This window comes from Blastopirellula marina (genome assembly GCF_002967715.1).
In the GTDB taxonomy this organism is placed as follows: domain Bacteria; phylum Planctomycetota; class Planctomycetia; order Pirellulales; family Pirellulaceae; genus Bremerella; species Bremerella marina_B.
Genome location: NZ_PUIA01000017.1, coordinates 346,029 through 461,371, shown reverse-complemented (window position 1 = coordinate 461,371; position 115,343 = coordinate 346,029). Strand labels below are relative to the sequence as shown.

The window sequence follows — 115,343 nt, the reverse complement described above, 5'->3', positions numbered from 1 at the left end:
GGCGCGACTTTTCATCCTCGTGCTGCTCTGGCACGTACGAACCACTCGTGGTCGCCCCGCCAGAGCCAACGGCTCGATAGATCAAGTAAGTGATCAGCCCAAGCACGATAATCAGAATCGAGTACATCACAATCGAAGCGAGTGACAGCCCACCGAGATTCGGCCAGTTCCAGTTACCACGTGCCGCCGGTGCCGCGGCTGGGGCCTTCTTCTTGGCGGTGCCGGGCCGGGTGTCAGGCATCCTGGTTTCGCCAGGCACTGGGATCGTGCGTACTCCGTCCGACTCGCTGTCGTACCAGTTGGCTTGGGGAATATTGGCCAGCGCTTCGCGACCTTGCTCGACCGGTTGTTGGATCGATCGCGTACCACTTTCAAAATCTTCCCACTCCTGGGCATTGGTTGTTGGCAGCAGCGTGGCCCACAGCAGCAGGCAAACCGCACCGAGTTGTCTGACGAGGCTCCGCATCATCCGGCGACCTCCTTCAGACGCGTCGCTTCGGCCCGGAGGACGAGTTCGACTTCCCATCCTTCGCGGCGGATTCGCAGATCGAGATAGCACAGAAATCGCACCACCGTCATGAACGCAACCACTAGCCACAAAGCCATAGGAAACCAAATAAACAGGAACATATCGTCCCAGTTCCATTGGCCGAAAACGTAACCGCGCAGGCCAAACACGTTCATCACGATGCTGGCCGCAAGCAGGATACTGATGCTCGAAGCCATGGCCCGGATCAGCAGGTCGCCAAAGTTGGGTTGATGCAATGCTGAACTGCGGCGGCCGACGGTGATGGCATCTTTATTTCGCGAGAAGACCGGGTTCTTTTCCAGGATCAAGATCTCGCCGATGTACGGACGCACGGACCTGAGGATCGTCGCATAGCAGCAGACGAAGAATAGCAGCGTTCCGGCGATGTAGTCTTCGTCGAACGAACCGGCAAACGCCAGCAGCATACCCGGCAGGATGGCCCGCAGCACGAAGATAATCCAGAAGATTCGCGGAATTACCGGCCAGAGGCCAGTACACATTCGCCGCCAGTTCGGTTTGTCATGGAACAACGCATCTCCCAGCAGCAGCGTAATCGGCAGACCGGCCAGCGGAGCTTCCAGGAAGATCAACGCGATCATGTAGCAGATGAAAGCACCGGCCGTTTCATTAACAACCAGATCCGGCTCCATCGCCCACAACAGGGCTGCGTTGATGATGGTCAACGGGACTGCCGTGATCGCCAGGGCCTGGAGGATCTTCCACCAATAGACACGCATCACGATCAACGCCAGATCGTAGATCTCCAGCAGTTCTCGTTCGCGGATAGCGATGCGTGTTTTATCAAGCTGCATCGGATTCCCTTCGCGGATAGCCGAGCACGATGAAGTAGACCATCAGCAGGCCACTGCAGAAGATGGCCACGACTTGCTTCACTTGCTCAGGGAGTGAGGAAGGGGAGATCCACGCTTCGATCATCGCCGCCAGAATAAATAAAATCGCCGAGGCACCCATCACCGGCAACGCTCGCTTGGCCCCAATCCGCAGCGAATCGATTCGTTCGTACGCAACCCGGCGCGACTTATCGAAGAGGCTTTCTTCCCCTTCGGGAAGCTCTTCCGGCAGTAGTGACTCTTCTTTATGGTAGGGGCTGATCAACGAGAACCCGATCCGCAGCCCGGCTCCGGCAGCCAGCACGATGGCTGTTAACTCGAAGGGGCCATGCGCGGTCACAAACTCGAAGAAGTGTTCGCTGACCTCTTCCGATACGTTAGGGCTTGCCATGTGTCCAAACGTCGCCCCCAGGACCGCGGCGTTGTACAGCAGCACGCAAATCCCACCGATTACCGTGATGCCGACGACGAAGCACTTGATGCCGATGCCGGTATTGTGATTCACGTAAAACGCCGCACCGGAAGCCGTCGGGCCATTGTTGCGCGAGCTGGGAGCGTCGGCATACATTTGTTCGTACATGTCGATGTTTTCCGCCCCAACGATATCGGCGGCGAAGTTCGGAAAACGATCGGGATTGGCGGCCATGAAGCCGGCCAGCAGAAAGACCATCCAAAACAGCCAGAAGGTCAATTGTACGCAGCGATCCTGGAAGATCTCGCGCGGGATTTGTCGGAAGAGGATGTCCCCGATCTTCGACCAATCGACGCGGCGGCTGCGGTACAGCTGGCCATGGGCCCGCCCCACCAGCTTGTGCAAGTAATCGACGATATTGGGTGGCAGCTGATAACTGTCGGCCAGCGCCAGGTCGGCACATGCGGCACGATACAGCGCCGCGAAGCGAGCGATGTTGCGGGCCCCGATCGTCTTCTTGCGCGAGTTGGCCATCTGAGCGCAGAGATTCTCTAGCTCTTGCCAATAGACGCGTCGTTTTTCGATCAGATGAGCAACTTTCACCGCGATGATTCCTTTACTTCGACTGGGCAGTGACCGGTGAATTGGGTGCCGCTGAATAGGGGTTGGACTGTTGCGTCAAATCGCCTAACAGTTGCGAGTCTTCTTTCGTTCCGTCTGCCGAGTGTTTCGACAGGAACGTTCGATAATACAATGCACAGAGCAGTAAATCGTAGCTGGTATCAGCCGGCAGGCCAAACTTTTCCAGTAGTGGTTCGGCCAGGTGCCGCGCGATCTCTCGCCGCCGTGCGGTGGTGAAGTATCGCCTACGCTCGACATACGTGGCCACCGCTTTGACCATGCTGCGCGGAGCGACGAAGTTCGGGGGAATATAGTCTGCCAGCAGACGGGCCCGGTCGTCTTCGATCTTGGCGATCTTCATCAGCCACGAACGGTCTTCAATGACCACCATGGTTCCGGCAACCAGATCGCCAATTCGTTGAAACCGCTGGTTGAAAATGGGTACGATCAGCGCGAACAGAAACGTCACTACGACCGGTTCGGGCGTCATTTCTTCTCGCATCACGGCGAAAGGGAGGGGGACCATCGGCCACATATCGACATAGCGAAACAAGTTCCGCACGGCCGACTGAAACAGATTGATCGGTTCCCCTTCGTCGGTCGTCACTCGCAGATTCAGCAACCACTTACCAGGCGTGGTGCCGTTCCACCAATACTCGAACGCGGCCATGTAAAACCAGTTGAAGAAGAACGCCGCCAAGGTCATCAAGGCGAACATCAGATCTTCGAGCCCGGCACTGACGAAGATGCTGCCGACTCCCGCGATACTCAACACAATGAAGAAGGCCAGAATGACCGCAGCGCGAATGGCCAGATCCAATAGAAAAGCAAGCAACCGACGGAATGGTCCGGCGACCTGGTAGTTGAACGCGATGTTCTCAGGCGTGACGACTTTGAATTGCGAGTCGATCGCCTCGGTATTCCACGGAGCTACCATCGAGGAGCTTTTCTATCCTTGTAAGTGCGGCCTGGGAAAACATTTGCCGTCAGATGAGTTATCTCCAGTCTAACGCAACAACTTGCGCTAAGACGAGGACTCGTCCCAGATTAATCGGTTTTCACCCCCCTCAACAGAGGTGAATCGAAATTCAATCTAAAGTCTTACGCGTAAAACGTACACCGAGGAGAGGGTTAACTCAGTTTTAATGGATAACCCCTGCTATCTATGGGTTTGTTCCGGTAGCTCATTCCTTGAACCAACCGCGAGTATAGAACCACGCCATGAGCCCCCCGGCCACGCTCAGCATCACGGCCCAGGCGAATCCATAGCCCCAGGGCCAGGCGAGTTCCGGCATGTAGTGGAAGTTCATCCCGTAAACACCGGCGATGAAGCTCAGGGGGATGAAGACCGTGGCGATGATCGTCAGTGTTTTCATCACTTCGTTGGCTCGCTGGCTGGTCAGCGCGAAGTGGAAGTCACGCATATCCGAGCATATCTGCCGGTAGGCATCGATCGCATCGAGCAACTGCGAGGTGTGGTCGTCGGCGTCGCGGAGGAAGACGGTCGTATTGTCGGAATATCGCGTAAAGCGTGCCCCCATCATATTGCGAATCGCTTCCCGGTGAGGAAGCAAGTTGCGGCGTATGGTTAACAGGTCGCTACTAATTTTCTGGATCTGGGGAATGATGTCGTGCGTGTACCCAGCGGCCAGAGGATCGTCGAGCACGTCCAGCCGGTCACCAAACGATTCGACCACGGGAAAATAGTGGTCGATCACCGAGTCCATCAGGGCATACGAGAGGTAATCAGAATTCATCTGTCGAATGCGACCAATGCGATTTCGCAGACGCTCGCGGACCGGCTCTAAACGATCGTGGCCGCTGGCTTCCTCGACACTCAGCAGAAAGTTATCGCCAACGACCATGCTCAGTTGCTGCGTATCGAGATGGGGATGAATTTCCACCATCCGTACGACAATAAAAGCATAGTCGCCATATTCTTCGGCCTTGGCCCGTTGATGGGGATGCAGGATGTCTTCGTAGACCAGCGGATGCAGATCGAACATATCGGCCAACTGCCGCAGCTGCGCCGTGTTGCCCAGCCCGTGGATGTGAATCCATGTCACGTCATAGCTGCCCAGGTAATCGCGTGCCTCTTCGACACTATCGATCTCGGTTTCCTCGAAATCATCCGGGCCGAACGCCAGGACATGGATGCGGCTGGCGACTTCCTCTTCCGGCTTCGATGCCGTCCCCGGTGCAGAACCAGGCGGCGTGCGGCGTTCGAAAGGACGTCTCAGGAACTGCAGATCTATCGGTAATTTCATTACGGCGAGGCATCCTGCACGGCTTGGAGCAACTTCGAGACAACATCCGGCTTCTCGACCGCCAGGTTCACAACCGGATCAGGCGTTTCGTGAATGTTGTATAGCTCGATGTTTTGTGGCTTTCCCTTTTGCATCTGCACGATCAACCGGTACTGGTCATCACGAATACTGATTTGATTGCTTCGCCAATAACTGACCGCGACGTCGCGAGCCTTCTCGTCCGTTCCCTGCACGACCGATGCCAGGCTCACGCCGTCCAGCGGGTGCTGTGTCTGTTTGAACTTCGGATCGCACAGCTGCATAAGGGTCGGATAAATATCTAGCGTTTCGGCCAGGGCCGTGGTCATCGTTCCCTTGTCGGTCACGCCAGGCACTTTAATCAACAGCGGGCTGTTGAGTGCCCGTTCGTGCGAAGCGTGTTTGCCCCACAGGGCGCTTTCCCCCAAATGCCAACCATGATCTCCCCATACGACGACAATCGTGGAGTCCTCCAGCCCAGTCTCCTTGAGCGCTGCCAGCACCTTGCCGATTTGCCGATCGGTATAGCGAACGCACGCCAGATACGCTTTGCGAGCGGTGATCTGATCTTCTTTCGCCAGCGGATTGGTCTTGGGGTAGTCTGTTTTGTACTTGTAGAACTCGCCCGATGAATGCCAATAAGCCGTATCAGGCTTAGTGCCGTGCGGTGCCGGGGCGATGTCCATCGCGTCGACCGCTTCCCAGTCCTGCTTCGTTGCCACGAAAGGAAGATGCGGCTTGAAGAACCCTAGCCCCATAAAGAAACGCTCTTTGCTCTTGCCATAGGCCTTCAGCTTTTCGATCGCTGTCTCGGCCATCATGCCGTCAGGAAGTTCGTTGTCCTTTTCGGCGGTGAACTCCATCAGGTCCGAGTGTCCTTGGCCGTCTTCGCGGTGCTTGCCATCGGCATAAGCGAAGAAGATTCCCCAGCCACGCTTCCAGGGTCCATAGGGGGTTGCCAGGTCATCCCAGGCATGCGGCAGTTCGTCGCGGCCGTCTCCCTGCCCGTTGTAGGCGTACACCTTACCGTCGGCTGTGTGCGATACCTTACCAATCAGCGTCGTGTGATAACCGCTGCGGCGGAAGAGTTCCGGTAGCGACTGAGCCCCCGGCAACTGCTGCTGAGAAAGAGCTGTCTTGCCGGTGTACAGCGCTTCGTTCCCCAGCGCGCCAGTCTTGCCGGGGCTGCGTCCGGTAAGCAGTGCGAATCGCGAAGCACCACACGTGGGGACCTGGACGAAATGATTGCGAAAGACGGTCGAATGTTTCGCCAGTTCATCCAGCGAAGGGCTGACCGTAGGGCTGCGACCATAACACCCCAGCTCAGGCCGCAAATCATCCACGGCGATCAATAGCACGTTGTAGTTGTTCTCGGCCGCGGCGCTGGCCACCCACACGCTGGACATTAAGAGGGCAAAAATTCCGATCCGAGACATCGCAAACTCACAATCAGACAAAGGATAGGAGAGCCTTCATAGGTAATCGATCTGGTGCCACGAAACAAGGTTACGAAGCTTCTGGGCCTAGTCTATCAGCCTTGGTTACAGTACCCTTAACCGAAGAGAACGTAAGGGTTTGCTGGAGCTTTTTCCCACACTTGGAACCTGCCAGGGCAGCCCGCTTTCTGGGATGGTGGCACGTGGCAACGGACTGGGCCAAATCGAACGAAACCGGCGATCTGTCGGGCAAGCGAGTCGCGATTGTCGGCAAACTCGCCGGTATGACGCGGCGCGAGGTCTTTACGGCCCTGCGCGAGGCGGATGCCACCCCCAGCGATAAAATCGACGAGCGGGTCGATGTCATCGTCTTCGGCGAGAACGATCTGACCGGCCTGGGAGATCAGGGCATCTCGCCGGAGCTGCAGGAAAAAGCAGCCGCTGGCGATCTGAAATTTATCAGCGAAACCACCCTCTGGCAGTGGCTCGGGCTGATCGAACCGCATCAAAAGCTACATCGCCTGTATACGCCGGCGATGCTATCGGACCTGTTGGGGGTTTCCAAATCGATCATCCGCCGTTGGCATCGCCGCGGGCTGATCGTTCCGGCCCGCCAGGTTCGCAGCCTGCCGTACTTCGACTACCGAGAGGTCGCCACCGCCAAGCAATTGGCCGCGATGTTGGCTTCGGGCCTGTCGCCCGATCGGATCGAACGTCAGCTATCGGCGATCTCGGAATACCTGCCCGACGTGCAGCGTCCGCTGGTGCAGTTGTCGGTGATGGTCGAAGGTCGCGACATTCTATTGCGACAAGGGGAAGGGCTCGTCGAACCAGGCGGGCAGATGCGTTTCGACTTCGATCGCGACGAAGACTTCTCCGACGAGTTCAACGTAGTCGATCCCGCCAGCTACGAACCCGAAACGGCCGAGCAGTGGGATGCCAGGGCGGCCGACTACGAAGACGACGAGCAACTGGAAGAAGCGATCCGCTGCCTGCGGTCATCGCTGGCAATCGGCGGGGCCAATGCCGAACGATCGTTCCGCCTGGCCGAACTTCTCTACCGGGCAGGGCACCTGCACAACGCGATCGAGCGCTACCACACGGCGATCGAGCTCGACCCCGATATGATCGAAGCCCGGGCCAACCTAGGCTGCGTCCTGGCCGAGTCAGGCCAACTGGTCGAAGCAGTGACCGCGCTGCGGGAAGCGATCGAAGTCTACGACGACTACTGCGACGCCCACTACCACCTGGCCCGCACGCTCGATGAACTCGGCCGCGAGCGCGAAGCGGCTAGTCACTGGCAGAAGTGTTTGGAGCTAAACCCTGATTCCCCGTGGGCGGATGAAGCGTACCAGCGGTTGAATCCGGAAGAAGATTAGTCGGCTTCATTTCATTCCAAACTTCTGCCCTAAACACGGATCGTGCGCGTGGCAGCGTCCAGTTTTGCAGAAACAGTTGTTCGATTCGGTCTTGGCGACGTGCTTCCTCTCGTTGCCGCTGGACGTACTCGATGGTGGGGCGTACTGCTGGCAGCAGCAGAAAGCAAAGCGACACGAGGACCAGTAAATTACGCAGCGAGAATCGCATCGCGATCTTTCCGAATAGGGAAGTCGAACTTCCTTCAGCTTAGCCACGACACGTTCTATTGGCCAGAAATTTGGAGTAGGTGTTCAAGTCCTAAGGCCTGGAAGGCCGGTCCTGAAGGTTGAGAGTTTAGAAGGAACCTTCAGGGCGATGTGATTTATACACCGCTCAAGAAACCCTCACCCTAGCCCTCTCCCTGCGAGGGAGAGGGGACAAGAGCGGATGGCTTATTCGCCTCTCACTAACTTCCCAGGTTCACCTTCAACCCGGTCAGTTGCGATTCCAATGCGTCCGCGCCTTCCTGTGAGGCACCCGTTTGCCAGAGGTACAGATGCTTCAGGTTGGTCAGGTTGGCCAGCACATCGATGCCCTGGTCGGTGACCTTCGTGCCGTAGAGGTTCAAGTACTCCAGCTTCGCGTGTGGCACCAGGTAAATCAGGGCCGCGTCGGTGACGCCCGTCTTGGCCAGGTTCAGTCGCTGAAGGTTCGGCAAGCCGACCAGTTGCTTGATCCCTTCGTCGGTGATGTTGGTTCCGCGAGCGTTGATCTCGACCACGTTCCGTAGCTTGCGAACCAGCGCCAATGCTTCGTCATCGATGGGCTTGTCGCTCAGGTGAAACGAGACGACCTTCTCGTCCGAGTTCTGGGCCAGCACGTTCACGCGACCACCACGAGCCACGATCTGCTTGATCGTTTCCTCTTCGGTCGCGTCGTCGACCGGAGCCAGCGGATGAGCCTTCACGATCTCGATCACCTGCAGCTGCGTCTTGATCGCATCGGCCATTCCTTTGCGAAGCTGCGTCGAGAGCTCGGCCTTGACTTCCTTGCGGATGTCGGCCTTCAGCTTGTCGAGTGCCGCGGCATCGAGCACCAAGCCAGCAGCTGGCTCGGCGGTCGTTTCCGCCGGCATAGGCTCTGGCATGGGCATGGGATCAGGCATCGGTTCTGCCTTGGCGATCTCGGCAGGCAGCTTTCCGGCGGTGATGTTATCGGCGAAGGTCGGAGACTTCTCGTTTTCCTTGTTGACCTTCATGGTCTTCACTTTTTCGAGCGCGGCGACCACTTCTTCGGTGGCTTTGTCCTTTTCCTTCTCCAGGCGTTCTTTGCTGAAGTTGGCTTTGTCTAGCAGTTCGTCCAGGGCTGCGCCGTAAGCGTTGCGTTCCTTCTTACTTTGACCGTCTATGTGGCAGACGTTGCACTTCGACCCGGTAGCGGTGGCTGCGAACTGCTTGGCCGGTTCTTCCTTCGGATCGGCGGGGACGACCTTCTCGTTGAAGACTTCCCAGAAGAATGGGATCGCATGCGCAGGCTGAGCGATGTAGGAGACGCCGACCAGGGCGAAACAAGCGGACAAAACGATTCGGGCAAACATGGGCTTCCTCGTCGTGTGACTTATGCGATGGGATCGATGGTGGAAAGGGCCGCATCCAGGCAGCTTGTCGCTTTCCGAGATTTTGGCAATTTGGGCGAGATATTACGATTCTGGCTCCTAAATCCGCGCGATGCAAGCCGGAGAGCCAATTCAGGGCAAAGTCATAGCAAAACGAAGGATGGTTACGCCGCCGGTGCGAGTTGACCCATGAAGATCTGCCCTGCATGAATCCTTGCCGATGGATCGCCGACAGGGGCATTTGATTGTGTTATAGTGGCCCACGCTCAACGATGATGACCCCTTTACCCAGGCTCACCACTATGAATACGCAAACGCTCAACACCGGTTCTCCCATGCCCATGCTGGGGCTCGGTACTTGGAAGATCGACAAGTCGCAATGTGCCGATGTGATTGTGGCCGCGGCCAAAGCAGGGTACCGCCACTTCGATTGTGCGTGCGACTACGGCAACGAAAAAGAAGTCGGACAAGGCCTCAAGCGAATCATCGACGAAGGAATCGCTACGCGGGACGAACTGTGGATCACCTCCAAACTGTGGAACACCTACCACGCCCAAGAGCACGTTCGACCCGCGTGTGAGAAGACGCTCAGCGATCTGGGTATCGACTATGTCGACTTGTATCTGATTCACTTCCCAATCGCACTGAAGTTCGTTCCTTTTGAAGATCGCTATCCGCCAGAGTGGTTCAACGACCCTTCGGCCGAGAACCCTGGCATGGTGACCGAAGCGGTTCCGGTCCGCGAAACCTGGGAAGCGATGGAGTCGCTGGTCGATGCCGGCCTGGCCAAGAACATTGGCGTGTGCAACTTCGGCGTGTCGCTGATTCGCGACATGCTCTCGTACGCGAAGATTCGTCCGAGCGTGCTGCAGGTCGAACTCCATCCACGTCTAACGCAAGAGAAACTGCTGCGCTGGTGCGCCCAGGAAGAGATCGCCGTCACGGCGTTCTCTTCCTTCGGTCCCAGTTCGTATTTTCAGCTGGGCATGGCCGAGCAAAGCGAGTCGCTGATCGATCACGCGTTGGTTCAATCGATCGCGAAGGAAACTGGCAAGACGCCAGGGCAGGTCCTGCTGCGCTGGGCGGTGCAGCGCGGGACGATTGTGATTCCCAAAGCGAGCAGCGAAAAACATTTACTCGAAAACGCGGCAATATTTGACTTCGATCTGACGAAAGACCAGATGTCCGACCTGTCGGCATTGAATCAGAACCGTCGCTTCAACGATCCCGGGCACTTTTGCGAAGCGGCCTTCAACACCTTCTTTCCCATCTACGAATAGAGAACCATGGGCGGCGAACTGGTACAGCTGAGTCTGATCTTTCTGGGACTGGCCATCGTGATTGTCTTCGCAGGCAATTTCATGGCCAAAGCAGCCGACATTATCGGCGAGAAGTCAGGCATGGGGGCCTCGCTGGCAGGCTTGGTCCTGCTGGCCGCGGCCACTAGCCTGCCAGAGTTCGCGATCAATATTAACGCGGTTCGCCTGCCCGATAGCACGCAAGGAGTCGACCTGACACTGGGGAACGTGCTGGGCAGTTCGCTGTTCAATCTACTGATCCTGGGAATCGTCGACTTGATCTTTCATTCGAAAGCGCGGATGTTCTCGTCGATCTCTTCGGCGCATGCGTTGTCCGCCATGGTCAGCATGGCCCTGACGGCGATCGTGGTGCTGTTTCTGCTGTTGGAACGAGACAGCGTCGGCATTCCGCTTCACTTTTGGCACCTGGGCATTGGGACAATTGTGTGCGGCTTGTTTTATATTTTTTCGGTGCGATTGATCTATCTCGACCAGCATATGGCCGCGAAGCTGGAAGAAGAGAAGCAGAGTCCCGAGGAAGAATCGGCAAAGCAGGGGATGTCGCTGGGGCTGGCCATCGGCATTTACCTGGCAACGACGGTCGTCATTTTCATCGCCGCGGCTTACCTGGCACCGACGGCCGATCGTATCGCCGAGATCACCGGCCTGGGGGGCACGTTCATCGGCAGCACGCTGTTGGCACTTACCACGAGCCTGCCAGAGTTCGTCACGACGATCGTAGCCGTACGTATCGGCGCGGCGGACATGGCGATCGGCAACATCCTGGGAAGCAACACGTTCAACATCGCGATCTTACTGCCGGTGGATGCCGTTTACACCCAAGGTTCATTGCTAGACGACGCCAGCCCGGTGCATGCCATGACCGGCGTGGCCGTGATCCTGCTGACATGCGTCGCCACGATGGGCATTCTATACCGAGCCGAAAAGAAGTACTCGATCATCGAGCCAGACGCGCTGCTGGTTGTTCTAATGAGCCTGATCTCGATCTGGGGCATCTACCAGCTAACCAGACCCACTGGTGAACCTGAGATCAAAGAAGAACCGAAAGTAGAAGAGGTCTCGTACAGAAGTCCCGTAGGGTGCGAGCAGCAAAGCGAATCGCACCAAATGCGGCTTTCATCTTGGATGGAACCAAAATAGTCATCGGTAGTCCAAACAGGACAAAAGCTCGTTCACATCGATAGCTGCACGAACGTCACTGCGTTTGCCTAGGGAATATCGTATGGATTGTGCCGTCCGCTTTGATGCACCCGTCGATTCCCCCGAACATGCGGAACTAAGAGACACGGCTTGGATGGGCGGTAGCCTTTCCGAAGGAATGTATCTCTTGGGGATGCTTGCCGGAAAAAACCTATTTCGACAAACCAGTGAGCAGGTCGTTGAAGACTACGTAAGCGAGTTGCGCGAGTACACAAAACAACACGTGTCTGAGCAAGCCGCCGCGATCTTTTGCAATTCAAGAATAGACTGGGCATTAATCCCGTATCTCAGACTGGCCTATCATCGCAATCCCGATTGGCCGCCGATGAACGTTGAACGTAAACAACGTGAGGAGCGAGCGATGGAGTACTTGCTCTTTCATCTGGATGCGACCGTCGATGATCTCGCAGACCATTTAGGAACGACCGTGAAGCAGGTGCAGCGCCTGACTCTGGTCAAAGAGGCGCTGCAGCAAATTGAACTCTCGCGTTAGAAGGTAATTTCGGTCGCCACGTAGGGGCGCGTTAACGTGTTCGTTTTTCACGACGAAGTGCCAGAATCCAAGGTCCGAACGCGACTACCGCACCCCATATCGCGATGTCTAAGCACAGGCTTTCCCAGCGAAACCAATCCAATTCGCCTACAGTCCACGAGGCAAATTGAAAAGGAAAACCCTGCTGCACCACGAAGCCAACTGGCAATCCCGTTCGAGTTGGCCAGTTGGCAAAGATCGCAAGAACGGCCAGCGCCAGGAACCATCCCACGTAGGCCATTCTTTGGAGTGTCATCTGAAAGATAACCCTCTTACTTCTTCAGCGAATCCGTCCAAGCTTCCAGCATCTGGAACTGCTTCGCAAAATCGTTCTCTTCAGTCCCCAGAGGCGACTTGAAGAAGCACGACAACTGCGTTTGCAGGCCGGTGCATCCTTGGCGGCGGGCCAGGTCGGCGAAGCGGGCCAGGTCGATCACCAGCGGTGCGGCCAGTAGTGAGTCAGCACCTTGCCAGATGAACTGCATGACCATCGGCGTCCCGAGGAAGCCTTGGAAGTGGATATGATCCCAGGCCGTCTTCCAGTCACCCATGCTGTCGATGTTTTCGATGGTGACCAGCGTCTGCGGTGTGTAGCCGAAGATCTTCGAGAGGAGGCGATCTTTGCTGACCGCCTTGGTCTTCTTGTTCTCCGGATCGTCCAGCACCTTGGCGTCCATGTTGCCGAAGATGTTGTGCCCGACCCAACTCATCACCTTGAAGTTACGGTTGGCAAACATCGGGGCCAGCGTGCTCTTGAGGAGCGTTTCGCCTGTTTTGCCGTCGTGCCCCATGTGACAGGTGCTGTTGGTCTTGGCCAGGTCGTCCAGGGCGTCGATCGCGGTGCCCAGCGACGGTGTGAAGTTGATGAACGGGTAACCGAGCTCCAGCGCCATGATGCCGTACAACGAGCTGGCCGGCAGTTTGCAATCGCTCGAAGCAAGCTGTGGTTCGAGCTCTTTCCACGTTTTGGGGAACTGGGCACCATCAACCGAAGGCTCGGTCGAAGAGATGTTCACCACCACCACGTTGTCCAGCTTGTTGGCTTTGGCGAACTGGGTGATATGCCCCTTCAGGCGATCGACCGCTTCGCGAGGCGTTTCCTTAAGGGCCTGCAGCTTGGCGTGGGCGAACTCGGTGATCTTCTTGCCGGCGTTATGCAGGGTGCCGTCATGAATGTTGGCGTCGAGCGCGGTCAGGTCGTCTTTCAGCTTTTCGACCAGGCGGCCATCGATCGCCCGGCTCTCGAAGACCATCTTGTACGCTTCGTCCAGCAGGGTGACGTCGCGAATGTCGTGACCACCGATGACAATGTCATTCCACTGGGCCAGATCCAGGTCCTGAAATTGCTTCAGTTCGCTCACCAGGCCGACCGTTTCGGTCAGCCCCTTCTTCAGCGCGAGCAGTCCAACAATGGTGGTAGTGGCGACGCCGCCTTTAGCGCCAATCAGCCAGATCCCGGTACGCGAGCCTGCCATCGGTAAGTTTCTTTCCAAGTCAAAAGGCGAAAATTCTATTCGTCGCGTCTGCCAACGTGGGCCTGGCTATCGGGTGAGCGTCATCGCCGTGAGGCTCACCGCTTTGCTACGACCAGTTCCGAATTATGGGAGGGAACAAACCAGGCAGGCATCGCGAGGAAGGGTGAAGCTTACCATTATGATCGGTTTGGGCGGGAAATTCACCCCGTTAAAAGGGCGGGTCGCCGAAGAATCCGCCTCATTTTTTCCCAGTTTGGGACTTTTCGGACACGATTGCGAACTATCAGACACGGCAGGCATCTCGTAAAATGAACCCGTTTGTTTGCTTCAGCCCCTTCTTAACAGTGGAAGAGTATGTTCCAGCACGTCGAAACGGCTCCCCCGGATTCCATCCTGGGTCTTAATGAAGCCTTCCGCAACGATCCTAACCCCGAAAAGATCAACCTGAGCGTCGGCGTCTACAAAGACGAACAAGGGGTGACGCCTGTCCTCAAATGCGTCAAGGAAGCGGAAAAGCGCCTGCTGGAAGGGGAGACCACCAAAAGCTACCTGCCGATCGACGGCCGGGCCGGCTACAACAACGCCGTCCGCACCCTCATGTTCGGTAGCGATCATGAAGTAATCACCGCCAAGCGGGCCGTCACCGTGCAAACACCTGGTGGTACCGGTGCCCTGCGCGTTGCTGGCGACTTCATCGCCGACAGTTTCCCCGGCGCAACTCTTTGGCACAGCCAACCTACCTGGCCTAACCACCCCAGTATCTTCACGGCGGCCGGCCTCAAGCTAAAGACGTACCCTTACTTCAACAAGGCCACCAACGGCCTCGATTTCGACGGCATGCTGGGCGCGTTGCAAGGTGCCGGCAAGGGGGACGTCGTTCTGCTGCACGGCTGCTGCCACAACCCGACCGGCATCGACCCGACTCCTGAGCAGTGGAAAGCGATCGCCGACCTGATCCAGGAAAAGCAGCTGCTGCCGCTATTGGACTTCGCCTACCAGGGCTTTGGCGACGGGCTCGTTGAAGACGCAATCGGCCTGCGGGAAGTCGCTCGACCTGGTCAAGAGATGATCATTTGCAGTAGCTTCAGCAAGAACTTCGGCCTGTACAACGAACGCGTCGGTGCCATGACCGCAGTTGCTGCCAACGAAGCCGAAGCCACGGCCGTTCTCAGCCAGCTGAAGAAGGTGATCCGCTCAAACTACTCGAACCCGCCGACGCACGGTGCCGCAGTTGTCGAGACCGTTCTGACCGACGATGGGCTCCGCAAGATGTGGGAAGATGAATTGACCCACATGCGCGACCGCATCAACGGCATTCGCAAGCTGTTTGTCGACAAGATCTCGGCCTGCGGCATCGATCAGGACTTCTCCTTCATCCAGAATCAGAAGGGGATGTTTAGCTTCTCGGGCCTCAATCAGATGCAGGTCGACCAGCTCCGCAGCGACATGAGCATCTATATCGTCGGTTCCGGCCGCATCAACGTCGCCGGCATCAGCGAAGCCAACGTCGACCGCCTGTGCGAAGGCATCAAAAAGGTCACCAGCTAGATCGAAACCGGGGGCCATGCCCACGTCCGCGTGGGCATGCGACCTGTCAGACTCGGTACCAGGGGCTGCCACCCCTGGCTATTAACGGTCGCTCCTTTGGAGCTGGCCTTCCGTTCAAACCGTGGAAGCGTTGAGCACACACATCCCTATCCGCGCCCATCTGCGAAATCCGCGGTTCTTCTTCTCTTGTCAGCGCGTGTACCCGTTCGCCCCCTCACCCTAGCCCTCTCTCCGCAGGGGCGAGGTGACTGGAGAAGAAGAGCTTCACCGCCGTAGGCGCTACTCGGCTTCTTCCTGGTCGGCCAAGCTTTCGTGCAGCGAGACCCACTCGGGGCGATCCTTGTTAAAAGCTTGTAAATATTCGCGACCGGCGTGAATGTAGTACGCTTCGCGCGGGCCGACGGGGTGGCGGCTTTCTCCGGCCGGGTAGAACGTCGTATTGCGGAGATCTGCTACCGCTGTACCCGCCTGACCGTCGCGGCGGGTAGCTGCTATCAGTCGTACGTCCCCAAAGAAGAAGCCCAGCATTGCCGGTTGAGGCGTCTCGTACCCTTCGCTGGCCACGCGCTGCAGCAGTTTACTGGCCAGTTCGTGCTGATTGGCCTGCCACTTATCAGGTTCCAATTCAAATACCTCGGGGTGCTCGGCCTGCCAGCCGGCGAATGCGGCGTAGATGTCTGGCAGCGGCAGGGCCGTCAGGTCGACGGCGAAGCTTTGGGTGACGGGGCCCACAATGCCCACACTTTGAAACGTACCGCCAGGCATGTGATACGCATACTGAATGAGATGACACTCCTGGGCTTCTTCAAACCCTGGCCAACCCAGTGTGCGGCTATCAAGCTGCTCGACTTCGTGCGGTGGCATGCCGAATTGGCTGTCCAACGAAAGCCACGCGGCCAGCTCTCCTTCGACCTTTGCTTTGTCGGTTTGATGTTCGGCAGGGATCTTTGCCAGCAGGTCTAACTCTTCAGCTACAGCCAACACACGTGGGCGACAGACTGGCTCGGCAGCGAGCTCCACAAGCAGCTCTTTCCCTTCTTCATTGCCCAGTTTAGCCAGCGCAATGGCCGCGTCAGCGCGGAGCTTTCGATGCTTTAAGTCTAATGCTGACTTGAGTTTACCTGCGGCCTTGTCGTCGCCGATCAGGGCAAATGCCTCGCAGATGGCTAGGGCAATCGAGGTCGCTTCGGTGACGGCAATCTTGGTGGCGGCGAAGTCCTTGGCTTCCTTGGGTGGCTCTGATTCAAACTTCGAGAGCCGCGCGACCAGACCCGAGAAGAGTTCCCCCAGCGCATCGACACGATCGGCAGCCGGATGCTTGGCGACCATCCCTTGCCGCGTGACATGGTTGGCCAGGTCCAATACCAACGATGCGACCGAGAGATGCGACAACGCTTCGAGCAGTTTTGGAAAAAGTGTCTCCGTCGGAAGATCGTCTTGACGCAAAAGTGGAACAAAAGCGATCGCGGCGGCATTGGAATTCGAAGGTGGCAGTTCAACGACCAACTCGGCGAACAGTTCGAGTGCCGCTTCACTGCCGGTGGCCGACAACAGCGCGAGCAGAAGATGCCCCATGCGATGCGTCGCGCCCCACTTGCGATAGGCGGCCGCGATGCGGTTGAGGTCGTCCGAATCGAGATCGTCCACCTCGCGCAGACGCATCGCCAGCAGGTTCAAAACGCGATCGAGAAAACGCCGTTGGGGCTCGGTGATTTGCGGTGGGATAGACTCTAGAAACCGCAAAATTCCCGAGATTTCCAGCTCATCGGCGCTCAGAATCCATTGCAGAGCTTCCTTGTGAGAGACCAACTTTTCCAGGGTTTGATCTCCTTCCAACCAGCCACTGAGAACGGCATTCAATCGATCCGACATGGGATTCACTTTCGCATAGAACAACGGCGGACAACAACCTGGTCCGTCTACTAGTCTAAAGGGCAAAGCGTTTGGTCGCGACCACCACCAGTGCACGTTTTCAAGGTTCGCATCAGGTGAAGTGCGCGCGATGTGTTGTAAGTTTTTCCATGAAGTGTGCGGCACGCGTTCAACTTTTTCTGAACAATTTCGATTCGAGGTTCGATAATTCACCTTGACGAAAGAAAGGCAAAGTTGATTCAATTTGCGAGATGCAGTTTCTTAGTCATCATCTCACGTCGCTTGAGCAGTTTGGTGGCGCGTCGAAGTGATGACATTAATGAGAAACTCCGGCTTGAATAATCCCGCGAGGATGCCGAGTCGAAAAGGGATGAAGTGGCTTCGGCCTCATTCACCCAATCGAATCTGCCATGCATTCGGACGGATGAAAATGGATGTTCAATCTCTCACTCGTTGGTGAGAGTTCGGCATAACTGCCAATGCAGATTCGAGAGGACTTTTGTGATGCCCCGAAAGTTCTCTCTATGACCCCGGGCATCGAATCTTGAGGAGCCCACGGAACGATGGCAACCAAGAAGAAAGCTGCACCGAAGAAGACCGCCAAGAAAGCACCTGCCAAAAAGGCTGCCCCTAAGAAGGCTGCTAAGAAGACGGTCAAGAAGGCTGCTGCAAAGAAGGCCGCCCCTAAGAAGGCTGCAAAGAAGACGGTGAAGAAGGCTGCTGCCAAGAAAGCTTCGCCAAAGAAAGCTGCCAAGAAGGCTTCGCCTAAGAAGGCCGCCGCTAAGAAGACCACCAAAAAGCCAGCCGCTGCTCCAGCGACTCCAGCCACCTAAGGCTGACGGCCGAGCTTAAACCTCGGCCGATTTGGTTCTTTCTTCGACGAGGTCCCCCCCACGGGCGGCCTGGCATATAACGACGAGAAAGGCCGAACCTTTGTTCCGTAGGCGTCCTACGGGCCAGTGGTTCGGCCTATTTGTTTGCGCATACGCAACCTCTGAGGGGGTCGCTCGATTGTCCTATCGCCATTTGTACATTATCGTTAGGGCTTATTGTTTTGATGCATAACTTGCGGCCGTAGCGGGTCAACGTTTCCAGAGCAGTGTCACAGTAACAACCGGTGTCAGCCCCGACGGGCCGACCGTTAAAGCCCCTTCGGCTATTTTAGCGGTCGCCCCCTTGGGGCTGACGAGTAAAAGACATGCTCACATGGTTTGGGATCCGCGCGACTGGCCGCCGACGACACAACGACGTCTCGTTTGCCGATGACGTCCTATCCAGAAACGGTCTAAACCTTGTCGACCTCTGAAGATTCCCCCGAAAAGCGATTCACTGACCTCGATCTCTCCGAAAAAATGCTCGCGGCGCTCAAAGAAGCCCGCTACGAGGTTCCCTCGCCGATTCAAGCAGGCGTGATTCCCTTGGCCTTGGAAGGGAAAGACATCCTTGGCCAGGCCCGCACCGGTACCGGTAAGACGGCCGCGTTCAGTATTCCGATCATCGAAACGCTTCCCTCCGGCAAAGGCCCCCATGCGCTCATCCTGGTGCCGACGCGCGAGTTGGCCGTTCAGGTCCGCGACGAGATCGTGAAGCTCTCCAAAGGGATGAACATTCAAACGGTGGCCATCTATGGTGGTAAGCCGATCAAAGGGCAGATGGACAAGCTGAAGCGGAACCCCGACATCGTCGTGGGGACGCCTGGCCGCGTGATCGACCATATGACGCGCAAGTCTCTTTCGCTTGATTACCTGAGCATCGTCGTCCTGGACGAGGCCGACCGCATGCTCGATATCGGCTTCCGCCCTGACATCGAGAAGATCCTGCGCCGCTGCCCGGAAGATCGCCAGACAATGCTTCTAAGCGCGACCGTTCCGCCCCCGATCGAACGCCTGGCCAATCGGTACATGCACGAGCCGGTGAAGGTCGACTTCTCCCCCAAGAACATCTCGGCCGATACGATCGAGCAGCACTACTTCACGGTCGACGGACCAAAGAAGATGGAACTGTTGGTCCGCCTGCTACGCCGCGAACAGCCTACCAAGTGCATCGTCTTCTGCCGCACCAAGCGAGGGACTGAAAAGTTGTTCCAGCGTCTGCAAAAGAAGACCAAGCTAGTCCGCTGTATCCACGGCGACATGCAGCAAGGGGCCCGCAACCGCACGATCACCGACTTCAAAGCGAACAAGTATCGCATTTTGATCGCCACCGACGTGGTGGGGCGCGGGATCGATATCTCGGACGTGACGTTGATTGTGAACTACGACGTGCCGGAATACTCCGACGACTACGTCCACCGCGTGGGGCGCACGGGCCGCATGGGCAAGGAAGGGGTCGCGTACACCTTCGTCACGCCGGAAGAAGGCAACCAGCTGACCCGAATCGAAATGCGAATCGACAAGTTGCTCATTCGCGACGAGATCGAAGGTTTCGATCCGTATGTCAAAACGTCGGTCGAAACCACCCCGACGCATGCCCGCGATACCGATGGCGCTGCATCTGGCGAGGAAGAAAAGAAAGAGCCCCCAAAGAAGACCCCCCGACGTCGTCACCGCCGGGCTCTCTAATTAGTGAGAATCTTCTCACGCAGAAACTCAGCCGCCGTGTCCCACTGGTCGACAGCGGCTTCCCAGTCGACCTCCATCGGCTTGATCGTCTGGGGGGATTCGACCTGCAGCGGAATATCAAGCGTGGTGTTGAGCGGAATCTGGGCACTCGGGCCGCGTGCTAGCGTGCTCTCAACTTCTGCGGAAAGCAGATAGTCGACCAGTTGCCTGGCGGCCTCGGGGTTGGGCCCCCCCTTAATGATCGCCAGTGTGTTGGGAATGAAGAGCGTTCCGAGTTGACCTTCCCCTTGGTCGGGATAGACGATGGCGACCGGCCGTCCCGATTGAATCTCGACGATGGCATCGTCCGTGTCGGTCAGCCCGAACGCAATCTCGCCCGATGAAACGGCCTGGGCGACCTGCTTATTGCCAGGAAGCATTTTGGCGCTGGTTTGCAGCTTGGTGAAGAACTCTTTGGCGCGTTCATTCCCCAGTTGAGCAAACAGTACGGCCGCGTGCGTTGCCGTCGTTCCAAACAGCGGCTTGGCGTAGCCTCCTTTGCCCTCCCACTTCTTGTCAGCCAGATCGAAGATCGAAGAGGGCCGCTCTTCTTCGGCCAGCAGATCGGTATTCACCAGCAGAATGCGAGCCCTGGCAGCGAAACCATGCCAGTAGCCATCGGCTGAACGAAACGACGCCGGGTACTCGTCCTCATGTTTAGGATGATAGGGCGCGAGCAGGCCAGCCTTTTGCAGCCGCAGAGTGTTCAGGATCTCGTTGTTCCAGAAGACATCGCAGCGTGGCCGGTCTTTCTCGGCCAACAGGGCCTCGGTCAGACCGACCGTCTTGTTGGCCTCGGTATCGAACTTAGGGACCACCGCCACGCCGGTCTGCTCGTGGTAGGTATCGAAGTGACTCTCGGAAAACTCCTGATCGAGCGCCGTGTAAATGACCACCTCCTGCTTCGCGGCAGGCCGACAAGCGGAAAGCGACAGGCCGAGCGATAGCAACACAACGCAGCAAATGGGACGTAAACACAGGGCAGGAGCACGCATGTCAGGCAGCGGCTTTCGGCTTGCGAGGAGTAATTTTCCAGCGAATGCCCCAAATGACCAGCGAAACGAGACTGGTGACAAACAACGCGACCAGCGTGGTCGTCTGGCCAGTGAGAATTGGGATTGAATCGGACTGCTGGACGTAAAACAAAGCGACCACTCCCAACACCACCACGTTGGCGACCATCCAGCCGATGTCCGACTGGCGTTCGTAATGACTGGTGCTGAACAGGTGCTGATGATCCAAAATCGATGTTCGCAGGTGGCCAGCGGCAAGAAGGAACTGATAAACGACCGCAATTCCCCAGATCACCATGGCCGGCATCATCACGGCGGCATGTTGAGGTGCCGGGGAAGGCCAATCCAGCCCTGACGCCACCGCGCCAGCAAAGCAGATCAAAGCGCACGCGGCGTGCGCTTTGGGTAAACCAGATTTTCCGGGGGAGGTATGATCCTGCATGGCGGCGAACATGAACAAAGACGTGAAATCAATTTTCGTCTAAAATACCACCTATTGGTTTGTTTGTCTTCTCTTCGGACAAAGGCGGCCCATGGTCCGATTCCTGATTCTCACAATCGTTGGTGCACTCCTCCTGCCAGGCTGCGGTTCCTCGGAACCGGCGGCTAAGCCTGCACCCCCGACACCTGCTGCGCAAACTTCAACCTCCCAGACAGCAGCGGCCAAGCCACCGGAGCCGAAAAAAGAACCTCCCAAGATGCGTGCCGGAGGCGCGACCTTCAGCAAGCCGTCGTCCGACGGGGCCGATGCCCTGGGAGAGAGCTTCTTTAGTGGCGAAGGGCTGCGCGAGCGTCTGAAGGTGGGTCGCATCGAACCGGAAGTGCAGTTCGAGGTCGACCCGGCTAAACTCGAGGCCAACGGCATTCGTGCTATCGAGGGAAAACACGTCACGATCTATACCGACCTGCCGTCATCGCCCGAAATTGAAGAACTGACGACGGTGTTCGACGCTGCTTATCCCCAGTGGTGCGAATACTTCCGCGTCGACCCGGTCGCCAACGACGACTGGAAGGTCAAAGCGGTGCTGATGTCCAACAGACAAAAGTTCCAGAAGGCCGGTTTGTTCCCCGACTCGCTACCGGAGTTTCTGCACGGCTATTACCAGGGAGACGCCGTCTGGCTCAACGATCAGCCCAGCGATTACTACCGGCGTCATCTGCTCATTCATGAAGGAACCCATGCGTTCATGATGATCCTGCTGGGTGGGGCAGGGCCTCCGTGGTATATGGAAGGGATGGCCGAGCACTTCGGGACTCACCGCTGGGAAAATGGCCAGCTTAAAACCCGCGTGATGCCGGCATCGAAAGATGAGACACCCATGTGGGGCCGCATCAAGATCATTCAAGACGAAGTCGCCGGCGGAAGTGCGCTCTCGCTGACGCGGATCATGGGCACGCCGCAGCAGTCGTTTCTGCAGAACCGTCCCTACGCGTGGTGCTGGGGAGCGTGTGCTTTCCTCGACAATCACAGCCTGTCGCAGGAAGCATTTCGCGAGATGGTCACCCAGGCTCGTCTGACCGGAGGCTTCAGCGAACGGCTGCTAAGTGAACTGGGCGACGTCATGCCGCAGCTGGCAGAGTCTTGGGAGTTGTTTGTCACCAATGCCGAGTATGGCTACGACTGGCAGCGGAACGAAGTCGTCTATCGTGATTCGGTTCCTTTCACCGGCGATGTAATGACGGCCGAGATCAGCGCCGATCGCGGCTGGCAATCGACCGGCATCCTGCTCGATGCTTCCAGTAGCTTTGAGGTTGCCGCCAGCGGCGAGTACGTCATTCGCAACGACGGTAAGCCGTGGATGTGCGAGCCCAACGGCGTGACCATCCATTACTACAAAGGAAATCCGCTCGGCCAGCTCGTCGGTGCCCTCAGGGCTGAACCGTGGCAAGGGGGAGCGATTACGCCCCTGGTTAAGTCGAACGAAGTCGGCCTGGGGACCTTCCTCTATCCGGAAGGTCCTTGCGTGCTGTTTCTGAAAGTGAACGAAAGCCCCGACCAGTTGGGTGATAACCTGGGCACGATTCAAGTTCAGATCAAACGAGCCGAGAAGAAGTAACGCCTCCTCTGACACTTACTTCGCAAAACCAACGTAGGGTGGCTACGACTTTTTAGTCGATCGCTACCTTCAACGAGATTAGCACCTCCCACCACGAAAGATGGCTATCACCTAAGTAGGTGTAGCCATCCTGCGAATGCAGTAGCGAACCAAGGTCCGGCGTCTATTTCCCGATGCAGTACAGATGCCCCTTGCCACGCAAAAAGAGTTTGCCGCCGGCGACCGCTGGGGAAGCGATTGTCGTGTCTTTGACTTGGTTTTCGCTGACCAGCTCGAACGTGTCCTTGGCGGCGAGTACCTTGCAGTTGCCGTCGATGTTCAGGAAGTAAATGTTCCCGCCGGCAACGATCGGCGAAGCCTTGAAGTTGCCTCCCAGACGTTCGCGCCACAGCAACTCCCCATCGCTCGAGCGGTAGCAATGAGCGATTCCATCGTCGGTTACCGTGAAGAGCATTCCGTTAGCATACACGGGCGAAGGGGTATCGGGCGTCGACTTATCGACCGCCCACACAATCGCGTCTTCGGAAAGCTCTCCCTGGTTGCCATCCAGAGAAATAGCCAGCAAGGGCTTCCGCATGCCTCGCGTGGTAAAGATCTTACCTTCGGCGGCAATCGGTCCGGTGACCGTGCGTCCACCAACCAGCCCAGGTAAGAACCATAACTGTTTGCCGGTCATGGGGTCGTACGCATCAAGAGTGTTGCCCCCCATTACCACCAGTTGTACTTGGCCATCTTTGGTCAGTAGCAGCGGCGTGGTGTAGGCGTCTGCTTCTTCCGATGGGGCACCGGTCATACGGAGAGTCATCCACTTCTTTTCGCCTGTTTTCAGGTCGTGGGCGATCAGGTAGCTTTTGACCGGCTCTTTTTGCAGATCGGAAAGTGAGTCCTGCATGCAGACCGAGATCACCAGGCCGTTGTAAACCACCGGGCTGTTGGCATGTCCCCACCAGATCGAATACGTGCCGTACTCTTGCTGCAGGTTATGCCGCCACAGCTCTTCGCCGTCGAGGTTGTACGTCGCCAGCAATCCATTGCCGAAATGCACCACCACCTGGTCGCCACTGACTACCGGCGATGGGCTGGCCATGTTGTGCAAGTTATGAAATTTCTGCAACTTCCGCTTCGGAGCTTCGCGCGGCGTCTCGGCCTGATCGACCAGGATGTTCAGTTCAATCTGGCCTGTCTTCGCATCGAGCCGCAACAAACGTAGTTCGTTGGCTTCATTCTGGAGCGTGACAAAGACGTGATCACCCACGATCGCTGGCGTGGAATCCCCCCAACCGTCGAGCGAAGTCTTCCAGGCCAGGTTCTCCTGGTCGCTCCACTTGGTGGGGACCTTGGCGTCAGGGCTAAAACCAATCCCTTCCGCCCCGCGCCAGGCCGGCCAGTCGTTAGAATCGCCCTGCAGAAAGGGCTTCCAGCCTGATTCGTCCGCCGAAGCGGCGAGCGGAAGGATAAAGAGTGCGAGAAAAAGAGTCCAGCAAACGCGAACTGCTGGAATAGAATTTTCGATCATCGTGAATTGTGGGGTAAGATTGGGGAGTGGAAAGGAGGAGTGATTGCTCTTAACTTACCACGTGGCCGTAGCGAAATCGACATTTTTCAAACAACGTGGTCTGCCAATTCCAATGCAGACGAGTAGGGGCGACGACGGGGGAACTTGATGACCGATAACGACAAATACCCGGAACTTCGTGAATATCTGCGAGGGCAGAGCTACTCGGACGTCGAAATCGACCACATCATTGCCGAAGTTCGAGAATACGAAGCCGAAACTCAGGTCGACTCGATCATGGACAGCATCGACTCCGGACATCTCGATATCCAGGCTCTGATCGATGAAGCCTTGAAGAAAATGGCCGACTAACTCAGCCAGCGAGCGTAGCACCTCAGGGTGGTGCTGCGCGATTTCATATGAAATTCGTGGGTAGACATCTTTCTTCTACCCACCGACGGGCCATAATAAAGAGTCCCTTGGTTCACCCCACGCGATATGGGACCGATGATTGGCAGCTGGGTCTGTACCCCCCCAATCTATCGCACGCCAAAATCTCTCTGATGCTTGGAACCCTGTATGTCGATCCAACGAATCGTTCTTTCTGCCTGTGTATGCCTGTCCTTGTTTACGTTCATGGCTTGTGGCCGTGCTGCAGATGCTCCGGCTGCTGCCGCCGAACCCGCTGCCGCGCCAGGGGAAGTACTCGCAAAAGATGAGCTGAAAGCCTTCGTCGCCGACCCCTCCGATATCGAGCCGCTGGTCGACTTCACCAATGCCAACTTCGAGGCGTTGATGAAAGAGATGTCCGGCCCCGGTGAGATCGTCCGCAAACACATCGAAGGCATGCGCGAAAGCCTGGTTGGGGTTCAGGCAGGCGACAACCAAGAGGCCATCCAACTTCTCGACACGATCGAGCGTTCGCTGGAAGCATTCGAGACGCGACTGACCGCCAAGGGACGCACCCTTGAAGACATCAAGTCGGACGTAAGCGAGAATCCTGGCAACATCACCGCGATCAATCTGTACGCTTTGAAAATCGACATGGTGTTCAACGAAGACATGAACGATGACGTCGAGAAGATGGAAACGTTCGTCAATGACGAAGCTCAGTTCATTATCGCGAACAACGAGAAGGTAGAAGACGCCGCCGAAAAGATCGCCTACAAGAAGGCCGCTGTGGTTCTTCAATCGTGTGCTGACGATATCCAACGCTTCAAGGCCTACGCTAAGCTCATTGGTCAACCGATGACGCCGATCGATACCCAATCGTGGGTCAACGGGCACGGCTACACCAGCGAAGAACTGAAGGGTAAGGTCGTCCTGCTCGACTTCTGGGCCGTCTGGTGTGGTCCCTGCGTCGCGGGCTTCCCGCACCTGGTCGAGTGGCAAGATAAGTACGGGAAAGATGGCCTGCAGGTTATTGGCGTCACGCGCTACTTCAACTTCAACTGGCCTGCTGGTGCCGAAGGCCCTCAGCAAGTTGAAGACAAACCGGTTCCCGAGGCCGAAGAAGTAGCGATGCTCGACAAGTTCACTGCCGAGCACAACCTGAAGCACCCAACCGCGCTGATGGCCGAGCCTGACGCCGACGCGTTCTACGATGCGTACGCCGTATCGGTTATCCCGCACATGGTGCTGATCGGCCGCGACGGCAAGATCCGCAAAGTGATCGGCGGCATCGGCGACGCCCAGATCAAGATGCTGGAAGAAGAAATGCAAAAGGCCCTCGCCGAACCAGCCCCAAACTAAGCGGCGACTCGAAAACAACCCTCGCAACCGCTAAGCGAAGACGCCAGCTACGCGATTACCCGCTTGCTGGTATCGCCAGCGATCTCTTCCACGTACCTTGGTATCGCGTAACCTGGCAGGCGGCTGCGCATGGTTTGCACGATGCGCAATCCCTCGGCTCGCGAGACCTCGAAGTGGGCCGCGCCTTGCACTCGGTCGAGCTGGTGCAGGTAATACGGCATGACGTTCAGATCGAGCAGTTTCTCTGACAGCTCGATCAGCGTCTCGGCGTCGTCATTCACCCCCCGCAGCAGGACGCTTTGATTGAGCAGAGGAACCTGGGCTTCGCTCAGAAGGGCCAAGGCCTGGGCGACGTCATCGGCCAGTTCATGGGGATGGTTCACATGGATGACCATAAACGGCTTGAGCCTGGACCCGGTCAGCCAGGTCAGTAGCTGGTCGTTTATCCGGCAGGGGATCATCACCGGCAGCCGCGTATGGATGCGTAGCCGGCGAATATGCCGGGCTGCGGCGATGTTTTCGACCAGTTGCCCCAAAATGCCGTCGGTCAGGGTCAGTGGATCGCCACCAGATAACAAGATTTCGTGAAGCGACGTATCCTGGTGAATCGCTGCCAGGGCCGCACTCCACGCGTCGATCCCCTTAGGGCCTTCCCCATACGGAAAGTGCCGCCGGAAGCAGTACCGACAATGGACCGCACACGCCCCGGTCGTTACCATCAGGGCCCGGCCGTGGTACTTTTGCAAAAGGCCGGGTGTCAGGGTCGCTTCGTGGTCGCCCACGGGATTCGCCGTAAATCCTTCTACTGAAACGGTTTCCTGCTCGATTGGTAGCACCTGGCGGAGCAGGGGATCGGTCAGATCGCCCCGGAGCATCTTGGCGGCGAACTCGCGCGGGACGAACAGCGGAAAGTCCTCGGCGGCAGCCAAGCCTTTTTGCCAGGCCGTATCGGGCAGCTGAAGGTACTCGGCCAAGTCCCCTGTGCGGCGGAAGGCAGCCCTCATCGACGCTTTCCAACCCTCGCTAGGCGATGTGGCAGGGTTCGCGATACAATTGATACTCGCAGATTGCGAATCGGTAGTTACAATGTTCATCTTTCCATTTTACCGAAATGGCTAGGGGCGAAAGGTGCCCTGAACCCTTGGATAGACGACGGATATCTTTTTTCAGCGAGTCCCCACGTGCAATACAGTACCAGCGATTTTCGTAAAGGTTTGAAGGTCCAGATCGACGGCGAACCCTACATCATGACCGAGTGCAACTTCGTGAAGCCGGGTAAGGGGAACGCCCTGTACAAGTGTAGGCTCAAGAACCTGATCCGCGGCACCAACTTGGACCGTACCTGGCGTGGTGGTGAAACGCTGGAATCCGCCGACGTCGAAGAGACCGACGTGCAGTTCCTCTACAAGCAAGGGGACACGTGGGTCTTCATGGACAATGAAACGTTCGAGCAATACGAACTCGACGCCGACACCATGGGGGATGGTTGGAAGTTCCTCAAAGACGGCATGAAGTGCATGATGACCTTGTTCAACGGCAACCCGCTGGACATGACTCCACCGATGCAGGTCGAGATGGAAGTCACCTACTGCGAGCCAGGTGCCAAGGGCAATACGGCCACTAACGTGACCAAGCCAGCTACCATTGAAACCGGTGCCGAAATCCAGGTTCCGATGTTTGTGAATCTGGGCGACGTCATCAAGGTCGACACCCGCGATGGCACCTACGTCGAACGCGTGAAGAAGTAATCTTCGCTTACGACAACTTGAATCAACGCGAACGCTCGGCAAATGGTCGGGCGTTTTTTTTTGCTGCCAACCACCGCCCCGTTATCGCGAATCGTTGCCTAATCCGAGCAACCATGCTTCCGGTGGGCATTATTCCACTCAGGCGTGTGGAAAATCTCAAGAGCGCCAGAACCCTCATAAACTAGCGCTTCAATCAAGTGTACGGAAGTGGCAGCCGCATTAAAGGTCGCTTGCCAAGGGCCGGCGGACCTGGATGCAGGACAATATTCTTTTGAACGAGAGAAACGTTTTTATAATTTGTAGGTTAACCATTGATGTAGTTATTTATTCTCTTCTTTTGATTCGTCTTTGGTCTGATCCAATCTACTTCCTGCCAATGAGGAGCCGCGCCTTGTTCAAATCAGCCCCACGTCATGCGTTTACCTTGGTAGAACTATTGGTGGTGATTGCCATCATTGGTGTGTTGATCGCGTTGCTTTTGCCGGCCGTCCAACAGGCCCGCGAGGCCGCTCGTCGTTCGCAGTGCATCAATAACTTGAAACAGTTGGGGGTCGCCGCCCACAACCATCACGACACCTTCGGCAAATTCCCCGCCGGTTTGTACAACCAGAACGGTGGCCGAGCAGACAACAGCGAGCCAGATCAGATTGGTCCCAACTGGGTTGTGATGTTGCTGCCGTATATCGAGCAAGACGCGTTGTACGAATTGTTTGAAGTGAACACCAACGTGACCGTTACCACCGATAAGTGGAACCGGGACGCGGTTGTGACAACCGGTGGCCCGCTGGCTCGATCGCAGGTTATTGCCACGCTGCAGTGCCCTTCGGCCACCGGCACTTCCCAGGCATTCAATCCCACGACTGCGCTGGGTAACAATTGGGGACGCGGCACGTACGCTGCCAACGGTGGTGCGGCGACCCACTGGCATCAAACCAATCAAACGCAGACCTTGAATAACGGTGTGAACGTACCAGCCCACGGCGTATTCACCGTCAACAAAGGACGGAACATGTCGGAAGTCCTCGATGGTACCTCGAACACCATTCTCTTCGACGAAATTCGTTGTGGTGAAAACGTCGGAGATCAGCGCGGCGTGTGGGCCCTGGGCATCAGCGGCAGCAGCATCGTGCATGGCATGAACGAGCACGACATGTATGGCCCCAACGACACCGGTGACAACTCCGACGACGTTTACGACTGCGTCGACATGGCCAAAGGTGGCGGCTGCTACGAGAGCGGAACCAACAACCAGGCCAATGCCCGCTCGTTGCACCCTGGCATTGTGAATGTCGTACGCGTTGACGGAAGTGTGAGCAATGTCACCGATACAGTCGATCTCGATGTCTGGTCAACGCTGCACGCGATTGCCGATGGCCAGGTCATTTCCGAGAACTAACTGGTGTGGCTACGCCGATCATTGTTGTTCCTTCCCACTTCGCAGTAAGGCATTCGTCATGAAATTGTTTCGTGCCCTGACCTTTTTGATCCTTCTGGCCAGCACATGTTTGCTTGGCTGCGGCGATGGCAATTCGCATGTGACCGGCACGTTAACCAATAACGGAACGCCGCTCGAGGTGGGAGAAAAAGGGGTCGTGCAGGTTCAATTCATCCAGCTCCAAGATGGCAAACCCAAAGGCTTCCGCACCGCGCAAAGCGTCGATAAAGTGGGGCACTTCGAGGCTACCGTTCCACCAGGAAACTATCGTATCGCCATCCTGCAGCTTGATCCCTATCCCGACAAGGACCTGCTGAAGGGAGCGTTCGACGACCGTAAGAGCCCGATCGAGAAGGATCTTTCGTCATCGCAGTCTATCGAGATCGAGCTGGCGGAATTTCAGAAGTAACGCACCGAAATCGACTAAACGTATCTGCCATGAAACTTGCCCTCTCCAAGCGTAAAGCCAAAAAGCTCGCCGCCGGAACGATCTTCTATAGCGACACGCTCGGCATGTGGTACCTGTCGCTGTACATGGTGGTCGACGGCAAGGCAGGGCCGTTTGGGATGAACCCTCACGAGACCGAAGAGGCCGCGATCGCCGATGGGAATGAGACGCTGAAAGTCACCGACGGCGATTGGATCGAAATCGAAGAGGATCAGGCTGATGCCTACATCGAGCAGCATGCCTGGCATCGTTGGAATCCAGGCGGTTAGCAAGCTCCCGTGCGTTGGTTACCCATTGGTTATTCCCCAGGCCGAGAAATCCGCAGTCCTTCCAGTGAATACATCGGCTGCCGGGCCACGCTGTCTTCGGCGATCCCGCTCCAACCTAGTTTCACCCAGCGGCCATCGCCAATATCGAAGTCGATCGTTTTCGATGTTGGCGGAGAGAATGTCCGCAGCAGCTTGGTGCCACCACAAGTCAGGCAGCGGGCCAACGAGCGACGCGTGCGGATCATTTCGAGCTCCAGCACGTCCCACTCGCGAATGGATATTTGAAAGTTGTCTTGGCTCGAGCGTGCCCTCAGAACTCGCTCGAGCTTGGTTGGGTCGCTGACAATCGCTTCGATCTGCGAATCGCTGAGCGTGCCTAATGTCATGCGAACCATCTGGCCGAGCTGTTCCCTTTCGGTTAACAACTTTTCGGCCGAGGTCAGAAAGTCGCAATCGAAGCACCAGGCCGGTTCGTGCCGTAGCGGAAACTTGCGACCGTCTTCCATTGCATAGCGGCAATGCGCGTGTGCTCCCCAGAATTCGCTTGCGCAGCCAAAGTTACTTTCCACTCGGTACAGCATCGACATGAGAACACCCGAGGCCTTACTCAGGTGGAACAATATGCGCGATGCGGGTCATCACGTTTTCGCACGAGCCAGGTTCGTAGACCGCCGATTCCGGCTTGTCGCTCAGCACGTTGAAAACCAGCAGGATGTTCACCACGACATCCTTCTCCCGGCACTGAGCCACGAAGTTGAACGGGTAGATCACCTTGTCGCTCTCGGGCGAAACGACACCGATTGCGGCGAAGGGGGGATCGCGATCGGTGAGATCGATGTTGGTCCAGCGCCAGCCGAAGGCCTTCACGATTTGATTGCCCCACAAACTGCCCAGCAGTGTGATGATGTCTTCGCTCTCGTCCAACTCCGGCCCGCCTCCTTGTTGAAGGTCGCGTACGCACCCGTTGACGGCCGTAACAATCGACTGCGGAGAATCGTCGAGCGACACGCCTAGAATCTCGGCCGCATCCGCCGCCACCAGGTCGATCAGACGCATCGTCTCGGCACTCGGCTGGGACTGAACAACGTGGGAAGGGTCAGGCATGGGGTTAGGTTCCTTCATCGCTTCGGGGTAAGTCCGACAGCGTCAGCAGCCCTAGGGGGTCTGATTCGTCGGCTTCCATCACATTGTAGGTGAGCAACTCGACATCGCAGAAGCCCCGGGCTGCTTCTATGGTGAGAACGAATAGCCAGACTACCATCAGGCCAACGATATGACAGATGAAAGTCAGTCCGTGAAGATGTCGTGGTGACCAGCCAGTTAAGGGAGTGATCAATACAATCTCGATATTGGGAAGCAAAAGCAGCACGAGAATCGCTGACAAACCAAAGAGCCCTGCCTTGCGATATCGGGCTGGCACCAAAATAGGAATGCTTGCCAGGACGGCATTCAAGGTGATCGCCGTAACCAACAGGAAGAAGTGGCTGTGAGATTCAATTTCCGCAAACTCTTTCAGACTGAAGCCGGTGCCCCGTAGCATGGCCAGCGAGGCGGCCATGAGGAACGTGCACCCGCCGATATGCCAGAGCGAAAACTGAAACGTTCGCGTGGGCATCAAGTGAACTCGGGAAAAGAGCAGGCTCATGCCGTAGGTAAGCGTTATTGAAAGAAAAAGAACCCACAAGAGCAGCGCGGCAAAATAAGGAGCCCAGCAACCCATGACGAAGACGGCTCCCATCGTAAGCACAACTCGCCACCAGAAACTCCCACTACCAATGACCAACCAGATGCCGAGAATCGATGTCACAATAGGGCCACTGATGGGAGCCATTAACATCAGGATGGGAAATGCAAAGAATAGAAACGTCTGAGCCACATCGCGCTGCTGTTCTTCGATCCGCTTCTGTTCTGCTTCCCATTGTTCCGGCGAAAGGTTCCCGCTTCTGCCGTACCATTTCTGCAAAGCTTCCCCACGCAGGCGGGCCCGCCTTGATTGCGAAGACGATGGTGTCGTGGAAGAGGGCATGCGTCGCGCATTTCGGCCAGACTTTTTTCAATTAGTAGTGCCCAGGATACCTGTTCGATTGATGTCATGCGAACGAAAACGTGCCATTACGGACGGCCTGCCGATGGAGCGCGGCGATACGCGTCCAATCGCTTGAGCGCTGCTTGAGCTTCCTGGCTGGTCTCGGTTGGTGGCTCATGGTCGGCAATCGTTTTCAAAATAGCATCGGCGGTTGGGTTGTCGAGCTTCTCGAGGATCGAGACCGCCCGCAGTCTTTGTAGCTGCTCTGGCGGCTTGGGGAATTTGCCGGAGAGATTGAGGATGCTCTCGATTCGCTGACGGAATTTACGGTCGCTCGTTTTCGACAACGCGGTGAACAGCGCCGGCGATGCCGCCGAGCCGAAGCGTTTGAGTTGTGCTACCGCGGGAAGGTGTGTCTGAGGATTCGCGTTTTCCAGTGCCTGAATCAGCTGGGGGATTTCCTTTTCATCGAGGACCGGTCCGGCAGTCAGGTGGGTTTCGATCCATGCAACCGTTTGGTCGGAATGGTTCATCAGTGCTTGGGTTGCCTTGGTGGCGACATCGCTGTCGCGGTCGGCGAGGGCCTGCCAGTAGCCGGTCATCTCGACGACGGTCAGCGGTTTGTCGGCATAGTCGTCGGTGGCACCGCGGACATTCCACAACAGCAGCGTGGTATCCTCGCTGCTGGAAAGGAGCGTCTTGCCATCGGGCGAGAATGCCAGCGAGGTGACTGCTTTCAGGTGGCCGGTAAAGGTGTGGGTTCTCTTCTTCGTGGCTAATTCCCAGACGTAGATCACTCGGTCCTTGTCCGCCGCGGCCAGTAGCGATCCGTCGGGCGAGAAGGCCAGCGGTGCCATGTCGCGGCCGTGGAAGTCAATTTCAGCTGGGAACTGGGCGACTTCCTTGCCATCACTTACGCGCCAAACTTGAACCGGCGCACCGATCGTCGAGCTGGTTGCCAGCAGCTTTCCATCGGGCGAGAAACAGACGTTTCCAGGCGGAGACGTCGCCGAGCGGAGATGGTGGATTCGTTTGTTCTTCTCCAGATCCCAAAGCTGAACTGAGTTGCCAGGCTTATCGCGGTGAGAACCATTAAGTGCTCCGATCGCCAGTAGCTTGCCATCGGGAGAGAGAGCCAGGCTACTGACCCAGGCGTCGGAAGTGGAGATTCCCGCAAGGGGTTGAATGTTGGCCAGCAGACGCCCTCCATCCAGTTCAAATACGCAAACGGTTAATTTGGAACTATGCGTGTGAGAGGACGTTGCCATCCGCTGACCATCGGGCGAGTAGGCAGCGACGACGGCACGGTCATCGTAGCTATACGATGACTTTCCAGTTTCCAACTGCTGGACATGTTTGTCTTGCGTGGCGATTCGCCAGTAGACCACTTGTTGGTTGTAGGTCCAGGTCAACACTTCGCGACCGTATGGGGCGAACCAGACGCTTGAACCCTCTTCGTTCCACCAAACATCCGAACCTTGCCAGGGGACGGGAAACTTCAGCAGCTCTTTGCCGCTGGCGGTTCCCCAGATACGCAGGGTGGCATCTTGGCGACTGATCGATGCGATCAAGGTACCATCGGGCGAAAAGGCTCCGGCCCGCACGCCCCCTTCGTGACCGAATCGTTTCACAATTTCCTTGCCGGTATGTGCGTCCCATAGTTGGACGAAGCCATCGCGGTTGCAACTGGCAATCCATTTGCCGTCGTGCGAATACGCTACGCTGCCGCTGTTGTCGGCTTGCCCGGCAAGCTTGATCTTCTGCTTCGCTGTGTGGGAATCGTAGATGCCGAAATTCCCGCCGGTCACCAGGCGATCTTCCGTCGGGGAAAAGGCCACAACGTAAGAGCAATCCTCCAGCCGCTGCAGCAGTTGTTCCTGGTCGACATCCCACAATCGTGTGACGTACGGGCCGCACGCACCAAGCGTTTTTCCATCGCGAGAAAATGCCAACGAGTAGACGGTATCCGGCAGATTGTTCAATCGATCGTTGTCGTCCAGCAGCGTGGCATACTGCCGACCGGTCGGGACGTACCACAGTCGAATCTCTTTATCATCCGCCCGTCGTCCAGAGCCGCCAGCCGAAGCCAACGTGCGATTGTTGGGAGAGAACGCGACGGCATACAACTGGGATTGATGCCCTTTCATTTCGTGGATGAGTTCACCGGTGTTGGCATTCCACAGGCGAACGATTTTGTCCTGACCGGCAGAAGCAAGCATCTTGCCATCGGAGGAGAAGGCAAGTGCCCAGGCACTTTGCGGCAGCTCGCGAATCTCTCGGTGATTCTTCAAATCCCAGAGGGCAATCGCTTGATTGTAGTGACCGCCAATTGCCATCGTCTTGCCATCGGGCGAAAAGGCAAACGTTTGACCTTTTCTCGTTGGCGATTCGCGAAGCAGCTTGCCGGTCGCGACATCCCAGAAATGAATCTTGCCACTATAGTCGGCCGTGGCGAGGACCTGATCGTTGGGGGCAAACTGGACACAGGTCGGCCAAGTGCTTTGCTGCATCCGCGTCGTCCCCAATCGCATCACGGCCCCGTCAGGCAGAGGATCGGAAGTTGAATCCTCGTCGTCTGCGATCAGCGGAACGCAAACTAACCAAATCACGATCAGGCTGGTCAGTTGTTGCCACTTCATGAACACAACGTACCTCCAGACAAGGTTAGCAGGGACGAGATCTTTCGCCACCTTCACTCACAAGATGAGACGACCGCCGCCACGGTTTGGTTTTGGTCTGGCGTACCTCATCGTAGGGAATGCCAGGAATTGAAGCTACTAATTGGTTCATCGCGTGCGAAGAAGTAGGCATGTCGACGTTCGAAACACAACATGCCCAGGCAAGTGTGCCTGGGCATGTGAGTTTGATCGATTCTCGCAATCGACTTACTTTTGAATGCGTTCAACCTGGCGAATCATGTCGAGGAATTCTTCGCGGTACGAGGAGCCTGGACCGTCGACGTTCGAGGCGACCAGTTCTTCGATCTCGGCGAAGTTGGTTTCATGATGGAAGTGGCTTCCGCGAAGCTTCAAGGCGAACATCGCCACGGCCGAAGCGAACTGGAAGTCGCCGGTGGCCTGGTTGAACTTGTTACCGCTATCAACCACCGGGTAAGTCATCAGCGTGCTGACGTCTCCCTCTGGCTGCTTGTAGCGGAGCTTCAAGGTCATCAGTTCATTGGTGTCGGCCGCTTCGGTTGTCTCAGGCTTGGTCTGATACTTCAGTTCGTCCACCTTCGGATCGACGGCGGCGACTTCGGTGTTGCCGTCACCCTTGGCAGGGACGATTTCGTAGAAGGCGGTTACCGTGTGCCCAGCTCCGATTTCACCGGCGTCTTTCTTATCGTCGTTGAAGTCTTGAGCGGCGAGCAGGCGGTTTTCGTAACCGACCAGGCGGTACGAAGCGACCTTTTTCGGATTGAACTCGATCTGGATCTTCACGTCCTTGGCGATCGTCAGCAGGGTACCGCTCATCTGTTCGACCAACACCTTGCGGGCTTCCTTCTCGTTGTCGATGAACGAGTAGTTGCCGTTGGCCTTGTTCGAGAGCTGTTCCAGCATCGAGTCGTTGTGGTTGCCGATGCCGAAGCCCATCACGCTGAGGTAGATGTTCTTCTTGGCTTGTTCGGCAGCCATACCGACCAGCCCGCCGGTGCTCGTTTCGCCGACGTTGAAGTCGCCGTCGGTGCAGAGGATCACGCGGTTGGTGCCACCTTGGATGAAGTTCTCAGTTGCGGTCTTATAGGCCAGCTGAATGCCTTGTCCGCCGTTGGTCGAACCACCAGCTTGCAGACGATCGAGTGCCGCCAGGATTGTGGCCTTCTCGTAACCATAGGTGGGTTCCAACACCATGCCAGCGGCACCGGCGTAAACGACGATCGAAACCTTGTCGTTCTCGCCCAGCTGATCGACGAGCATCTTCATGCCCTTCTTCAGCAGCGGCAGCTTGTTGGGATTGTTCATCGAGCCAGAGACGTCCAGCAGAAAGACGAGGTTGCTGGCTGGTCGTTCATCCGTATCGACTTCTTTCCCCTTGATGCCAACGCGAACCAGGCGATTGGCTGGGTTCCAGGGGCAGCTGGCCACTTCAACGTTCGCGGCGAATGGGTGCTCGTCGGTCGGGGTGGCGTAGTCGTAGGTGAAGTAATTGACCAGCTCTTCGACGCGAACCGAATCGCGCGGTGGCAGCTGACCGAACTGGTTCAAGTAAGATCGAATCTTCGAGTAGCTGGCCGTGTCGACGTCGATCGAGAAAGTCGACAGAGGCTGATCGGCGACCGCGATGAAGTTGTTCTCTTCGATCACGTCAAACTTGTCGCCACCTTCACCAGGACCCTTGCCAAGCGCTTCTCGTAACATACCTGGCGCGAAACCAGCTTCGACATCCAATCCTTGCAGCTCAACGCCAAACTGCGACTCGCGTGTCTCAACACCGCGGGCACGGTTGCTTTCGGCTGGCTTGGTGGCAGGCACCGGATTGCTGGCTACGCGGGCCGCAGGATCGCCGACGGCAGGACCAGGCATTTCCATGAAAGCTTCCGGGGCTTCCGTTTTGGCTTTGGCGAGGTCCGATTTCTTCGCTTCCTCGCCAGGTGCTGCGTATTTGTAATCATGCACTTGCTCAAGTTCTTTGACGTTCTTTTCCAAGCGAGGCAGTTGTTTGCTCGCCGTGATTTTGAGGCGTCGTGCATCTCGTTCGCCCGACGTCGGCTGGCCATCGAGCTGGGAACTCAGGCTATCCGCAGCAGGCTTGCTTTCCTCGGCCATGCCTTGCAGCGCTTTACCACCGTATCCGCCGGCGTCATCGTCCATAAATGGGTGATCCGCAGCCGGCCCCGAGCCAGACATGCCGGCTTGTCCTTGCTGCTGACCCTTGCGACTCAACTCCATGAAATCGCTTTCCGCGTCTTTCAGTTCGACCGGCATGTCGATGTTTTCAGCCGGTTCAAATTCTTCCAGCGGTCGCTGGGTGAGTGACTCGTCGACGGTGCTCAACTGAGAGGTGGTTTCGTTGGTTGAGCCAGCGGCTCGATCGGCTCGAGCCCCGATTTGGGACTGAGGCTGACCGCTGCATCCGACCATCGCGACGCCCAGCAGAAGGGGCGTGAGAATCCATATCTTTTTCATCGTATTCGACCCGCACATTTCGGTTGGGATGAGTATTTTCGTGTCTTTTCGCCTAATGAGCTCACCCAGAGAGACGAGACACTTTCGCCCAGCGATTTGCAGAATGAAGATTTTTTCCGAAATTTTGTCCGCCGCGGCATTTACGCCGAGAGGGGTGTGCCTGATAGCGAGAGCCAGTCGACCTGGTTGGGAAACTGCTTCGCGCCAAAAGGAACATGCGTCAAAATCGGCGTTGGGGTGCGGCGGGCCAGCTCGGTGCGGTTGGTGGTGCGGCTGACGTCGCTGGCCTCGGGCTGCAAATCATTCAGCACGATGCCAGCCACCGGAAGGCCTTTCTGGTAAGTCTTAGCGGTGAGCAGCGTTTGCAGCGTTTCGTTGATCATCCCCAGCCGATTGGCCGCGACGATGATCAGCGGCAGACCGAACTCCAAGGCCAGGTCGAAGACGTAATCGTCGTCGGACATGGGTGATAGCAGTCCTCCGGCCCCTTCGACCAGCAGGAAATCGCACTTCTGGTCGGCTTGCTGCTGCTTCCAATAGTCGAAGCCGGTCCGCAGTAGGCGAGTATCCACTTCCTTCCCTTCGGCCCGGGCAGACAGGTGGGGGGCAAGCGGGGCATGAAACGTTTGCGGGCAGATGTGCTGGGTGTCCCAAATCTTCCCAGAGGCTTCCCACAAAGTTTGAACATCTTCCGAGAGCCACTTCCCGTCGTTTTCGACCAATCCGCTTGCTGCTGGTTTATACACACCCACGCGGAGGCCCGCATTTGTCAGGCTGCGGGCAATCAAACCGGCCACGTGGGTCTTGCCGACGCCCGTATTATTTCCGGTAATAAAGAGTCCTCTTGGTGGTTTTCTGTCCATAGGGGAAATAGTACCATTTTGCCAGTTCGCATCCCAGCATCGCTTCAGGGTAGGTAACAGTCAGAATCATGAGCAAACCGGACAAGGTCAACGTTGCCGTCGTGCAGATGACATGCAGCGGCAACAAAGAAGAGAATGTCAGCAAAGCGATCGCCAAGATCGCTGAGGCCGCCCAGCAGGGCGCGAACATCGTGTGCCTGCAAGAGCTGTTCCCCGGTCTCTACTTCTGCCAGACCGAGGACCACATTCAGTTCCTGCAAGCCGAACCGATCCCCGGTCCGACCAGCGATCGCATTCAAGCCGCCGCCAAAGAGCACGGAGTGGTGGTCGTCGCTTCGCTGTTCGAGAAGCGAGCCGAAGGATTATTTCATAACACGGCTGCTGTGTTCGATGCGGATGGAGAGATGCTGGGCATCTATCGCAAGATGCACATCCCCGACGACCCGCACTACTACGAGAAGTTTTACTTCACGCCGGGCGATATCGGCTTCCGCACGTTCGATACGAAGTTCGGCCGCGTGGGCGTGTGCATTTGCTGGGATCAATGGTTCCCCGAAGCAGCACGTCTAACGGCGCTGACGGGCGCTCAGATTCTGATTTACCCAACGGCCATCGGCTGGCTGCATCCTGAGAAGGAAGAGTACGGTCCGGCCCAGGTCTCGGCGTGGGAAACGATGATGCGCAGCCACGCGATCGCCAACGGTGTGTTTGTCGCCGCGCCGAATCGCGTGGGCATTGAAGACAACATCGAGTTCTGGGGACATTCGTTCGTGGTCGACCCGACCGGTACGCTGCTGGAAGTGGCTTCGCACGATCAGGAGGAGACTCTGATTGTCGAGTGCAACCTGGCTCAGATCGAGTTCTCGCGCACGCATTGGCCCTTCCTGCGTGATCGTCGTATCGACGCTTACGGCGGGCTGACCAAGCGATTCATCGACGGGGATATCACCTCATGAGCGATCGGTTGACCCCTAAACAACAACAGTACCGATGGCCTGCCGAGTGGGAACCGCACATCGGCACGCTCCTTTCGTGGCCGCACAATCGCGACTCGTGGCCGGGCAAGTTCGAGCCGGTGCCAGGCGTGTACAAGCAGCTGGTCGCTGCGCTATGCGAAGTCGAGGATGTGCATATCCTGGCCGCAGCCGGTGACATTCTGACGCAGGCCGAAGACCTGGTAGGGCATCTGCCGAATGTTTTCATTCACGCGATCCCCACTAACGATGCCTGGGCACGTGACCACGGCCCGAGTTTTCTCCAGGCACCCAAGGGCAAACCGTGGATGGCGGTCGATTGGAACTACAATGCCTGGGGCGGCAAGTATCCGCCGTGGGATAACGATCAAGCGGTTCCGGAACGCCTGTCCGAGAAGCTCGGCTTCGGCCGGTTTCAGCCGGGCATCGTGATGGAAGGAGGAGCCGTCGACGGCAACGGGGCTGGGCTCGTCTTGAGCACGACCGAGTGCTTGTTGAACCCCAACCGGAACCCGCATCTGTCGCAGGAGCAGACCGAGAAGTATCTGTACGATTACTTGTGCGCCGAGAAGATTCTGTGGCTGCACCATGGAATCGCCGGGGACGATACCGACGGCCACATCGACGAACTGGCCCGCTTCGTAGGACTGGGGACCGTAGTGGCCGCTTATGAAGAGGATGCCAGCGACGAGAACTACGAAGGCCTGCAGCAGAACTTTAAAGACTTGGAAGCAATGACCGACCTGAATGGTCAGCCGCTGGAAGTCCTGCCGCTGCACATGCCTAAGGCCAAGTACCAGGACGACCAACGCCTGCCGGCCAGCTACTGCAACTTTTACATTGCTAACGGGATCGTCATCGTCCCGCAGTTTGGTGATGATGCCGATGAGAAGGCGTGTAATACCTTGCAGCAGTGCTTCCCCGATCGCAAGATCGTGCCGATCGACGCGATTGACCTGGTGTGGGGACTGGGTGCGTTCCACTGCATCTCGCAGCAGATCATGAAGTAGGGCAAGCGGTCAGAAGTGGGCTTTAGCGATCAGTTTGATTGAAGTAGGGAATTGCCGCCGAGACGTACACTTTGGACGTGTGATGGAACGCGGAGGAGGCTCGCAGGACGGTTCGACCGGTGTAGGCATAAAGCTCGAAAGCTCAGCTCATTGCGAGGATAGTAAGGATTGTTCCTGCGGGATTGATGATCCTCATTCCTTCTAATTGATTGATTTCGCATGGCCAGGCCGCTCTAATGCGAGGTGGATCTGGATCTCCGGTTTTCTGTCGAGATGAAGGCCATGACCGCAACCACCCAGCAACGCCGCTCGCCTTTGGGCTTGTTTCCGGACAAGCCCACGCCCCGATTGTACGACCGCATCATCGAGGTTCTGCGCGTGCGCCACTACAGCCTCCGCACGGAAGATGCCTACCTCCACTGGATTCGCCGTTACATCGAGTTCCATAAACACGAACATCCCCGGCGAATGGTCGAAGGCGATGTCAACCGCTTCCTGACGGACCTCGCCGTGAATGGGCATGTGGCGGCGTCGACACAGAACCAGGCGCTCGCCGCGATCCTGTTCCTCTATGAGCATGTGCTCAAGCAGCCGCTCGATCGCATCGAAGGAGTCGTTCGCGCGAACCGGCCGAAACGATTACCCGTGGTGCTCACGCGGGACGAGTCGCGACGCATACTGGGAGAGATGTCCGGCACTCCTCGCTTGATCGGGCTGCTGTTATATGGCTCGGGGCTACGATTGCTGGAGGCGCTTCGGCTGCGTGTCAAAGATATCGATTTCGAGCGACGGGAACTAATCGTTCGCGAAGGCAAGGGAGATAAGGATCGCCGCACGATGTTTCCGAAAGCTGCGGTGTCCGATCTCCGGCACCAGATCGAGATATCCCGGCATTACCATGAGGACGATCTTGCCGCAGGCTTCGGCAGCGTCGAACTGCCCCATGCCTTTGAGCGAAAATCTCCACAGGCGGCCTTCGATTTTCGCTGGAAGTACGTTTTTCCCGCCGCTGGATTGAGCGTTGATCCTCGCAGTCGTATTCGGCGGCGTCATCATCTGCACGAATCCACCATATCGAAGGCAATTTCCGCAGCGGCCCGTCGAGCGCATATCACGAAACGAGTGACGGCTCATACATTTCGTCACTCGTTCGCAACCCATCTGATCGAGGCGGGCTATGACATCCGCACGGTTCAGGAACTCCTTGGTCACAGTGACGTTAGGACGACGATGATTTATACTCATGTTTTGAACCAGGGAGGCCGTGGCGTCCGCAGCCCGGCTGATTTCGACAGCCTGGATTCCGAATAACGTGCGCACGTTATTCGGAAAGGTTCTGAATAAACACTAGTTATGCCCCAAGGCCCCAATGGCGAAGCTTCTCGAAATCCTGAGCGATTCGACCGCGGGTTGGACGCGACGTCCTCCAGCGACGAACGACGATATCAAGGCTCTTATCGCCTCGTGCGATTTCGACTTGCCGGATGAGTATTTGGCCTTTCTGCGGTACAGCAATGGCGGCGAGGGGTTCCTGTGCATCGAACCGTGGTATTTCCAACTCTGCTCTTCGGGCGAACTTCCTGAATACAATCAAGGATACAATGTTTCGGAGTTCCTGCCCGGATGGTTTGCAATTGGCAGCAGTGGCGGTGGTGAAATGCTGGCGATTCGCAAACAGGATGGATCACCCTGTCCGGTCTATATGGTGCCATTCATTCCAATGGCCGAATCAGATGCCGTTCAGATTGCACATGATTTCGAGATGTTCGCAATGGCACTTGGCCGCGAGGAAGACAAGGCATAACAACACAATGCACCCGAGCGGGCGAATCGGGCGGTTTTACAATGGGCAGTCACTCGCGCCCGCCGGGTGATTGTGAGCGTTATGGCTCTAGGAGAGGCAAGTGATTAATGCATATGGCTGGGTGATTGTACGATCCTCAAGAGAAAAGTATTCGGATAAGTTATCCTCAGAAGAAATAGAGCTATTAGACAAAGAAGTAAATAAAAATGATGAGGTGGTTTGGGACAAATTTGAAGAATACTGCAAATCTGCCCACAAGGAAGATATCCTCTTGGTGTTGGATTTCATTAGGAATTGCTCTGTTGAACACCCAACAACGTTAAACGCCATTGGCTAACGCCGCAGGGCGTAGGTCAGGACTTTCAGGGCGGCTTCGGTCATCATGGCTGTTGGCTTTCTCGCGGAAAGGGTCGAGCCGACGGTTCTTTTCAGGCCGCTCATGAACGATTCTACTTTCCAGCGTTTCGTGTAGCCTGAGTTCTTGAGGTTTTCCTCGGTCATCAGCGGGCGATATTCTCCGCCGAGCGTCCCATCTCGTCGATGCGTTACCGGTGGAATCCAACTTTCTGCCTTCCAAACTTCTCGGGAAAAGACGTGAACCCAGTCGGCATCGTAGCCTGCGTCGGCGAACAGTTTTTTGGGCATGATGGCCTGGGCCGACTTGCCCATCAGTTCCATGGTTTCGCACTTGTCGTTGCCGGGGCCCCAGCTTAGAACCATGCCTGCCGGAAGAAGCGAACCCACCAGCACGCAGACCGAAAGCTTCACGAACTTCTTTCGCTTGTTACCGCTGCGGGCTCGGAAGTGAACGCTGGCCGAAGTGGTTTCCAGCCCAGTCGAATCGATGGCGACTTCCTCTTCGGTCGGGGCGAACTTCTTAACGATTTCCACCAGCATAGCATCGGCGATCTCGGCCACTTGAGAGCGATCGGAGAAGTACTTCAGCGTCGAGTAATTCGGCAAACGCCCGGCGAAACCAATCGTATCCCGCAGCTTGTCCGAGGCATCAATGATCTCGATCACGCCTCGGTAAGTCGTCTTCAGATACGCCTTCAGGACAAGGCAAGTCATCAACTGCGGCTGGGTGTACCGCTTGGGTGCCTGCTCGTGCGAATAGGGGCGCATGAACTTAGCGGCCAGCTTCATACTGAGCCGGGTCACGGCAATCAGGTTGTTTTGCTTCGTGCTCATGCCTGATAATTTAGCGCCAGGGAATCGAAAACGGAAGATTGGTTTTCAACAAGGCAATTAGGAATTTAAACAACACATCCGGAGTATTGCATATTACTTCATCTCGTAACCATACTGCTCCTGAGTTGTTTCAATTGCTAGATTGGATCGTTGAAAATGCATTAGGATCATATGGTATAATATATGTACTTGATGATGAGTCTGAATACAGTAATGAATTTAGGGTGATAAAAATAAACAAAGGTAACTATACCTTCCATAACGACCCTTTTTTATCTCCTATATATCCAGAGGTGGAGTATGAGCTTTAGCCATAACAAATCAATGCAGCCGACCCTCCACTCCGTGCTTTAAATTGTGGTTCGCTGCGCTCACTTTACCACAATTTAAAGCACTCCGTTCGGGCGGCTGATTGAGGCGTTACGCGTGCGAATGCCAGCATCACTCGGATCAAACTTGAACCCATACGCAGCATCGAATGAACAACTAAACTCCTATGCAGAACCCGTAGTAACGCATTGGGCGGTTGCGTTATTTACCGCTCAGGGCTTCGCTAACGTTTTCTTGCTTGGAGCAACAGACGCAGGTCCATTCCCGCTACCAGAGGACTTTCCATATCTCGCATCGGTTGTCGGTCTGATTGGAATACCCTTTGTCTACGTCCTACCAACAATACAAGCGCAGGGAATGGCACGACATTGGGGAGTGCCGAAGAAAACCTTGCTGATCTCACGGCCGATACTTCGATTCATCTGTTCGGCCGTTCTCGGTTCTGCGGTGGGGGCATTGATTGCGTTGCCTTTTGTCGGTCTGCGATTCATACCGCTTGCAATTTCATACCTAGCGAATGCTTGCTCAATAGTCATCTCAACCCGGCGGAGATTCCACCGACATCGTGGACTGGAGTGGACAATGCCGCCGCCGGGATACAAAATCATGCGTCCATTGATTCGCGGTTCGAGACCGGACGCGTAACAATCGGATGCACGACGAGTCGCCGATTCATGGTTATTGAAGTGGAGGATCGCGCGCGGCGACCGCGTGATCCGCGACGTTGTCTTGCCAGGTACTTTGCTGATCGTTGTGAGGCCCGCCTTTCAAAGTGCCCAAGGAGGGCGTGTCTTGTGTTGGATATCAAATGAGGGTTCGACCGGCTCCCTTGCCAGGTGAGGGTTTTTTGAGCGGCGATTGAAGAATTACGTAACTTCGTGTTCTGGAAAGAAGCGGATCACCGACCGAGCAACCTTTCGACTTCGGCAACATGCCCACTCTCCCTCGCAGATGGTGGCGAGGGGACAAGAAAAGTCTACGCCAGTCGGTTGCCGTTGGCCGTCGGTTTATCGGGCACGGCCAGGGTGACGGCTCCGTCTTCTCCGTAGAAGCCTGTTACTAAGACTTCGCTGCGGATGGGGCCGATTTGTTTCGGGGGGAAGTTGGTGACGGCGATGATTTGTTTGCCGACGAGCTCTTCGCGCTGGTAGAGCTGCGTGATCTGGGCGCTCGACTTCTTGATGCCCAGCTCCCCGCCGAAGTCGATCTTTAGCTTGTAGGCAGGGCGGCGGGCTTCGGGGAAATCTTCGACTTCGACAATCGTGCCGACACGCAGTTCGACGGCTTCGAAGTCGCTCCAGGTGATCTCGCTCATGGCTATCCTAGAAAGGGCTCTAGCTTTTTGAGGGTGGTCTCTTTGCCCAGGTCACGCTTGCCAAAGCCAGGGACGGCACCTTCCGCCTCGGCAGCGGCTTGGGCGTCTTCGTAGTTGGAAAGCATCATCACCGGGAGATCCTTCAGCTGCTCGTCCGTTTTCAGATCCCGCAGGATATCGATTCCATCGGAATGATCGCGGTCGAGCTTACGATTAATGACCACCAAGGCGAACGTTTGTTCGCGCAACATTTTCAACGTATCGCGCGGCCCGTGCGACTGAAGCACTTTGGCGTCGAAGTTGCGTTCGATCAGGCTCTTCAGCGAGCCGTGGTCATACGCACAGTTGCCGACGTCGAGAACTTGTTTAGGCATCTGCAGGGTTCCTCGTGAATTAAGATTCGGAAAGAGGAGCAACCGCGGATTTCGCGGGTAAACGCTGATAAGGAAGAAGAGATGATTGCGTTCCACAGCGAGCCGAGCCAACCGCAGCAATCGATTTCTACTTCTCTTATCTCTTAAACATCCGCGTAATCCGCGGTCACATTTTCTTCTTCAAGAACAAAAAAACGCGGGAGCGTCCGTTGGGCACTCCCGCGTCTTGGATGCTGTTAAAGGGGTGAGGGTTACTCGCCCCCTTCAGTGATGGCGAACAGGTGCGTCTTATTGGCGACGTACAGCACACCATTGGCAACGATCGGGGTCGAGTAGACCGAGTTGCCCATATTGATCTCTTCGATCGGTTCGGCGTCGTCCGGATCAGCCGACAGCTTGAAGATGGCGACGTCGCCGTCTTCGTCACCGATGTAGACGTGATCGTTCACGATCAGGGCCGAACCCCAAGCCGCGGCGAACATGTCGTAGGTCCAGTTCGGCTTGCCGGTCTGGGCGTTCAGGCAGTGCAGCAGACCGCTGAAGTCGGCGATGTAGAGGATGTCGTCTTTGATCGTGCAGGTACCGATGCTGCGGTGCATCGTTTCCTCGAATTCGATCTTGCCGTCGCCGTCTTGATCGAAGGTCGAGTAGTGCCAGATGACGGCGCTGTTCGGGTTAGGAACGGCAACTTCGCCATCTTCTTCGATCACGGCCTGAATGCGGCGGTGTTCGATTGGCACGCGCTGGCTCCCTTCGATCTTCATGGCCAGTTCCGAGCTCACGTCACCACGCTTGGTCGGATCCAGGCACCAGAGGTGACCTTCCCCTTCGCCGTGTTCAGGGTCTTGGCCGACCGCGACATAGACCTTCTCATCGTAGACGACCGGGGTGGCGATAATGTTGTTGCGAGTACCGCGACCGCCGAGAACCCACTTCGAGGTCTTCGGGTTGCCGTCAAACTTCCACAGTAGCTCTGGCTTGCCGTCTTGGCCTTTGTCGGCCTTGAACGAGTAAACCCAGCCGTCACCGCCAGCGAAGATCACCTGCGGAACGCCACCCAGCTCGGCAACGGTCGGGCTCGACCATTGACCGTGCAGGATATTGGTGTGCGGGGACTTGTCGGTCCAGTAGACTTCGCCGGTGTTCTTGTCCATGGCGATGAAGCTAGGGGCTTCGGTCGAAGGAATCACGATGTGCGATTCGTCGACGCCGTTGGAGGTGTTCACGAACAGGATGTCACCCAGGCAGGTCACCGAGCAGCTGCACATGTTGTGCTGTGAAACGCCCAGGTCCTTCATCATATCGAAGACCCAGATGACGTCGGCTTCTTTTTCGCCGGTGAATTCTTCGTCCTTGTAAGGACCGTCGTTTTCGCCGTCGCGGAAGCCTTCGGTATCCAGGCAGCGGACTTCACCGCGGCTGGTCACAAACCACAATTTCTTGCCTTCGATGTAAGGAGCACAGCAGACACCTTGCAGAGGCCAGTCGTGAACGCGGCCGGTAGGCAGCTTTTCGCTGGAGTGCTGCCATAGGAATTCACCGGTTGCTTCGTCGAAGCAAACCAGGCAGCCCAGGTCGACCTTCGAGGGATAGCGATCGATGTAACCATTGCCGTTGTTGGTACCGACAAAGATCTTGCCGTCGCCAACGACAGGGTTGCCGTACGACTGGCTACCAAGGTTTGCGACCCACTTGATGTTCTCGGCTTCTTCTTTTTCCCACTTGCCGGTCATGCGATCGAAGCCGCCAATTTCCCAGTTGGTGGGGATATTGGTAGCGGTGGGGGTGTTGTTGCGTTTGGAATCGCCACCCCATTGTGGCCAATCCTTGGTAACTTCGGCCTTGGCCACTTGGTCTTGAGCGACAACTCGCTCTTCAGGTAGCAGGCCGGCGATCGTCATGCCAACGCAGGCAGAGCCTACGATGGCGAAATAAGCATACGTCGATTTCATAGGTTTTATGCTCGTACGTGAACTGTGTGATATGAGGGAGGAATGGAGGTGGGAGTCCGACACTTTAACTATTCGGAGTCACCTTGATATTGTCCAGGAAGATTTCGCCAGTCTTCGCATTTCCGAAGAGGCCAGGGCTACCGGTCGTGTTGGGGACGTCGTCGACGACTTCCACCATCCACGCTTCCGGTTCTGCTTCCCCCTTCTTCCAGACCTTGCCTTGGGCTTTGGCGGTTCCGTCGTCCTGGTTGGCGACCTTTAGCTTCATGTGGTACCAGACATCGGGTTCCAGCTTGAAGTCTACATCTTTGGCGATTCGCTGCTGGGTGATCCAAGTCAAAGCACGGGCCTTCGACTCGTTGCCCATCAGGATAAACTCGTAACCTTGGGCGATCAGGCCGATATCGGGAAGTTGACCTTCCAACTCTTGAGCCTTGACGTCGGCTTCGATCGTGTAGTCGTGCAGGTCGGTGTGTCCCATCCACGACTGGCTGCGGGTACCCTTGGGAATGGTCGTGATCTTGACCATCACCTTGCTGCCATCTTCTTCACGCACGACGTGACGATAGCGAGCACCTACCCAGGTGATCGGCGGTTCGCCTTTGCCGGTCATTTCGTTGATGGCGATGCCCTCGAAGTCGAAGCTCCACGGCAGTGGCGGAACGATTCGCAGGCGGGCATTACCGGTCAGACCGTCGGTCTTGGCCGTGACGTAAGCTGGAGCGTGACCGGCGTCTTCGTTGGCAGTCAACTTGCCGGAAGCATCGATCTTGGCAGGACCTTCGACGCTGTATTCAACCTGGTCGGCGTCCTTTACGAACTGACCACGCGAGTTGAACAGTTTGACGCGGTAATCGATTCCTTTGCCAGGATAGATGAGCGCTTCAGCTGGAATGACTTGCACGTGAGCTGGTTTCGGATCCTCAGAAACGGGGACTTCCTTCGGCTGCTCAGGCAGACCACTGAAACCGGTTTCCTTGCCTGCAGTGCCGACGCAGTACAGGCATGTGCTCGTCGGGAAGTACAGAAGCCCTTGGGCACAGATCGGCGAGCCGGTGGCGTCCCCATCAGGCAGGCGGCCCTTGGTCAGGATATCGACATTGCCATCCTCTTGAATGCCCAGCACGTAGTAGCGGCCATTCTCGGTGATGGTGTAGATCTTGCCGTCGGCGTACAGCGGCGAGGCAAACATCTTGGTGCCCAGTTGGGTCTTCTTGAACAGCTCTTCCCCAGTCTTCGGATCGAGCACGAACAGCTTGGCTCGGTCGTCGATCACGTACAACTTATCGTTGACGTAGAGCGGAGCACTGCGATTGCCGTTCAATTCGACAACCTTCCAGTTTTGGCCACTTACCGAGATGTCGCCGGTCTTGGTCGCATCGACCGAGACGACGGCACCCATGGTGTTATCGACATCGATCACGATTTTGCCGTCGACTTCCTTCGACTTGACGTTTTCTTCACCCTGGGCCATGAAGACGGTGTCCCCTTCAATGATCGGAGTACCGTACAAACCACGAGCCGCGAACGCGAAGTTCCAGATGTGCTGGCCAGTACGTGGCTGGATGCTCCAGATCTTGCCGTCGCCAGCACCGATTACGTACTGAGGAATGCCGTTGACGATCTTGATGCTCGGGGCACTGTAGGTGGTGTCGTAGGGAAGGGGAGTTGTTTCGGTGAACCAGACGACTTCACCCGTTTCCTTGTTCATGCCCAGGAAGCGGTGAGCTGGCTTGGCCATATCGCCCCAGCCGATGACGATCCCGCTGATGATCACCAGGTCTTCGTACACGATCGGGAAGTTGGTACGACCACCGTAGGTCGTCAGCATGCCGAACTCTTCGTGCATCTTGCGAAGCCAGACCGTCTTGCCGGTATCGGCGTCGATGCATTGGAAGTGGCCGGCAACACCCAGAGCGTAAACGGTGTCGGTTTCAGGATCGGCAGTGACAGCCGACCAGCCGACGCGTTCGACCGGAACGTCCGAGAGGTAAACATTGAAGCGGTTTTCCCAAAGGGTATCGCCGGTCTTGGCGTCGACACAGACGACGCGTTCCCCTTCACGCGGGGTACCTTGTTCGGCGGCGGCCAGGATGAACAACTTGCCATCCATCACCACTGGCGTGCTGCGGGAACCAAGGTCGTCTCGCTTCCAGAGAACGTTACTCCCTTCGCCCCCTTCGGGGTTCCAGCTATCGGGCAGGCCCGTTGCGCGGCTGATGCCATTGAATTCAGGACCACGCCAGTAGAGCCAGTCTTGAGGATCGGCCTTGCTTTCACCTGCCGAAGCAGCGGTGGTGGTCTTCTTGGCGGAAGCAACTTCAGCAACCGGTGCTTCCTTCTTGGTCATTTCCTCGGCAGCAGGCTTTTCTTCTTTCGCGTCTGCTTTGACTTCCTCTTTGGCAGCTTCTTCTTTCATCGCTGCGTCTTTAGGAGTATCGGTCACTGCCGGGTCGGTAAGCTCTCCGGTTGGTTTGGCAGGCTTGGTCTCGACCGAGTCTGTGAGCGTGACGCCTGGCTTCTCGTCCGGGGTGACGACGGGAGTCAGCTGTTCACTGGTCTTGGCCGGAACGACCTTCGACTCTTCAACGGCCATCTTCGATTCATCGGCCGGGACTTCGTCTGGGCCAGGCAGCTTTGCCGGCGAAGTCGTGTTGGTGCCAGGAACCGTGGTATTAGGGTTTGGGTTGAGCGTCGTGTTGTTGGTCGATGGACGCCCGGTAGGAGGTGGCGTGCAGCCAATAGCAAGGAGGGTCAGCGAAAGGATGAACACCAACGTTGCCGAGGCCACCGTTGGATGGAGCCGATGTGCATAGGGCCGGAACATAGGGATCTCTAAATCGTTGGGGGGAAGGTCGTAACGCAGCTTCAAGCTTATACCTGTTTAAACGTCTATGCAAGGAATCTCCTGGTCGCATAGTCCAGGCGAGGGAGGAAAACCGTGCGGCTGCTAGCGGGATTTTTATAGGGAAATAAGCCACAGAGGGGAGAGGCAGGAAAACCAGTGGATGGAGCAGTAAAAGGCCTGGAAGCGGTTGCCGTGGGAGGGCAAGCCGACAATGGTAAGCGAAGGAAAACTCAGTTTCGCTTTTCCTTGTTCTCGGTGATCTCTGTGGCTAAATCCTTGTCTGCCAATAACTACGGATCATCGCGATCAGCTAATCGAACCATTCATCTGCAGGGTCGAACTTGGGATAGACGATGTTCACGATCTTCATCTTTCCCAGGGCTCGGTGGCGTGTGCCGGGGCGAATCATGATGCACATGCCGGGATGAACGGCAATGGTTTCGTCGTCGAGCTGTATCTGGGCACCTTCGCCGCACTCGAGAAAGAAGTAGGTTTCGGTCAGCTTCTTATGGTAGTGAACTTTGGCATCGGTCGAGATTTCAGTGACGTGGATCGTCCCCGGATAATCGTCCACGTCGGCCAAACCACGCTTGGCGGTTCCGCAGGGGCAGGGGACGCCAGGGATATTGGCGAAATCGACGACTTCGTATCCCTTGGTCGATGGGGTCGGGGTCATGCTGCCTCCGAAAAGTGGCGGGATGAAACTGAAAATTTGGATGTGTTATGCCATATATTCTACCTGCCACGTGGATGAGGGGCCACCGATAGCACTGCGTTAAGCTGTAGCGATTACTGGTGACTCTCCGGGCTTGATTGGCAAGCTGTAGCGGCTGGCTCGCTCGCATAATCGTTAAGGTTTACCTGTCTTTCGTGGCGGGAAAAGTTCGTGCAATCGAAGATGTAAACCAAGTAGCTGAAATTGGTTCTGAGCGATCAAGCCTGCCTAGTCATTCCGCCGATACGCATTTCCAGACATACCTGCACGAGGTGTCTATCAAACGGAATTCCCTCTGGCGGATCACGAGGGGCTGTCAAGTTTCGATGGGGAACATTCGGGTCAAGGATTGGCTCGACGGAACTTAGGCAGAGGACTGTGGAGACGAAAGAAACCGAGAAGCTTTGCTCAACAGGTTCGACTACACGCTCAAACTTCCGAGGCTTTGTTGTCCAACCCGCCATATGGACGGCCCCAGAGGTGCGAGCAATCGCGGCGTGGTAGTCGCATACCGTGATTGTTCACGAGAGCGCCGGCCTGGCGACAAAGAATATTGGAATCTGGAAGTCACCACTCAGAAGGAGAAATGACTCGATGAAATGGAACACTCTTTTGGCAACGCTGGTGCTCGCGTTTGTGTGTAGCCAAGCGAATGCCGCGGGACTTCTGAACCAAATGCTGGGAACCGGCTGCGGTTGTGATACGTCCTGCTGTCAAACACCGAAATGCTGCTCGCCAAAGCCGCGCTGCTGCATGCCAAAGCCGACCTGCTGTGCTCCGGTAGCCGCTACTTGCTGTGCTCCGGAACCAACCTGCTGTGCTCCAGAAGCCACTTGTGCTGCTCCTGAAGCTTGCGGTTGTGCTCCTGAAGCTTCGTGCTGTGCACCAGAAGCTACCTGTGCTGCTCCTTCCGCTTGTGGATGTGCCACCAGCTGCTGCAAGAAGAAGAAGTGCTGCACCCCGCTGAAGGACGCTCTGAACAACCTGTTCTGCTGCAAGAAGAGCTGCTGCAAGAAGTCTTGCGGATCGAGCTGTGGCTGTGGCGCTCCTGAAGCTTCGTGCTGTGCACCAGAAGCTACCTGTGCCGCTCCTGAAGCTTGTGGTTGCGACAGCGGTTGCGAACCAACTTGCGGTGCTCCTGAAGCTTGCGGTTGCGAGCCAACCTGCGGTGCTCCAGCTTGCGGTTCGTGCTGCAAGAAGAGCTGCAGCCTGTTCGCCGGCAAGTGTGGCTGCAAGAAGAGCTGCACCCCGCTGAAGGACGCCATCGCTCGCCTGTTCTGCGTCAGCAGCTGTGGCTGCAAGAGCAGCTGCGGTTGTGACACCGGTTGCGATTCGTGCGGTTCGGCTTGCGGTTGCGGTGCAACCTACTCGGCTCCAGTTGAAGCTGGTTCGCCAACCGAAGCTGACATGATGCCACCGGCTCCAGTTCCGGCTGACACCATGACCTTCGTTCCAGCTCGCCGTCGCCTGGCTTCGGCTCGCTAAGCTTAGCGAAGTAAGCATGAAAACAAAAAAGCCTGGTTGGGTTCGCCCAACCAGGTTTTTTTATGCGCGCCCATCAATCTTGTCCCCTCGTCCCTGCGCACGAGAGGGTGAGGGTGAGGGGCAAACGAGGAACACGCAATGCCATCGAAAGGCAGTTGTAGGATGGCTACCGACGTCTTCGGCGGATAGCCATCTTTCCTGTGAACGCCAAGATGGCTATCGCCTAAGAAGGCGTAGCCATCCTATGACTTTAGAGAGGCCTCATGATCGAAGCATGCTTTGGCAAGAGAAATCGCTATTGGAAGAGTCTTACGCTAACCGTCTCATGATGTCGGTTCCGAGTCGTCGAGATACTTCAACGTATGCGACTCATCCAAGCACCAGCGGATCAACGCATTCACGAAGGCCCCGGTCGAGGATTGGAATTCCTTGCGAACGGCTTCGGGAACGAGCACACGCACCGGGCGTCTTTCCGTTCGCTCGATGCCGGGAAAATGGTGCCCGTGAATTTCCAAATGTGCCTCAGGGCCCCATGGATCGCCAATGAAGTAGGCGATCACGAAGGATTTGTCTTCCGAACTGATGCGGATGTACCACTCATCCCAGTACCAGACGAAGCATTCCCCAAGACACTCGAAACGAGTTCGGCCCTTCTTGCGAACACCCATGAGAACTTCTCTGGCATCAGAAAACGAAAAAAGCGGCTACACCCCTAAAGATGTAGCCGCTTTCTAAAGGTTCACTCGCCTGGTGCTTTAGTACTTGCCACCGTCACGCGGAGTGTCGTCCTTGTACTTCACGCGAAGCTCTTTCAGCTTCTCGTGCATCTTGGCTTGCACCTCGGCGTACTCTGGCTTGCCGTAGACGCTGTTCATTTCCTGCGGGTCTTCCTGCAAGTCGAACAGTTCCCACTCGCCCAGCTGATAGTAATTGATCAGCTTGTAACGGCCGTCGAACGCACCGTAATGACGCGGCACGCTATGGGCACCGGGGAACTCGTAGTAGTGGTAGTACAGTTCCTTTCGCGGCCAATCCTTGGGGGTCTTACCGTCGTCCTGGAAGATCGGCAGCAGGCTGAGCCCTTGCATGTCGGCGGGAATGTCGACGCCGGCCGCGGCGAGCATCGTTTCAGGGAAGTCGAGATTCATCACCAGTGCATCGCTGACGGTCCCTGGTTTGATGTGGCCAGGCCAACGAACCAACAGCGGCGTGCGGAACGATTCTTCGTACATCCAACGCTTGTCAAACCAACCGTGCTCGCCCAGGTAGAAACCTTGGTCCGAGCTGTAGATGACCAGCGTGTTATCGGTCAGGCCGTTCTCATCCAGGTAATCCAGCACTTGGCCAACTCCTTCGTCGACCGAGTCGATGCAGCGGAGGTAGTCTTTGATGTAACGCTGGAACTTCCAACGCGTGAGGTCTTTGCCTTCCAGCTTGGCGTCTTCAAAGGCTTTGTTCTTCGGGCCGTAGGCGGCGTCCCAAACCTTCTGCTGTTTAGGGGTCAGCCCACGCTGCTTGGCGACCTTCAGGTCGTGCATGTTCATCGTCTTCTCGATGGTCATGTCCTGATCACGGGCTCCGCTGGCACGGTTCTTGTAGTCGTCCCACATCGTTTCCGGTTCGGCGAACTCAAAGTCGTCATACTTGTTCAAGAACTTCGGAGCTGGCATCCAGTTGCGATGCGGTGCTTTGTGCTGGTACATCAAGAGGAACGGTTTGTTCGGATCGCGTTTCTCTTGCAGCCACTCAAGTGCAAGGTCGGTGATGATCTCGCTGGTGTGCCCTTCGTAATTCTTAGGGCCATCCGAAGTACGCATCTTCGGGTTGTAGTAAGGGCCTTGGCCTTGCAGCACGTTGAAGTAATCGAAGCCAGTTGGCTCGGTACCCAGGTGCCACTTACCAATGATCGCCGTTTGGTAACCAGCTTTCTGCAGTAGCTTCGCAAACGTCTGCTGGCTGCCGTCGAAGCGCGGCGTGTGGTTGTCGTAGAAGCCGTTCAGGTGGCTGTACTTGCCGGTCAGAATCACGGCCCGGGCCGGACCGCAGATACTGTTGGTCACGTAGCAGTGATCGAAACGCATGCCTTCTTTGGCGATGCGATCGATGTTGGGTGTCTTGTTGATGGCACCCGGGTAGGCCGAAATTGCCTGGAACGCGTGATCGTCCGACATCATGAACAGGATGTTCGGTTTCTTGGCCGCTGCCTGGTCGGCTGCTTGAGCCGTACGACCGAGCGTACCGACGATCGACAGGACGATCAGGAACAGAAGGGTAAAGTATCGTATAAAGTGGGTCATGCAGATCTCCATACAAGCCGGTGGGGAAGGGGAGTGGTTCAACGAGATTCAACCACGGCTCGTGCGCGAATGCCCGAACGGGCGAGCCAAAACGGAATGCAAACTATTGTCGTTGCTACGGTTTACCGCGTCAATTCAACGAGCCTGCCCCTTTTAATGCTTATTTTTCAAGAGATTTGGACTTCGGTTTGTTTTCATCCATCGAACGAGGCACGAAAAAACCCTCTCCAGGTGGCTGGAAAAGGGTTTCTTGAATTCGCGAAGGGTGTCATGAAGACTAGTCGCTCTTTTTCAGAGCGGCTGGCAGTGCCGGATCGGCCAAGCCCTCGATACCACGTCCGCCTTGCAGGGTGTCGCTGACATCGAGCTTCAACAACTCGATATCGGGTTGATAGAACTTGACGGCTTCCTGCTTGGGAAGTTCTTCCAGTGGGCGAATCACACGGAAGCCAACCACCGTCGACGGAAAGCTGGTGAACCACCAAGGGCTCATGGGAATGCAGGGATCTTCTTGTTTCCAGTCGATGTCGCTGCTACCCATCTTCGAGGCAGCCCGAACGTTCTGGGCGACTTCATCCCATCCACCCCCTTTGACCATCAACGGATCAGGCTCGGTCGGCCAGGCAACCGTGTCGAGTGCTTTGAGCTGCTTCCCTTCCAGGCGAGCAAATCCTTGGTCGCTGTACTGATCGAGTACCCACTCCCACACGTTGCCGTGCATGTCGTACAGGCCGTATTGATTGGGTTTCTTGCCTTTGACCACGTGTGGAGTTTCGTCCGAATTGCCCGAGTACCAAGCATACTCGTCCAGCTTCGCAGGATCGTTGCCAAAGTGATAGGCCGTGTCAGCTCCGCCCAAAGCGGCATACTCCCATTCGGCTTCGCATGGCAGTCGATACTGATTGCCAGTGATACCGCTAAGCCACTTGGTATACTGGCGAGCCGAATAGTTGGTCATCGTGACCGCAGGCAGTTGAGGGTCTTCACCATACTCGAAGGTAAAGCCCGGTTCATAAAGGGGTGTGGGGGCAGTAATCGCGTCGATACGGTTCTGTTCGGTCACTTTGCGAACACCGCGATACTCGAAGTCTTTGAATGGCGAGTACAGTTCCATGAACGGTTTGAACTGTTTCCAGGTCGTTTCGTATTCGGCCATCCAGAATGGACGAACCTCGACTTCGATTTGAGGAGCTTCCGCCAAACGGTGACCCACTTCGGAATCTGGGCTACCCAGCTTGAACTTGCCAGCGGGGATAGGAACCATTTTCAACTTGGCATCGGTGCCGGGGATGGTGATTTCGTAGGGCACCATATAGCCACTATCGATCTTCACATAGGGGCCCGACTCAGGTTTGTTGGGGCTAATGCCAACCACTTCAGCGGCTGCTACGGATACAACCATGGAAGCTACCACGGCCAAGGTCAAAGCAAACTTATGCATATCCTTTGTCTCTTTTGAAGCCGAGAACGAGGAGGACTTTCCAGCAAGTTACTTGTGCTGGCCCATCCATGCAAGTTTTCAATCGAGCTATAAAAAAACCCTCTCTCGTTTGACGGAGAAAGGGTTATCGTTTGAGCACTAGGAACTACTCGGCCTTTTTCAATGCTGCCGGTAGTTCGGGATCAACCAGCCCCAGGACACCTCGTCCTTCGATCAGGCGGTCGCTGACGTCGAGATTCAGGAACTCGATTTCAGGAACGTAGAACTTCACAGCGTCTTTCTTGGGCGTTTCCTCCAACGGACGAATCACGCGGAAGCCAACCATCGTCGAAGGATAGCTGGTGAACCACCAAGGGCTGAGCGGAACGTTCGGGTCTTCTTCCTTCCAGTCACTTTCGCTGCTACCCATCTTCGCGGCCGAACGCAGGTTCTCGGCGTCGTCATCCCAGCCGCCACCCTTGACCATCAATGGTTCGAGCTCGGTGGGCCAGGCAACCGTGTCGAGGGCTTTCAGCTTCTTCCCTTCCAGGCGAGCGAATCCTTCTTCGCTGTACTGATCGAGAACGAATTCCCACACGTTGCCATGCATGTCGTACAGACCGTACTGGTTGGGCTTCTTTTCTTTGACCAGGTGAGGTGCTTCGTCCGAGTTGCCATCGAACCAGGCGTATTCTTCCAGCTTCTCTGGATCGTTACCAAAGTGGTAAGCCGTGTCGGTACCACCGCGAGCGGCGAATTCCCATTCGGCTTCGCTAGGCAGGCGGTACTGGTTACCGGTAACTCCGCTGAGCCACTTGGTGTACTGACGAGCTGCGTAGTTGGTCATCGTGACGGCTGGCAGTTGTGGGTCTTCGCCATATTCGTAGGTGAAGCTTGGTTCGTACAATGGCGTAGGGGCCGTGATCGCGTCGACACGATTGTCGTCGGTCACCTTGCGAACGCCGTCTGCCTGGAAATCTTTGAACGACTGGTACAGTTCCATATAAGGCTTGTACTGCTTCCAGGTCGTTTCGTGTTCGGCCATCCAGAAAGGAGGTACTTCGACTTCGATCTGCGGAGCTTCGGCATCGGTGTGGCCAGCTTCGGAATCAGGGCTACCCAGCTTGAACTTACCGCCAGGGATGGGAATCATCTTCAGCTTGGCATCGGTGCCGGGGATGGTGATTTCGTAGGGCACCATGAAGCCGTTGTCGATCTTCACGTAAGGGCCCGACTCAGGTTTGTTGGGGCTGATGCCAACCACTTCAGCGGCCGTGGCCGACACAACCATCGAGGCCACGATGGCCAAGGTCAAAGCAAACTTGTGCATACGGTCTGTCTCTCTTGAAATCGAATTCCCATCTCGAACGAGACGCTCGGTGACTTAGGGGTTGAGCGTGCTCGTATAGTGAACGCGACACCCTGTAAGGCAGGCGGGGGATGCCAACGAATCATTCAGTATAGGCAGACAAGAGTTCGTTTACCGGCCCAATTGAGCTCATTCACGGAATTTCCCGCCCGGAGAGGGGCGAAAGTTATTTCGTGCCGGTTTCCAACTTTATGGCCACGGAATTACTGGTGGTATCTTCCCCGTTGCGCTTCGATTTTGCGACCAATTTCACGTTGGCCAGTTGGTTTGCTTGGATCCCACTGGGCAACACCACTTCCAGTTCGAAGTCGGTTTTATCGGCCTTAACCTCCACGGGTGCCGCTTTTGCTTCTTTCGGAAGTCCTTCGGCCACGATCGTCACGGCTTCGGTAAAGCCGCCAGCACGCGAGATCTTTCCTTTCAGACGTACGATCGACTCGCCGGTGAGCGCCAGGAAGAGGGGCGAACCCATCGTCATGCGAACCGCCTCGGTCGTCGCCGATCCTTTGACTTGCTTCTTGTCGTCGGAGAGAAGCTCTCCCTTCACGGCTACATCCCAGGCAATGTCTTTCAGCTCTTGAGGAACGGAGAGCGAAAGCTGCATTTCCGATTGGTCGGCCGCTAAGACTGGTTCGCCGTTAAGCTTGATCGCCTTGGTCATGTCGGGCTTCCCTTTGTCTTCGGGAATGACCTGCGAAGTGACGAGCGAGAATCGAACGGGGCCTGTCTGTCCTTCGCCGCGCTGCACCTTCACGGTTAGTGGTGTCGATTGGCCTAGACCCAGGGCGTTAGCTGCCGGCGTACTGGCGAAGGCCAACGTGAGTTGTGGTTTTTGAATGATGCCGATGCCGAGGTTTTCTTCAGAAGCCGCAACACCAAAGCCGGCTGCATCGCTGCCTATGGCGGCTGCGTGGCGAACGGTGTGCTCTTTCGCTTTGACTTCCCCTTCGACGCTGACAACCGCCGACTGCTTGGCATCTGCCGCCGCGGTGAAGGTAACAAGTGCTCGATCGGCACGTGCCGGAATCTCGTTGAGGGAAGCCGTCACACCGGCGGGAAGGTTAGGCAGGTTCAAGGCAATCGGTCCACCAAAGCCACGGCGCTGGGCAATGACTTCCATCACCGCGCTGCCGCCAGCGGGAATGTTGATCGCTGGGCTGGGGATGTGCAGGTGAAAGTCGGCATGATTTGCCGGCGTGACCGCGATGCGATACAGGTGCAACGGGCCGCCTGCCCGGGTGACATCGTGTACTGATACCTTCACCTGGTTGATGCCTTGGGGGACGTCGAACACGGCAGCGGGATCAGGCGTGTTGTTTTGGTCGTCGGAGCTGGCGAGCATGCCCCCATCCGGCTTGCGAATTTCGAGCACCGCATCGACCGGCGAGTTGAGCCGCTGGGCGAAGACCTCGGCGCGGTACTTGGTGCCTGGGGTGACATCGATGAGAAATGCATCGGTCTCCTTCGGTTCGGAAAGAACGCTGCTAATTCCGATCGGAGCGGCACCGGTCGTTGTTTCGCTTGGTTTGTCGCTAGCGGCGACGGTTACCTCGGGAATTTCGCTGGCATAGATCTTCGGTTGAGGACCACTGAACGGGCCTGATTCGCTTTTGCTTTGGAAGTCCTTGGCCATCTTCATTCCTGGCGATCCATCGCTTTGAATTTCCTGCTGGCTTAGTGCGAGCGGAAGTTGCAAATCCGCGTAGCTGAACTGTCCGACTTTCAACCGAAAGTGCCCTGGCGATCCTCCTTTGAAAAGGACGTCTTGCAGTTTGATCGTGTAGACGCCGTCGGCAGGCAGTTTGACTTCCACACGAGCATCGCCATGCAAGGTGACTTCGCGCGAGGAGTAAGCGAGTTGCGTGCCACGCTCGTCGATGATGCTGACCAGTGGCTGTAGCTTGCTGCCCATTCGCTGGGCTTCCACTTCAGCAATCACATGCTGGCCGGCTTTGCCGCTGAAGGAAGTTGAGAGCAATTGCGCGCCAGTGAGGTTACCGGTGAGCGCAATCGGGAGAGTGTCGATTTGTTCGCTGAATGGGGCCTCCGGTAGCTGGTCAATGCCTAGCGTAATCGGAACGCTGATTCCCGTCGTCGTGGCAACTCGCAGCTGGCCATGCATCGGCACGGCATCTTGAGGAAGTACGATCTCGAGTTCCAACTGCTGAGGATTTGACTCGGGCAAGACGCGAACGGCATCCGTCGGGAAGTTGAGCTTAACTTCCGGATTGGGACCAAGCTGTTTGCCACGCAGGGTCAAACGAGTTGTCTGGCCGATTGTCAGTCCGCGTAGCGAGACGCTATCGATTTGCGGGGCGGCAAGAACGTTGGAGGCAACACAGAAAGCGAGCGCGAGAGCAATCAGCACTGAAGAGCGCACCATCAGGTGGGTTCCTTGTCGTTTCGGCGAGACCGCTTGCGCGGCGGCATGTGGGGGCGGGATAAGGTTCGGATCTATTGTCCGAAACGGAACGACGGCGCGTCAAGGAAAAACGCTGCCGAAGTTCCGCGTATGCGAGATCAAGTTGTCTCGTCGGAAGTTGTTTCTAGTTGCTGAAAGGATCAGCAGCACCAAACGGATCGTCACTTGGCGTGGTCATTGGCTTCGCGGCCGGTGTTTGGTTTGCCGGAGCGGCAGCCGGTTTGGCGGCAGGAACGGCACCGAACGGATCGTTGGCAGCTGGAGCTGACGCGGCACCAAATGGATCGCCCGCAGGGGCTGCCATGGGGCTGGCCGGGGCAGGGTTCGTAGCCGAACCTGGGGCCGACGTTCCTCCGAACGGATCGGTGGTCATTTCGGGTTCGGTCGGATTCGGCATCGGTGCCGCACCGAACGGATCATCACTAGGTGCGGTCGTTGGAGCTGGAGCCGGTGCAGGAGCAGCACCGAACGGATCGTCACTAGGTTCGGTAGTCGGTGCTGGTGCCGGAGCGGCACCAAATGGATCGCCCGCAGGGGCTGCCATGGGGCTGGCCGGGGCAGGGTTCGTAGCCGAACCTGGGGCCGACGTTCCTCCGAACGGATCGGTGGTCATTTCGGGTTCGGTCGGATTCGGCATCGGTGCCGCACCGAACGGATCATCACTAGGTGCGGTCGTTGGAGCTGGAGCCGGTGCAGGAGCAGCACCGAACGGATCGTCACTAGGTTCGGTAGTCGGTGCTGGTGCCGGAGCGGCACCAAATGGATCGCCCGCAGGGGCTGCCATGGGGCTGGCCGGGGCAGGGTTCGTGGCCGAACCTGGAGCTGACGTTCCTCCGAACGGATCGGTGGTCATTTCGGGTTCGGTCGGATTCGGCATCGGTGCCGCACCGAACGGATCATCGCTAGGTTCGGTGGTTGGTGCTGGGGCCGGAGCGGCACCGAATGGGTCGTCCGCTGGAGCTGTCATTTCAGGCATTGGAGCTGGTGTCGCACCAAATGGATCATCACTTGGTTCGGTCGTCGGAGTTGGTGCCGGTGCTGCACCAAATGGATCGTCCGCTGGGGCGGCCATGGGGCTGGCAGGTGCTGGATTTGTAGCTGAGCCTGGAGGGGAAGTTCCACCGAAGGGATCTTCCGTCATTTCAGGCTCCGTTGGATTCGGCTGAACGATCGGATCTGGTGTCATCGGCGTGGTGGCGGCACTAGGTGAGCCGAATGGATCGGTCTCGTCCTGGGCAGGAACCGGAACAACTGGCGCTGTCGTTGCAGCACCCTGTTGGCGATTACGCAGCACTTGATCCTCTGCTCGCTGCAGGGCTTCGTAGCGTTGTCGTTCCAGATCTTTTTTCTTCAGGTAGACCTCGGTGCGGACCTTGTTGCGGTAGTCTTCCAGCATCAAGCGTTCCGAGCCTTGCACGCGTTCAAGCGCCTTGCCGACCGGATAAACCTGACTTTTGTCAAGTTCTAACTGGGCACCCTTGGTGAAGTCGGCTTTCGCTTCGTCTTCGTTGCCCAGCTTGTAGTTGGTCAGACCCAGGAAGTAGTAAGCACGCGGATCGGTGGTGCCTTCGGCGATGACGGCATCCAAGAGCTTCTCAGCTTCCAGGAAATCACCACGGTTGTAAGCATGCACACCGCGACCATACAAATCGATCAGAACGGTGTCTTGAGCCGCTGCCTCTTGGGTTGCGCCGGCAGTAAGAAGCAGACTTAGGCAGGACAGTAGCCCGCAGGCGATAACGTTCCTCGTCATCAATAATAACTCCCTGGTACCAATCGGTTGGCGGCGCTCGAGTGGCGCTAAGTTCATGAGATTTGTTGGGAAGTGGACGTGCTCGTGGGAAACTCGGATCTAACGGCTGTCGGCGAGTCGCGAGGAATCGCTGACAATCGGTGCTTCGTCCTTGAAGAGGAGCCCTTTACCACTCGAACGAGGGCATTCGGGCTACTAAATACCGTCCCTGGAAACAGAACCACGGTCACCGGTATCGTAGTTCGGCTGCTGACAGATTGCAAGTTTTGAACACTGACCCGCCCATTTGGGGTAAGTTGCCAAACGGTGGGGACTTGCGACAGCCATGGTCATGTTAAGATGACGACGCACTGTGCCGTAAGTGCCCTACTTACACTCTATCTCAAGGCAGCCCTTGTCATGGCGAAAAATGTCCTCGGAACCAACCTGCAAGAGTGCAGCCACGACCCCCTGACCGGCTTCTTTCGAGACGGATGCTGCCACACTGGGGCCGAAGACGTGGGGCTGCATATTGTCTGCAGCGAGATGACGGCCGAGTTCCTGGCGTTCTCGAAAAGTGTCGGGAACGACCTTTCGACCCCCCATCCCGAGTTCGGCTTTCCTGGCCTTAAACCGGGTAACCGCTGGTGTTTATGCGCTTTGCGGTGGAAGGAAGCCTTCGAAGCTGGGGTCGCGCCGGCGGTGGTTCTCGAGTCGACGCACATCTCGACGCTCGAATTCATCGACCTGGAAGACCTGCAAGAGCACGCCGTCGAACTGTAATTCACGCACTTTCTCGACGAAATTGCTTTCCAGATGGTCAGGCCCTGGTAAAGTTCATGAGGTGAACTCTTGTTACTTACCTAAAGGCAAACCCCGATGATGCGTTTGGCCGTTGCCCTAGTTTGCTTCGTAACTCTTTTTACCAGCTCTGCTTATGCCGAAAAGGCTGAGCGTGATTTGTCGGGCCGTTACCAGTGTGTCGGCACGTCGGACCAGGGGGGCAAATACACCGGCGAGGTTGTCATCAAGAAGGTAAACCAGGGCTATAAGATCGATTGGATCGTGGGCAAAACGAAGTACTCCGGTATCGGCTTCGTCGACGAAGATCGCTTCAGCGTAGCCTGGACTGTTCAGACCCCCAATGGAGTGGCCATCGGGGTGGTCTCCTACAAAATCAAAGAAAACGGGACTCTGCAGGGAAAGTGGACCGATCCCTCGCTGAGAGGAATCTACGACGAAACGTTGGTCCCCGTCTTCGAGAATCAATTGATCTAATTGCGCGTTACGCGCGGTGTTTACTGTTCCCGAGCTAGACGGATGGTCGGGGACTTCGGGGCGTGGACCTGTTGGTACCATTCTTTCCAGGCAGCCGGGTTGTAGCCGAAGTCTTGCCCATCGCAAAGCTCCCGCAGCGCTTGGTGCACGCCTTGGTTTTGCACACGGACAGTGTCGTACGCGTTGCGGCTTCGTCCGAGGAAATCTGACAGGGTCAGCATGCGGTAGGAAGCTTTGGGCCCTTCAATATCAAACCGCTTTTCCGGGGCTAAGGTCGTGTAGAAGTAGGTGTACCGCGACGAATGCGAGGCCAGGTGCTGCGTCTGGAGGGCACCGGCCAAGGGAAAGACGGCCGTCGGGTAATCGAGTTGAGCCAGGACATAGGCTGCCCGGTTCACGATGGTGTTGTCGTAGCTCTTCAAATGATTGGCAAAGTACTCAACCATCTGCGGGCTGCGCTGGGCCAATACTTCCTGCAGGCACTTCTCGCGGTAGGTGGGATTGTTCTGGTAGATGGCGTTCTCCATCAAGAAGGAACGAGCCGACGGATTGTTCATACGGCCGAGCGTTTCGAGATAAGCAAACGCGAGGTCTTGATCGAGCTCTTCTCCCAGTAGCTGAATTAAACCAGGGATGGCATCGGGGTCGTCGAGGGTCGCCAGATCAATTTGAATTTCGGGGGAGGAAGATCGACCCAGTTGTTGACGCCAGCGATGTAGACGAACCTTCCAGTCGATCAGCTTTTGCTTTTGTCGCTCTTGGGCAACTTGCAGGGCTGCCTGCTGCATGGTCATCCAGCGTCCTTCGTAGCGGATGTAACCACGCTGCGTCATGATCTCTTCGCGGCTGACCCATTGGCCATCGCGTCGTTCATAACCGAGTGCTTCGCGGGCGGGGAGGTAGTTCGGATCGAGCTCGAGAACTCGGCGTGCGTGCCGCTCGAAGGGAAGCTGCAACTCTTGATGCTGACACCACTTGGCCAGCTTCCACTGGTCGCCGATGGTATCGGCGAAGTTGGCCGCGTAGTCGAAGTATTCGTCTTCGGTCACCTTGGGAGCTTCGACCTGCTGTACCTGGTGGCTGGCCAGTACGACCGAGCCCACTCCTTCGACAACCAGCTCGACCTGACCACCGTCTGCGACTTCGGAATCTTGCCTGACCGAGGCTTCCAGTTGCCCCCCGTTAGCGAGCTGCACGACCTGAGCATCGGCGCATAGAGGCAGCGCGATTAGCCCTAGCAGACTCGCAATGATAGCACTCCCGCGCAAACAACCGTGCTCCGATGACAAGAAGGAAAACCCTCCTTCAAGATAGGCATTGATAGCACAAACGACAATGATTTCTCCACGAAATGATATGGATTCGCCCCGCTGGTTTCCGCTATGGTCTGCCACCCCGTCATGCGCGCGGGGGTGAAAACCAAGAGAAGAACCGGACGTTAGGAGGTTGGCGGTGAGAAGGACGAGTGCCTTGCTATTGGCTGTGATCGCTGGTGCCGGCGCTTGGTTCTTTTTCCAGAACTATCGCATCGAGGGGATCGACAACGTGGTGGTTGTCCCGCGCGATGCGACTGCGGCGAAGCCTGCCGCAACGGCTGCTGATCCGATGGTGGCCGTCCCGGCGATGGCGCGGAAGCAAGATTCGATTCGCGTTGCTTCGTTCAACATTCAGGTCTTCGGCACTGCCAAGATGGAAAAGCCGGACGTGATGGCGCGGCTTTGCGAGATCATTCGCCAGTTCGACGTCGTCGCCATTCAGGAAATCCGCTCGACCGATCAAAGCCTCATGCCGCGATTCGTCGAGATGATCAACTCGACCGGTCGGCACTACGACTTTGTCATCGGCCCGCGTCTGGGACGAACCGATAGCAAAGAGCAGTTCGCCTACATCTTTGATACGGCCAGCCTGCAGGTCGATCGGCAACAGGTTTACACCGTGGAAGATCCGCTCGATGTCTTGCACCGCGAACCACTGGTCGCGTGGTTTCGTGTACGAGGTCCTGATCCGAGCCAGGCATTCACCTTCACGCTGGTGAACGTGCATGTCGACCCCGACGAAGTGCAGCAAGAGATGGACGTGATGGACGATGTCTTTCGTGCGGTACGTGACGATGCTCGCGGCGAAGACGACGTGATCCTGCTGGGTGACTTCAACGCCAACGAATCGCAGTTCGGCCAGATCGCGACGATCCCTGGAATCACTTGGGCGATCAGCGGCATGAAGACCAATACGCGCGGCAGCGAGCTGTACGACAACCTCTTCATGCAGCGCAGCGCCACCAGCGAGTACACCGGCCGCAACGGCGTGTACGACTTCCTGCGGCAATTCAACCTGACGCTGGCCGAAGGACTGGAAGTGTCCGACCATCTACCGGTCTGGGCCGAGTTCAGCATCTACGAAGGGGGATCGCCTCGCGGACCTGTCGCGGCGGTGCCGGCGAATACGAAGTAGGCTTAGCGATTGCCAGGGTATAAGAACGGTTTGACTGCCAGGTAACCTAGTTCAACCACTCATCCCGAAACACGCGTAGCAGTTCATCACTCTCGGTTGCCTGGACTGCGGCTTCGGTTCGCTCGCGCAGATCGCCGATGGGGCCATTCAATCGCAATGCTTTCACGGAATCAGCCGCGGTGCGGATATCCCGCTTGTCGATCAATAACAACAGGAACTCTTGCGACTCGGTCGTTCGCAGCAGACCGATGCACAGGAGCAAGCTTTCGCGGACGCTGAGTTCGGAGCGGCGGCCCCACACGCTGCGGAGAATGTCGAAGGTGCCTGGCTGGCGAGTTTCACCCAGGGCCAAGGCCGTTTGCACGCACTGATCGGCATCAGGCGAAGTGAGGAACTGCTGCACGAACGCGAGCCCTTCTTCGCGATCCGATTTCAGCAAAGCCGAACAGCATTCGCCGTGGACCTCGGCCTGGCGGTCGCCGGTCAGGAGTTTCAAGCGAAGCAGGGGAGCCGCTGCGATCTGCCCGAGTGCCCCCAGTGCTTGTGCCGCCCCGAGCCGTGCATCGGGCCAGGCGTCGCACAGCAGCACGGCGCAGCGATTGAGGACTTCGATTTCAGGGGTGAAGTGAACCAGGCCGATCGCGCACACGCCGCGCAACTCGGCGGCTGTGTCGATCTCGCCTTTCCAGTGGGGTTCGAGCTGTCGGTACGTGATGCCGTCGCGAAAGACTTCCATGTCAGCGAGTTCCAGCTGCACGAGCGCTTTTATGATTGTCGTTTTGCCGAGACAGCCGGGGTCTTTCTTCAGCGGGTTCCGCTTAAGCCGCCAATACGCTTTCACGAGGTCGGCAGTCAGCGAAACGAGTTCCGCGTCGGCGATCATTTCGGCGGCTCGCTGCACGATGCGATTGGAGGAGTGCGTCAGGGCCGCCTTGAGCGTCTTCGCGGCGACTTCCGTTTTGCGCGAGGCGTCGCTACGGTCCAGGCTGCGGAGCTCGTCTGCGATGGGGTCTTCGGTCATGTTAGCGCTGGCCGTAAAGTTCCTGGAACCGCCGCTCGTCTGCATCGGCATCGCTGTTGCGGTTGTTGAGTCGGTAAGCTTCTGCCCGGAATTTATAGGCGTAGGCGAGCGCCGTATCGAAGTAATCCTTGGCGTCGGAATCGCCGCCTGGGTTTTCCTTTTTCAGAAGACCAATCGCGACGGTGAAGTCATCGATGGCCGCGTCGACCGAGTGCTGCTCTAAATGGATTTCGCCACGAACGGTATAGGGATGAAACTCGTTGGGGTAATCGTGGATCACTTGGTCGAGCCCTCCCAGTGCCTGATCGGTATGTCCCATCTTACTAAGAATCTGGCAACGCGTTGTCTGGTACGGTTCGTCATCGGGGGAGGCCTCGATCGCCTGTTCGTAATCGGCCAGGGCCTTGGGTAAGAGGTCGTCTCGTTCCGCTTCTTTCGCCCAGGCAAACAGCACGTCGCCGCGATGGGTGTAATTGAATTCGCTCGGGTCGAGCTCGATGACCTTCGTGAGATCGGCGACAGCGTCTTCATATCTTTCGAGATACTCGTAGACGCCTGAGCGTCCTTCGTAGGCATCGACCGATGGCTCGTCGCGTAGCAGCTGCGTGTAAAGATCGATCGCTTCCTGAAACTGATCGCTGAAGAAGAGCTGGCGTGCCTTCTCGAGCAGAGGGGCCTGGCTGTGGGGATTGGCTTTTTGCGCGGCTTCCATGGCGGTCTCGCGAATCGTGGGATCGTCCGAGAGTTCGCCGAGGTGAAGGATGGCCTGGGCGTCGGCTGGATTCAGCTTCAAGGCCTGCATGTAATGATGCGAAGCCTCGGCGCGATGCAGTTCCGCTTCGTCGTGCAATCCCTTGTACTCGCAAAGGGACATCAGCCCTCGCACGCGATTACCCAGTTCGCGGTACTTCTCGGCGATCTGCAGGTCGGTGCGTGCTTTGGCGAAGACCTTCTCAGCGGAAAGCTTTCCTGTTCCTTCGAAGCTTAGGGGAACGCCGATCGCTTCGGCCAGCCGCCGGCCGGCGTTTGCCAAAACGACAGCGGCTTCGCTGGCAGACTGCGTGCGACTACGTGTGCGGAAGAGTGCCCGGGGCTTTTCATCGGAGTGAAGATCCAAGAGGGCATAGTGCTCGCCAGCCAAGTTTTCTTCACGCTCGACACGAATGACAAGCTTCTCGATCTTCGAGAACGGAATCCGGGCCAGGCTGGTCTTGGTTTTCCAGGTGAAGTCTTCCCGATTCCAGTCCATTTGCCACCAGCGGCTGCCGGAGCCAGCCACGAAAACTAGGTACAGCAGCGTCAGGATCAAGGCGATGATCGTAGCGGCATAGAATGCATATCGCAGCAAGATGCTCCAGTCGTTCGCGTTGACGCTGGCAAACACGCCCACTCCGACAAGCACCAGCGAAGGGAGCAGCAGTACCAGCGAGCAGCCAACCGGCAGCACGGTGAAGACATCCCACAAGGAAAGCCCGACGTACTCGACCGCTACGCGTTTGCCGAGCTGCCAATCTTTGACCGACTCCTGGACCTCCATGTAGTCGACTTCCGGCACGTCGAGCATGATATGTTCGTACTTCATGCGAAGCCTTCCTTCGGTGCTGAAGGGAACCGAGCGGCGGAACGGGCATCCGCACTATCGCGCGTCGTCGAATTCGATCTTCAAGTCGAAGTACTCGCTGGACCCTTGGCTTTGGATTCCGCCTCCTTCGATGGAGAGAAAACGCTGGTCATTCTGCTTGGGGTGTGACTGGGCGATCTGCTGGCCATCGATCCAGAGGGTGGCCGTATCTCCCTTCACCTGAACTTTGATGGCGTATTCGCGGTCGAACTCGAACGGTAGGAACTCACCCTCCGCTTTTGAGCCATGCAGGAAGAAGCGGGGCTGGCGTCCTTCGTAGCCAAAGTGAAACGAGCCAAAGCGAACACGCGGGTTCGTGTCGCCGTGTACTTTTAGTTTGCACGAGAAGGTGAAGTCATTCGGGTAGGTGCCGGGGAAGTTGATACGAGAATTGCCGCTGCCGATGATCGAGCGGCCCTGCTGTTTCCAGTCGCCGCGACCGATCTCCCAGTTCTTCAGCTGGTTGATCTGCTGCGTCATCTTCGCCGCGGCTGACTTCACGCTCGCTTCCATGTTCTTCTCATTCTTGCCCGGAAGGTCTTTCACTTTCCAGATGCGGGTGGTGTCGCCACCGGTGGAGACGAGCAGTTGACCATTAGCGGAAACATTGAGCGCACGCACGGTCTCGTTATGCCCTGTGAGCCGGGTGATCGGCTTGCCGTCGATGGTCCAGAGGCCGATCTCTTTGCCTTGGGTAGCCGCGATTACCTTGCCTTCGCTCAAGATGCCTATTGCACCAGGATTTATGCCGCCAATTTCCGAGGTGGGCGCGGTAGGGAAACGCTTAGCTGCTTCACCACTTTCCAGGTTCCAAATCACAACGTCGGCCTTCTCGCCCAGCGTGACCAGCGATTTATCGTCAGGAAGGAGTGCCATGGCGCGCACGTTGCGATCGTGGGCCTGAAACTTCTTGAGCTGTTTGCCGTCGTCCGCGTTCCAGATGCATACGTTTCCGTCCCCGTAGCCGCCGCTGGAAAGGATTTGATTGTCGCGCCAGATCAGTCCGGAGACGTATTCGTTATGGCCACCGTTGAGCCGTTTGACATTCGTGCGATTGCTAATCTCGGTCACGATGATGTCACCGTTATTCAGGCCGATCGCAATTGACTTGTTGTCAGACGAGAGGGCCATCTGCACGAACGTCGGTTCGCGATCCATTTGCGCGAACTCGCCTGGCTTGATCTCGGAGATCGGGTGTCCTTGTCCGTTCCAGAAGACGATCCAGTCTCCCAGCGTGACGACGGCTTTTCCATTGGGAAGCCAGGCAGCCATGCTGGGATAGCTTTTGTGTTTCTCGAAATTGGCGACGCGCAGACCGGTGAAGGGATTCACGAAGCGGAGTTTTTCGTCTCCGCAGATCGCAAGAGTCTTTCCGTCGGGCGACAGTACCGGCATGTCGCGGCCATAGGTGCGATGTAGAACCAACACGCCGTTATCGTTGGTGACTTCTTCCTGCGCCCTGGCGACTGCGGGAAATAGTAGTATGAGAAGCAGGACGATCCGTGTGCCAGGCATTAGGCATTTCCCAGTGGGCGACGAGAGTTACTGAAGAGACTACCGGTCAGCTTACCTTGCCCGGCGACGACATGCTACGATTTCTTGTTGCGCTGGACGTGCTCAGGGTTGAGCACCGGCGATCTCGATTCCAGGGCTTGTTCGATGAGCTTCGCGGCCATTTCCAGGCCATCGTAGCTGGCAAGGTTCTGTGCGAACTGATCCGCTTTTTGTTGAAATGAATTGTCGCTCAGCATGCGATCGAGCTCGGCTCGCAGGCGAGCGGTGGTGACTTGCCGAACAGGGATCACGCGGCCATTGCCCAGGTACTCGGCCCGCTTGGCCACGCCAGGCTGATCGTTGGTAACCGGCAGACAGAGCATCGGAATACCGTGCGATAGGCACTCGAGGGCCGTGTTCATACCGGCATGCGTGATAACCATCCGGGCCTTTTCCAGCAGACGAAGCTGAGGGGCTGTCTCAACGACCAGCACGTTATCGGGGATAGGACCAGGGACATCGACCTGGCCGCCCCCTTTGCTGAGAACGATTTGCATCGGCAGGTCACGCACGGCTTCGATGATGTTTCCAAAGACGTGGCTAACGGCGTTCTGCAGGGTCCCCATCGAGGCATAGATCAGCGGCCGCCCATCGAGCCAGTCCCAGGGGAATTCGATCGTTGTGTCGTCTCGCTCGGAGCGGTGCCAGGGGCCGGTATAGTGGAGCCGCTCGGGGTACTTCGTGCGAGGGTATTCAAAAAAGGCCGGTTGCTGGGCAAGGTGCAGCAGGGCCTGGTCATTCCCCCGAATCAGCTTCAGCGGATCGACACCTACTTTCTTTTCGGCAGCCAACAGGCGATACGCCCACAGCACCAGGTGCTTAGCGACTTCGTTTCGCACGCGGCCGTATAGGTCGGTACGGTAGTCCCATGGCAGTGGTGGTGGCGGCATAAACGGATCCCAGTAAACGGCCAACGCGTTGCACGCCACCGTGTAAGGAATCGCAGCCGATTCGGCTTCCAGTGCGGCGGCCGGTGAGACTTGATCGATCACCAGACCATCGCAGGGGAACTCGTCGAATGCCTGGCCGATGTACTGCCGGACGATCTTCGATTGGATGCCGAAGATCTTGCCGGTTGTCATCATCCCTTGTATGCCGGATGTCTTACCGAGGTCGCGAAAGGTTTGCTCCAGGCGATCGTTCAGCAGGTCGTCGGGGCCTAGGGCATAGAACGGGAGGCCGCTGCGCTGGACGATGCTCTCGGCCATCTGGCACCCCAGGAAGGTGACCTCGTGGCCACGACGCTGTAGCTCGCAGCCGAGCGTGGTCATGGGGTTCAGGTGGCCGGGAACCTCGGGACAGTGCAGGCCGATCTTCATGGCTTGAGCTGTGTCCTGACTTTCGACATCAACTCGGCAATGTTCCGGGGGTTCTGTCCGAGGTCTCCCTTGCCGACACGCGATTGGCTGGTGGCTGTGATTTGAATGCCGTCGTCGACGTCGTTGAGGTAGACGATAATATCATCGGTGAACTGGAAGAGCTTGGTCTTGCGGGTTGCTTTGATGATGGTGCGTTTGCCTTCGGTACTGATACTTTCGATGTTCCAGTTTTCAAGGTGTACGATTGCATTGGTAACCAGCGATGTGGCCTGGTTGCGGTCGCCAGGGATTGTCAGCGGTTGCAGCAATGGGTTGGGGTTGCTTTGCGTGGTTTCGGCATGATTGGTGGAAAGGTCACGAGACCAATCATCGACGTATACCGAGAGCACAACGATCGGCGCGATGACCAAGACCGCCAAGATACCCAGTATCACGAACAGCCAGATCATGCGTCGATCCTTCTGCGGAGCTTGCGTTTCCGCCGCTCGTTTCTTCTTCTTGTTTTTCTTTCGTACCAAGAGTTACTCCCCAGCGTCTGAATCCCAGGGATTTTCCCAATCGCCCCAGCCTTCTAAGTAAGTCTGATAGATGGGCGTTTCGTTGGCTCGGTCTTCGAGCCAGGTCTTGGTTTGGTGAATCAATTCCTGCTCGCGGTCGAGCGTGATCTTCCCGAGCATCACGCAGCAGCGGAGGAAGACAAAGTAGGTGTCGAGCACGTCGCAGCGGCAGTACTCGTTGATCTCTTCGAGCCTTCCTTCGTGATACAGGTCTTGCACCATGTGCCCTTCAATCTCCATCTTGCCAGGCTTGCCCAGCAAGTTCGCGGCCAGGTTCAAGCCACCTGTGAAGCGGCTGGCCCCATAATTGGTCAGCACATCGTACAGGTCGAAGTGGGAATCGTTGTTGTAGCGATAACGCGATTGCTCGAAGTTCTTGGCGTTCAAGTTGAACCAATCCGGCACGCTCAACCCGAAACGAAATGCGGCCAATTCCATGAGCGGAATATCGAATGCGCGGCCATTGAAGGTCACGAATGTCGGCCGGCGGTATGCTTTCCAGCCACGCCAGAAGTGATCGGTAATGATCGGCGGGCGAAACTTGGGGGCGTCCAGTACCACCTGATCGATCAGGTTCAACTCGATGTCGAGCTTGGCGATCGCTACCGAAACAGGCATCTGGTAGGTATAGGGGATGAAGTCACTTCCTTTTTCTTCGAGCAACTCGGCACGAAAGCGATTGACGGCTTCTTCAGGCGAGAGCCCCTCGTCCGGATATTTCAACCGAGAAACGAGGTTGCCGTCGGCGACCGATTCCACATCGAACACCAAATACCGAACCGCCGCTTCCGCCATTGCGTTATCCTTCCCCAAAGAACTAGCTGAAATGCCTTGCTCAGACCACCAACGTATCACAACGCCTGGGGAATAACGACGGAGGGTGTCGAATTCTGCCCGGTTTCACTAAGCTGGAGGGAACTGACTATGCTTCCTTCGAAGGAACCTCCATGAGCCGCGAACGTTTACTCCAGCGATTTCTCAAATACACCCAGATCGACACGACCGCAGGTCACCCCGGCGGTAAGTACCCCAGCAGCGATGGGCAGTTGGTGCTCGGCAAATTGTTAACCGACGAACTCCTGCAGATGGGGGTTGTCGACGCGGTACAAGACGAACACGGCCTGGTATACGGAACGGTTCAAGGAAAGGTGATGGACTGCCCTGTGGTGGCACTTAATTCCCACGTCGATACTTCGCCTGAAACGACTGGGAAAAACGTCAAGCCACAGGTCATCGAGGACTACTCCGGCGGCGACATTCCCTTGCCAGGCGATCCGTCGAAGGTGATCACCGTTCGCGAAAACCCCGAACTCAACGATCTGCACGGCTGCACGCTGATCACCACCGATGGCACAACGCTATTGGGTGGAGACGATAAGGCAGGCATCGCGGTCATCATGGAAGTCGCCCAGCGAGTGCTGGAAAGGAAGGGGCCTGAAATCGGGACGCTCAAGATTCTGTTTACTTGCGACGAAGAAATCGGCCACGGGGTCGATCACGTCGATCTTGCGAAACTAGGGGCCGATGTGTGCTATACGCTCGATGGCCCAGGCGCGAACGAGTTGAACGAAGAGACGTTTTCCGCCGACCTGGCTACAGTGACCGTGAAGGGAGTGAACATTCATCCCTCGATCGGCAAAGGACGCATGGTCAACGCGATACGCGCCGCAGGTGCATTGGTCGCCAAGTTGCCCACCGATCGGCTTTCGCCAGAAACGACGGACCAGCGCGATGGCTTTATCCATCCTTATATCGTCGAGGGAGGTGTCGCGGAAACGACTGTCCAGTGCCTGCTTCGCAGCTTCGATACCGACGAACTAGAAGCCCAGGCCCAGCTAATCCGCGATCTGGCGAAAGAGGTCGAAGGAGATTTTCCCGGGTGCGAGATCAAGGTGACCATCACACAGCAGTATCGGAATTTGCGAGACGGCCTGGAAAAGGAACCTCGCGCCGTGCCGATTGCCGAAAAGGCCCATCGTGCGCTGGAACGTCCTTGCAACAAACGCGTCATTCGAGGTGGGACCGATGGTTCGCAGCTGACAGCGATGGGATTGCCGACACCAAATCTATCGACCGGGCAGCACAACCCTCACTCGCCCTTGGAATGGGCCTGTTTGGATGAAATGGAACAAGCGGTTGAGTTGGTTCTGAAGATGTTAGAGCTGTGGGCGAGCGAGCCGCGAACCACCTAAAATACGGTCATGTAGCACGTTTTGAAGCCTGCGAACCACCATTACCTTGTGTAATTGCTTGAACTTTTTATGTTCTGGCAATAACATAACAAAACTAATAGTTATTGATTGTTCTTTCCCTCCCCTTCTCGGCGTAAGATCCCCCTCCACTGCATCGCCGAGATTACATTTTTCTTGGTCGGCCGTTGGTTTGCTGGCCTCTCTCACCCCACACGTTTTTCATCCGGCTCTACTTATGCTTCGTTCCTTTCCGATTCTGAATTACTCAGTGTTCAGTCGTCCTCAAGCAAGCGTCACGGTTCGTAAATTGGGTTTTACGTTGGTGGAACTGCTGGTCGTTATAGCCATTATCGGGGTCTTAATTGCGCTACTGCTGCCAGCTGTGCAGCAGGCTCGTGAGGCTGCCCGGCGTATGCAGTGTTCCAACAATCTAAAACAGTTGGGATTAGCTTTACATAACTATCATGACACGTACGGCAGCTTTGTTCCCCGGGCCACAGGGACCACAAGCGGATCGACTCAGAACAATGGTCGCTTGAACGGTCTGATTCCACTGCTGCCGTTTGTTGAACAGAACGCGATGTTCGATCGCATTGCTGCGGGCGACGCCTCGAAGCCGCCGTATGGTGGCAACACATGGGAATCTTGGGGGCCTTGGAATGTGTGTCCCGAAATGTATCGTTGCCCTTCTGACAGCTACTCCGGAACGCTCACCAACCACTTCAACTATCGATTCAGCTTAGGCGATTCGATGGGCAACACCCGCGACGCAACGAAGGTTCGAGGCTTGTTTGCCAAACGCGACGGGACATCGTTCCGCGACATCACTGACGGAACCAGCAATACCATTGCCATGAGCGAACGAAACGTAAACGAATACAGTCTAGGCGCACGTTCCGGTCAGATCCGCGTTACTGAAGGGGTTGTCACCGGCGTAAGTGATTTGACGACAAGTCCGATCAACTGCCTAGCAGAAGCAAGTGGTCGCTTCTACCTGGACGCAAGTGCCGTGAAAGGGCGCGGCGGTTGGTGGTTTGCTGATGGTCAGACCGAGCGAGCTGGCTTTATGACGGTGCTGCCTCCCAACTCGCCCAGTTGCGTCGAGGGGAACAACGGTAGCGGCGACAGCGTCACTTCGTTGATCGCTCCGACGAGTAATCATCCAGGTGGCGTATTAACGTTGCGTGCCGACGGGTCGACTCACTTTGTTCCAGACACAATCGATACCGGCAACCTAAGTTCCGCTGAGAATTCGAATAGTCTCAGCCCATACGGCGTTTGGGGTGCTTTGGGAAGTAAAGCCGGTGGCGAAGTAAACATCGGCTCGTAAGACCAAGCTGCGTTCTTCCGGCATCCTGTCGGGATTGTCGAGGCTTACCGGTCCCAACGCTGGCGGGCCTCTTGAACTTACGTGATCTACTTTCGAATGAGCGAGATGTTTCTATGTCTTTTCCCACAGGGCATGCCCGATCGTGGCAATGGGTTTGGTTGATGCTTGGTGTATTGGCCTGGGGTGGGTGTTCCTCGAATGGCCTGCCCAGCGACGCGGCGTCGGTTGAGGGAACGGTGACGATGCAAGGCGCGAAGGTGGTGGACGCGGTCGTCGTGTTTCGCTCCGATTCCGGCGACGCAGCGGTTGGTAAAACGAATGAAGAAGGGAAGTTTCAGCTGAGTTCTGCCAGCATTCCTGGCGGAACGCGGCCAGGGCATTACCAGGTGACGATTGTCAAACGAGAGCCTCTGACGGAGACCGCCAGCACCGAGGAAGACCCAAATTACAATCCGAACCAGCGAAGTGCGCCGTCGAAGCCTCGCGGCCATCTACTTCCTGAAAAGTATAGCCGGCCAAATACCAGTGAACTGAAAGCCGATATCGTTGCAGGCAAGAATACGATCGACTTCGAACTGACTCCCTGAGTTCTTCCGCAGGGGGCTTGGCCGTTTGAGACTTGCTCATGTGTCTCGTGCAGCGGCATGGTTCTGGACGCAGCCTGATGCATTCGTGCCTCTATCATGTTTCCGCTCGGGCGAATGCTAGCTGCTAGCCTGGCCTCTGTGCATCTTTCTGCCAGCGGCATCGTCGGTTTTGAGGCAAAACAGGTAAACTTGTGACCGCATTTGGTCCGAATTATTCCAACGTGAGCCCGGCCAATCTAGCCCTACCTAGCGTACCTTGGTCTTCCCCCTGAGTGTCAGGCCGCGGCAGAAGGATAAGTTTCTGTGCTGAAAGTCTCGATCGTCATTCCGAGCGTTGACAACGCTCACCGACTGGAAACAACCTTGATCTCGCTGCTGGAGAATCGTCCCAGCTACTGTGAGATTGTTGTGCCTCATTCTGGTTACTACGACGACCCTTACAATATTGCTGAAGAAGTCCGCCTGATTGAAGTTCCTGCGGCTCGCAGTGAAGTCGAACTGCTGGCGGTGGCTTGGTCGATGTGCAACGCTCCGATCGTTCATACGCTGGCCGCTGGTGCCACTGTAGACGCAGGCTGGCTGGAAGATGCTCTGGCATGCTTTCAGCAGACGGAAGTCATGGCGGTTGCCCCGCAGGTGTACTTCTCGGACGGTAACGAGCCTGTGCATGGCGTGCTGGCGGATGATTTCGGGATGCGTGCCGCCGGCTCGGTTGACAGCATGCAAGCACCGATGCTGCAGGCAGCTTTCTACCGCTATTCACTGCTAGCAGCGGTAGGTGGTTTCTGCACACGGATGGAGCAATACGCCGACCTCGATATCGGTCTTTGGATTGCCGAAGCCGGTGGTATGTGCGAAGTGGCAGCCGGGGCGCACGTTTATTTGAACGAACCGAACCAACTGGGCCGCGTAACTTCCGACCGGATTCGCCTGGCAAAGACACTTCAGTTGCGGCATCAAGAGTGGTTCGGTTCTCGCGGCAAGCATGGCGGGAAGTTAGGCTGGCTCTCGCGTAGCGTAGGAAGTGGCTCTATTTCGACGATGATGTCTGCTCTTACGGTGAAAGCGGATACGAAGGCCGCCCTGCATCGCCTGCCAGATTTGGATGACATACGAGCCGTGGTCGAAGGACGCGATCAAACCTTCCGGTTCGATCCACGCAATGATCATCCCGGCCCCAGATTGCATCGCAACGCGGCCTGAGTAGGCCGGTAGGCGTGGCATGCAATGGGATAGCCACGAAGCCTAGCCGATGGCACAAAAAAACGCGTCCAGGAACTCTGGACGCGTTTTTGTTTTTCGTCATGCCAAGCCGGCAAGTTACACGCTGGCAACTTCCGATTCTTCAACATCGGCTTCGTCTTCTTCGCTCTTCACGGCGTAGAAGAGGTCTCTCGTTGCGGTCAGCAACTGGCGTGCTTCCCCTTCGCCGGGCTTTTCTTCGACCTTGCGGCAAAGCGATTCGAGGATCGCACGGCCTTCGGGCCAGCGGACGGCCATGATCTTCTGGCAGTCTTCCAGCAGTTGGTAGATGCGAGCTCGGGTGACACCCAAGTTACGGGCCTGCATGCGAACGCTCTGCGGAGCCGATTCGATGCCCAGACGACCAGCGGCCAGGTCATAAACCGTTTGACCGGCGTCGGTCAAAATCTGCTGCAGCAGCGGGCGGGTCAGGCGATCCATCACTTCACTGCGGCTTAAAGGCGTTTCGCTGATCAGGCGATCCAGTCCCCAAGTTTCAAGGACAGGAACCATCTTGGGACGCAGAGCGATCGCCAAATGTGGTTGGCCTTGGGCTAGGTCGAGCGTTTCGTGAACGCGATAGAAGACTTCGAGCACGACTCGGACTCGCTTCTCGCCATGGGTCTTCAAGCGGCGAATTTCGGCCAGGCTGTGCCCCATGTAGAATTCGAGCGGCGTGTTCCAGATGACGGTCGGCAGATCGGTCAGTGTCGGAGCAAGACGGCCAAGGCGCTCGTTGCCGAGGTTGTGACGGCGAACCGTTTCTCGCCAGCGAAGCCACAAAACTTCCGAAACGAGGGAAGGATCGAACTTGCCATCAGCGTCCAGAGGGCTCTTCGTCGAGAAGTTGTCGTCAGCTGGGGCTTCCTTGGCAGCGGCCAGGGATGGCTCGAAGCCGGCGTCTTCCTTGGTTGCTCGATTCAACAGCGTGACCAGCGAGCTGATCTTCTTCTGACCGATACCTGGGGTCGCCGAGAGTTCGTCGAACGGAGTTGCCAGTAAGTCGCCGATCGTGCGGCCGAGAAATGCCAGTGGCAAGCGGCGATCGTTAGGGAGCGCCCAGTAAGCGAGCGGTTTGTCTAAACGATCAGAGTACTTCTTATCTTCGAGAAGCCGTTGTTTGACCTCATCGAAACTGTTGATCAGCTGAAAGTCTTCCGCCGATGTAATCTTGTTAAAACGCATGGGTAAAGCCTCTTCTAAAGTTTTCCAAGCAACTTGGGTCTAGTTGGGCTGGCACCTTAGGGGTAGTGCCGTTGATCTTAGATGCAGGAGGAGTTCCGGGTTCTCCTGTTTAAAGATATCCCGTGAAATGAAATTGTAACTTCTCTCGAAAGAATTTCGCTACCTAAGAAACTTATTATTTCGAGAATTGGCAAAAAGACAACATTTTTTGAGTGCGGCAGTCCGTAGGTGGCTAACTATTAACCACAAAACATAGCTTATGAACGTAAGCCGAGACAAGTAAAAAGGTTACGAGGATACTTTGTAATTACGAAAAAAGAAGTAATTAAATATTGAAACCCCGGCAGGGCGAAAGGGTTTCTGTAAAATATCTCCATTCAAGTGAAAAATATCTATGGGCACTTTGTGACCATCTTTTTGTAAGGCAAGACATACCCAAATTTAAACTCGATCTATGGCATAAAATTTCGCGCAGCTACCACGATCTCGGACAATTGAAAAAGTCGTTACAATTGGCCACATGACCTCGCAGCATGAATTTCGGGTTCTCGTAATCGGTGCCGGACCGTCCGGTTTGGTTGCGCTAAAAAACCTCCGACAGATCGGAATCGACACTGTTGCGGTTGACCGCAATGTAGGCATCGGCGGCAATTGGGATATCCGATCGCCCCATAGCAGCGTCTACGAATCGACACATTTGATCTCTTCGAAGGGGATGACACAGTTCTTCGATTGCCCGATGCCAGAGGAATACCCAGAGTATCCAAGCCATCGGGAAGTGCTGGCATATCTACACTTTTACGCAGAACGCTTCGAATTGGATCGCTATGTTCGGAAAAATACTTCGGTAGTTTCCCTAAAAAAAGGAGACTCCTCGTGGCAGATCGAACTGCGAGAAGAAGGAAGTTCCCAGAGCACGACCGAATCTTTCGCTGCCGTCGTGATTGCCAACGGACACCATGCTGAGCCGATGATGCCGACCATTGCCGGGCAATTTGCCGGTGAGTCGCTGCACGCCCATAGCTACAAGCACCATCGCCAACTTGAAGGGAAGCGGGTTCTCGTTGTCGGAGCCGGTAACAGTGGTTGCGATATTGCGGTCGAGGCCGCCATTCATGGCCAGTCCGCGGCGATCAGCATGCGGCGCGGTTACCATTTCTTTCCGAAATTCATTCGCGGGAAGCCTGCCGATGTGGTTGGAGATCGCGTTCGCCGCTGGCCGATCCCGCGGGCCTGGCAGCAACGGCTTTCACAGTTTGTGGTTGATTGGACGATCGGAAAGCCCCAACGGTACGGATTGCCCAAGCCAGAGCATGGGTTGTTCGATGCCCACCCGATTATCAATTCGCAGCTTCCTTACTATGCAGGGCATGGGAAGCTAAAGGTCTTTCCCGACGTGCGCAGCTGGGATGGAGAGTCGATTGAGTTCACCGATGGTCGTCGTGAGGCGTTCGACATGGTTGTGTTTGCGACGGGCTATCAGCTGGTGTTTCCGTTTATTGAGGATGACCTGCTCAACTCGCATAACGGCGTCCCCAAACTTTACTTGCATGCGTTTCATCCGACCGACGATACGCTCTTTGTCGCCGGCATGATTCAGCCCAACAGTGGTCAGTGGCAATTGACCGATTTGCAAACGCAAATCATTGCCCGCTTTCTGAAAGCGAAGCAGGAAGGACGCGAGGTCGCCCAGCGGTTTCGCGAGCAGAAACAAGCTGGTGGAATCGGATTGAGTTCGCGCGATCACTTCCTGGCGACGACCCGGCATCAGTTGGAAGTCGATTACTTCGACTACCGTAGAACGCTGACGAAGATCGTGCGTCAATTCGATTAGCTGGCGGATCGGCGCGTGCGTTTCACCTTCGTTCGGTCTAAAATGCCATTCTTCGATGGCACTCGCCGAGACTCTACTTCTGGACACTCCTATGATGATTCAACGCACTTTACTGCTTGCGCTAACGGCTATCTGCCTGACCGGCTTTGCAAACCTGCTTCATGCCGAAGAAACCAAACGCCCGAATATCTTGTTTGCCTTTGCCGACGACTGGGGCAAACAGGCCAGTATCTATGGAGAGCTTGAGCCGGGCGGCATCAACGACGTCGTGAAGACTCCGAATTTCGACGCGTTGGCCAAGCGCGGTGTTCTGTTTAAGAACGCGTTTGTGAATGCTCCGTCATGCACGCCTTGCCGGAGCTCGCTTCTTTCGGGCCAATATTTCTGGCGAACGGGGCGAGGGGCCATTCTGCAAGGTGCTGTTTGGGATCCAGCGATCCCTAGCTATCCGCTGCTGTTGAAAGACAGTGGTTACCATATCGGCGAAACGTACAAAGTGTGGAGCCCTGGTACGCCGGTCGATGCACCGTACGGCGGTGGCAAGTTCGCCTATGAGAAGTCCGGCGGAGCGTTCAATCAGTTCTCGCAGCGGGCAACAGCGTTGATATCGAAAGGGAAGTCGGCCGATGAAGCGAAAGAAGAACTTTATCAGCAGGTGCGAGGTAACTTTGCCAGCTTCCTGAACGATCGTGAAGACGGGCAACCATTCTGTTATTGGTTCGGTCCAACCAACGTGCATCGCAAATGGATCGCTGGCAGTGGCAAGCAGTTGTGGGGAATCAATCCCGACGACTTGAAAGGAAAGATGCCCGAGTTTCTGCCAGATGTGCCGGTCGTTCGCCAAGACCTGGCCGATTACCTGGGTGAAATTCAGGCGTTTGATACGGCGTTAGGTATTTTGATTGAGCAGCTAAAAGAAGCAGGCGAGCTCGATAACACGCTGATAGTTGTCAGTGGTGATCACGGCCCGCCTGGGTTCCCGCAAGGAAAGTGCAATCTGTACGACTTCGGCACGCACGTCTCGTTGGCCGTGGCTGGCCCAGGCGTAAGCGGTGGCCGCGTGGTCGATGACTTCACCATTTTGCCCGATCTGGCTCCGACGTTTCTGGAAGCTGGCGGCCAGAAGATTCCCGCCGTAATGACCGCCAAAAGCTTGTGGCCTGTGCTGAAGTCGGACCAGGCAGGTCTCGTCGATCCGACGCGCACCGCGGCGTTTACCGGACGCGAACGTCACGTTGAGATGGCTCGCGAAGGGCACCTGCCGTATCCGATGCGTGGCATTCAAACGGCCGAGTATCAGTTGATCATCAACTTCGAGCCAGATCGCTGGCCGATGGGAGCTCCTTACAATCTGAGCGGCGATAACCCGCCCACGCTCGACGAACTAGTCAACAAGACGTTCGTGACCTTCCCGGATGACGACGCTGGTCCGACCAAGGCTTTCATGGTCATGCACCGGACCGATCCGGAAGTGAAACCGATTTTCGATCGCTGCTTCGGGAAGCGTTCGGCGGTGGAACTATACGATCTGAAGAACGACCCGGATCAGATGATCAACATCGCCGACGATCCGAAGTATGAGAAGGTCAAAGAAGAACTGACCGCTCGGCTCATGGAAGAATTGAAGACCAGCGGCGATCCTCGCCTGGTGGATAACGGAAAGTTCTTCGAGACGCCCCCGCTGGCCGGCCCACTGACAGGCGACGGGCCAAAGCCGAATCGGAAGCGGTAATCGCTAACGCAAAAAAGCCAGGAGCGGTTCACTCCTGGCTTTTTTGATGGTTTCGTCTGAGGAAGCAAGCGTCTTATTTGCCCGCTTCGATCTGGGCCAGCAGTTTCTTCAGTTCCTCGAACTTCTCGGGGTTCTGCTTGGCGACGTCGTGCTCTTCGCCGGCGTCTTGCGAAAGGTTGTACAGCGTGTAGTCCTGGTTCTTGTTCTTGCCTTGGCGAACCAGCTTCCACTCTCCCTTTCGCAGGCCGATGCCGCGGGGAGATTCTTCGACCACGTAGTCGCGCCCCTTGGCACTCGCTTCACCCAGCAGGGTTGCTTCCAGCGGCTCGCTGTCAGGCAGTGCCCCAGCAGGAACTTTCTGACCGACGATTTCAGCGAAGGTCGCACCCAGGTCGGTGGTGGTGATCAGCTTGTCGGACGTTTGTCCTGGCTTCACCACGGCGGGCCATTTGACGATGAACGGGGTGCGGCAGCCACCTTCAAACGGTGTGTACTTACCGCCACGGTAAGGACCGGCCGGCAAATGGTCGCCGAGCTTTTCGACGGCACCATCTTTGTAGCCGTCGTCCAGTACGGGGCCGTTGTCGCTGCAGAAGACGATCAGGGTGTTATCGGTCAACTTCAGCTCGTCAAGCGTCTTCACGATTTCACCGACGCACCAGTCGAGCTGGACGATGGCATCGCCACGCAGGCCCAGGGGCGTTTTACCCTGGAAGCGTTCGTGTGGCATTCGTGGCACGTGCAGGTCATGCGAAGCGAAGAACAGGAAGAAAGGTTCGTCCTTGTTCGCGCGGATCCACTCGTTCGACTTCTTGACCCATTCGTCGGCCAGGTCTTCGTCGCGCCAGCGAGCCGCATGACCACCAGTGAAGAAGCCGATACGCCCGATGCCGTTATGAATGGTGTTATTGTGTCCGTGGCTCCAGTCGAGTTTCAGCGTGTCGCGGGCCGTCACGCCGGTAGGTTGATCGTTGGGGTTCTTGTTACCAACCCACAGCGGATCGCTCGGATCGAGATCACGCACGCGATGGTTTTCAACATAGACGCTGGGTACGCGGTCATTCGTGGTTGGCAGCAGGAAGCAGTAGTCGAAGCCCAGTTCCAGCGGGCCTGGCTTTAGGTCGCCATTCCAATCAGGACCTTCTCCTTCGCCTAAACCCAGGTGCCACTTGCCGACGACGGCCGTCTTGTAGCCAGCTTCTTGCAGGACTTCAGGCGTTGTCTTGGTGCCTGGCTTGATGATCGAAGTCGCATTCGGCGGAGCGATGCCGGTGCCGGCCTGGCGGAAGGCATACATGCCGGTCAGAAATGCAAACCGGGTAGGCGTGCAGGTCGAGGTCGAGCAGTAGCCGCTGGTGAATCGTAGACCGTCGCTGGCCAACGCATCGATATGGGGCGTAGGCACGGCTTTGGCACCATAACAACCGACATCGCCGTAGCCGAGGTCATCGGCCATGATGACGATGATATTGGGCTTCTTGGTTTCCGCCGAGGCAAACGAGGTCAGCACAAAGGCCACCAGCAGAGCGGCCCAAACCGGGACGAAAGACTTCATGAGCAAGATTCTTCCAACGGGAGTGAAAAGGTTATCTGAGAACGGAAGCACGGAGAACTATTTTAGTCACAACTCACGCGAGATATCTAATCAACCACTCCGCGAGCGGGGGAAACAGTGCTTCCAGGGGATATCTGGTGGTAGTTTTCAGCCACAATAGCTGTTGTCTGACGGACAAAAATTTTCCGGTTGAAAGTCGAAATATTACTTTGCCAAACGACTATCGGTTGTCGGTCACCACCTGCTGCGTGGCAGCTATCGTTCCTCTCGGAGAGTTTTGAACTATGAAGTACATCCTGCTCATGTACCACACGGAAGGGGTTTTTACGCAAGAGGAGTTACCCAAAGAGATGCAATATGCGATTGGGCTGTGCGAAGAGCTGGTCGCCAAAGGGCAGTTTGTGGGGGCTTCGCCATTGCAGACGATCAGTACGGCGACCAGCCTGACGGCTAAATCGGGGCGCACCGAAGTCCGTGACGGGCCCTTTACTGAAACCAAGGAACAGTTAGGTGGCTATGTGATTGTCGACGTGCCGAACCTGGACGAGGCGATTGCCATTGCCGAAAAGTTTCCGGCTGCCAAGCGAGGGACCGTCGAGATCCGGCCGCTGTTTCCGTTGGCAGGCATCCCCGTTTCATGATGGCAGAGTTATAGACGACCATGCCCACGTGCAACGACGTGGGCATGGGAAAGGGACGCATTGGCCTGATTAGCCTTGGTTCTTGAATACCATGACTTGGACGATCGTCTTGGCGCGGTTCTTGTCCATCTCGAGCTTGATCATCAGGTCGTCGATGAATTCCTTTTCGTCCGCTTCGACCACGCCGTCGGCTAGCACGATATCGCAGGCATTGGCGAAGACCGTCTCGCGCAGTTCCGGAGGAATGGCTGGAATCGCGGAGGCGATCAGCTTTTCAGGTCCACCTCGTTTAAGGATCCCCATCAGGCGATCCATCATCGAATTGAACTTGTGCGGTGGCACATGCTGATACATCTTCATGCGGGTCAGTGTCGAGACCAGCGAGCCAACTTCTTCATCGGCAATATGGCCATCGCAGGCAGAGGCCGCCAGAAGCGTTCCGGCGAAACCTTCTTGGGGGCCAAACTGTTCCGGGGCGAAGGACGAGTCGTCTAATACATCATCAAATAGTGACATAAATAAAATCCCAATCGGCGGAAGGTTGGAAGTTCGCAGAAGCGATCTCGGATCGCTAACCTTTGTTCTTGATGACCATCACTTCGGCGATCGTCTTGGCCGTTTTGCCATCGATCTGCAGTTTCTCTCGGAGCCGATCGATGAAGGCCTTCTCGTCTGGTTCGACAACCCCGTCGGCCAGCACAATATCGCAGGCGTTGGCGAAGGCTGCCTTGGCGAGTTCCTTGGGTAGGGTTTCCGTGCAGGAATCGATCAGGGCCTCGACCCCTTTCTTTTTCATGATTCCGTGCAGTTTGTTCAGAGTTTTGCCATACTGCCGGCCGTCGTATCGCTGGAACAACTTCATGCGTACCAGGCAAGTGATCAGGCCATCGACTTCTTCTTCGGCGATGTGTCCGTCGCATCCGCTGGCCCCCATCAGGATGCCGGCAAACGACTCTTGGGGTGTCAGCTTCGAGGAACCTTCCATTCCTCCGAACAACGAGTCAAGTAATCCCATCGTCTGGATTCCCTTAATCGATAATTGTTGAATAGAGCAGATTGAAGGATAAGAACGAGTACGAAAGTGATGTCGCGTGTCACGCATCGGTAGTCATCGTACAAAAGAAACCAGCGAGTTGCCTCAAAATTCCGGGGGAAAATAAGGGGGTAAATTCAGGCAGTCTCGCTAGCAAAGAGAGTTGGCCTCGAATTCATTTCAAGGCCAAACACTCGCAGGTTAAAGCCCCAGCATGCCCACGATGCTAAACCCGAATGAGCCAGCGATTGCATAACCAATGAACAGGGCATACAGGAAGCACAGGAAATACGATTTGCCCCGTGTCAGTTGGCGGCGATGCCATAGCACCAGCAGGGTGATGGCTGAAAGCATGACCAGGAGTAAACGCAGATCGACCAGGCCTTCGATCGGTTTGCCATCTTGAACCAGCAGTACCGGCTGCCAGCCGATCAAATACGAATTGACCAGCAGCGGAATCGACAGACAGATACAAATGTCGAAGATGTTCGAGCCAAAGACGTTTGAGACCGCCCCCGAGTCGTCTCCTCGCATAGCTGCTCCGATGGAAAGAAACGTGTCCGGAACACTTGATGCCGCCGCCGCCAGGATCACCGCCACGAAGAAGACCGGCACGTTCAGTACGTGGGCCGTTTCGTTGGTGACTTCTACCAGCCAATAGCACGAAATAGCCGCGATGCCGGTGCAGATCAACAGCACGAGCGTTGCCGTCAGGCCGTTGAGCGGGATGTCGAACATGCCGTAGAAGGCCCCGGCCGAGTCCGTTTCGTCGTCATCTTCATCGGCCGAGTTCTTGATTTTCTCGACCAGCATGTGCGAGGCCTTAATATTCTCTTCTTGCAGCGTCGCCACGATCTGCTCGGTTGGCGTGTCGTGGCCGACTTCACCCAGGTGAGCATGAATCGCATCCATTGCCCGTTGATAACGCTTGGCATCGACGAACAGGTGAAAGATGTAGCCGATGTACAAGCCGATAAAGACCAGCCCCATCCACCAGTACATGCGGTCGCTGAACAAGAAGGCAATCAGCACCAGTTCGCAACCAATGAACCACATGCCGTCACGCGAAATGACTTCCGGTTCGACATCGACCGTCGGCTGTGATTTGCGATAGATCGAAATGACGATCCCGCAAAACGCAGGGATCAAGATCATGTTGTAAACAGCGCTGCCGGCACAGGTCGCCAACGTGCTGCCGTATCCCTCTGCGCCGGTCTGGGCCATCTCGGTGAGGGAATCGCTTGGCACGCTCATCACGGCAACGACGACGAAGAAGATACCGCTGAACAGTTCTGGCATACTACTGGCCACCGCATCGAGCGTGGCCCCCCGAACCGAGCCCGGCAGGCGGAGCGTTTCGCCAACCCACTGGGCCGCGTCGGCAAAGGGATCGCATGCTTGCCAAATGACGATCGAGATCAACACGACCTGAATGATCAGAAATCCGAGTTGAAAGTTCAGCACCCAAGGAGAGAAAGCGACCAGCAGGACGAGCGCGGCGATGGTGACGCCGATCGCGATCCAGTCGGGTCCGCCTTCATCTTCCTGGGGATTCGGATCGACATCCTGACTCATGCACGGCTCCTAAAGGCATGCAGCGGCACGCCGGTGTGGGGGAAAAGGTGGGAAGTTATTTCAGTGGAAGGTAGATCTTTGTGCGCAGTTGATCAATCGGGGTCTCGTCCGGATTGTTTTCGTAGATCTCAAACGCACTGCACCCGCGCTGTTTCAGTTTCTTGTACCGGACGTGCTGATTGGCGGCGCTCCAGCCGTTGCCCAGGTGATTGTAGTCCCCCAGGTGCTCGACGCAGAATGCATCGGTTTGAGGGCACAACCATTTCTCGAGCGGTGCCGGCGCGTCGATATCGCCCGACGGTAGAATCTTTCCAATGGTGAACTCACAAGTCTGTTTTCCAATGTCGAACTTGTGGTAGGCCGCCATCAACGGGCCGTCGCTGGGCAAATTATGCCGGGCATAGAGATCCATCATCTGCCCCATGGCTCCTTGCATGGTTCCGCCGATGTCCTTCAAGGAACTCGTACGCCGCAGGCCGGCCATATAAACGGGACCGACTTTCTGGATGCCAAGGATGTTGGTCTTGCTGTTGATGGTGCCCGTCTCGATCCACTCTTTGAGCATCTTGAGACCGCGGTCGTAGTCCATCCCGATGAAGCCCTTCATCATGCCGGTCATCCAAAACATGAACCAAGGAAGGGAGCCATCCATCTGCCAGGTAAGCTTGGTTCCCAGCCCGGATGGTTCGACATCAAAGACAACGTTCGACTTCGAAGCGAAAGGTTTGAAAAAACGAATCTCGTCTTCAATCCGCCGGTGAGGGTCGAGTTTGAAGTGCTCGAGCTCGCCAGCGCCGACCACTTCACCAGACCACTTATAGAGGGATCCCTGTGAGTTCGAATTCTCGCTGACTGTTACGTGGGCATCGGGTTCGGCACACAGCCAGGGAGACCAAATTGTCCATGTTGCGTAGTCGACGACCTTTTCGTAGACGGTTTGTGGGGGCGCAGCAATTTCGATCGACTTTTCGACATGAAAGCGCGGCATTGTTGTTTTCTCGCAGCAAACAGGGTCGCCAAGGGGCTCTCATGGGTCAGATCGAGCGATCCAGGAGGCTTAGGGGAGCCCCGATTATGGAATCCCCGACAAGCGGCGTCAAAGGCTTTCGCGCGGAAAGAAGCTACTTCGATTCGAGCTCAACCGAGCAGCATCCAAAATCGATGCGACGGGCCTGGGCCATCGACTCGTCTCTGCCAACGGCGACGACATCGGGATGCAGCGAGTAAATTACGAAACGCCCCTGTTTCTCGGTCCGAACGACATCGGCGTGCCGTAGTACACCCAGATGGTGCGAGATCTTCACGATCTCTTCTTCAAGGGCTTCTGACAACTGACTGACGTTCAGTGGGCCAGAGAACAACTGTTCTACAAGCCGCAAACGATCAGGATCGGCGAGGGCCTTTAATCGACCAGCGCAAAGCTCGTATTCACGTTTCTTCTTCATGGAATCTCGAATGCCCCAGACTTGTAAGATCATCGTGTTCCGCAAGTACCGTTAGTTGGGGGTGCTTCGGATTGTAGAGTCATTCATCTAGTTTCGCTAGGCAACCCCCTTTTGCCAGCGGAAATCCCTACGCTGCGTATCAGAAAGGCAACTCGTGCGATTTCAATTTGAGTTCGTCTCGTCCTTGGCGGTTGTTTATGATCTTGAGTAGATCCGCAAGAGGAAACTGGGATCTAGATCTCTCCTTAAGCTATGACGTACTCCATGTTGTCTCCGAAAAAGCTGTTGAATTACTGGGATCGTTTGCAGCATAGCCTCTGGTTTGTGCCTGTTCTTTGTACGTTAGGCGGTGTCCTGGTTGCCATCGCGATGCTGGGGATCGACTACTCGTTAAAAAGATCGTGGGAAGATATTTTCTGGTTGGAAACTACCACCAATGGAGCCCAGACCGTTTTATCGACCATTGCTGGTGGCATGATCACAGTGGCCGGTGTGGTGCTTTCGATGGAGATGGTCACGCTTTCAATCACCTCTTCGCAGTTTGGATCACGCGTGCTGCGCAGTCGGCTCGGCGATCGAACCACCCAGTGGACGATCGGGGCGTTCATGGGAACCGCCGTCTATAGTCTGGTGGTACTGAAAATGGTGCGAAAGTTGGGTGAAGACAACTTCTTCATTCCGCACCTGTCCGTCATGGCAGCGATCATCTTTGCGTTGGGAAGTCTGATGATCTTGCTCTATTTCATCCACCATGTCGCCATGATTGCCCAGGCCCCTGAGATTGTGGCCAGTCTGGCCGCCGACTTGCGCCATTCGATGGAGCGAATCTTTCCGGATGAGATTGGCGATCCACCGCCCAAGCAGAATTCCCACGAGCGCGAGGTCACGGACCAGGAGTGGAAAGCCTTGGAGAACGGCGTCACGATTCGGTCGAATCGCGAAGGTTATATTCAGGGAATCGAAGGAGACGACCTGATCACGCTGGCTGTCCGGCACAACTTGATCATCGAACTTCCCAAGCGTCCCGGCGATTTTCTTTCCCGCGGTGAACCACTGGCCCGCGTCGCCGTGGGGGAGCAAGTGGACGAGAACGCATTGTCTCGAGCGATCAACAACGCCTTTTTCATTGGCAATAATCGCACGCCCTGGCAAGATGTGAATTGCTCGGTACACGAACTTTCGCAAATGGGGGTCCGTGCTCTTAGTCCTGGCATTAATGATCCGTACACGGCAGTCAATTGTATCGATCGGCTCTCTTCGGCATTGGCTCAATTGGCTCAGCGGCAGATGCCGGCTGCTAATCGTTTCGATCACGACGGTCATCTACGCCTGATCGTCGACCGTCAAACTTTTACCAGCGTGATGCACGCGGCGTTCGATCAGATGCGTAGCTATGCCGTCAGCAGTGCGGCCGTTTCGCAGCGATTGATGGAAGGTTACCAGCGAATCGCCGACGCCGTATCGCATGGAGACCATGCCGCGGATGTGTTGCATCAAGCACGGCTGACCATGGAAGGTGCTCTGGAGCAACCGCATCACCCGGCTGACCTGAAGATCATTCAAGAACAGTACGAACGCCTTACCCATCAGCTGGAACCGCTGCTGGAAAAGAAGAAGGAGTCTCAGCCTGATCAAGATCCCATCGATGAGGAATCGGATGAAGAAGGGGAGGCCAGCGGCGAAGTGATCGGTTAGGCTACAACCTCGGCAAAAAGAGGCGAAAAAGTTTCTGTCCTAATGATCATCCTTTTTCGCTTTAACTGGTGAGTGGACGTCGCTTTCCAGACGTTCCTGAGCCCGTTCAGCTCCCAAGTGACGCGAGAAAAACCGATGATTCAACTCAAGAACCTCAGCAAATCATGGGATGATGGGAAGACCTTCGCGGTGAAGAATGTCTCGCTCGAAGTGCCGGATGGGAAAGTGCTCGCACTGCTGGGAGGGAGTGGCAGTGGTAAAAGCACGACCGTAAAGATGATCAATCGTCTGATCGAGCCCACCTCGGGCAGCATCCTGGTTGGCGGCGAAGATATCACCCACCAAGATCCCGTTCAGCTTCGTCGCCGGATCGGCTACGTCTTTCAAAGCATCGGGCTTCTGCCGCATATGAACGTGGCCGACAACGTGACTCTGCTATTAAAGCTACAAGGTATGCCAGCAGGGGAGCGCGCGGCCAAGGCCAACCAATTATTGGATATGGTCGATCTTCCACACGAGACCTTTGCCCAACGCTTGCCCAGCGAACTCTCTGGCGGGCAGCGGCAACGCGTTGGGTTTGCCAGGGCACTCGCTGCCGAGCCCAAGGTGATGCTGCTGGACGAACCGTTTGGCGCTCTCGACCCGGTAACACGCGATACGCTGCAAATCGAATTTAGCCGCCTTCAGCGTTCGCTCGGTTTGACTGCCGTGATCGTCACGCACGACATGGCCGAAGCATTGCTCCTGGCCGACATCATTGCCGTGATGAACGTCGGCGAGATCTTACGCATCGGTACGCCAAAAGAACTTCTGCAAAACCCAGGCGACGACTATGTTGCGAAGCTCCTGGAAACACCTCGCCGACACGGCGAACTCGTTCGAGAACTGAGCGATTAAGCTCCGGTCCCTTTGCCCCTGTGGGGAGAGGGCTAGGGTGAAGCAGTGAACGAAGTGCTCACTTGCCATCACAAAGAAATGTTGACTTTGAGTTGCGTCTTCCGTCCAACGTCTTCTTCCTTCCATTACCACAACATAACCCCTCACCCTAACCCTCTCCCCTCAGGGGTGAGGGAACAGGAATCGAATCATGTTCGACGCTGACTTCTGGGCTCGATTGCCGTATCAACTGAGCTTTCTGCCAGATCGACTGGGTGGGCACATCTTTCTGGCGTTTACCTCGCTTCTGGCAGGGGTGCTAATCAGTATTCCGTTAGGGATTTTCTGTTCAAGGCGTCCCCAGTGGGAAAGAATCGCGGTGACGATCGCCAACGTCATTCAAACGATTCCTGGGATGGCTTTGCTGGCGATCATGGTCTTTGCGTTGGATCGGACCGGCATCCTGCCGGCCTGGATTGCGCTGGTGTTGTACAGCATTCTGCCGATCCTGCGAAACACGATCGCCGGTATGAAGACGGTCGATCCAGGCTGTATCGAAGCGGCCGATGGCATTGGGCTGAACAAGTGGCAACGGCTGCGTATTGTGGAACTGCCGTTGGCATCGCCAACCATCATCGCAGGGATCCGCACGGCGTCGGCCTGGGTGGTAGGTGCCGCGACGCTGGCTTACCCCGTTGGGGCAACAAGCTTGGGAGATTACATTTTTGCAGGCTTGCAGACAACCAATCCTGTGGCTTTGTTTGTTGGCTGCGTGTTTTCCGCCGGCCTGGCGTTGCTGCTGGACATGTTGCTGGGTGGACTCGAGCGAGCATCGCAGCGTCGTAGCAAGACATGGGCGTTGGGTTCGATTGGTGGGATGGTTGTGGTTGCGTTGAGTCCGTTGCTGCTGAAAGCCGTGCAGTCAAAACCAAGCATCACAGCAACGGGGCCGCTGGCCGAAGTGAGCGAATTCACCCAGGAAAGGCCCTACGTAATCGGCGGCAAGCCATTCACCGAGCAGTACATTCTGATCGAACATCTAAAGGACACATTGAATCAAGCAAATCGCCAGACCGATATAAAGGCGGGACTGGGATCCACGGTCGTGCTGCAATCGCTCCAGCGTGGCGAGATCGACTGCTATATCGATTACTCAGGAACGCTATGGGCCAATGAGATGCAGCGTAGCGACAACGTCTCTTCCGCGGAGATGATGATCGACATTGCCACCAACTTGAAAGAGAGCAGCGGCGTGCTCGCGCTGGGGCCACTTGGTTTCCGCAACGACTACGTGTTTGTCATGCAGAAGGAAAGGGCCGAAGAGCTGGGGATTAAGTCACTGGAAGATCTCGCAGTCCATGCCGGTGATTTGACGGCGGCCTGCGAGATTGAATTCTGGTCGCGTCCGGAATGGAAGAATGTGCAATCGGAATATGGCATGCAGTTCGACAAGACGAAGTCGATGGACGCAACACTGATGTATGGCGAACTGCTTCGCGGCGATGCGGACGTCATTGTGGGATATCGCACCGATGGTCGCTTGGCCACGGACGAAATCGTGGAGTTGAGCGATCCGCGGTTCGTCTTGCCTCCGTACGATGCGGTCCTGCTGGTTTCGCCCCGCCTGGCTCAAGATCGGGCTGCGACCGAAGAGTTGCGGAAGATGGTCAACACGATTTCGACCGAGCAAATGCGCAAAGCGAACGGAATGGTCGATATCGAGGAGAAATCAGTCGTCGAAGCCGCGAAAACCCTGGAGATTCCAGCAAGTTAAGAAATTGCGGCGAAACTTCATGCTGGCTATGCCAGCGGCGACTACTTTCGAGGCATTCAAGCAATTACCCATTTTGCTCCTATCGGCCACCGGCGAATATGGGCACAATAACAAGATTGCCCATCGGGCTCCGCATTCCTTCTACGAGCATAATCTGTTGACACCATTTGAAACGGTCGACTGCTACGACTATCCCAAGTATTGGGATCTTTCCTTTCAAGATGAAACCGAACTGGAATGCGACTTCTTTGAAGATGCTTTTCAGCGTTTTGGTCAGGGAGAGACCCGCCGCGTACTGGATATCGGTTGTGGAGGCGGTCGTAACGTCATCGAGATGGCCTCGCGCGAGTTTGAGGTCCTCGGCTTAGACAACAACGAAGCCTCGCTGGCTTATCTTGCCGACCAACTTCACGAGAAGGAACTGACGGCAGAAACGATGTTGGCCGACATGGCGAACTTCGATTCAGAGCTTCCGCTGGATGCGGCCCTCTGCACGTTCAATACGTTTCGACATTTGTTGACAGAAGAGGATGCCGAAAGTCACCTGCACAGCGTGGCACGTGCCCTGCGCCCTGGCGGGCTGTATATCCTCGGTTTTCACATCTTGCAGGACTACGACGATCCCGAGTGCGAAGAGCACTGGACCAATCGCGAAGGGGAAGTGGAAGTCACTACCACGTTGGAAGTGGTCAGTTCGGATCGAGAAGAACGTATCGAGACTCTGCTGTTTCATCTGCAAGTTCGCGATGGCGAAAAAGAGCTGCGACTCAAGGCCGAGTATCCTTATCGCATCTACAACCCGCCGCAGTTTCGCAGCTTGCTGGCCAAGGTGCCGGAGTTTGAGATCTGCGAGGTGTACGACTTCAACTACGACATCGACGACCCGATGCCGTTCGACGATGAAATCAGCGATGCGGTCTTCGTGCTGCGAAAGAAGTAGGCTGATCCAATCATTTCTGTTCAGCGCACAAAAAAAGGTCCGACGAGACATCTCGCCGGACCTTTGTCATTGATGATCGATCGCAGAACTTAGTCTGCATCTTTCTGCAGGTGGGCCAATGCTAACAGGCAGTAGCCAGTAACCAGGTTCGGGTCGCCTTCCATCCAGCGTGGTGCCTTTTCATTGACCCAGCTGCCGTTCTCTTGCTGGCGGCTGATCAGTTCATCGGTGAACTCTTTTCGCCAGTCGTGCTTCTTACCGTCGGCAGTGACGAAATCGTCTTCACCGTAAGCTTCCAACGCCTTAGCAACGGTGTGGTAGTAGTAGTACAGCCCAGTGTCCCCCATGCCTGGGTTTTGCTCGGTGTCGTAGTTCTTACCGAGCCATGTCACGGCAGCTTTCACGCGCTGATCATCCTTGTCGACGCCAGCGTAGATCATGCTCTTCAGACCGGCATAGGTCATCGAACCGTAGCTACGCAGACCACCATTTTCGGTTGGACCAGCCTGGCTGTTGCCGCCAGCGGCGATCGTGTAGTAGAAGCCACCATCGGGATTCTTCGGAGCGAACTCGAATTGGTTGTGCGGCGACTCCAGGTTCTGGCAGCGGCTGACGAAAATCAGAGCCTTTTGCATGGCCGGATCGTCGGCACTGGTGCCGCTTTCTTTCAGAGCTTCCATCAGGAAGGTGGTGTTCGACATGTCAGGACGCGAGTGACCACCGTAACCGGCTCCTCCGTAGAACGCGTCGTCTTCGCTCTTGCCTTCTTCGGCGTCCCATTGCAGGCCTTTGAGGAACTTGTTGGCGTTAGCGATCAGCTTGTCGTACTGCCCTTCGTTATTGGCTGCGGTGAAGGTCAACAGGCTCAAGCAGGTTTCGTAGTTGCGGTGACGCGTACCTTCCAGGTAGATGCCGCCATCTTCTTTCACGTGCTTTTCAAGAGCAGCCAGACCCTTTTTCACGGCCGGATCGAGCGGGGTGCGTCCGTGTTCCAACAGACCAAGCGTGCAGATGGCCGTAACACCGATACCAGCGTTGCTGCTGAACGTACCGTCGGGGGCCTGACCCTGGTTGGTTAAGTAGTTCACTGCACTTTGCACGGCCTTTTCATAGGCAGCATTGTCGGCGGCCTGAACGATGGCCGGCGAAACCACTAGCGAAGCCAAAAGGAGCATCGCCAGGAAAAGACGTAAGGGACTAACGAGCAACTGAGACATGTAGGAGACCTCAATCTCTAGGGAAAACAAGTCAACGCGGATGACGAAGCCAGGCGTCATCGGGCGGGTTGCTAGGTGCTCGTTGCTGCCCAAAGCGATGGCAGACCGCGCTGGGGAGTCGATTGGCAGAGCATCGACCCCAAATTGGCACCGTTGCGAAGCCCAGGGCGAACCACAATGTTCACCATGAAACCAAGCATGGAACACACAATTGTAGACCGAGAAGTGGTAATTAACCACTCTTCGAGAAGATGTTGGCCGCGCACATCCCAATTAGACATGACTAGCGTGGGGGGTACCCCGACGCTTTCAGCGGCAACTTGAGCTAACCTCAAGAATACCAGGAAGTTAGCGATGTTAATCGAAAGGGGGCTAGAATATGGCCTGATCGCGAAAGATCTAGCCGCGGACAGCTAGGATGTCACTTTCGGCCATGATGAGGAGTTCTTCCCCTTCGACCTTAATCTCGGTACCAGCCCAACTGCTGAAGATCACTTGGTCGCCTTCTTTAACGCTCAGCGGTGCTTTGGTACCGTCCTTCAGAACGTGACCATCACCGACGCTCAGGACACGGCCCTGTTTCGGTTTTTCTTGAGCACTGCCAGGCAAGACGATGCCGCCGGCTGTGGTTTCTTCCGATTCCATCCGCCGCACGACCACATTAGCTCCCAGGGGAACAACTTTCATACTTGCTTCAACTCCGGCTCAAAACAAAAAGGGGCACGCAATGTCGCAAAACATGTAAGGAATGATTCTGACACGCCGATGGATGCGTTTCAAGAAGTGACTGCCGAGAGAATGGAAGTCGCACGCCCTTTAAGGGGTAGATAAGTGCGGTTTGTGGGGGATTGGTAAAAAATCCTGGCTGGCCCAGGTCTTTATTCCGGCTCCTGGATGCCAGACTCCGGCAGATAACACGCTAGAGGGCAGCCTTCGCACTTAGGCGTTTTGCGGCAGAACTCGTTGCCGGTGCGGACGATCAACGCATGGAATTCGTTGTAATGCTCGACCTCGCCGGGCACCTGGCTGACGATGTGGTCTTGGATATGGTGGTAATCGGCTTCCCACGCAATCCAGCCGTGCCGCTTCAAAATGCGAGCCGTGTAGGCATCGACCACGAATGTTTTCAGGTTGCCCGCGTAAAGAAGAATCGAATCCGCCGTTTCCGGGCCGATGCCATTGATGCTCAGTAGTTCCTCGCGCAGCGTGGTCACATCGTGCGAGAACATCCACTCCAGGTCCCCGTCGTATCGGGCGACGACATGGTCAATCAGATTGGCCAGCCGCTTGGCTTTCAGGCGGTAATAGCCCGAAGGGCGGATGATCTCGGCTAATTCTTCCTGGCGTGTCGTGTGTAACCGGCCCAAGTGCAGCAGTCCGGCGTCTTTGAGGTTGGCAATGGCCTTCTCGACATTCTTCCAGGACGTGTTTTGGGTCAGGATGGCACCGATCATGATTTCCAGCGGAGACTCGCCAGGCCACCAGTCTTGCGGGCCGTAGTGCTCTAAAAGCTTTTCAAAGACAGTGTTTAAGGAAACGTTCGAGTCGCTCAAAGAAAGAATCCACACAGACAAGTTTTCGATTGGGAGAGGCAATGTCCGGTCGTAACAGTTGTTCCAGTCAGGCGACTAGGAATCAAGTGCTGCTGGCATAAGTTCCGACGGGAAAGTATGTGGAAACCTCGCTCGACCAACGATCGCCAGCAATGAACGCACCCATCTCCGCTCCTGAAGTGGAACTCGAAACCGAAGAGATCAACTATTGGCAGGCCACCGCTCGCCCGCTGACTAGTTTGATCTTCGTGCTGCCGATGCTGGCCGTCTACGAGGCCGGCGTGCTCTGGCTGGGGCCAGCCGCAATTCGCAATGGGGTCGATGTCTGGCTCCGACAGTTCCTGAGCCTGATGGGTCTCGGTCAGTACTTCCTGCTACCGGTGCTGACGATCGGGATTCTCCTGTCTTGGCATCATTTGAAGTCGTACCCGTGGCAGTTCCGCCCAACCAATCTGCCGCTGATGGCTGCCGAGTCGATGGTGCTAGGGCTGTTGCTCTTGTGCCTGGCTCACTTTCAGGCGTCGGTCATGCAGATGCATGTCGTTGCGGCCAACGCCGGTCCCGAGGTCGACACGACCACCAAGCAGGTTGTCGCCTATTTCGGAGCAGGAATCTACGAAGAACTCTTGTTCCGATTGATGCTGATCCCCGTGCTGATCGTCTTTATCCAGGGCTTTGCGTTCCCGAAACTGGTTGCCACCTTCGCGGCGATGCTCATTAGCAGCCTGGTGTTCGCCGCGGCCCATTACAACTTCTTTGTCGCTGGCGGCGATCCGATCGACGGTTACACGTTTCTATTTCGCCTGTCGGCCGGGCTGATCTTCGCGTCGATCTTTGCCCTGCGCGGTTTTGGTATCGCGGCGGGATCGCACGCGATGTACGACGTGCTGGTGGCTTTCTCTTAAGACATCACGCATCTAGAAACGAACAGCGTGCATCACGTGGCTGGGTCAAGAAATAACTCGACCGCAGCCACCATCGAATCAACCCCCGATGATTCGATGTGGCCACGGTCGATGCCTTCCATCTGCCTGTGTATCTCCCCCTAAACACAGGCAAGCTCACGATCGCTGGGCACCTTCGTTGGATCGTGCCGACCGATCTACCCCTCGTTGAATCGTCTCGCGGCCGCGAGTAAGTGACCCGTTTCCCCGTCGAGCCAAAAAGGTTATCCGGATATCTGGGACTGGGTTGCTTCGAATTGTGGAAAAATGTGGAAAGAAACTGTCCTGGCCATTAAAACTAGTTCCAGCCCCCTCTCATCTCTTTTCAGGAACATCTGCCGGTGGCCACGATATCGACCCGAGATCTTTCGCATCTGCCGGAGGTGTCGCGGCTGGAGAAACTGCTTCAGTCGTTGGCCATGCTCGATGCCATCGTGTGTCCCGAATGGGAGTACCGCTACTACTCATTCAACGCCAAGTGGGGAAAAGGGGAGCGAATGGGTTCGATGCGAAATGGAAGCGGCGATGATTTCTTTGCCTTGTTCAACGCGTACGGCTGTTTCCTCAAAGGTTTCGAGCACGAATGCAAGGTTGCGAGCATGCCTGAGCTTTGCAGCCAGCTATACGAAGGCGTTCCCGCTCAGTTCAAGGGAGGCGTGACCGAGCCTGCGTTCTCACCTGAAAATGTGACGTTCTGTCTCTGGCGTGCGAAAGATGCTTCAAAGTGGGATCACGCAAACGTCAAGCTTCCCAAAGGGAATGATCCGGATGGATCTGCCTACCTTCTTTCTCCCCTCGATGGTGACCCAGAAACGTACTGCGATTTTGCGGGAGAGTACTACGAGATGGAGGTCGACCCAGACCTGGTAACGGCCATTTACGAACATCGGCCCCTAACCAAGTCGATGGCCCTGGAATTGAACGCAGACGCCGACTGGAAAGATCTGAAAGCAGATGCGAAAGAGATCGCGTACACACTGTGAGTTCGGCGTGCTCGATCGAAATTGGAACTGGCATGAGTGAGACCGAACAGGAGATTGAACAACGACCTTCGCAGCGAACTCAGTTTCCGCTGTGGTTTCTCCTGTTCGTGCTTCCCACGATCGCGGGGATGATTTTTGCGGTCTACTCAGCGTTTGCCGCTCAGGACAAGCGTTACCGCGATCTGATGGCCGAGCAGGCAATGCTGATTCAGGAGTGCTCAGAAGCAGAAGCACGAATGAGTAAGCTCTCACGTGCTGAGCAATCGTTTGATGGGGCAGTCACTCGGTGGAATTCCCCTGATGCGGTTCTAAGCGAGATCAAAACGACAAATCCAACGGTGCACTGGGGTGAGCGAGATCTCGTCTATTTTTTTCTACAAGCAAACGACCATCAGCTTCATGAGCTAGTCGATTTATTAGCCAAGGAGTATCCCGATAGCCATCCCGCAATTCAGGCCCGCATTCTCGAGTGTTTGAGGAGTTTTCCTGAGTACGTTATTGCAGAGCATCTTCTCCGATCTCGATCCGCTTCCGCTCTACGTCAGCTATCAGCGGCAGCGTGACTTCGAGGCGATGCAAATCGTTCGCGAAATTGAAATTTACGACACCGCCGGATATGGTGAGAGCATGAAAGATCGATTCTTTTCGGCGCTTCAAAAGGAGATGCTCAACGTAAAAACTCCCCAAGAGCAGGCCAGGCTCGAAGTCTGGTTGAACTATTTGAAAGACCCATCAACGCTGCCCGACAAATACACAATGTTCCTTGAATCCTATCGAGGGCCGTTCTGACTTTGCTAGGTTTTTACTGTTGGCGGTGCCAGGTTTGCCGTTGCTTTTTGGGGTATCTTCGCTATGTCAAATCTGGTTAAAAATTACGCCTCGTAAACCTCTGTCCTACAACCACTTAGCGCTTCGCCTAATTGGCTTTCCCCTAGTAGTTTTGCGCCCTCAAGTTTGGTACATTACGGTGTGCAATTTGAAAGGCTTTTAACGACTGGGGAAACGTGGTTTTTCTCGGTGTTTTTGCCTCTTTTCAGCACTGCTGGCAACCTCGCAGATTGACGGTCGCGCCGGGCACTTTTTCCCGCCGCGCAGGATAACCTCCGAAAGGACGCTCACTTGGCAACGGACGGTAACAACCCCAACGGTAATGGTAGTGATGGCGGGTCGACGGAAGACCCCACAAAACTGTTCACAATGTCGATTGAGGACGAGCTCAAGGAGAGCTACCTCACCTACGCGATGAGCGTGATCGTCAGCCGCGCCTTGCCCGATGTTCGCGATGGGCTGAAGCCTTCGCAGCGGCGCATTCTGGTGGCCATGAACGACCTGAACCTCACGCCGGGGGCATCGCGGGTCAAATGTGCCAAGATCAGCGGTGACACCTCGGGTAACTATCACCCGCACGGTGAAGCGGTGATCTATCCGACCCTGGTCCGCATGGCCCAGGAATGGAACATGCGGTACGTGCTGGTCGACAAGCAGGGGAACTTCGGATCGATTGCCGGTCTCCCCCCGGCGGCTATGCGATACACCGAAGCCCGCATGTCCAGCTTCGCCCAGTTGATGTTGGAAGACCTGAAGCTCGACACGGTCGACTACGTGCCGACCTACGACGAGCGCAACTCCGAACCGTCCGTGTTGCCGAGCAAGTTCCCCAACTTGCTGGTCAACGGCGGGAACGGCATCGCGGTGGGTATGGCGACTTCCATCCCGCCGAACAACCTGCGCGAGATCTGCCAAGCCGTCATTCATCTGATCGACGATCCCGGCACTACCATCGACGAAGTCCTCAACATCGTCCAGGGGCCTGACTTCCCGACCGGGGGCATCATTTGTGGCCGGGCCGCGATCCGCCAGGGCTACAAGACCGGCCGCAGCACGGTCGTCGTCCGTTCGCACACCACGATCGAACATGCCAAAAGCGGTGCGAAGATCATCATCCACGACATCCCTTACCAGCAGACCCGCGACCGCGTCGAAGAGAAGATCGCCTCGCTGGTCAATGAAGGACGCATCCAGGGAATTCGCGCGGTCGCCAACCACTCCGATCTCAAGGAGCCGGTGCGGATTGTCATCGAACTGAAGCGTGACGCCGATCCCGATATCGTGCTGAATCAGCTCTACCAGTTCTCACCGATCCAGGATTCGTTCTCGATCATCTTGCTGGCATTGGTCGACGGCAAGCCGCGAACGATGTCGATCAAGGAAATGCTGGAAGAGTTCATTCGCCACCGCGTCACGGTCATTCGCCGTCGTACGCAGTTCCTCTTGGCCAAGGCTCGTCAACGCAAGCACACCATCGAAGGTTTGCTGCTGGCACTGGCCGACATCGACGAAATCATCCGCATCATTCGTTCGTCCCGCACCCAAGCCGAAGCGAAGCAGCGCCTGATGGGGGTCGAATGCCCGGCCTCGATGATGGCCCGCGCTCTCGGCGAGCAAGGTTTCGCTCAGTTCCAGCTGGAGCGGGGTGAATCGGACGTCTACTTCCTGACCTCGGTGCAGACCGACGCGATCCTGCGTATGACGCTGGGTCAGTTGGTGAACCTGGAACAGGAAAAGCTTTCCGGCGAACATGCCAAGCTGCTGGAAGAGATTGCCGAGTATCTGCGTATCTTGTCGGACGAAGCCAACATTCTGGCGATCATCCGCGAGCAGATGGAAGAGATCGACCGCCGCTTTGGGGACGATCGTCGCACCGAGATCTCGCACGAAGAGATCGGCAACATCGACCTGGAAGACCTCATCGAAGAAGAAACGATGGTGGTCTCGATCAGCACCAAGGGGTACATCAAGCGAACCCCGGCCAGCATCTACAAGGCCCAGCGCCGTGGTGGTAAGGGGATCAAGGGGGCCAAGAGCGAAGAGGAAGATCCAATTCGCCACCTGTTTGTCGCCTCGACCCACGCGTACGTTCTCTTCTTCACCACGAAGGGGAAAGTGCTGTGGCAAAAGGTATACGACCTGCCGAACCTCAGCCGCGAAAGCCGTGGTCGCGCGGTGGTCAACCTGCTTCAACTGGAAGAAGGAGAGCACATTGCCGACTGCCGAGCCGTGCGTGACTTCGACCTGCCAGACCACTGCCTGGTGATGGCGACCCGCAAGGGCCTGGTGAAGAAGACCTTGCTCGAAGCGTACAGCCGTCCCAAGAAGAACGGCATCATCGCGATCAAGCTGAAGGAAGACGACGAACTGGTCGATGTCGCGATCACCAAGCCTGGCGACGAACTCGTGCTTTCCACCGAGAAGGGGATGGCCATTCGTTTCCGCGAGAGCGATGCCCGTGCGATGGGCCGCAACTCGAGCGGTGTGAAGGGGATTAACCTCACCAAAGGAGACAGCCTGGTGGGGATGGTCGTGGCCGATCCGGATGCTCAGTTGCTGACCGTGTGTGAACATGGTTACGGCAAGCGAACCAACTTCGGTCCTGGCCTGGCCATTGAGGACGAAGGGGACGAGAACGAAACAGAGGATAGCGGAACCGAAGATAGCGGCTCGGAAGAAGAGTCGACCTCGGGCAGCGCTCGTTATCGCACGCAGAAGCGTGGTGGTAAGGGGCTGCGAGACATCAAGACCACCGCGCGCAACGGTAAGGTCGTCGCGGTCGCTCGCGTCGACGATTCCGACGAAGTGCTGATGATGACTGCCCGTGGCAAGATCCAGCGTATTTCCGCCGCCGAAATCAGCATGGTCGGCCGTAACACGCAAGGCGTCCGCATCATGTCGATGGACGAAGGGGATAGCCTGGCCGCCGTGGTCCGTGTTCCTAAGGAAGACGGCGACGACGAATTGGATGAAACCGCAGCACCGGCAACACCGGCCGCACCTCAGGTAAGTGAGCAGCCCGCCGCAGAAGAATCGACCGACGAAGGCTCTGCTTCTGAAGAGAGTGCTTCCGAAGAGAGTGGCGAGGAGTAGTTCCACATGCGAGTGGCACTGATTACCGGGATCACCGGGCAAGATGGCGCGTACCTGGCCAAGTTTCTCTTGGCCAAGGGGTACGCAGTCCATGGCATGGTGCGTCGTGGTAGCACGCTACCTTTTGAGCGGATCGCTGATCTGACCGATAAGATCGAACTGCATCAAGGGGACTTGCTCGACCAAATGGCCCTCAATCGGCTAATCGAAACCGTTCAGCCGTCGGAGGTCTATAACCTGGCCGCGCAAAGTTTCGTGCCGACTAGCTTCGACCAGCCAATCCTGACCGGCGAAGTCACGGCCTTGGGCGTCACTCGTATTCTGGAAGCGATACGTACGGTCGATACGAACATCCGCTTCTACCAGGCCTCGAGCAGCGAGATGTTCGGGAAGGTCTACGAAGAGCCTCAGCGAGAAACGACCCCGTTCTGGCCACGTAGCCCTTACGGGGTCTCTAAGATGTATGGCCATTGGATGACGGTCAACTATCGCGAGAGCTACAACCTGTTCGCTAGCAGCGGGATCTTGTTCAATCACGAGTCCCCACTACGGGGAACGGAATTCGTAACCCGTAAAATCTCTTACGCCGTGGCCAGGATCGCTCAACAACTGCAAAGCGAGCTTCGCCTGGGGAACCTCGACGCGGAACGCGACTGGGGATTCGCCGGCGACTATGTTGAAGCGATGTGGTTGATGCTGCAGGCCGACACGCCCGATGACTACGTGGTGGCGACCGGTCAGAAGCACACCGTCCGCGAGTTCTGCCGCCTGGCCTTCGAGCGAGTCAATCTCGACTGGGAGAAGTACGTCGTCGTTGACGAGCGATTCTATCGCCCGGCTGACGTGAACACACTATGCGGCGATTCGAGCAAGGCCCGCAAAGAGCTTGGCTGGGAGCCGAAAGTCTCGTTCGAGCAACTTGTGCATATGATGGTCGACGAAGACATGAAGCGAGTCAGGGCCGAGATCAAACTCGCTGAGGAGCAAGCGTGAAGGCTCTGATTACCGGCATCAATGGATTCGTCGGTCAGCACCTCGCGTCGCACTTGCGTTCGTGCGGGGACGAGGTTCGCGGGACGTTTGTTGGCAGCCAGCCATCGTCGGCATCGGACCTGAAGTGGGAGATCTCGCAGCCTGCGACCCCCACGCTCATCGATACGCTCAAAGAGTTCTCGCCCGATGTGATCTATCACCTGGCCGCGATCAGTCATCCTGGTAGCTGCGGTGATGACCTGCCCACCGAAACCTGCAAGGCCGTGAATATCCTGGGAACGCGTCACGTGGCCGATCTGGCCTTGGCACTTCCTTCCGAGCCACGCATCGTTTTCACCAGCAGCAGCAAAGTATACGGCGGCCGCACAGCCGAGCAGCCATGGGCTAAGGAGGACGATCCTTTACAGCCCAAAGGTGGTTATGCCCACAGCAAGTGGGCGGCTGAGAACCTGCTGCGTGACCGAATCCCTCAAGGGTTGAAGGTCGTCATCGCACGGTCCTTCAATCATACTGGTCCTGGCCAAAGCTCCATTTACCTGGTGCCAGAGTGGTGTCAGAAGGTGAAGGATGCCGCCGGTCCCCAAGCGGTTCGCTCACTGGCAACGTCCCTCGATCTAAGCGACGTTCGTGACGTCGTTCGCATGTACCGGCTACTTGCCGAGAAGGGGGCGCTCGGCGAAGCGTATAACGTTGGTAGTGGCACGGCGATCACCACCGCCGATATCTGGAATACCCTGTGTGACATCCGCGGCCAGCGCATCGAAGTCACGGCAGAAAAGCTCGAAGCCACGCAGCAGCCGATCGCTGATGTAACGAAGCTGCATGAAGCGATCGGACCGATCAAGCGGATTGCATTGCGTCAGACCTTGGAAGATGTCTACCAAGGCATCAACGCGTAGTGCGGGTGCGGTCGGCGTTCGCTTGGTTACAGCGTTTGAGCCGCCAGCGCTACGCCTCTGAGCACCAGGTGATCGACCGTTTCGATATCGAGGTCCATCCACGGTGCCAGGTAATTTACGTCGCCGCCGCTAAAGAAAATTTGCGGTGGTTTGTCGGAGTTCAGCTGATCCGAGACGCGGCGGATCGTTTCTCGCACCGCCCCAACCGAGCCCCAGAAGAGACCGCTTTGCATCGCCTCGGTTGTATTGGTGCCAATCGCGGCGGGCTTGTTTTCCAGGTCAATCGTGATCTGAGGTAGGGCGTCGGTCTGCGAGGCCAAGGCCTTCGCGCTGGTGCGCATGCCAGGCAGGATGGCCCCGCCGACGAACTCTCCTTGGGCCGAAACCGCGTCGACGGTGATTGCCGTGCCGGCGTCGACTACGATTGCAGGCCGATCTTTCTGGCGCATGTGATTCGCGGCGACCGCAGCGGCAAGTCGATCGAGTCCGACCTTCTCGGGAGAGGGAATTGCGATTTCGATCGGTAGTTTTTTGTGATCGAACGCGAAGAAAGAACTGACGCGCGGTTCGATCTTGGAAAATGCTTCCAGTGAAGCGAGTGCCGAGCGGTGGACGCTGACGGTGTACCAGGGAAGGGTATCGCCAGATAGCCAGTTACGCAGGCCTTGGATGTCTGACGAGTAAGTCGAATACGAAAACGTGGACACCGGCGGAGTAACTTCGTCCGCATGGAAGTTCTCGAACAGGGCAAAGTGAACTCGCGTGTTGCCAATATCGATGGCGACGAGAGACTCAACCGGCACTAGGCTTCCTCCGTTTCGTTCTTGGCGGCCTCCAACTGCTGGGCAACTTGCCGAACCATTTCGTTCAGGCCTTGCCCGGTGACCGCCGAAATCAGAAAGACGTCACGGCCAAGCTCTTGTTGAAGGGTCGAGCGAAACTCTTCCGCTCCGGGAAGTTCGGCCTTGGTGACACACGTCACCTCTGGCCGGGCAGCAAGCTTGGGATTGTAAGCTTCCAGCTCTTTCCGAATGGAATGATAGTTCTCCATTGGGTCGGTTCCATCGACCGGAGCTGGCTCGATCAGGTGAACCAGCAGACCTGCTCGTTCGACATGGCGCAGAAATTCGTGCCCCAGTCCGACCCCTTCGGCGGCTCCTTCAATCAGACCGGGGATGTCGGCCAGAATGAAGCTGGTGTCTATGTCGATCTGCACCTGGCCCAGGTTGGGGAACTTGGTGGTAAACGGGTAATCGGCAATTTCGGGCCTTGCGCGGGAAAGACGCGATAGAAGCGTGCTTTTCCCGGCGTTGGGTTTGCCAATGAGGCCGACGTCGGCGATCGACTTCAGTTCGAGGGTCAGCAGGCGTTTCTCGCCGGGATCGCCAGGCTGGCATTCTCTGGGGGCGCGATTGGTGCTTGATTTGAAGCTGAGGTTACCACGACCTCCTTTGCCTCCGCGTGCCGCGATCAGTTGATCTCCGTCCTTGGCGAGATCCTTCAGAACGAAGTTTTCCTTCGCGTCGATCACCACGGTCCCTGGCGGAACCTTGATGACCATGTCTTCCCCTTTGCGACCGGTGCGGTTGGCACCGCTACCGTGGCCGCCTCGTTTGCCGCGCCAGTGGTGTTGGTGGGCGAGCTGCACCAGGCTGTTCACCCCTTCTTCGGCCAGGATGATGATGCTCCCGCCGTCGCCGCCGTCTCCACCATCGGGACCTCCCTTGGGGATATATCGCTCGCGGCGGAAGCTGGAACAACCATTTCCACCACCCCCGGCTTCGACTTCGATTTGTACCCGATCGACAAACATAGATGGATTTTAGTGCCTGGCGTTATGCGAATAAAAATAGGGATGGCCAACTGACCATCCCTACTGTGTTTTCTCTTGTGCGAATCGTTCGCCTAAGCTTCCCAGCGGGGAAGGGCGAATTGCCTAGTTGGCTTCGACCACGATGTTCACGCGGCGGCTGCCTTGGTCGAACATGACCGTACCGTCCGACAGAGCGAACAGGGTGTAGTCCTTGCCCATACCGACGTTCTTGCCGGCACGGAACTTGGTGCCCAGCTGGCGAACGAGAATGCTACCGGCCTTTACCGTTTGGCCACCGTACTTCTTTACGCCGCGGTATTGAGGGTTGGAATCGCGACCGTTACGGCTAGAACCTTGACCTTTCTTATGGGCCATGACATCTGCTCCTGAGGTATCTTATTAGGCCGCATCAAAAAGGGCGGCAATCGCTTACGAGTTGGATCGATTCAGTTCCCTGGCAACTATATCGCCGCTGAGGGAAACTAGTTTTTTATCGGAAGATCCACTCGTAGTCAACCTCCCCAGGCGATCCGAGTCGGATTTCCCGCTCGTTTTCGTCCAGTTGGTCGCCAGGACGCCAGAAGTTGAGCTTCAGCGTCTTTTGCTGGTACTGGCGGTAAGAGAGGGGGTTAGAGCTAGCATCGTAGTTTTCGTCGGCATCAACCACGCGAAACGCATTGGTCAGACCGTCGATGTAGATGCTGAAGAAGTCGGTGTTCGGATCGACATCTTCCCAGGTGACCACGCCCCAGATGCTGTTGTCTTTGTCGGGGGTCGTCACGGGAATGTCAAATCGGCTGATCTCAACGGTGTTATAAAGCTTGCTGCCCCCTGTTTCGCGTTCAGCTATCTTCTCGATAGCGGCCGGAATGATGCGGTCTAGGTACTCTTTACGTTCTTTGGTGTCTTTGGTTTCCAGGACGAAACGAGGGAAGAACCGGATCGGTGCGGATGGCAGGTCTTCAATCTGTTGAACTTCGAACTTCACGTTGTCGAACTGATCTTTGACCGGCACGTGGCGAAGTGGATTTCCGTGATTGGTTACCTTGTAAACCATGTACCAGATCAACTTCTTTTGCAGCTTTCCGCTGGGCTGCGGCACGCCAACCTCGATCATGCGGACTGGTTTGAACGAGAATTCCAGGCCCCAAATGTCGCGGCGGAAGATGACGTTGCTGGCCATCGACTTCAGCGTTCGTGTGTCGGAAAGGTAATTTGGGGTCCAATCCAGATTGGGAATGCCCTGCAAGATGTCGCGATATTGTTCGGGGCTCGTGTAGGTGTCTTGAGCGCTGAACTTCATCGGAATCGTGGTCATCACGCCATCGACAAACTTTCGATTAGGCGGATTGGCTTGCGCCAGACGGATCGCATTGGCTGCGACGTCGGTGCTTTCTTCCGGAGCTGCTGCCGTGGCAAACGAAGACGGCATGGCCGACAATGCGCTAAGCATTGCCAGAACAAGCAGAAACGAAGTGCGAATGGAAGCAACTGTCATGCGGAAAACGCCTGGAGATGGGAATAGGGACTCTCGGTCCAAGCACAATCGTGCCGGCCGAATTTATCTCAAAGTCTAATATAGTTGCCCAAATTAACAGGCGTCAAGTTTTTGGGCCTTTTGAAGTTAGGAAGTCGCAGAATAGTCCGAGCGAGGTAGTCTTCGCCTTGCCATTTCTCTGGCCACTGGTTCGGCCTGTATCGATTACGCCGATACTTCCAGCATTCGTTCTAGTGCTACCCGCGACCACTTAGATGTTTCGTCATCCACGTAAATCTCGTTTACCGGGGTCCCTGCGGCCAGGTTCTCAAGCGACCAGCATAGGTGGGCCAAGTCGATGCGGTACATGGTCGCACACATGCAGACGACGGGACTGAGGAAGTGGATTTCCTGTTCCGGATGCTCCTTCTTAAGTCGATTGACCAGGTGAAGTTCAGTCCCGATCGCCCACTTCGTGCCGGCCGGAGCCTGGCGGACGGTCTCGATGATCTTGCCGGTCGAGCCTGAGACGTCGGCGATTTCGTTGACTTCTCGCATACATTCCGGGTGCACGAGAATCTTGATGCCAGGGTGGTTCTGCCGGAACGCGTCGACATGCTCCTTCTTGAACATCTGGTGGACGCTGCAGTGCCCTTGCCACAGAATTACTTTGCTATCAACGAGTTGCGTCTCGGTGTTGCCCCCCAGTGCGCCTGCGTATGGGTTCCAGACCGGCATCTGGTCCTCGGTGATTCCCATCGTCAACGCCGTGTTCCGGCCCAGGTGCTGGTCCGGGAAGAAGAGTACCCGGCTGGTGCGGTTGAACGCCCATTTCAAGGCTTTATAGGCGTTGCTTGAGGTGCACACGATACCGCCGTGCTTGCCAACAAACGACTTCAGGCTGGCGGCGGAATTGATGTAAGTAACTGGTGTGATGTCGTTTGTGTCGACCACCTCTCCCAGGTCGTCCCAGGCATTTTCAACCTGGTCGATCGCGGCCATGTCGGCCATCGAGCAGCCGGCGGCCATATCTGGCAGCACGACCGTAACGCGCTGGCCGTTACGCTCTTCGATCTTTTCGGGGCGATTGGCCAGGATGTCGGCCGTTTCGGCCATGAAGTGGACACCACAGAAAACGATATAGCGGCAATCGCTGCTTTCGGCGGCCATTTTGCTGAGCTGGTAACTATCGCCACGCAGATCAGACAGTTCGATCACTTCGTCCTGCTGATAGTGATGCCCCAGAATGAGGAGCTTGCTGCCCAGTTCGTCGCGGACCTTTTGGATCCGGGCGGTCAGCTCTTCGTTCGAGAGGGATCGATAGGGTGCGAAATCGAAGGATCCCAGGGAAACGGTCGACATGATGGTTCTCGTAGGGGCCAAGCGTCCGCTGGCAGGCGGGTGGGAATTGAGGGCCGCGATAGGGCCTGAAGCTACCTTGGTATTATAGACATCCGCCGCGGTCTAACCCACCCTCGGCAGGCACCCCTGAGACCTTATATTACGGCCAGGTTTGACCAAATCCGGCTCGATCTGGGGAACTGATCTACCGTAAGTGGGGATATTTTCTTAGGTTAGGGGCGCTTGCCAAGCCGGCGGTATCGTCTGAAAACCGGCGTTTTACAGGCGGTTGTGAACTTGTGAGGGTGAGATTGGCTAGGTATACTGCTAAGCTTTAATTTCCCGTCGCTAGGTCCTTTAGTACCTTTTGAAAATTTCGAGTCGCTAGTGAGCTGAGATGAAGTTCTGTCTGATCGATCAAATCTCGGAGATCCATCCCGGCGAACGAATATCGGCGGTTAAATGTTTGAGCTTGGCCGAAGAGTATCTGCAGGATCACTTCCCGCGATTTCCGGTCATGCCAGGCGTGCTGATGCTGGAAGCCATGACCCAGACCGGGGCATGGTTAGTTCGCGTGACGAACAACTTCAGTCACAGCCTGACTGTGCTGAAGGAAGCACGGAACGTGAAGTACGGCAACTTTGTCGAACCGGGCGAGATCCTGGTCGTCAAAGCGGAGCTAGTCAAGATGGACGGCAACCTGGCTTCGCTGAAGGTTTCCGGCGAGGTGGCTGGAAGCGTTGCCGTCAGTTCGCGCATCGTACTGGAAAGTTACAACTCTTCCGGCACCGATGAGCCGAACATTACCGATCAAAACGCGATTCGGCAACTAAAACAACAATACGATTTGCTCTATCGCCAACAATCGGCGGTATAAGCAGTCCACTGGGTCGCTCGTGCGGCCGCATATTCCCGCGTAGGGCAATTTTTCAAGCAATCAATTAGCCAGTTCCCAGTCGGAGAGCAAGAAATTATGGCACCCTCGGATGACGAAATTTTTGAAAAGGTCCGCGAAGCCTTGGTAGACGCGTTGGGCGTTGACGAGGAAGAAGTGGTACCGGAGGCCACCATGGTCGGCGATCTGGGTGCCGAGTCGATTGACTTTCTGGACATCGTGTTCCGCCTGGAAAAGGCGTTCGGCATCACCATTCCACGTGACGAACTATTCCCAGAAGACATTCTGACCAACGCTCAGTACGTCCAAGGGGGTAAGGTCACCGAGGAAGGTCTGACCGAACTGAAGAAGCGAATGCCATTTGCTGACCTCAGCAAATTCGAATCCAATCCAGTCGTGTCGGACTTCGGCAACCTGCTGACCGTCAACGATATGTGCAGCTACGTTAAGTCGAAGCTGGCCTAAGTACTGAGTTCCTGCCAATTCCCTCTCCCATAAGCGGGAGAGGGCAAAGGTATGGTGCTACTTGCTATCGTTCGTTTCCTGGTTATGAACCGAACGATGAATCCAAGCCGAATCCATCGGCATCCCAGGGATTGAGTCGCGGAGCAAATTTGTCATTGCCCCCTCAGCCCAGCCCTCTTCCTTATGTGTCGAGGGGATTAGAAAGAAGTCGAAGGGTCTGACGGAATGCGTTGGTTTTGGATCGACAAGTTCATTGAGTTTAAAAGTGGCACGTCGGCCAAAGCGGTGAAGTGTGTTTCATTGGCCGAAGACCATCTGCACGACCACTTCCGCTACTTGCCGGTGATGCCGCATTCACTGGTGATCGAAGGGATTGCCCAAACGGGCGGTCTTCTGGCCGGCGAAGTGTACGACTTCCGCGAACGCGTCGTGTTGGCCAAAGTAGCCAAGGCTGTCTTCCATGGGACGGCACATCCTGGCGACCAACTGACCTACTCGGCCACGATGAACGACATCCGCGAGAATGGCGCGTATGTCTCGGCGACAAGTCACATCGGCGATCAGTTGCATGCTGAGGTCGAGCTGTTTTTCGCCCACCTCAACGATAAAGACCAGCAGCGCGAGCTGTTCTTCCCGGCTGACCTGCTATCAATGCTACGCTTGCTGGGCCTGTATGAAGTTGGTCAGGCCAAGGATGGTTCCCCGCTTCAACCACCCGATTACATGATTCAGGCGGAAATCGAGCTGACCAAAACCCCCTCGATTTCGTAGCAAGCAACGCCCAAAGCCGGTGCATTTGCCGGCGGCTTGATGAAACCTTCGCAAGCTGGGACGCGACCCAGCCGATATAGCGAACTACAATAAGTGTGTGAGCCAGGCGTGCGAGCTCTGGACGCCCCTACTGCCTTCGGCGCGGAGAGAATCTTCTATGACTAGGCGAGTCGTTGTCACCGGTGTCGGCATGGTCAATCCCATGGGACACGATGTGGAAACGGTCTGGAAAGGCTTGAAAGAGGGCGCTTCCGGCGTTGGCTACACGAGCATTTTTGACGCCTCGAACTTTCCCACCAAGATCTCGGCGGAAGTCAAGAATTGGGACGTGACCAAGTGCGGCGAGAAGATCGCCGACTGGGAAAAGGCCGGTCGCCATACTCGCTTTGCCGTGGGTGCTGCCAAGCAGGCCGTCGAGGCTTCCGGCGTGCTGGACGCCATCAAAGATCCGACCCGCTTTGGTGTTTACCTGGGTTGCGGTGAAGGGGATCAGGACTTCCACACGTTCACCAACATGGTTGTCGCGGCGATCAGCAGCGGCAACGGCGACTGGGACAAGTCGGCGTTCATTACCAAGGGGTTGGCAACGCTAGATTCGCAGCGCGAAATGGAACAAGACCCCAGCATGCCTTGTGGGCACCTGGCATCGCTATTCAATGCCCAAGGTCCGAATCTGAACTGCTTGACGGCCTGTGCCGCTTCGAGCCAGGCCATTGGCGAAGCTCGTGAACTGATCAAGCGTGGTACGTGCGACGTGATGCTCTCAGGCGGAGCGCACTCCATGATTCATCCTTTCGGTGTGACCGGCTTCAATCTGCTGACCGCCTTATCGACTCGCAATGACGAGCCTACCAAGGCCTCGCGTCCTTTTGATCGCGAGCGCGATGGTTTCGTCCTCGGCGAAGGGGCATCGATGGTCGTGCTCGAAGAACTCGAACATGCCAAGGCCCGCGGAGCAACCATTTACGGTGAAATCATCGGCTACGGCACGACGGCTGATGCTTTCCGGATTACCGATACGCATCCAGAAGGACGCGGTGGTATTGCCTGTATGAAGATGGCGATGGAAGACGCCGGCATCGGTCCTGAGCACGTCAACTACGTTAACGCCCACGGCACCAGCACCACGGTTAACGACAAGGTCGAAACCCTGTGCTGCAAAGAAGCATTCGGCGCAGAGTGGGCCAAGAAAATCCCGGTTTCCAGCACTAAGAGCATGATGGGGCACTTGATTGCCGCTGCTGGCGTGACCGAAGCGATTGTCTGTTTGCTGGCCATTCGCGACAACGTGCTGCCACCGACGATCAACTACGAGAACCCGGACGACAACTGCGATCTCGACTACGTGCCTAACGTTGCCCGCGAAGCGAAGGTGGATATCGCCCTGAACAACAGTTTCGGGTTCGGCGGTCAGAACATCACGCTCGCCCTTAGCCGCTTCAAGGGCTAGGGCTTCGAAGTCGAAGCACCCAAAGCCGCGAATCCACTCAGTGGGTCCGCGGCTTTTTTTGTGTCATTGCCGCCTTATGCTTTGGGTCAAAGAGTGGGCTGCCTAAATGGCTATGCATTTTGTCTCAATTGCCAGTCTTTCAGACTAGGCGATCCTCTGTGGTGGGGTGCCTCTCTATCTTCTCGCCAGCATTGTGCTTGGTGTGGAAATCTGTATTTCGAATGTGTCGTTGTCGGCTACGTTTTTCCATAGACGTATCTACACGCGATTCTTATAATTGATGCATCCCTTCCCCTTAGGCCTGCCTTAATCCCCTGTTATCTTCCCCAGCAGGAGTTTCCCCTTCATGTCGCGGCTGCCAAGCGGGCACTGTGCGTACGGACCGTTCCCGATTGTTTTGTGTCTTGTCTGCATGTTGATTGCGTCGCAGGCAGAAGGAGCAAAGCGCGCGGATATGGCCGAGTCGTACAGCACCACCGTCGTGCCGTTCATGAAGAGCTACTGCATGGATTGCCACTCAGGCGATACGGCCGAGGCAGAGCTCGATTTGGAAAAGTTCCGCTCGTGGGAAGAGGTCACCACTACTGGCCGTAAGAAGTGGTCGTCGGTGTTGGACATGTTGGTCACCGGCAGCATGCCGCCGAAGGATTACGATCAACCAGGCGGCGATGAACTGCAAGGTGTCTTAAAGTGGGTGCAGGAGGCGCTATCGACGGTCGACTGCGATGGTCCCGTGAACCCAGGCCGCGAAACGATCCGCCGCCTTAATCGTATCGAGTACGAGAATACAATTCGCGACCTGGTGGGTATCGAGTACAAGGCCACCGATTCGTTCCCGGCGGATGACGTCGGTTATGGCTTCGACAACATCGGCGACGTGTTGTCGACTTCTCCGCTTCTGTTTGAAAAGTTCTACGAAGCCGCGGACGACATCGCCTCAAGGGCTATCATCACCGACAAGAGCCAGCTCATTCCGAAGAATGAACTGCCGCTGGCAAAGTTCAAATTGAAGCACGGTAGCGCTTCCGGGCGGCAGTTGGCATTTCCATCGAACAATACCGGTAGCTACGAACTTGAAGTCGAACCAGGCATGTACACCGTGGCCATCTATGCCCATGCCAGCCAGTCGGGTGACGAGCCGGCGAAGTTAGGAGTTCGTCTGGGTGACAAGGAGAAGCGAACATTTGCCGTCAGTAACGAGTCTCCCAACAAGCAGCCAATGGAGCTCAAGGTGCGCATGCCCCGTGGCAAGCTTCCGTTGGAAGTCGCGTTTCTCAACGATCATTACGACCCGAGCAACCCTAATCCGAACCGCCGCGACCGAAACCTGTTTATCAATCGGATCGAACTGCGCGGACCGGACACGAACCTCGATAGTCGGTACCCCGAATCGCACAAGAAGATCCTCTTTGTTAGTCCCGGTGAAAAGGGACTCGACGAGAAACAAGCCGCCCAGCAGGTTATTGCCCGCTTTGCCTCACGAGCGTTTCGACGTCCTGTGACCAAAGGGGAAATGGAGCGGTTAATGATCCTCTACGAAATGGCGAAAGCAGACGGGCTGAACTACGAAGGATCGATTCGCGAAGTGGTGGTAGGCGTCATGTGCTCTCCTCATTTCCTCTTCAAAGTCGAAGAGATGCCTGAAGGCAGCGAAGGGACGCAGCCGCTAAGCGACTATCAGTTGGCAACCCGACTGAGTTACTTCCTGTGGAGTACCATGCCGGACGAAGAGCTCCTGCAGCAAGCCTGGAAAGGGACGTTGCGGCAAAATCTCGACGGGCAAGTCGTACGCATGCTGGCCGATCCCAAGGCAAAACAGCTAACCGAGAACTTCGCTGGGCAGTGGCTCGAAATGCGAAAGCTGGAAATTGTGCAGCCTGATCGGCATCGATTTGGCAGCTTCAATCATCAATTGGCCGCCGACATGCGAACCGAAACCGAAATGTTCTTTCAGTCGATCATCGACGAAGATCGGAGCGTGCTGGACCTGTTAGGAGCGGATTACACCTTCCTGAATCAGCGTCTCGCCGAGCACTACGGTATCGGCGGCGTTAAAGGAGACGAGTTCCGGCGTGTCACACTCCGCGATGGTCGGCGAGGTGGAATTCTAACTCAGGCCAGCGTGCTGACAGTGACCTCGAACCCAACACGCACCAGCCCGGTAAAGCGTGGGAAGTGGATTCTCGACAATGTACTGGGGACACCACCACCAGAAGCGCCGGCCGACGTGCCGACGCTCGAATCGCAAAAGAAACTGACCGGTAGTCTTCGCGAGCAAATGAAACAGCATCGCGAGAATGCAGCTTGTGCTTCGTGCCATGCCCGGATGGATCCGATCGGGTTCGCGTTAGAAAACTATGACGCAATCGGCAAGTGGCGAACCAAGGACGAAGGTTTCGCGATCGATGCCAGCGGCGAGATGCCAGGCGGGCGTAAGTTCGCCGGGGCAGACGGGCTGAAGAAGCTGCTGATGGAAGACAAAAAGGATGATTTCGTGCACAACCTGATTTCCAAAGCAACAACGTATGCTTTGGGGCGAGGCGTGGAATACTACGACGAATGCGCGATCCAGGCCGTGAAGATCGAGATGGAGAACAGCGATTACCGCTTCTCTTCCATGATCAAGGCGATCGTCCATAGCGAACCTTTTCAAAAACGTGGTGGCTAAGGGGAAGCGGATAGATGTCTAGCACAATGCTCAGTCGGCGAATGGTTTTGCGTGGTCTTGGAACCGCTGTGGCAATGCCTTGGCTGGAAAGCATATGCCCCGAATCACGTGCCGCGAATATTGATTCGTCTGACGTTAAGCCGCCGGTGCGGATGGGGTTCTTCTACGTTCCCAACGGCATGCATATGCCTCATTGGAAGCCGCAGTATGAAGGAGAGCTGAAGGAACTGACGCCCACCCTTTCGCACCTGGCCAAGCATCGTAGCGAGATCATGCCGATCTCTGGTTTCGAACTACACAACGGTTGGGCGCTGGGGGATGGTGGCGGCGACCATGCCCGCAGCGTGGCTTCGTTTTTGACTGGGGCTCACCCATTCAAGACAGGTGGTGCCGATATCCGTAACGGAGTTTCCGTCGACCAGTACGCTGCCGCACGGCTTTCGCACCTGACCAGGTTTCCATCGCTGGAACTGGGGCTTGAGCCGAGCGCCCAGTCTGGCAGCTGCGATACAGGCTATAGCTGTGTCTATTCGTCGAATCTCAGTTGGCGGAACGAAACGAACTTTGTCACCAAAGAGGTCAATCCTCAGGCCTTGTTCGATCGCCTGTTCGGCAATGGTGATTCTCAGGAACAAGCCGAGAACCAGTCGCTCCGCAATCGCCGGAAGAAAAGTGTCCTCGATTTCGTGCTGAACGATGCCAAGCGGCTTCAGAATCGTTTGGGGGAAGTCGATCGCCGCAAGATGGATGAGTATCTGCACGCAGTACGTGACGTCGAACGCCGCGTTTCCCACAGCATCAAGCTGGAAGGGCAGGAGGTCGACAAACCAGATTACGCGCGGCCAAGTGGCGTACCGGCCGAGTTTGAAGAGCACTGCCGCTTGATGTTGGACATGATCGTGCTGGCGTTCCAAACCGACTCGACACGGATCGCGACCTTCATGATGACCAACGCAAGCAGCAACCGCCCTTACCCTCAAATTGGCGTAAGCGAAGGGCATCACGATCTTTCGCATCATCAGAACGACGACGCGAAGCAAAAGAAAATCGCCAAGGTCAACGCTTTTCATGCCAAGCAGTTCGACTACCTGCTGACCAAGATGCGCGAGATCAAGGAAGGGGACAGCACGCTCTTGGATAACAGCATGCTGCTGTATGGCAGTGGCATTTCAGACGGAAATCGCCACAATCACGACGACCTGCCCATCTTGCTGGCGGGCCGGGGTGGCGGTGCGGTGAAGCCGGGCCGGCATGTCCGCGTGGCCGATAAGACTCCGCTTTGCAACTTGTACGTCACCATGCTCGAAACCATGGGCGTCAATGCCGACAAGTTCAGCGATTCCAATGGCCGGATTACCAATCTCGGGTAGGCCAGGCTGTCTAATCGTTACG

General features: G+C 56.3%; 101 protein-coding genes and 1 pseudogene (1 of these 102 only partly in view). 48 read left to right on the top strand and 54 right to left on the bottom strand.

Translation table 11 applies throughout. The features are described from left to right. The 6 genes from C5Y96_RS07855 to C5Y96_RS07830 form a co-directional block, all read right to left on the bottom strand. On the bottom strand, window positions 1-469 hold the 5' portion of the coding sequence (locus C5Y96_RS07855) for a DUF4129 domain-containing protein (RefSeq protein WP_105351675.1). It extends 359 nt beyond the left edge of the window; 469 of the gene's 828 nt are visible here — the first part of the coding sequence; its start codon is at window positions 467-469; its stop codon lies off the left edge, out of view. Then, entirely contained in the window at window positions 466-1,341 is an 876-nt protein-coding gene (locus C5Y96_RS07850) for a hypothetical protein (RefSeq protein ID WP_105351672.1), read from the bottom strand. The genes C5Y96_RS07855 and C5Y96_RS07850 overlap by 4 nt, the downstream gene beginning before the upstream one ends. Then, a complete protein-coding gene (locus C5Y96_RS07845; protein ID WP_105351670.1) occupies window positions 1,331-2,395 on the bottom strand; it encodes a stage II sporulation protein M in 1,065 nt (354 codons plus the stop codon). Before C5Y96_RS07845 ends, C5Y96_RS07850 begins: the two co-directional genes overlap by 11 nt. A gap of 13 nt (window positions 2,396-2,408) precedes the next feature. After that, window positions 2,409-3,350: an RDD family protein gene (locus C5Y96_RS07840; protein ID WP_105351667.1), complete on the bottom strand. Its 942-nt coding sequence runs from the start codon at window positions 3,348-3,350 to the stop codon at window positions 2,409-2,411. A gap of 247 nt (window positions 3,351-3,597) precedes the next feature. Beyond that, complete coding sequence (corA, locus tag C5Y96_RS07835; RefSeq protein WP_105351664.1) at window positions 3,598-4,680, bottom strand: magnesium/cobalt transporter CorA; 1,083 nt, start codon at window positions 4,678-4,680, stop codon at window positions 3,598-3,600. Continuing rightward, window positions 4,680-6,134 carry a sulfatase gene (locus tag C5Y96_RS07830; protein ID WP_105351661.1) on the bottom strand — a complete coding sequence of 485 codons (1,455 nt, stop codon included), beginning with the start codon at window positions 6,132-6,134 and terminating at the stop codon, window positions 4,680-4,682. Before C5Y96_RS07830 ends, corA begins: the two co-directional genes overlap by 1 nt. Window positions 6,135-6,337: 203 nt before the next feature. Here C5Y96_RS07830 and C5Y96_RS07825 point away from each other — a divergent pair, with 203 nt between their 5' ends. Continuing rightward, entirely contained in the window at window positions 6,338-7,513 is a 1,176-nt protein-coding gene (locus tag C5Y96_RS07825) for a tetratricopeptide repeat protein (protein ID WP_105351658.1), read from the top strand. 446 nt (window positions 7,514-7,959) lie between these two features. Here C5Y96_RS07825 and C5Y96_RS07820 read toward each other — a convergent pair whose 3' ends face one another. Continuing rightward, the gene (locus C5Y96_RS07820) at window positions 7,960-9,090 is read right to left on the bottom strand and encodes a hypothetical protein (RefSeq protein WP_105351656.1); all 1,131 of its coding nucleotides are present in this window, start codon (window positions 9,088-9,090) and stop codon (window positions 7,960-7,962) included. 320 nt (window positions 9,091-9,410) lie between these two features. On the opposite strand from C5Y96_RS07820, the gene C5Y96_RS07815 reads away from it, so the two are divergent. The 3 genes from C5Y96_RS07815 (at window position 9,411) to C5Y96_RS07805 (ending at window position 12,120) form a co-directional block, all read left to right on the top strand. Continuing rightward, window positions 9,411-10,388, top strand: coding sequence for an aldo/keto reductase (locus tag C5Y96_RS07815; RefSeq protein ID WP_105351654.1), 978 nt, complete (start codon window positions 9,411-9,413; stop codon window positions 10,386-10,388). A gap of 6 nt (window positions 10,389-10,394) precedes the next feature. After that, window positions 10,395-11,567 carry a sodium:calcium antiporter gene (locus tag C5Y96_RS07810; RefSeq protein ID WP_105351651.1) on the top strand — a complete coding sequence of 391 codons (1,173 nt, stop codon included), beginning with the start codon at window positions 10,395-10,397 and terminating at the stop codon, window positions 11,565-11,567. An 82-nt stretch (window positions 11,568-11,649) separates the two neighbouring features. After that, on the top strand, window positions 11,650-12,120 hold the full coding sequence (locus tag C5Y96_RS07805) for a hypothetical protein (RefSeq protein WP_105351649.1): 471 nt from the start codon (window positions 11,650-11,652) through the stop codon (window positions 12,118-12,120). Window positions 12,121-12,151: 31 nt separating this feature from the next. On the opposite strand, the gene C5Y96_RS07800 is transcribed toward C5Y96_RS07805, so the two are convergent. After that, the gene (locus C5Y96_RS07800) at window positions 12,152-12,415 is read right to left on the bottom strand and encodes a hypothetical protein (RefSeq protein ID WP_146115563.1); all 264 of its coding nucleotides are present in this window, start codon (window positions 12,413-12,415) and stop codon (window positions 12,152-12,154) included. A 16-nt stretch (window positions 12,416-12,431) separates the two neighbouring features. Beyond that, window positions 12,432-13,634 (bottom strand): inositol-3-phosphate synthase, encoded by a 1,203-nt coding sequence (locus C5Y96_RS07795; RefSeq protein ID WP_105351645.1) that lies wholly within the window; start codon window positions 13,632-13,634, stop codon window positions 12,432-12,434. 354 nt (window positions 13,635-13,988) lie between these two features. Between C5Y96_RS07795 and C5Y96_RS07790 the strand changes: the two genes are divergently transcribed. Further along, window positions 13,989-15,182 (top strand): aromatic amino acid transaminase, encoded by a 1,194-nt coding sequence (locus C5Y96_RS07790; RefSeq protein WP_105351643.1) that lies wholly within the window; start codon window positions 13,989-13,991, stop codon window positions 15,180-15,182. 279 nt (window positions 15,183-15,461) lie between these two features. Here C5Y96_RS07790 and C5Y96_RS07785 read toward each other — a convergent pair whose 3' ends face one another. Next, window positions 15,462-17,054: a HEAT repeat domain-containing protein gene (locus C5Y96_RS07785; protein ID WP_105351641.1), complete on the bottom strand. Its 1,593-nt coding sequence runs from the start codon at window positions 17,052-17,054 to the stop codon at window positions 15,462-15,464. A gap of 563 nt (window positions 17,055-17,617) precedes the next feature. On the opposite strand from C5Y96_RS07785, the gene C5Y96_RS07780 reads away from it, so the two are divergent. Together C5Y96_RS07780 and C5Y96_RS07775 are read left to right on the top strand one after the other, a co-directional pair. Beyond that, window positions 17,618-17,887 (top strand): histone, encoded by a 270-nt coding sequence (locus C5Y96_RS07780; protein ID WP_105351639.1) that lies wholly within the window; start codon window positions 17,618-17,620, stop codon window positions 17,885-17,887. A 459-nt stretch (window positions 17,888-18,346) separates the two neighbouring features. After that, window positions 18,347-19,615 carry a DEAD/DEAH box helicase gene (locus C5Y96_RS07775; RefSeq protein ID WP_233198866.1) on the top strand — a complete coding sequence of 423 codons (1,269 nt, stop codon included), beginning with the start codon at window positions 18,347-18,349 and terminating at the stop codon, window positions 19,613-19,615. On the opposite strand, the gene C5Y96_RS07770 is transcribed toward C5Y96_RS07775, so the two are convergent. Beyond that, window positions 19,612-20,649 (bottom strand): extracellular solute-binding protein, encoded by a 1,038-nt coding sequence (locus tag C5Y96_RS07770; RefSeq protein WP_105351637.1) that lies wholly within the window; start codon window positions 20,647-20,649, stop codon window positions 19,612-19,614. The two genes, C5Y96_RS07775 and C5Y96_RS07770, sit on opposite strands and share 4 nt — an antisense overlap. Before the next feature lies 1 nt (window position 20,650). Beyond that, window positions 20,651-21,121, bottom strand: coding sequence for a hypothetical protein (locus C5Y96_RS07765; protein ID WP_105351635.1), 471 nt, complete (start codon window positions 21,119-21,121; stop codon window positions 20,651-20,653). 79 nt (window positions 21,122-21,200) lie between these two features. Between C5Y96_RS07765 and C5Y96_RS07760 the strand changes: the two genes are divergently transcribed. Beyond that, on the top strand, window positions 21,201-22,724 hold the full coding sequence (locus tag C5Y96_RS07760; RefSeq protein WP_105351633.1) for a hypothetical protein: 1,524 nt from the start codon (window positions 21,201-21,203) through the stop codon (window positions 22,722-22,724). Between the two features lie 163 nt (window positions 22,725-22,887). On the opposite strand, the gene C5Y96_RS07755 is transcribed toward C5Y96_RS07760, so the two are convergent. Further along, window positions 22,888-24,240, bottom strand: coding sequence for a PQQ-binding-like beta-propeller repeat protein (locus tag C5Y96_RS07755; RefSeq protein WP_105351630.1), 1,353 nt, complete (start codon window positions 24,238-24,240; stop codon window positions 22,888-22,890). A gap of 147 nt (window positions 24,241-24,387) precedes the next feature. Here C5Y96_RS07755 and C5Y96_RS07750 point away from each other — a divergent pair, with 147 nt between their 5' ends. Both C5Y96_RS07750 and C5Y96_RS07745 read left to right on the top strand, forming a co-directional pair. After that, entirely contained in the window at window positions 24,388-24,591 is a 204-nt protein-coding gene (locus tag C5Y96_RS07750; protein ID WP_105351628.1) for a hypothetical protein, read from the top strand. A 207-nt stretch (window positions 24,592-24,798) separates the two neighbouring features. Further along, the gene (locus C5Y96_RS07745) at window positions 24,799-25,971 is read left to right on the top strand and encodes a TlpA family protein disulfide reductase (RefSeq protein WP_105351617.1); all 1,173 of its coding nucleotides are present in this window, start codon (window positions 24,799-24,801) and stop codon (window positions 25,969-25,971) included. Window positions 25,972-26,018: 47 nt separating this feature from the next. Here the strand turns inward: C5Y96_RS07745 and epmB are convergent, their stop codons facing one another. Further along, window positions 26,019-27,065, bottom strand: coding sequence for an EF-P beta-lysylation protein EpmB (epmB, locus tag C5Y96_RS07740; RefSeq protein WP_105351615.1), 1,047 nt, complete (start codon window positions 27,063-27,065; stop codon window positions 26,019-26,021). 87 nt (window positions 27,066-27,152) lie between these two features. On the opposite strand from epmB, the gene efp reads away from it, so the two are divergent. From efp to C5Y96_RS07720, 4 genes are all read left to right on the top strand, one after another. Further along, on the top strand, window positions 27,153-27,719 hold the full coding sequence (gene efp, locus C5Y96_RS07735) for an elongation factor P (protein WP_105351613.1): 567 nt from the start codon (window positions 27,153-27,155) through the stop codon (window positions 27,717-27,719). A 391-nt stretch (window positions 27,720-28,110) separates the two neighbouring features. Further along, on the top strand, window positions 28,111-29,115 hold the full coding sequence (locus C5Y96_RS07730; RefSeq protein ID WP_158261131.1) for a DUF1559 domain-containing protein: 1,005 nt from the start codon (window positions 28,111-28,113) through the stop codon (window positions 29,113-29,115). 58 nt (window positions 29,116-29,173) lie between these two features. Next, complete coding sequence (locus tag C5Y96_RS07725) at window positions 29,174-29,563, top strand: hypothetical protein (protein ID WP_105351608.1); 390 nt, start codon at window positions 29,174-29,176, stop codon at window positions 29,561-29,563. Window positions 29,564-29,592: 29 nt separating this feature from the next. Continuing rightward, window positions 29,593-29,871, top strand: a complete 279-nt coding sequence (locus C5Y96_RS07720; RefSeq protein WP_105351605.1) for a hypothetical protein — start codon at window positions 29,593-29,595, stop codon at window positions 29,869-29,871. A 29-nt stretch (window positions 29,872-29,900) separates the two neighbouring features. Here the strand turns inward: C5Y96_RS07720 and C5Y96_RS07715 are convergent, their stop codons facing one another. The 6 genes from C5Y96_RS07715 to bioD form a co-directional block, all read right to left on the bottom strand. Next, a complete protein-coding gene (locus C5Y96_RS07715; protein WP_146115562.1) occupies window positions 29,901-30,458 on the bottom strand; it encodes a hypothetical protein in 558 nt (185 codons plus the stop codon). A 16-nt stretch (window positions 30,459-30,474) separates the two neighbouring features. Then, window positions 30,475-30,975 carry a hypothetical protein gene (locus C5Y96_RS07710; protein ID WP_105351601.1) on the bottom strand — a complete coding sequence of 167 codons (501 nt, stop codon included), beginning with the start codon at window positions 30,973-30,975 and terminating at the stop codon, window positions 30,475-30,477. Window positions 30,976-30,979: 4 nt separating this feature from the next. Further along, the gene (locus C5Y96_RS07705; protein WP_146115561.1) at window positions 30,980-31,897 is read right to left on the bottom strand and encodes a hypothetical protein; all 918 of its coding nucleotides are present in this window, start codon (window positions 31,895-31,897) and stop codon (window positions 30,980-30,982) included. Window positions 31,898-31,983: 86 nt separating this feature from the next. Further along, entirely contained in the window at window positions 31,984-34,536 is a 2,553-nt protein-coding gene (locus tag C5Y96_RS07700; protein WP_105351599.1) for a WD40 repeat domain-containing protein, read from the bottom strand. A 246-nt stretch (window positions 34,537-34,782) separates the two neighbouring features. Next, complete coding sequence (locus tag C5Y96_RS07695) at window positions 34,783-37,023, bottom strand: vWA domain-containing protein (protein WP_233198864.1); 2,241 nt, start codon at window positions 37,021-37,023, stop codon at window positions 34,783-34,785. Window positions 37,024-37,163: 140 nt separating this feature from the next. Further along, window positions 37,164-37,886 (bottom strand): dethiobiotin synthase, encoded by a 723-nt coding sequence (gene bioD / locus C5Y96_RS07690; protein WP_105351598.1) that lies wholly within the window; start codon window positions 37,884-37,886, stop codon window positions 37,164-37,166. Window positions 37,887-37,954: 68 nt separating this feature from the next. Here bioD and C5Y96_RS07685 point away from each other — a divergent pair, with 68 nt between their 5' ends. The 5 genes from C5Y96_RS07685 to C5Y96_RS07665 all read left to right on the top strand — a co-directional run bounded on the left by C5Y96_RS07685 (window position 37,955) and on the right by C5Y96_RS07665 (window position 42,011). Beyond that, window positions 37,955-38,842, top strand: a complete 888-nt coding sequence (locus tag C5Y96_RS07685) for a carbon-nitrogen hydrolase (protein ID WP_105351597.1) — start codon at window positions 37,955-37,957, stop codon at window positions 38,840-38,842. After that, window positions 38,839-39,870 (top strand): agmatine/peptidylarginine deiminase, encoded by a 1,032-nt coding sequence (locus tag C5Y96_RS07680; protein WP_105351596.1) that lies wholly within the window; start codon window positions 38,839-38,841, stop codon window positions 39,868-39,870. The genes C5Y96_RS07685 and C5Y96_RS07680 overlap by 4 nt, the downstream gene beginning before the upstream one ends. Window positions 39,871-40,152: 282 nt before the next feature. Further along, on the top strand, window positions 40,153-41,181 hold the full coding sequence (locus C5Y96_RS07675; protein WP_105351850.1) for an integron integrase: 1,029 nt from the start codon (window positions 40,153-40,155) through the stop codon (window positions 41,179-41,181). A gap of 58 nt (window positions 41,182-41,239) precedes the next feature. After that, a complete protein-coding gene (locus C5Y96_RS07670; RefSeq protein WP_105351595.1) occupies window positions 41,240-41,674 on the top strand; it encodes an SMI1/KNR4 family protein in 435 nt (144 codons plus the stop codon). Between the two features lie 100 nt (window positions 41,675-41,774). Further along, the gene (locus C5Y96_RS07665; RefSeq protein WP_105351594.1) at window positions 41,775-42,011 is read left to right on the top strand and encodes a hypothetical protein; all 237 of its coding nucleotides are present in this window, start codon (window positions 41,775-41,777) and stop codon (window positions 42,009-42,011) included. On the opposite strand, the gene C5Y96_RS07660 is transcribed toward C5Y96_RS07665, so the two are convergent. After that, window positions 42,008-42,865 (bottom strand): transposase, encoded by an 858-nt coding sequence (locus C5Y96_RS07660; RefSeq protein WP_105351593.1) that lies wholly within the window; start codon window positions 42,863-42,865, stop codon window positions 42,008-42,010. The genes C5Y96_RS07665 and C5Y96_RS07660 overlap by 4 nt on opposite strands. Window positions 42,866-42,903: 38 nt before the next feature. On the opposite strand from C5Y96_RS07660, the gene C5Y96_RS28125 reads away from it, so the two are divergent. Then, the gene (locus C5Y96_RS28125) at window positions 42,904-43,176 is read left to right on the top strand and encodes an Imm7 family immunity protein (RefSeq protein ID WP_158261130.1); all 273 of its coding nucleotides are present in this window, start codon (window positions 42,904-42,906) and stop codon (window positions 43,174-43,176) included. A gap of 995 nt (window positions 43,177-44,171) precedes the next feature. On the opposite strand, the gene C5Y96_RS07650 is transcribed toward C5Y96_RS28125, so the two are convergent. From C5Y96_RS07650 to C5Y96_RS07630, 5 genes are all read right to left on the bottom strand, one after another. Further along, a complete protein-coding gene (locus tag C5Y96_RS07650; RefSeq protein ID WP_105351591.1) occupies window positions 44,172-44,510 on the bottom strand; it encodes a tRNA-binding protein in 339 nt (112 codons plus the stop codon). A gap of 2 nt (window positions 44,511-44,512) precedes the next feature. Then, entirely contained in the window at window positions 44,513-44,884 is a 372-nt protein-coding gene (locus C5Y96_RS07645; protein ID WP_105351590.1) for a response regulator, read from the bottom strand. Between the two features lie 251 nt (window positions 44,885-45,135). Then, the gene (locus C5Y96_RS07640) at window positions 45,136-46,836 is read right to left on the bottom strand and encodes a PQQ-binding-like beta-propeller repeat protein (protein WP_105351589.1); all 1,701 of its coding nucleotides are present in this window, start codon (window positions 46,834-46,836) and stop codon (window positions 45,136-45,138) included. A 64-nt stretch (window positions 46,837-46,900) separates the two neighbouring features. Further along, entirely contained in the window at window positions 46,901-49,708 is a 2,808-nt protein-coding gene (locus tag C5Y96_RS07635; RefSeq protein ID WP_146115560.1) for a PQQ-binding-like beta-propeller repeat protein, read from the bottom strand. A 286-nt stretch (window positions 49,709-49,994) separates the two neighbouring features. After that, complete coding sequence (locus C5Y96_RS07630; protein ID WP_105351586.1) at window positions 49,995-50,360, bottom strand: cupin domain-containing protein; 366 nt, start codon at window positions 50,358-50,360, stop codon at window positions 49,995-49,997. Between the two features lie 633 nt (window positions 50,361-50,993). Between C5Y96_RS07630 and C5Y96_RS27045 the strand changes: the two genes are divergently transcribed. Next, window positions 50,994-51,884, top strand: a complete 891-nt coding sequence (locus C5Y96_RS27045; protein ID WP_146115559.1) for a hypothetical protein — start codon at window positions 50,994-50,996, stop codon at window positions 51,882-51,884. Between the two features lie 323 nt (window positions 51,885-52,207). Here C5Y96_RS27045 and C5Y96_RS07620 read toward each other — a convergent pair whose 3' ends face one another. From C5Y96_RS07620 to C5Y96_RS07595, 6 genes are all read right to left on the bottom strand, one after another. Next, entirely contained in the window at window positions 52,208-52,552 is a 345-nt protein-coding gene (locus C5Y96_RS07620) for a hypothetical protein (protein WP_105351582.1), read from the bottom strand. A gap of 87 nt (window positions 52,553-52,639) precedes the next feature. Then, the gene (locus C5Y96_RS07615) at window positions 52,640-54,181 is read right to left on the bottom strand and encodes a sulfatase (protein ID WP_105351580.1); all 1,542 of its coding nucleotides are present in this window, start codon (window positions 54,179-54,181) and stop codon (window positions 52,640-52,642) included. A gap of 277 nt (window positions 54,182-54,458) precedes the next feature. Beyond that, a complete protein-coding gene (locus tag C5Y96_RS07610; RefSeq protein ID WP_233198862.1) occupies window positions 54,459-55,622 on the bottom strand; it encodes a formylglycine-generating enzyme family protein in 1,164 nt (387 codons plus the stop codon). Between the two features lie 145 nt (window positions 55,623-55,767). Then, complete coding sequence (locus C5Y96_RS07605; RefSeq protein ID WP_105351578.1) at window positions 55,768-56,931, bottom strand: formylglycine-generating enzyme family protein; 1,164 nt, start codon at window positions 56,929-56,931, stop codon at window positions 55,768-55,770. A gap of 205 nt (window positions 56,932-57,136) precedes the next feature. Beyond that, window positions 57,137-59,353: a hypothetical protein gene (locus tag C5Y96_RS07600; RefSeq protein ID WP_105351575.1), complete on the bottom strand. Its 2,217-nt coding sequence runs from the start codon at window positions 59,351-59,353 to the stop codon at window positions 57,137-57,139. Window positions 59,354-59,516: 163 nt separating this feature from the next. After that, window positions 59,517-61,145, bottom strand: a complete 1,629-nt coding sequence (locus C5Y96_RS07595; protein WP_105351573.1) for a tetratricopeptide repeat protein — start codon at window positions 61,143-61,145, stop codon at window positions 59,517-59,519. A gap of 399 nt (window positions 61,146-61,544) precedes the next feature. Here C5Y96_RS07595 and C5Y96_RS07590 point away from each other — a divergent pair, with 399 nt between their 5' ends. Both C5Y96_RS07590 and C5Y96_RS07585 read left to right on the top strand, forming a co-directional pair. Beyond that, window positions 61,545-61,907: a DUF2237 family protein gene (locus tag C5Y96_RS07590; RefSeq protein ID WP_105351570.1), complete on the top strand. Its 363-nt coding sequence runs from the start codon at window positions 61,545-61,547 to the stop codon at window positions 61,905-61,907. Window positions 61,908-62,003: 96 nt separating this feature from the next. Continuing rightward, window positions 62,004-62,402, top strand: coding sequence for a hypothetical protein (locus tag C5Y96_RS07585; RefSeq protein WP_105351568.1), 399 nt, complete (start codon window positions 62,004-62,006; stop codon window positions 62,400-62,402). Between the two features lie 20 nt (window positions 62,403-62,422). Here C5Y96_RS07585 and C5Y96_RS07580 read toward each other — a convergent pair whose 3' ends face one another. After that, entirely contained in the window at window positions 62,423-63,691 is a 1,269-nt protein-coding gene (locus C5Y96_RS07580) for a HEAT repeat domain-containing protein (RefSeq protein WP_146115558.1), read from the bottom strand. Window positions 63,692-63,854: 163 nt separating this feature from the next. Here C5Y96_RS07580 and C5Y96_RS07575 point away from each other — a divergent pair, with 163 nt between their 5' ends. Then, entirely contained in the window at window positions 63,855-64,853 is a 999-nt protein-coding gene (locus tag C5Y96_RS07575) for an endonuclease/exonuclease/phosphatase family protein (RefSeq protein WP_233198861.1), read from the top strand. Between the two features lie 46 nt (window positions 64,854-64,899). Here the strand turns inward: C5Y96_RS07575 and C5Y96_RS07570 are convergent, their stop codons facing one another. From C5Y96_RS07570 to C5Y96_RS07545, 6 genes are all read right to left on the bottom strand, one after another. Further along, a complete protein-coding gene (locus C5Y96_RS07570; protein WP_105351564.1) occupies window positions 64,900-65,874 on the bottom strand; it encodes a HEAT repeat domain-containing protein in 975 nt (324 codons plus the stop codon). Window position 65,875: 1 nt separating this feature from the next. Then, window positions 65,876-67,456, bottom strand: a complete 1,581-nt coding sequence (locus tag C5Y96_RS07565; protein ID WP_105351563.1) for a tetratricopeptide repeat protein — start codon at window positions 67,454-67,456, stop codon at window positions 65,876-65,878. A 54-nt stretch (window positions 67,457-67,510) separates the two neighbouring features. Next, window positions 67,511-69,010 (bottom strand): WD40 repeat domain-containing protein, encoded by a 1,500-nt coding sequence (locus C5Y96_RS07560; protein ID WP_105351562.1) that lies wholly within the window; start codon window positions 69,008-69,010, stop codon window positions 67,511-67,513. Window positions 69,011-69,084: 74 nt separating this feature from the next. Next, entirely contained in the window at window positions 69,085-70,368 is a 1,284-nt protein-coding gene (locus C5Y96_RS07555) for a glycosyltransferase (RefSeq protein ID WP_105351561.1), read from the bottom strand. Then, complete coding sequence (locus tag C5Y96_RS07550) at window positions 70,365-70,886, bottom strand: DUF1499 domain-containing protein (RefSeq protein ID WP_105351559.1); 522 nt, start codon at window positions 70,884-70,886, stop codon at window positions 70,365-70,367. The genes C5Y96_RS07555 and C5Y96_RS07550 overlap by 4 nt, the downstream gene beginning before the upstream one ends. Before the next feature lie 3 nt (window positions 70,887-70,889). Then, complete coding sequence (locus tag C5Y96_RS07545; RefSeq protein WP_105351557.1) at window positions 70,890-71,720, bottom strand: 3'-5' exonuclease; 831 nt, start codon at window positions 71,718-71,720, stop codon at window positions 70,890-70,892. A gap of 152 nt (window positions 71,721-71,872) precedes the next feature. Here C5Y96_RS07545 and pepT point away from each other — a divergent pair, with 152 nt between their 5' ends. The 4 genes from pepT (at window position 71,873) to C5Y96_RS07525 (ending at window position 76,237) form a co-directional block, all read left to right on the top strand. Next, window positions 71,873-73,117, top strand: coding sequence for a peptidase T (gene pepT, locus C5Y96_RS07540; protein ID WP_105351555.1), 1,245 nt, complete (start codon window positions 71,873-71,875; stop codon window positions 73,115-73,117). A gap of 235 nt (window positions 73,118-73,352) precedes the next feature. Further along, window positions 73,353-74,447 (top strand): DUF1559 domain-containing protein, encoded by a 1,095-nt coding sequence (locus C5Y96_RS07535; RefSeq protein WP_105351554.1) that lies wholly within the window; start codon window positions 73,353-73,355, stop codon window positions 74,445-74,447. Window positions 74,448-74,560: 113 nt separating this feature from the next. Next, on the top strand, window positions 74,561-75,034 hold the full coding sequence (locus C5Y96_RS07530; RefSeq protein WP_105351552.1) for a carboxypeptidase-like regulatory domain-containing protein: 474 nt from the start codon (window positions 74,561-74,563) through the stop codon (window positions 75,032-75,034). Between the two features lie 303 nt (window positions 75,035-75,337). Further along, on the top strand, window positions 75,338-76,237 hold the full coding sequence (locus tag C5Y96_RS07525; protein WP_105351550.1) for a glycosyltransferase: 900 nt from the start codon (window positions 75,338-75,340) through the stop codon (window positions 76,235-76,237). Window positions 76,238-76,354: 117 nt separating this feature from the next. Here the strand turns inward: C5Y96_RS07525 and C5Y96_RS07520 are convergent, their stop codons facing one another. Continuing rightward, window positions 76,355-77,461 (bottom strand): hypothetical protein, encoded by a 1,107-nt coding sequence (locus C5Y96_RS07520; protein ID WP_105351548.1) that lies wholly within the window; start codon window positions 77,459-77,461, stop codon window positions 76,355-76,357. A gap of 520 nt (window positions 77,462-77,981) precedes the next feature. Here C5Y96_RS07520 and C5Y96_RS07515 point away from each other — a divergent pair. Together C5Y96_RS07515 and C5Y96_RS07510 are read left to right on the top strand one after the other, a co-directional pair. Next, window positions 77,982-79,295: a flavin-containing monooxygenase gene (locus tag C5Y96_RS07515; RefSeq protein WP_105351546.1), complete on the top strand. Its 1,314-nt coding sequence runs from the start codon at window positions 77,982-77,984 to the stop codon at window positions 79,293-79,295. 91 nt (window positions 79,296-79,386) lie between these two features. Next, window positions 79,387-81,027 carry a sulfatase gene (locus tag C5Y96_RS07510; RefSeq protein WP_105351544.1) on the top strand — a complete coding sequence of 547 codons (1,641 nt, stop codon included), beginning with the start codon at window positions 79,387-79,389 and terminating at the stop codon, window positions 81,025-81,027. 73 nt (window positions 81,028-81,100) lie between these two features. Here C5Y96_RS07510 and C5Y96_RS07505 read toward each other — a convergent pair whose 3' ends face one another. Beyond that, a complete protein-coding gene (locus C5Y96_RS07505) occupies window positions 81,101-82,582 on the bottom strand; it encodes a sulfatase family protein (RefSeq protein WP_105351542.1) in 1,482 nt (493 codons plus the stop codon). A 284-nt stretch (window positions 82,583-82,866) separates the two neighbouring features. Here C5Y96_RS07505 and C5Y96_RS07500 point away from each other — a divergent pair, with 284 nt between their 5' ends. Further along, complete coding sequence (locus tag C5Y96_RS07500) at window positions 82,867-83,223, top strand: YciI family protein (RefSeq protein WP_105351540.1); 357 nt, start codon at window positions 82,867-82,869, stop codon at window positions 83,221-83,223. Between the two features lie 69 nt (window positions 83,224-83,292). On the opposite strand, the gene C5Y96_RS07495 is transcribed toward C5Y96_RS07500, so the two are convergent. From C5Y96_RS07495 to C5Y96_RS07475, 5 genes are all read right to left on the bottom strand, one after another. Continuing rightward, window positions 83,293-83,739, bottom strand: a complete 447-nt coding sequence (locus C5Y96_RS07495; protein WP_105351538.1) for a tellurite resistance TerB family protein — start codon at window positions 83,737-83,739, stop codon at window positions 83,293-83,295. A 55-nt stretch (window positions 83,740-83,794) separates the two neighbouring features. Then, on the bottom strand, window positions 83,795-84,238 hold the full coding sequence (locus C5Y96_RS07490) for a tellurite resistance TerB family protein (protein WP_158261129.1): 444 nt from the start codon (window positions 84,236-84,238) through the stop codon (window positions 83,795-83,797). Window positions 84,239-84,457: 219 nt separating this feature from the next. After that, window positions 84,458-85,831, bottom strand: coding sequence for a sodium:calcium antiporter (locus C5Y96_RS07485; RefSeq protein ID WP_105351534.1), 1,374 nt, complete (start codon window positions 85,829-85,831; stop codon window positions 84,458-84,460). Window positions 85,832-85,886: 55 nt separating this feature from the next. Next, window positions 85,887-86,819, bottom strand: a complete 933-nt coding sequence (locus C5Y96_RS07480) for an SRPBCC family protein (RefSeq protein ID WP_105351532.1) — start codon at window positions 86,817-86,819, stop codon at window positions 85,887-85,889. 133 nt (window positions 86,820-86,952) lie between these two features. Then, entirely contained in the window at window positions 86,953-87,276 is a 324-nt protein-coding gene (locus C5Y96_RS07475) for an ArsR/SmtB family transcription factor (RefSeq protein WP_105351845.1), read from the bottom strand. Window positions 87,277-87,540: 264 nt separating this feature from the next. On the opposite strand from C5Y96_RS07475, the gene C5Y96_RS07470 reads away from it, so the two are divergent. From C5Y96_RS07470 to C5Y96_RS07455, 4 genes are all read left to right on the top strand, one after another. Then, window positions 87,541-88,971 carry a DUF2254 domain-containing protein gene (locus C5Y96_RS07470; RefSeq protein WP_158261128.1) on the top strand — a complete coding sequence of 477 codons (1,431 nt, stop codon included), beginning with the start codon at window positions 87,541-87,543 and terminating at the stop codon, window positions 88,969-88,971. Window positions 88,972-89,106: 135 nt separating this feature from the next. Further along, window positions 89,107-89,868 carry an ATP-binding cassette domain-containing protein gene (locus C5Y96_RS07465; RefSeq protein WP_105351528.1) on the top strand — a complete coding sequence of 254 codons (762 nt, stop codon included), beginning with the start codon at window positions 89,107-89,109 and terminating at the stop codon, window positions 89,866-89,868. A 190-nt stretch (window positions 89,869-90,058) separates the two neighbouring features. After that, window positions 90,059-91,621, top strand: a complete 1,563-nt coding sequence (locus C5Y96_RS07460) for an ABC transporter permease/substrate-binding protein (protein ID WP_105351525.1) — start codon at window positions 90,059-90,061, stop codon at window positions 91,619-91,621. Between the two features lie 19 nt (window positions 91,622-91,640). After that, the gene (locus tag C5Y96_RS07455) at window positions 91,641-92,561 is read left to right on the top strand and encodes a class I SAM-dependent methyltransferase (protein ID WP_105351523.1); all 921 of its coding nucleotides are present in this window, start codon (window positions 91,641-91,643) and stop codon (window positions 92,559-92,561) included. A gap of 89 nt (window positions 92,562-92,650) precedes the next feature. On the opposite strand, the gene C5Y96_RS07450 is transcribed toward C5Y96_RS07455, so the two are convergent. The 3 genes from C5Y96_RS07450 to C5Y96_RS07440 all read right to left on the bottom strand — a co-directional run bounded on the left by C5Y96_RS07450 (window position 92,651) and on the right by C5Y96_RS07440 (window position 95,331). Next, window positions 92,651-93,778, bottom strand: coding sequence for a prenyltransferase/squalene oxidase repeat-containing protein (locus C5Y96_RS07450; protein WP_233198860.1), 1,128 nt, complete (start codon window positions 93,776-93,778; stop codon window positions 92,651-92,653). Between the two features lie 399 nt (window positions 93,779-94,177). Beyond that, window positions 94,178-94,465 (bottom strand): co-chaperone GroES, encoded by a 288-nt coding sequence (gene groES, locus C5Y96_RS07445; protein WP_105351520.1) that lies wholly within the window; start codon window positions 94,463-94,465, stop codon window positions 94,178-94,180. A gap of 191 nt (window positions 94,466-94,656) precedes the next feature. Beyond that, a complete protein-coding gene (locus tag C5Y96_RS07440) occupies window positions 94,657-95,331 on the bottom strand; it encodes an endonuclease III domain-containing protein (protein WP_233198858.1) in 675 nt (224 codons plus the stop codon). Between the two features lie 152 nt (window positions 95,332-95,483). On the opposite strand from C5Y96_RS07440, the gene C5Y96_RS07435 reads away from it, so the two are divergent. The 7 genes from C5Y96_RS07435 (at window position 95,484) to C5Y96_RS07405 (ending at window position 103,071) form a co-directional block, all read left to right on the top strand. Beyond that, the gene (locus C5Y96_RS07435; protein WP_146115557.1) at window positions 95,484-96,236 is read left to right on the top strand and encodes a CPBP family intramembrane glutamic endopeptidase; all 753 of its coding nucleotides are present in this window, start codon (window positions 95,484-95,486) and stop codon (window positions 96,234-96,236) included. A 380-nt stretch (window positions 96,237-96,616) separates the two neighbouring features. Further along, window positions 96,617-97,258, top strand: a complete 642-nt coding sequence (locus tag C5Y96_RS07430) for a hypothetical protein (RefSeq protein WP_105351516.1) — start codon at window positions 96,617-96,619, stop codon at window positions 97,256-97,258. 32 nt (window positions 97,259-97,290) lie between these two features. After that, window positions 97,291-97,821 carry a hypothetical protein gene (locus C5Y96_RS07425; RefSeq protein ID WP_105351513.1) on the top strand — a complete coding sequence of 177 codons (531 nt, stop codon included), beginning with the start codon at window positions 97,291-97,293 and terminating at the stop codon, window positions 97,819-97,821. A 10-nt stretch (window positions 97,822-97,831) separates the two neighbouring features. Then, window positions 97,832-98,047 carry a hypothetical protein gene (locus tag C5Y96_RS07420; protein ID WP_105351511.1) on the top strand — a complete coding sequence of 72 codons (216 nt, stop codon included), beginning with the start codon at window positions 97,832-97,834 and terminating at the stop codon, window positions 98,045-98,047. A 408-nt stretch (window positions 98,048-98,455) separates the two neighbouring features. Then, complete coding sequence (gyrA, locus tag C5Y96_RS07415) at window positions 98,456-101,179, top strand: DNA gyrase subunit A (protein ID WP_105351508.1); 2,724 nt, start codon at window positions 98,456-98,458, stop codon at window positions 101,177-101,179. A gap of 6 nt (window positions 101,180-101,185) precedes the next feature. Next, a complete protein-coding gene (gmd, locus tag C5Y96_RS07410; RefSeq protein WP_105351506.1) occupies window positions 101,186-102,172 on the top strand; it encodes a GDP-mannose 4,6-dehydratase in 987 nt (328 codons plus the stop codon). Continuing rightward, window positions 102,169-103,071, top strand: a complete 903-nt coding sequence (locus C5Y96_RS07405; protein ID WP_105351503.1) for an NAD-dependent epimerase/dehydratase family protein — start codon at window positions 102,169-102,171, stop codon at window positions 103,069-103,071. Before gmd ends, C5Y96_RS07405 begins: the two co-directional genes overlap by 4 nt. A 26-nt stretch (window positions 103,072-103,097) precedes the next feature. Here the strand turns inward: C5Y96_RS07405 and C5Y96_RS07400 are convergent, their stop codons facing one another. The 5 genes and pseudogenes from C5Y96_RS07400 to nadA all read right to left on the bottom strand — a co-directional run bounded on the left by C5Y96_RS07400 (window position 103,098) and on the right by nadA (window position 107,723). Continuing rightward, the gene (locus tag C5Y96_RS07400; RefSeq protein WP_105351500.1) at window positions 103,098-103,874 is read right to left on the bottom strand and encodes a type III pantothenate kinase; all 777 of its coding nucleotides are present in this window, start codon (window positions 103,872-103,874) and stop codon (window positions 103,098-103,100) included. 2 nt (window positions 103,875-103,876) lie between these two features. Then, window positions 103,877-104,884 (bottom strand): annotated as a pseudogene (obgE, locus tag C5Y96_RS07395) (GTPase ObgE); the annotation flags it as partial. 123 nt (window positions 104,885-105,007) lie between these two features. Next, window positions 105,008-105,259 carry a 50S ribosomal protein L27 gene (rpmA, locus tag C5Y96_RS07390; protein ID WP_105351495.1) on the bottom strand — a complete coding sequence of 84 codons (252 nt, stop codon included), beginning with the start codon at window positions 105,257-105,259 and terminating at the stop codon, window positions 105,008-105,010. A gap of 115 nt (window positions 105,260-105,374) precedes the next feature. Further along, complete coding sequence (locus C5Y96_RS07385; protein WP_105351493.1) at window positions 105,375-106,382, bottom strand: hypothetical protein; 1,008 nt, start codon at window positions 106,380-106,382, stop codon at window positions 105,375-105,377. A 204-nt stretch (window positions 106,383-106,586) separates the two neighbouring features. After that, window positions 106,587-107,723: a quinolinate synthase NadA gene (gene nadA / locus C5Y96_RS07380; protein ID WP_105351491.1), complete on the bottom strand. Its 1,137-nt coding sequence runs from the start codon at window positions 107,721-107,723 to the stop codon at window positions 106,587-106,589. Between the two features lie 376 nt (window positions 107,724-108,099). Here nadA and C5Y96_RS07375 point away from each other — a divergent pair, with 376 nt between their 5' ends. From C5Y96_RS07375 to C5Y96_RS07350, 6 genes are all read left to right on the top strand, one after another. Beyond that, window positions 108,100-108,579: a 3-hydroxyacyl-ACP dehydratase FabZ family protein gene (locus C5Y96_RS07375; protein WP_105351489.1), complete on the top strand. Its 480-nt coding sequence runs from the start codon at window positions 108,100-108,102 to the stop codon at window positions 108,577-108,579. A 96-nt stretch (window positions 108,580-108,675) separates the two neighbouring features. Beyond that, a complete protein-coding gene (locus C5Y96_RS07370) occupies window positions 108,676-109,062 on the top strand; it encodes an acyl carrier protein (protein WP_105351487.1) in 387 nt (128 codons plus the stop codon). 225 nt (window positions 109,063-109,287) lie between these two features. Continuing rightward, window positions 109,288-109,833: a beta-hydroxyacyl-ACP dehydratase gene (locus C5Y96_RS07365; protein ID WP_105351485.1), complete on the top strand. Its 546-nt coding sequence runs from the start codon at window positions 109,288-109,290 to the stop codon at window positions 109,831-109,833. Between the two features lie 157 nt (window positions 109,834-109,990). Continuing rightward, on the top strand, window positions 109,991-111,283 hold the full coding sequence (locus C5Y96_RS07360) for a beta-ketoacyl-[acyl-carrier-protein] synthase family protein (RefSeq protein ID WP_105351484.1): 1,293 nt from the start codon (window positions 109,991-109,993) through the stop codon (window positions 111,281-111,283). A 346-nt stretch (window positions 111,284-111,629) separates the two neighbouring features. Beyond that, window positions 111,630-113,951, top strand: a complete 2,322-nt coding sequence (locus C5Y96_RS07355) for a DUF1592 domain-containing protein (RefSeq protein WP_105351483.1) — start codon at window positions 111,630-111,632, stop codon at window positions 113,949-113,951. Between the two features lie 14 nt (window positions 113,952-113,965). Continuing rightward, entirely contained in the window at window positions 113,966-115,321 is a 1,356-nt protein-coding gene (locus tag C5Y96_RS07350) for a DUF1552 domain-containing protein (RefSeq protein ID WP_105351482.1), read from the top strand. The last annotated feature ends 22 nt before the right edge of the window (window positions 115,322-115,343 follow it).

Coding starts and splice junctions, on each gene's coding strand:
- C5Y96_RS07810 (WP_105351651.1), top strand. CDS start 10,395: ATGGGCGGCGAACTGGTACAGCTGAGTCTGATCTTTCTGGGACTGGCC.
- C5Y96_RS07765 (WP_105351635.1), bottom strand. CDS start 21,121: ATGTTCGCCGCCATGCAGGATCATACCTCCCCCGGAAAATCTGGTTTA.
- C5Y96_RS07350 (WP_105351482.1), top strand. CDS start 113,966: ATGTCTAGCACAATGCTCAGTCGGCGAATGGTTTTGCGTGGTCTTGGA.
- C5Y96_RS07755 (WP_105351630.1), bottom strand. CDS start 24,240: ATGATCGAAAATTCTATTCCAGCAGTTCGCGTTTGCTGGACTCTTTTT.
- C5Y96_RS07560 (WP_105351562.1), bottom strand. CDS start 69,010: ATGCCTGGCACACGGATCGTCCTGCTTCTCATACTACTATTTCCCGCA.
- C5Y96_RS07710 (WP_105351601.1), bottom strand. CDS start 30,975: ATGCCTGACCCTTCCCACGTTGTTCAGTCCCAGCCGAGTGCCGAGACG.
- C5Y96_RS07515 (WP_105351546.1), top strand. CDS start 77,982: ATGACCTCGCAGCATGAATTTCGGGTTCTCGTAATCGGTGCCGGACCG.
- C5Y96_RS07470 (WP_158261128.1), top strand. CDS start 87,541: ATGTTGTCTCCGAAAAAGCTGTTGAATTACTGGGATCGTTTGCAGCAT.
- C5Y96_RS07675 (WP_105351850.1), top strand. CDS start 40,153: ATGACCGCAACCACCCAGCAACGCCGCTCGCCTTTGGGCTTGTTTCCG.
- C5Y96_RS07605 (WP_105351578.1), bottom strand. CDS start 56,931: ATGCACAAGTTTGCTTTGACCTTGGCCATCGTGGCCTCGATGGTTGTG.
- C5Y96_RS07360 (WP_105351484.1), top strand. CDS start 109,991: ATGACTAGGCGAGTCGTTGTCACCGGTGTCGGCATGGTCAATCCCATG.
- C5Y96_RS07475 (WP_105351845.1), bottom strand. CDS start 87,276: ATGAAGAAGAAACGTGAATACGAGCTTTGCGCTGGTCGATTAAAGGCC.
- C5Y96_RS07570 (WP_105351564.1), bottom strand. CDS start 65,874: ATGACCGAAGACCCCATCGCAGACGAGCTCCGCAGCCTGGACCGTAGC.
- epmB (WP_105351615.1), bottom strand. CDS start 27,065: ATGAACATTGTAACTACCGATTCGCAATCTGCGAGTATCAATTGTATC.
- C5Y96_RS07455 (WP_105351523.1), top strand. CDS start 91,641: ATGCTGGCTATGCCAGCGGCGACTACTTTCGAGGCATTCAAGCAATTA.
- C5Y96_RS07365 (WP_105351485.1), top strand. CDS start 109,288: ATGCGTTGGTTTTGGATCGACAAGTTCATTGAGTTTAAAAGTGGCACG.
- C5Y96_RS07610 (WP_233198862.1), bottom strand. CDS start 55,622: ATGCATAAGTTTGCTTTGACCTTGGCCGTGGTAGCTTCCATGGTTGTA.
- C5Y96_RS07355 (WP_105351483.1), top strand. CDS start 111,630: ATGTCGCGGCTGCCAAGCGGGCACTGTGCGTACGGACCGTTCCCGATT.
- C5Y96_RS07715 (WP_146115562.1), bottom strand. CDS start 30,458: ATGTCGATGCTGTACCGAGTGGAAAGTAACTTTGGCTGCGCAAGCGAA.
- C5Y96_RS07460 (WP_105351525.1), top strand. CDS start 90,059: ATGTTCGACGCTGACTTCTGGGCTCGATTGCCGTATCAACTGAGCTTT.
- C5Y96_RS07480 (WP_105351532.1), bottom strand. CDS start 86,819: ATGCCGCGCTTTCATGTCGAAAAGTCGATCGAAATTGCTGCGCCCCCA.
- C5Y96_RS07465 (WP_105351528.1), top strand. CDS start 89,107: ATGATTCAACTCAAGAACCTCAGCAAATCATGGGATGATGGGAAGACC.
- C5Y96_RS07725 (WP_105351608.1), top strand. CDS start 29,174: ATGAAATTGTTTCGTGCCCTGACCTTTTTGATCCTTCTGGCCAGCACA.
- C5Y96_RS07530 (WP_105351552.1), top strand. CDS start 74,561: ATGTCTTTTCCCACAGGGCATGCCCGATCGTGGCAATGGGTTTGGTTG.
- C5Y96_RS07670 (WP_105351595.1), top strand. CDS start 41,240: ATGGCGAAGCTTCTCGAAATCCTGAGCGATTCGACCGCGGGTTGGACG.
- C5Y96_RS07815 (WP_105351654.1), top strand. CDS start 9,411: ATGAATACGCAAACGCTCAACACCGGTTCTCCCATGCCCATGCTGGGG.
- pepT (WP_105351555.1), top strand. CDS start 71,873: ATGAGCCGCGAACGTTTACTCCAGCGATTTCTCAAATACACCCAGATC.
- C5Y96_RS07545 (WP_105351557.1), bottom strand. CDS start 71,720: ATGGCGGAAGCGGCGGTTCGGTATTTGGTGTTCGATGTGGAATCGGTC.
- C5Y96_RS07695 (WP_233198864.1), bottom strand. CDS start 37,023: ATGAAAAAGATATGGATTCTCACGCCCCTTCTGCTGGGCGTCGCGATG.
- C5Y96_RS07435 (WP_146115557.1), top strand. CDS start 95,484: ATGAACGCACCCATCTCCGCTCCTGAAGTGGAACTCGAAACCGAAGAG.
- C5Y96_RS07680 (WP_105351596.1), top strand. CDS start 38,839: ATGAGCGATCGGTTGACCCCTAAACAACAACAGTACCGATGGCCTGCC.
- C5Y96_RS07585 (WP_105351568.1), top strand. CDS start 62,004: ATGATGCGTTTGGCCGTTGCCCTAGTTTGCTTCGTAACTCTTTTTACC.
- C5Y96_RS07750 (WP_105351628.1), top strand. CDS start 24,388: ATGACCGATAACGACAAATACCCGGAACTTCGTGAATATCTGCGAGGG.
- C5Y96_RS07850 (WP_105351672.1), bottom strand. CDS start 1,341: ATGCAGCTTGATAAAACACGCATCGCTATCCGCGAACGAGAACTGCTG.
- C5Y96_RS07425 (WP_105351513.1), top strand. CDS start 97,291: ATGAGTGAGACCGAACAGGAGATTGAACAACGACCTTCGCAGCGAACT.
- C5Y96_RS07795 (WP_105351645.1), bottom strand. CDS start 13,634: ATGGCAGGCTCGCGTACCGGGATCTGGCTGATTGGCGCTAAAGGCGGC.
- corA (WP_105351664.1), bottom strand. CDS start 4,680: ATGAAATTACCGATAGATCTGCAGTTCCTGAGACGTCCTTTCGAACGC.
- C5Y96_RS07505 (WP_105351542.1), bottom strand. CDS start 82,582: ATGAAGTCTTTCGTCCCGGTTTGGGCCGCTCTGCTGGTGGCCTTTGTG.
- C5Y96_RS07450 (WP_233198860.1), bottom strand. CDS start 93,778: ATGTCTCAGTTGCTCGTTAGTCCCTTACGTCTTTTCCTGGCGATGCTC.
- C5Y96_RS07780 (WP_105351639.1), top strand. CDS start 17,618: ATGGCAACCAAGAAGAAAGCTGCACCGAAGAAGACCGCCAAGAAAGCA.
- C5Y96_RS07790 (WP_105351643.1), top strand. CDS start 13,989: ATGTTCCAGCACGTCGAAACGGCTCCCCCGGATTCCATCCTGGGTCTT.
- C5Y96_RS07800 (WP_146115563.1), bottom strand. CDS start 12,415: ATGACACTCCAAAGAATGGCCTACGTGGGATGGTTCCTGGCGCTGGCC.
- C5Y96_RS07385 (WP_105351493.1), bottom strand. CDS start 106,382: ATGACAGTTGCTTCCATTCGCACTTCGTTTCTGCTTGTTCTGGCAATG.
- C5Y96_RS07565 (WP_105351563.1), bottom strand. CDS start 67,456: ATGAAGTACGAACATATCATGCTCGACGTGCCGGAAGTCGACTACATG.
- C5Y96_RS07785 (WP_105351641.1), bottom strand. CDS start 17,054: ATGTCGGATCGATTGAATGCCGTTCTCAGTGGCTGGTTGGAAGGAGAT.
- C5Y96_RS07650 (WP_105351591.1), bottom strand. CDS start 44,510: ATGAGCGAGATCACCTGGAGCGACTTCGAAGCCGTCGAACTGCGTGTC.
- C5Y96_RS07630 (WP_105351586.1), bottom strand. CDS start 50,360: ATGACCCCGACCCCATCGACCAAGGGATACGAAGTCGTCGATTTCGCC.
- C5Y96_RS07500 (WP_105351540.1), top strand. CDS start 82,867: ATGAAGTACATCCTGCTCATGTACCACACGGAAGGGGTTTTTACGCAA.
- C5Y96_RS07840 (WP_105351667.1), bottom strand. CDS start 3,350: ATGGTAGCTCCGTGGAATACCGAGGCGATCGACTCGCAATTCAAAGTC.
- C5Y96_RS07745 (WP_105351617.1), top strand. CDS start 24,799: ATGTCGATCCAACGAATCGTTCTTTCTGCCTGTGTATGCCTGTCCTTG.
- C5Y96_RS07830 (WP_105351661.1), bottom strand. CDS start 6,134: ATGTCTCGGATCGGAATTTTTGCCCTCTTAATGTCCAGCGTGTGGGTG.
- groES (WP_105351520.1), bottom strand. CDS start 94,465: ATGAAAGTTGTTCCCCTGGGAGCTAATGTGGTCGTGCGGCGGATGGAA.
- C5Y96_RS07660 (WP_105351593.1), bottom strand. CDS start 42,865: ATGAGCACGAAGCAAAACAACCTGATTGCCGTGACCCGGCTCAGTATG.
- C5Y96_RS07490 (WP_158261129.1), bottom strand. CDS start 84,238: ATGGGATTACTTGACTCGTTGTTCGGAGGAATGGAAGGTTCCTCGAAG.
- C5Y96_RS07420 (WP_105351511.1), top strand. CDS start 97,832: ATGCAAATCGTTCGCGAAATTGAAATTTACGACACCGCCGGATATGGT.
- C5Y96_RS07600 (WP_105351575.1), bottom strand. CDS start 59,353: ATGGTGCGCTCTTCAGTGCTGATTGCTCTCGCGCTCGCTTTCTGTGTT.
- C5Y96_RS07615 (WP_105351580.1), bottom strand. CDS start 54,181: ATGACCCACTTTATACGATACTTTACCCTTCTGTTCCTGATCGTCCTG.
- C5Y96_RS27045 (WP_146115559.1), top strand. CDS start 50,994: ATGAAATGGAACACTCTTTTGGCAACGCTGGTGCTCGCGTTTGTGTGT.
- C5Y96_RS07705 (WP_146115561.1), bottom strand. CDS start 31,897: ATGCCCTCTTCCACGACACCATCGTCTTCGCAATCAAGGCGGGCCCGC.
- C5Y96_RS07375 (WP_105351489.1), top strand. CDS start 108,100: ATGAAGTTCTGTCTGATCGATCAAATCTCGGAGATCCATCCCGGCGAA.
- rpmA (WP_105351495.1), bottom strand. CDS start 105,259: ATGGCCCATAAGAAAGGTCAAGGTTCTAGCCGTAACGGTCGCGATTCC.
- C5Y96_RS07535 (WP_105351554.1), top strand. CDS start 73,353: ATGCTTCGTTCCTTTCCGATTCTGAATTACTCAGTGTTCAGTCGTCCT.
- C5Y96_RS07770 (WP_105351637.1), bottom strand. CDS start 20,649: ATGCGTGCTCCTGCCCTGTGTTTACGTCCCATTTGCTGCGTTGTGTTG.
- C5Y96_RS07520 (WP_105351548.1), bottom strand. CDS start 77,461: ATGCGTTTTAACAAGATTACATCGGCGGAAGACTTTCAGCTGATCAAC.
- C5Y96_RS07620 (WP_105351582.1), bottom strand. CDS start 52,552: ATGGGTGTTCGCAAGAAGGGCCGAACTCGTTTCGAGTGTCTTGGGGAA.
- gmd (WP_105351506.1), top strand. CDS start 101,186: ATGCGAGTGGCACTGATTACCGGGATCACCGGGCAAGATGGCGCGTAC.
- C5Y96_RS07485 (WP_105351534.1), bottom strand. CDS start 85,831: ATGAGTCAGGATGTCGATCCGAATCCCCAGGAAGATGAAGGCGGACCC.
- C5Y96_RS07720 (WP_105351605.1), top strand. CDS start 29,593: ATGAAACTTGCCCTCTCCAAGCGTAAAGCCAAAAAGCTCGCCGCCGGA.
- C5Y96_RS07495 (WP_105351538.1), bottom strand. CDS start 83,739: ATGTCACTATTTGATGATGTATTAGACGACTCGTCCTTCGCCCCGGAA.
- bioD (WP_105351598.1), bottom strand. CDS start 37,886: ATGGACAGAAAACCACCAAGAGGACTCTTTATTACCGGAAATAATACG.
- C5Y96_RS07590 (WP_105351570.1), top strand. CDS start 61,545: ATGGCGAAAAATGTCCTCGGAACCAACCTGCAAGAGTGCAGCCACGAC.
- C5Y96_RS07510 (WP_105351544.1), top strand. CDS start 79,387: ATGATGATTCAACGCACTTTACTGCTTGCGCTAACGGCTATCTGCCTG.
- nadA (WP_105351491.1), bottom strand. CDS start 107,723: ATGTCGACCGTTTCCCTGGGATCCTTCGATTTCGCACCCTATCGATCC.
- C5Y96_RS07805 (WP_105351649.1), top strand. CDS start 11,650: ATGGATTGTGCCGTCCGCTTTGATGCACCCGTCGATTCCCCCGAACAT.
- C5Y96_RS07555 (WP_105351561.1), bottom strand. CDS start 70,368: ATGAAGATCGGCCTGCACTGTCCCGAGGTTCCCGGCCACCTGAACCCC.
- C5Y96_RS07645 (WP_105351590.1), bottom strand. CDS start 44,884: ATGCCTAAACAAGTTCTCGACGTCGGCAACTGTGCGTATGACCACGGC.
- C5Y96_RS07700 (WP_105351599.1), bottom strand. CDS start 34,536: ATGAAGTGGCAACAACTGACCAGCCTGATCGTGATTTGGTTAGTTTGC.
- C5Y96_RS07370 (WP_105351487.1), top strand. CDS start 108,676: ATGGCACCCTCGGATGACGAAATTTTTGAAAAGGTCCGCGAAGCCTTG.
- C5Y96_RS07760 (WP_105351633.1), top strand. CDS start 21,201: ATGGTCCGATTCCTGATTCTCACAATCGTTGGTGCACTCCTCCTGCCA.
- C5Y96_RS07820 (WP_105351656.1), bottom strand. CDS start 9,090: ATGTTTGCCCGAATCGTTTTGTCCGCTTGTTTCGCCCTGGTCGGCGTC.
- C5Y96_RS07595 (WP_105351573.1), bottom strand. CDS start 61,145: ATGACGAGGAACGTTATCGCCTGCGGGCTACTGTCCTGCCTAAGTCTG.
- gyrA (WP_105351508.1), top strand. CDS start 98,456: ATGTCGATTGAGGACGAGCTCAAGGAGAGCTACCTCACCTACGCGATG.
- C5Y96_RS07640 (WP_105351589.1), bottom strand. CDS start 46,836: ATGAAATCGACGTATGCTTATTTCGCCATCGTAGGCTCTGCCTGCGTT.
- C5Y96_RS07685 (WP_105351597.1), top strand. CDS start 37,955: ATGAGCAAACCGGACAAGGTCAACGTTGCCGTCGTGCAGATGACATGC.